The organism is Paenibacillus sp. OV219 (genome assembly GCF_900110075.1).
Classification (GTDB): Bacteria; Bacillota; Bacilli; order Paenibacillales; family Paenibacillaceae; genus Paenibacillus_Z.
On sequence record NZ_FOCJ01000001.1, the window covers coordinates 115,343 to 230,685 of the forward strand.

General features: G+C 48.2%; 105 protein-coding genes and 2 pseudogenes (2 of these 107 running past the window's edge). 74 read left to right on the forward strand and 33 right to left on the reverse strand.

The annotated features are described in order from the left end of the window. Both BMY11_RS00435 and BMY11_RS00440 read left to right on the forward strand, forming a co-directional pair. Positions 1–889, forward strand: a pseudogene (locus tag BMY11_RS00435) (sigma-70 family RNA polymerase sigma factor) (its annotated part extends 80 nt beyond the left edge of the window); the annotation flags it as partial. Between the two features lie 66 nt (positions 890–955). Then, positions 956–1,381, forward strand: coding sequence for an SRPBCC family protein (locus BMY11_RS00440; protein ID WP_090572509.1), 426 nt, complete (start codon positions 956–958; stop codon positions 1,379–1,381). Between the two features lie 160 nt (positions 1,382–1,541). On the opposite strand, the gene BMY11_RS00445 is transcribed toward BMY11_RS00440, so the two are convergent. Then, on the reverse strand, positions 1,542–1,847 hold the full coding sequence (locus BMY11_RS00445; protein WP_090572510.1) for an ABC transporter substrate-binding protein: 306 nt from the start codon (positions 1,845–1,847) through the stop codon (positions 1,542–1,544). Between the two features lie 101 nt (positions 1,848–1,948). Further along, complete coding sequence (locus BMY11_RS00450; RefSeq protein ID WP_177182427.1) at positions 1,949–3,238, reverse strand: S-layer homology domain-containing protein; 1,290 nt, start codon at positions 3,236–3,238, stop codon at positions 1,949–1,951. 221 nt (positions 3,239–3,459) lie between these two features. On the opposite strand from BMY11_RS00450, the gene BMY11_RS00455 reads away from it, so the two are divergent. Further along, the gene (locus tag BMY11_RS00455; RefSeq protein ID WP_090572512.1) at positions 3,460–3,696 is read left to right on the forward strand and encodes a spore germination protein; all 237 of its coding nucleotides are present in this window, start codon (positions 3,460–3,462) and stop codon (positions 3,694–3,696) included. A gap of 73 nt (positions 3,697–3,769) precedes the next feature. Here BMY11_RS00455 and BMY11_RS00460 read toward each other — a convergent pair whose 3' ends face one another. Continuing rightward, positions 3,770–4,861 carry a glycosyltransferase family 4 protein gene (locus tag BMY11_RS00460; RefSeq protein ID WP_090572513.1) on the reverse strand — a complete coding sequence of 364 codons (1,092 nt, stop codon included), beginning with the start codon at positions 4,859–4,861 and terminating at the stop codon, positions 3,770–3,772. 301 nt (positions 4,862–5,162) lie between these two features. Here BMY11_RS00460 and BMY11_RS00465 point away from each other — a divergent pair, with 301 nt between their 5' ends. From BMY11_RS00465 to BMY11_RS00480, 4 genes are all read left to right on the forward strand, one after another. Then, entirely contained in the window at positions 5,163–5,903 is a 741-nt protein-coding gene (locus BMY11_RS00465) for a YheC/YheD family protein (RefSeq protein ID WP_177182428.1), read from the forward strand. A 562-nt stretch (positions 5,904–6,465) separates the two neighbouring features. After that, positions 6,466–7,944, forward strand: coding sequence for a sensor histidine kinase (locus BMY11_RS00470; protein ID WP_090572515.1), 1,479 nt, complete (start codon positions 6,466–6,468; stop codon positions 7,942–7,944). Next, complete coding sequence (locus tag BMY11_RS00475) at positions 7,941–8,627, forward strand: response regulator transcription factor (RefSeq protein WP_090572516.1); 687 nt, start codon at positions 7,941–7,943, stop codon at positions 8,625–8,627. The genes BMY11_RS00470 and BMY11_RS00475 overlap by 4 nt, the downstream gene beginning before the upstream one ends. A gap of 27 nt (positions 8,628–8,654) precedes the next feature. Next, positions 8,655–9,860, forward strand: coding sequence for a glycosyltransferase family 4 protein (locus BMY11_RS00480; RefSeq protein WP_090572517.1), 1,206 nt, complete (start codon positions 8,655–8,657; stop codon positions 9,858–9,860). Positions 9,861–9,918: 58 nt separating this feature from the next. Here BMY11_RS00480 and BMY11_RS00485 read toward each other — a convergent pair whose 3' ends face one another. Both BMY11_RS00485 and BMY11_RS00490 read right to left on the reverse strand, forming a co-directional pair. Next, a complete protein-coding gene (locus BMY11_RS00485) occupies positions 9,919–10,986 on the reverse strand; it encodes a lysylphosphatidylglycerol synthase transmembrane domain-containing protein (RefSeq protein WP_090572518.1) in 1,068 nt (355 codons plus the stop codon). Beyond that, entirely contained in the window at positions 10,944–11,972 is a 1,029-nt protein-coding gene (locus BMY11_RS00490; RefSeq protein ID WP_090572519.1) for a glycosyltransferase family 4 protein, read from the reverse strand. The genes BMY11_RS00485 and BMY11_RS00490 overlap by 43 nt, the downstream gene beginning before the upstream one ends. A gap of 204 nt (positions 11,973–12,176) precedes the next feature. Here BMY11_RS00490 and bacA point away from each other — a divergent pair, with 204 nt between their 5' ends. The 10 genes from bacA to BMY11_RS00540 all read left to right on the forward strand — a co-directional run bounded on the left by bacA (position 12,177) and on the right by BMY11_RS00540 (position 21,643). Further along, the gene (gene bacA / locus BMY11_RS00495; RefSeq protein WP_090572520.1) at positions 12,177–13,019 is read left to right on the forward strand and encodes an undecaprenyl-diphosphate phosphatase; all 843 of its coding nucleotides are present in this window, start codon (positions 12,177–12,179) and stop codon (positions 13,017–13,019) included. Between the two features lie 41 nt (positions 13,020–13,060). Further along, positions 13,061–13,672 carry a DedA family protein gene (locus tag BMY11_RS00500; RefSeq protein ID WP_090572521.1) on the forward strand — a complete coding sequence of 204 codons (612 nt, stop codon included), beginning with the start codon at positions 13,061–13,063 and terminating at the stop codon, positions 13,670–13,672. Beyond that, positions 13,672–14,259: a hypothetical protein gene (locus BMY11_RS00505; protein WP_090572522.1), complete on the forward strand. Its 588-nt coding sequence runs from the start codon at positions 13,672–13,674 to the stop codon at positions 14,257–14,259. Before BMY11_RS00500 ends, BMY11_RS00505 begins: the two co-directional genes overlap by 1 nt. A 41-nt stretch (positions 14,260–14,300) precedes the next feature. Next, entirely contained in the window at positions 14,301–14,756 is a 456-nt protein-coding gene (locus tag BMY11_RS00510) for a divergent PAP2 family protein (RefSeq protein WP_256217248.1), read from the forward strand. Between the two features lie 50 nt (positions 14,757–14,806). Continuing rightward, entirely contained in the window at positions 14,807–15,733 is a 927-nt protein-coding gene (locus tag BMY11_RS00515; protein ID WP_090572524.1) for an alkaline phosphatase family protein, read from the forward strand. A 45-nt stretch (positions 15,734–15,778) separates the two neighbouring features. After that, the gene (locus tag BMY11_RS00520) at positions 15,779–16,984 is read left to right on the forward strand and encodes a COG4705 family protein (RefSeq protein WP_090572525.1); all 1,206 of its coding nucleotides are present in this window, start codon (positions 15,779–15,781) and stop codon (positions 16,982–16,984) included. A 25-nt stretch (positions 16,985–17,009) separates the two neighbouring features. After that, complete coding sequence (locus tag BMY11_RS00525) at positions 17,010–18,698, forward strand: DUF6044 family protein (protein WP_177182429.1); 1,689 nt, start codon at positions 17,010–17,012, stop codon at positions 18,696–18,698. 108 nt (positions 18,699–18,806) lie between these two features. After that, positions 18,807–19,772 carry a glycosyltransferase family 2 protein gene (locus BMY11_RS00530; RefSeq protein ID WP_090572526.1) on the forward strand — a complete coding sequence of 322 codons (966 nt, stop codon included), beginning with the start codon at positions 18,807–18,809 and terminating at the stop codon, positions 19,770–19,772. Beyond that, on the forward strand, positions 19,756–20,205 hold the full coding sequence (locus tag BMY11_RS00535) for a GtrA family protein (RefSeq protein ID WP_090572527.1): 450 nt from the start codon (positions 19,756–19,758) through the stop codon (positions 20,203–20,205). The genes BMY11_RS00530 and BMY11_RS00535 overlap by 17 nt, the downstream gene beginning before the upstream one ends. Further along, positions 20,189–21,643 carry a hypothetical protein gene (locus BMY11_RS00540; RefSeq protein ID WP_090572528.1) on the forward strand — a complete coding sequence of 485 codons (1,455 nt, stop codon included), beginning with the start codon at positions 20,189–20,191 and terminating at the stop codon, positions 21,641–21,643. Before BMY11_RS00535 ends, BMY11_RS00540 begins: the two co-directional genes overlap by 17 nt. A 165-nt stretch (positions 21,644–21,808) precedes the next feature. Here the strand turns inward: BMY11_RS00540 and BMY11_RS00545 are convergent, their stop codons facing one another. Continuing rightward, on the reverse strand, positions 21,809–22,480 hold the full coding sequence (locus BMY11_RS00545; protein ID WP_090572529.1) for a hypothetical protein: 672 nt from the start codon (positions 22,478–22,480) through the stop codon (positions 21,809–21,811). A gap of 231 nt (positions 22,481–22,711) precedes the next feature. Here BMY11_RS00545 and BMY11_RS00550 point away from each other — a divergent pair, with 231 nt between their 5' ends. The 3 genes from BMY11_RS00550 to BMY11_RS00560 are packed head-to-tail and all read left to right on the forward strand — an operon-like array spanning position 22,712 to position 26,236. Further along, a complete protein-coding gene (locus BMY11_RS00550) occupies positions 22,712–23,395 on the forward strand; it encodes a response regulator transcription factor (RefSeq protein WP_090572530.1) in 684 nt (227 codons plus the stop codon). A gap of 5 nt (positions 23,396–23,400) precedes the next feature. Further along, positions 23,401–24,759 carry a sensor histidine kinase gene (locus BMY11_RS00555; RefSeq protein ID WP_177182430.1) on the forward strand — a complete coding sequence of 453 codons (1,359 nt, stop codon included), beginning with the start codon at positions 23,401–23,403 and terminating at the stop codon, positions 24,757–24,759. After that, positions 24,743–26,236: a hypothetical protein gene (locus BMY11_RS00560; RefSeq protein ID WP_143069183.1), complete on the forward strand. Its 1,494-nt coding sequence runs from the start codon at positions 24,743–24,745 to the stop codon at positions 26,234–26,236. The genes BMY11_RS00555 and BMY11_RS00560 overlap by 17 nt, the downstream gene beginning before the upstream one ends. A 169-nt stretch (positions 26,237–26,405) precedes the next feature. Here BMY11_RS00560 and BMY11_RS00565 read toward each other — a convergent pair whose 3' ends face one another. The 3 genes from BMY11_RS00565 to BMY11_RS29150 are packed head-to-tail and all read right to left on the reverse strand — an operon-like array spanning position 26,406 to position 28,975. Next, positions 26,406–27,860: an aldehyde dehydrogenase family protein gene (locus tag BMY11_RS00565; RefSeq protein ID WP_090572533.1), complete on the reverse strand. Its 1,455-nt coding sequence runs from the start codon at positions 27,858–27,860 to the stop codon at positions 26,406–26,408. A gap of 17 nt (positions 27,861–27,877) precedes the next feature. Next, a complete protein-coding gene (locus BMY11_RS00570) occupies positions 27,878–28,627 on the reverse strand; it encodes a zinc-binding dehydrogenase (protein WP_256217249.1) in 750 nt (249 codons plus the stop codon). Positions 28,628–28,678: 51 nt separating this feature from the next. Further along, entirely contained in the window at positions 28,679–28,975 is a 297-nt protein-coding gene (locus tag BMY11_RS29150; protein WP_256217250.1) for an alcohol dehydrogenase catalytic domain-containing protein, read from the reverse strand. Positions 28,976–29,107: 132 nt separating this feature from the next. Between BMY11_RS29150 and BMY11_RS00575 the strand changes: the two are divergent. Next, a pseudogene (locus BMY11_RS00575) lies at positions 29,108–29,883 on the forward strand (LysR family transcriptional regulator). 66 nt (positions 29,884–29,949) lie between these two features. Here BMY11_RS00575 and BMY11_RS00580 read toward each other — a convergent pair. Continuing rightward, positions 29,950–30,960 (reverse strand): Delta(5) desaturase DesA, encoded by a 1,011-nt coding sequence (locus BMY11_RS00580; RefSeq protein WP_090572534.1) that lies wholly within the window; start codon positions 30,958–30,960, stop codon positions 29,950–29,952. 312 nt (positions 30,961–31,272) lie between these two features. Here BMY11_RS00580 and BMY11_RS00585 point away from each other — a divergent pair, with 312 nt between their 5' ends. Continuing rightward, the gene (locus BMY11_RS00585; protein ID WP_090572535.1) at positions 31,273–31,824 is read left to right on the forward strand and encodes a VanZ family protein; all 552 of its coding nucleotides are present in this window, start codon (positions 31,273–31,275) and stop codon (positions 31,822–31,824) included. 154 nt (positions 31,825–31,978) lie between these two features. On the opposite strand, the gene BMY11_RS00590 is transcribed toward BMY11_RS00585, so the two are convergent. From BMY11_RS00590 to BMY11_RS00615, 6 genes are all read right to left on the reverse strand, one after another. Then, positions 31,979–34,438 carry a stalk domain-containing protein gene (locus tag BMY11_RS00590; RefSeq protein WP_177182431.1) on the reverse strand — a complete coding sequence of 820 codons (2,460 nt, stop codon included), beginning with the start codon at positions 34,436–34,438 and terminating at the stop codon, positions 31,979–31,981. 163 nt (positions 34,439–34,601) lie between these two features. Continuing rightward, positions 34,602–34,940: a cytochrome o ubiquinol oxidase subunit IV gene (cyoD, locus tag BMY11_RS00595; RefSeq protein WP_090572537.1), complete on the reverse strand. Its 339-nt coding sequence runs from the start codon at positions 34,938–34,940 to the stop codon at positions 34,602–34,604. A gap of 1 nt (position 34,941) precedes the next feature. Continuing rightward, positions 34,942–35,556: a cytochrome o ubiquinol oxidase subunit III gene (gene cyoC / locus BMY11_RS00600; protein WP_090572538.1), complete on the reverse strand. Its 615-nt coding sequence runs from the start codon at positions 35,554–35,556 to the stop codon at positions 34,942–34,944. Further along, positions 35,556–37,526 (reverse strand): cbb3-type cytochrome c oxidase subunit I, encoded by a 1,971-nt coding sequence (locus tag BMY11_RS00605; RefSeq protein ID WP_090572539.1) that lies wholly within the window; start codon positions 37,524–37,526, stop codon positions 35,556–35,558. Before BMY11_RS00605 ends, cyoC begins: the two co-directional genes overlap by 1 nt. A 14-nt stretch (positions 37,527–37,540) precedes the next feature. After that, positions 37,541–38,581 (reverse strand): ubiquinol oxidase subunit II, encoded by a 1,041-nt coding sequence (gene cyoA / locus BMY11_RS00610; protein ID WP_371262743.1) that lies wholly within the window; start codon positions 38,579–38,581, stop codon positions 37,541–37,543. 162 nt (positions 38,582–38,743) lie between these two features. Further along, the gene (locus tag BMY11_RS00615; protein ID WP_090572540.1) at positions 38,744–38,989 is read right to left on the reverse strand and encodes a hypothetical protein; all 246 of its coding nucleotides are present in this window, start codon (positions 38,987–38,989) and stop codon (positions 38,744–38,746) included. Positions 38,990–39,176: 187 nt separating this feature from the next. Here BMY11_RS00615 and BMY11_RS00620 point away from each other — a divergent pair, with 187 nt between their 5' ends. The 11 genes from BMY11_RS00620 to BMY11_RS00670 all read left to right on the forward strand — a co-directional run bounded on the left by BMY11_RS00620 (position 39,177) and on the right by BMY11_RS00670 (position 52,957). Continuing rightward, positions 39,177–40,274, forward strand: a complete 1,098-nt coding sequence (locus tag BMY11_RS00620) for a GntR family transcriptional regulator (RefSeq protein WP_090572541.1) — start codon at positions 39,177–39,179, stop codon at positions 40,272–40,274. A 93-nt stretch (positions 40,275–40,367) separates the two neighbouring features. Further along, the gene (araD, locus tag BMY11_RS00625) at positions 40,368–41,060 is read left to right on the forward strand and encodes an L-ribulose-5-phosphate 4-epimerase (protein ID WP_090573469.1); all 693 of its coding nucleotides are present in this window, start codon (positions 40,368–40,370) and stop codon (positions 41,058–41,060) included. A gap of 49 nt (positions 41,061–41,109) precedes the next feature. Beyond that, positions 41,110–42,708 carry a xylulokinase gene (locus BMY11_RS00630; RefSeq protein ID WP_090572542.1) on the forward strand — a complete coding sequence of 533 codons (1,599 nt, stop codon included), beginning with the start codon at positions 41,110–41,112 and terminating at the stop codon, positions 42,706–42,708. A 79-nt stretch (positions 42,709–42,787) separates the two neighbouring features. After that, positions 42,788–44,266: an L-arabinose isomerase gene (araA, locus tag BMY11_RS00635; protein ID WP_090572543.1), complete on the forward strand. Its 1,479-nt coding sequence runs from the start codon at positions 42,788–42,790 to the stop codon at positions 44,264–44,266. A 939-nt stretch (positions 44,267–45,205) separates the two neighbouring features. Next, positions 45,206–45,889, forward strand: coding sequence for a response regulator transcription factor (locus BMY11_RS00640; protein WP_090572544.1), 684 nt, complete (start codon positions 45,206–45,208; stop codon positions 45,887–45,889). Continuing rightward, positions 45,886–47,697, forward strand: coding sequence for a sensor histidine kinase (locus tag BMY11_RS00645; RefSeq protein WP_090572545.1), 1,812 nt, complete (start codon positions 45,886–45,888; stop codon positions 47,695–47,697). Before BMY11_RS00640 ends, BMY11_RS00645 begins: the two co-directional genes overlap by 4 nt. Before the next feature lie 318 nt (positions 47,698–48,015). Then, positions 48,016–48,564, forward strand: coding sequence for an N-acetylmuramoyl-L-alanine amidase family protein (locus BMY11_RS00650; RefSeq protein ID WP_090572546.1), 549 nt, complete (start codon positions 48,016–48,018; stop codon positions 48,562–48,564). A 24-nt stretch (positions 48,565–48,588) separates the two neighbouring features. Beyond that, the gene (locus tag BMY11_RS00655; RefSeq protein ID WP_256217251.1) at positions 48,589–49,458 is read left to right on the forward strand and encodes a carbohydrate ABC transporter permease; all 870 of its coding nucleotides are present in this window, start codon (positions 48,589–48,591) and stop codon (positions 49,456–49,458) included. Between the two features lie 79 nt (positions 49,459–49,537). Further along, positions 49,538–50,350 carry a carbohydrate ABC transporter permease gene (locus BMY11_RS00660; protein ID WP_090573471.1) on the forward strand — a complete coding sequence of 271 codons (813 nt, stop codon included), beginning with the start codon at positions 49,538–49,540 and terminating at the stop codon, positions 50,348–50,350. A 12-nt stretch (positions 50,351–50,362) separates the two neighbouring features. Further along, positions 50,363–51,478 (forward strand): efflux RND transporter periplasmic adaptor subunit, encoded by a 1,116-nt coding sequence (locus BMY11_RS00665; protein ID WP_090572547.1) that lies wholly within the window; start codon positions 50,363–50,365, stop codon positions 51,476–51,478. Positions 51,479–51,508: 30 nt separating this feature from the next. After that, entirely contained in the window at positions 51,509–52,957 is a 1,449-nt protein-coding gene (locus BMY11_RS00670; RefSeq protein WP_177182433.1) for an ABC transporter substrate-binding protein, read from the forward strand. Positions 52,958–53,056: 99 nt separating this feature from the next. Here BMY11_RS00670 and BMY11_RS00675 read toward each other — a convergent pair whose 3' ends face one another. Then, entirely contained in the window at positions 53,057–54,688 is a 1,632-nt protein-coding gene (locus tag BMY11_RS00675) for an S-layer homology domain-containing protein (protein WP_090572549.1), read from the reverse strand. Positions 54,689–54,869: 181 nt separating this feature from the next. Here BMY11_RS00675 and BMY11_RS00680 point away from each other — a divergent pair, with 181 nt between their 5' ends. Continuing rightward, positions 54,870–55,886, forward strand: a complete 1,017-nt coding sequence (locus BMY11_RS00680) for an ROK family transcriptional regulator (protein WP_090572550.1) — start codon at positions 54,870–54,872, stop codon at positions 55,884–55,886. Between the two features lie 14 nt (positions 55,887–55,900). Beyond that, positions 55,901–57,160: an MFS transporter gene (locus BMY11_RS00685; protein WP_090572551.1), complete on the forward strand. Its 1,260-nt coding sequence runs from the start codon at positions 55,901–55,903 to the stop codon at positions 57,158–57,160. 70 nt (positions 57,161–57,230) lie between these two features. Here the strand turns inward: BMY11_RS00685 and BMY11_RS00690 are convergent, their stop codons facing one another. Continuing rightward, positions 57,231–58,472, reverse strand: coding sequence for a sensor histidine kinase (locus tag BMY11_RS00690; RefSeq protein ID WP_090572552.1), 1,242 nt, complete (start codon positions 58,470–58,472; stop codon positions 57,231–57,233). After that, entirely contained in the window at positions 58,472–59,152 is a 681-nt protein-coding gene (locus tag BMY11_RS00695) for a response regulator transcription factor (RefSeq protein WP_090572553.1), read from the reverse strand. Before BMY11_RS00695 ends, BMY11_RS00690 begins: the two co-directional genes overlap by 1 nt. Before the next feature lie 226 nt (positions 59,153–59,378). On the opposite strand from BMY11_RS00695, the gene BMY11_RS00700 reads away from it, so the two are divergent. Genes BMY11_RS00700 through BMY11_RS00710 form a run of 3 tightly spaced genes read left to right on the forward strand, consistent with a single transcriptional unit; the run spans position 59,379 to position 63,071 of the window. After that, positions 59,379–60,161 (forward strand): polyphosphate polymerase domain-containing protein, encoded by a 783-nt coding sequence (locus BMY11_RS00700; protein ID WP_090572554.1) that lies wholly within the window; start codon positions 59,379–59,381, stop codon positions 60,159–60,161. Next, the gene (locus BMY11_RS00705) at positions 60,158–60,835 is read left to right on the forward strand and encodes a DUF4956 domain-containing protein (RefSeq protein WP_090572555.1); all 678 of its coding nucleotides are present in this window, start codon (positions 60,158–60,160) and stop codon (positions 60,833–60,835) included. Before BMY11_RS00700 ends, BMY11_RS00705 begins: the two co-directional genes overlap by 4 nt. 16 nt (positions 60,836–60,851) lie before the next feature. Beyond that, on the forward strand, positions 60,852–63,071 hold the full coding sequence (locus BMY11_RS00710) for a carbohydrate-binding domain-containing protein (protein ID WP_090572556.1): 2,220 nt from the start codon (positions 60,852–60,854) through the stop codon (positions 63,069–63,071). A gap of 746 nt (positions 63,072–63,817) precedes the next feature. Here the strand turns inward: BMY11_RS00710 and BMY11_RS00715 are convergent. The 3 genes from BMY11_RS00715 to BMY11_RS00725 all read right to left on the reverse strand — a co-directional run bounded on the left by BMY11_RS00715 (position 63,818) and on the right by BMY11_RS00725 (position 66,551). After that, a complete protein-coding gene (locus BMY11_RS00715; protein WP_090573472.1) occupies positions 63,818–64,315 on the reverse strand; it encodes a nitroreductase family protein in 498 nt (165 codons plus the stop codon). Between the two features lie 170 nt (positions 64,316–64,485). Continuing rightward, on the reverse strand, positions 64,486–65,553 hold the full coding sequence (locus BMY11_RS00720) for a bifunctional glycosyltransferase family 2/GtrA family protein (protein WP_090572557.1): 1,068 nt from the start codon (positions 65,551–65,553) through the stop codon (positions 64,486–64,488). A gap of 14 nt (positions 65,554–65,567) precedes the next feature. Beyond that, a complete protein-coding gene (locus tag BMY11_RS00725) occupies positions 65,568–66,551 on the reverse strand; it encodes a phosphodiester glycosidase family protein (protein ID WP_090572558.1) in 984 nt (327 codons plus the stop codon). Positions 66,552–66,860: 309 nt separating this feature from the next. On the opposite strand from BMY11_RS00725, the gene ahpC reads away from it, so the two are divergent. The 7 genes from ahpC (at position 66,861) to BMY11_RS00760 (ending at position 74,010) form a co-directional block, all read left to right on the forward strand. Next, positions 66,861–67,424 (forward strand): alkyl hydroperoxide reductase subunit C, encoded by a 564-nt coding sequence (ahpC, locus tag BMY11_RS00730; RefSeq protein ID WP_090572559.1) that lies wholly within the window; start codon positions 66,861–66,863, stop codon positions 67,422–67,424. A gap of 12 nt (positions 67,425–67,436) precedes the next feature. Further along, a complete protein-coding gene (gene ahpF, locus BMY11_RS00735; protein WP_090572560.1) occupies positions 67,437–68,966 on the forward strand; it encodes an alkyl hydroperoxide reductase subunit F in 1,530 nt (509 codons plus the stop codon). Between the two features lie 193 nt (positions 68,967–69,159). Continuing rightward, positions 69,160–69,552, forward strand: coding sequence for a RidA family protein (locus BMY11_RS00740; protein ID WP_090572561.1), 393 nt, complete (start codon positions 69,160–69,162; stop codon positions 69,550–69,552). A gap of 177 nt (positions 69,553–69,729) precedes the next feature. After that, a complete protein-coding gene (locus tag BMY11_RS00745) occupies positions 69,730–70,377 on the forward strand; it encodes a TetR/AcrR family transcriptional regulator (protein ID WP_177182434.1) in 648 nt (215 codons plus the stop codon). A gap of 127 nt (positions 70,378–70,504) precedes the next feature. Then, on the forward strand, positions 70,505–72,121 hold the full coding sequence (locus BMY11_RS00750; RefSeq protein WP_090572563.1) for a beta-N-acetylhexosaminidase: 1,617 nt from the start codon (positions 70,505–70,507) through the stop codon (positions 72,119–72,121). A gap of 36 nt (positions 72,122–72,157) precedes the next feature. Next, positions 72,158–73,510 carry an MFS transporter gene (locus tag BMY11_RS00755; protein ID WP_090572564.1) on the forward strand — a complete coding sequence of 451 codons (1,353 nt, stop codon included), beginning with the start codon at positions 72,158–72,160 and terminating at the stop codon, positions 73,508–73,510. A gap of 155 nt (positions 73,511–73,665) precedes the next feature. Next, on the forward strand, positions 73,666–74,010 hold the full coding sequence (locus tag BMY11_RS00760; protein WP_090572565.1) for a YuzC family spore coat inner layer protein: 345 nt from the start codon (positions 73,666–73,668) through the stop codon (positions 74,008–74,010). 49 nt (positions 74,011–74,059) lie between these two features. On the opposite strand, the gene BMY11_RS00765 is transcribed toward BMY11_RS00760, so the two are convergent. Further along, entirely contained in the window at positions 74,060–74,947 is an 888-nt protein-coding gene (locus tag BMY11_RS00765) for a LysR family transcriptional regulator (protein ID WP_090572566.1), read from the reverse strand. Positions 74,948–75,172: 225 nt separating this feature from the next. Between BMY11_RS00765 and BMY11_RS00770 the strand changes: the two genes are divergently transcribed. Continuing rightward, positions 75,173–75,907 (forward strand): response regulator, encoded by a 735-nt coding sequence (locus BMY11_RS00770; protein WP_177182435.1) that lies wholly within the window; start codon positions 75,173–75,175, stop codon positions 75,905–75,907. A gap of 29 nt (positions 75,908–75,936) precedes the next feature. Here the strand turns inward: BMY11_RS00770 and BMY11_RS00775 are convergent, their stop codons facing one another. The 3 genes from BMY11_RS00775 to BMY11_RS00785 are packed head-to-tail and all read right to left on the reverse strand — an operon-like array spanning position 75,937 to position 78,322. After that, positions 75,937–76,119 (reverse strand): twin-arginine translocase TatA/TatE family subunit, encoded by a 183-nt coding sequence (locus BMY11_RS00775; RefSeq protein ID WP_090572568.1) that lies wholly within the window; start codon positions 76,117–76,119, stop codon positions 75,937–75,939. Between the two features lie 20 nt (positions 76,120–76,139). Beyond that, entirely contained in the window at positions 76,140–76,703 is a 564-nt protein-coding gene (locus tag BMY11_RS00780) for a RidA family protein (protein ID WP_371262744.1), read from the reverse strand. Positions 76,704–76,714: 11 nt separating this feature from the next. Further along, positions 76,715–78,322, reverse strand: coding sequence for a flavin monoamine oxidase family protein (locus BMY11_RS00785; RefSeq protein WP_090572569.1), 1,608 nt, complete (start codon positions 78,320–78,322; stop codon positions 76,715–76,717). 368 nt (positions 78,323–78,690) lie between these two features. On the opposite strand from BMY11_RS00785, the gene BMY11_RS00790 reads away from it, so the two are divergent. The 4 genes from BMY11_RS00790 (at position 78,691) to phnW (ending at position 81,920) form a co-directional block, all read left to right on the forward strand. Next, complete coding sequence (locus BMY11_RS00790) at positions 78,691–78,921, forward strand: MerR family transcriptional regulator (protein WP_090572570.1); 231 nt, start codon at positions 78,691–78,693, stop codon at positions 78,919–78,921. Next, a complete protein-coding gene (gene tatC, locus BMY11_RS00795; RefSeq protein ID WP_090572571.1) occupies positions 78,918–79,670 on the forward strand; it encodes a twin-arginine translocase subunit TatC in 753 nt (250 codons plus the stop codon). Before BMY11_RS00790 ends, tatC begins: the two co-directional genes overlap by 4 nt. A gap of 268 nt (positions 79,671–79,938) precedes the next feature. Next, positions 79,939–80,736, forward strand: a complete 798-nt coding sequence (phnX, locus tag BMY11_RS00800) for a phosphonoacetaldehyde hydrolase (protein ID WP_090572572.1) — start codon at positions 79,939–79,941, stop codon at positions 80,734–80,736. Further along, positions 80,733–81,920, forward strand: coding sequence for a 2-aminoethylphosphonate--pyruvate transaminase (gene phnW, locus BMY11_RS00805; RefSeq protein WP_256217253.1), 1,188 nt, complete (start codon positions 80,733–80,735; stop codon positions 81,918–81,920). The genes phnX and phnW overlap by 4 nt, the downstream gene beginning before the upstream one ends. Before the next feature lie 102 nt (positions 81,921–82,022). On the opposite strand, the gene BMY11_RS00810 is transcribed toward phnW, so the two are convergent. From BMY11_RS00810 to BMY11_RS00820, 3 genes are read right to left on the reverse strand one after another with little or no spacing between them, the layout of a single operon-like run. After that, complete coding sequence (locus BMY11_RS00810; RefSeq protein WP_090572574.1) at positions 82,023–83,126, reverse strand: Ger(x)C family spore germination protein; 1,104 nt, start codon at positions 83,124–83,126, stop codon at positions 82,023–82,025. Further along, entirely contained in the window at positions 83,123–84,220 is a 1,098-nt protein-coding gene (locus tag BMY11_RS00815; RefSeq protein ID WP_177182436.1) for a GerAB/ArcD/ProY family transporter, read from the reverse strand. Before BMY11_RS00815 ends, BMY11_RS00810 begins: the two co-directional genes overlap by 4 nt. Continuing rightward, complete coding sequence (locus BMY11_RS00820) at positions 84,217–85,719, reverse strand: spore germination protein (protein ID WP_177182437.1); 1,503 nt, start codon at positions 85,717–85,719, stop codon at positions 84,217–84,219. Before BMY11_RS00820 ends, BMY11_RS00815 begins: the two co-directional genes overlap by 4 nt. Before the next feature lie 146 nt (positions 85,720–85,865). On the opposite strand from BMY11_RS00820, the gene BMY11_RS00825 reads away from it, so the two are divergent. Next, a complete protein-coding gene (locus tag BMY11_RS00825) occupies positions 85,866–86,180 on the forward strand; it encodes a hypothetical protein (protein WP_090572577.1) in 315 nt (104 codons plus the stop codon). Between the two features lie 112 nt (positions 86,181–86,292). Here the strand turns inward: BMY11_RS00825 and BMY11_RS00830 are convergent, their stop codons facing one another. Then, positions 86,293–86,865, reverse strand: coding sequence for a DUF1349 domain-containing protein (locus BMY11_RS00830; protein WP_090572578.1), 573 nt, complete (start codon positions 86,863–86,865; stop codon positions 86,293–86,295). A 120-nt stretch (positions 86,866–86,985) separates the two neighbouring features. Between BMY11_RS00830 and BMY11_RS00835 the strand changes: the two genes are divergently transcribed. Continuing rightward, entirely contained in the window at positions 86,986–87,819 is an 834-nt protein-coding gene (locus BMY11_RS00835) for a sugar phosphate isomerase/epimerase family protein (protein WP_090572579.1), read from the forward strand. Positions 87,820–88,326: 507 nt separating this feature from the next. Here BMY11_RS00835 and BMY11_RS00840 read toward each other — a convergent pair. Both BMY11_RS00840 and BMY11_RS00845 read right to left on the reverse strand, forming a co-directional pair. Beyond that, on the reverse strand, positions 88,327–88,962 hold the full coding sequence (locus BMY11_RS00840; protein ID WP_177182438.1) for a GntR family transcriptional regulator: 636 nt from the start codon (positions 88,960–88,962) through the stop codon (positions 88,327–88,329). Further along, complete coding sequence (locus BMY11_RS00845; protein WP_177182439.1) at positions 88,928–89,788, reverse strand: sugar phosphate isomerase/epimerase family protein; 861 nt, start codon at positions 89,786–89,788, stop codon at positions 88,928–88,930. Before BMY11_RS00845 ends, BMY11_RS00840 begins: the two co-directional genes overlap by 35 nt. 166 nt (positions 89,789–89,954) lie before the next feature. On the opposite strand from BMY11_RS00845, the gene BMY11_RS00850 reads away from it, so the two are divergent. Then, complete coding sequence (locus tag BMY11_RS00850; protein WP_090572582.1) at positions 89,955–90,824, forward strand: phosphogluconate dehydrogenase C-terminal domain-containing protein; 870 nt, start codon at positions 89,955–89,957, stop codon at positions 90,822–90,824. Positions 90,825–90,958: 134 nt separating this feature from the next. Here BMY11_RS00850 and BMY11_RS00855 read toward each other — a convergent pair whose 3' ends face one another. Then, positions 90,959–91,762, reverse strand: a complete 804-nt coding sequence (locus BMY11_RS00855) for an AraC family transcriptional regulator (protein ID WP_090572583.1) — start codon at positions 91,760–91,762, stop codon at positions 90,959–90,961. A 208-nt stretch (positions 91,763–91,970) separates the two neighbouring features. On the opposite strand from BMY11_RS00855, the gene BMY11_RS00860 reads away from it, so the two are divergent. From BMY11_RS00860 to BMY11_RS00960, 21 genes are all read left to right on the forward strand, one after another. Beyond that, positions 91,971–92,651, forward strand: coding sequence for a FadR/GntR family transcriptional regulator (locus BMY11_RS00860; protein ID WP_090572584.1), 681 nt, complete (start codon positions 91,971–91,973; stop codon positions 92,649–92,651). Positions 92,652–92,893: 242 nt separating this feature from the next. Continuing rightward, positions 92,894–94,255, forward strand: a complete 1,362-nt coding sequence (locus BMY11_RS00865) for an ABC transporter substrate-binding protein (RefSeq protein WP_090572585.1) — start codon at positions 92,894–92,896, stop codon at positions 94,253–94,255. A 62-nt stretch (positions 94,256–94,317) separates the two neighbouring features. Then, entirely contained in the window at positions 94,318–95,253 is a 936-nt protein-coding gene (locus BMY11_RS00870; RefSeq protein ID WP_090572586.1) for a carbohydrate ABC transporter permease, read from the forward strand. A gap of 1 nt (position 95,254) precedes the next feature. Further along, the gene (locus tag BMY11_RS00875; RefSeq protein ID WP_090572587.1) at positions 95,255–96,082 is read left to right on the forward strand and encodes a carbohydrate ABC transporter permease; all 828 of its coding nucleotides are present in this window, start codon (positions 95,255–95,257) and stop codon (positions 96,080–96,082) included. Positions 96,083–96,123: 41 nt separating this feature from the next. Then, positions 96,124–97,308 (forward strand): trans-sulfuration enzyme family protein, encoded by a 1,185-nt coding sequence (locus BMY11_RS00880; RefSeq protein ID WP_090572588.1) that lies wholly within the window; start codon positions 96,124–96,126, stop codon positions 97,306–97,308. Between the two features lie 335 nt (positions 97,309–97,643). Further along, a complete protein-coding gene (locus tag BMY11_RS00885) occupies positions 97,644–98,312 on the forward strand; it encodes a hypothetical protein (RefSeq protein ID WP_090572589.1) in 669 nt (222 codons plus the stop codon). A gap of 45 nt (positions 98,313–98,357) precedes the next feature. Continuing rightward, entirely contained in the window at positions 98,358–98,480 is a 123-nt protein-coding gene (locus BMY11_RS28395) for an AgrD family cyclic lactone autoinducer peptide (RefSeq protein WP_177182440.1), read from the forward strand. A 262-nt stretch (positions 98,481–98,742) separates the two neighbouring features. Then, positions 98,743–100,695, forward strand: coding sequence for a DUF8034 domain-containing protein (locus BMY11_RS00890; protein ID WP_090572590.1), 1,953 nt, complete (start codon positions 98,743–98,745; stop codon positions 100,693–100,695). Positions 100,696–100,804: 109 nt separating this feature from the next. Continuing rightward, a complete protein-coding gene (locus BMY11_RS00895) occupies positions 100,805–101,089 on the forward strand; it encodes a hypothetical protein (protein WP_090572591.1) in 285 nt (94 codons plus the stop codon). Between the two features lie 6 nt (positions 101,090–101,095). Then, entirely contained in the window at positions 101,096–101,860 is a 765-nt protein-coding gene (locus tag BMY11_RS00900; protein ID WP_371262745.1) for an SDR family NAD(P)-dependent oxidoreductase, read from the forward strand. Positions 101,861–102,121: 261 nt separating this feature from the next. Continuing rightward, positions 102,122–102,991, forward strand: a complete 870-nt coding sequence (locus tag BMY11_RS00910) for a DMT family transporter (protein ID WP_256217316.1) — start codon at positions 102,122–102,124, stop codon at positions 102,989–102,991. A 36-nt stretch (positions 102,992–103,027) separates the two neighbouring features. Beyond that, entirely contained in the window at positions 103,028–103,864 is an 837-nt protein-coding gene (locus BMY11_RS00915; protein WP_090572594.1) for a phytanoyl-CoA dioxygenase family protein, read from the forward strand. Between the two features lie 83 nt (positions 103,865–103,947). Then, a complete protein-coding gene (locus BMY11_RS00920) occupies positions 103,948–105,021 on the forward strand; it encodes a Gfo/Idh/MocA family protein (RefSeq protein ID WP_090572595.1) in 1,074 nt (357 codons plus the stop codon). A 34-nt stretch (positions 105,022–105,055) separates the two neighbouring features. Continuing rightward, positions 105,056–105,865, forward strand: coding sequence for a sugar phosphate isomerase/epimerase family protein (locus BMY11_RS00925; protein ID WP_090572596.1), 810 nt, complete (start codon positions 105,056–105,058; stop codon positions 105,863–105,865). Beyond that, entirely contained in the window at positions 105,865–108,015 is a 2,151-nt protein-coding gene (bglX, locus tag BMY11_RS00930; protein ID WP_090572597.1) for a beta-glucosidase BglX, read from the forward strand. Before BMY11_RS00925 ends, bglX begins: the two co-directional genes overlap by 1 nt. A gap of 651 nt (positions 108,016–108,666) precedes the next feature. Further along, entirely contained in the window at positions 108,667–109,659 is a 993-nt protein-coding gene (locus BMY11_RS00935) for a LacI family DNA-binding transcriptional regulator (protein WP_090572598.1), read from the forward strand. A 76-nt stretch (positions 109,660–109,735) separates the two neighbouring features. Beyond that, complete coding sequence (locus tag BMY11_RS00940; RefSeq protein ID WP_090572599.1) at positions 109,736–110,695, forward strand: ABC transporter permease; 960 nt, start codon at positions 109,736–109,738, stop codon at positions 110,693–110,695. Positions 110,696–110,713: 18 nt separating this feature from the next. Next, positions 110,714–111,652, forward strand: coding sequence for a carbohydrate ABC transporter permease (locus tag BMY11_RS00945; RefSeq protein WP_090572600.1), 939 nt, complete (start codon positions 110,714–110,716; stop codon positions 111,650–111,652). Positions 111,653–111,705: 53 nt separating this feature from the next. Next, positions 111,706–113,631: a type 2 periplasmic-binding domain-containing protein gene (locus tag BMY11_RS00950; RefSeq protein ID WP_090572601.1), complete on the forward strand. Its 1,926-nt coding sequence runs from the start codon at positions 111,706–111,708 to the stop codon at positions 113,629–113,631. Positions 113,632–113,726: 95 nt separating this feature from the next. Continuing rightward, the gene (locus BMY11_RS00955; RefSeq protein ID WP_090572602.1) at positions 113,727–114,794 is read left to right on the forward strand and encodes a Gfo/Idh/MocA family protein; all 1,068 of its coding nucleotides are present in this window, start codon (positions 113,727–113,729) and stop codon (positions 114,792–114,794) included. 62 nt (positions 114,795–114,856) lie between these two features. Continuing rightward, a protein-coding gene (locus BMY11_RS00960; RefSeq protein WP_090572603.1) for a D-2-hydroxyacid dehydrogenase crosses the window boundary here: on the forward strand, positions 114,857–115,343 show its 5' portion. Its footprint extends 476 nt past the window's final position; 487 of the gene's 963 nt are visible here — the first part of the coding sequence; the start codon lies at positions 114,857–114,859; its stop codon lies off the right edge, out of view.

The following is a 115,343-nucleotide window of genomic DNA, read 5'->3' on the forward strand; positions in this document are numbered from 1 at the left end:
TCGAATGTTGGGATCCATTGATGATGCGGACGATGCTGTACAGGAAACCTATATTCGGGCATGGCAGAGCTGGGATCGATTCAGACAGGACTCCTCCTTTAAAACATGGATCTACCGCATAGCGTCGAACTTATGCCTAGACAAGCTGAGGCAAGCGAAGCGCCGTACGCTTCCCGTTGACCTGTCCGACCCGGCGGTCAAGATTGTCGAACCGAACGAAACGCTGCCGGATTCGTCCTGGATTTGGCCCTCACCCGAATTTGGAGAAAATCCGGAAGATGCTCTCGTTCGCAAGGATACCCTTCAGCTCTGCTTTATCGCACTCTTGCAAGCCTTGCCGCCTCGTCAACGCGCGGTTCTTATTCTGAAGGATGTCTTTGAATGGTCTTCGAAACAAATTGCGGAAACGTTGGGAATGTCGCCAGCAGCGGCGAACAGCGCCCTGCAACGAGCCAGGGAGACGATGGAACGAACGCGGCTTCGCTCCGACGAATTTAGTAAGATGGATCTCAATCCCGACCAGAATCTTCTCTCGCGGTATGTGGAAGCGTTTGAGCAATTCGATATCCATGCGCTTGTGTCGTTGTTCCACGAGGAAGGCTGTATGTCCATGCCGCCTTTCGCCATGTGGATAAGCGGGCAAGAAGATTTGTCCGCGTTTTTTGCGCTTACACGCTGGCATTGCGAGGGGTCCAAATTTTTGCCAACTACAGTGAATGGCGGTTATCCCGCTCTGGCGCAGTATGTGCCGGGTAAGGAGGCATCCGTCCTGGTGCCTTGGGGCATTCACGTGATTGAAGTGAAAGATAATCGGATATTCCATGTTCAAAATTTCATAAATGCAAAATTATTTTCCCGATTAGGGCTTCCGGAACAAATAGACCGATGAATTCGGAGATTGGCATTCGTCTATATTAGTGAAAAACAATATTCCCGTAAAGAGGTGTCCTTCACAATGGAAACAAGCAATCCAACGAAAGTAACCGTAGAGACCGTCGTTCAAGCCCCTGTAGCAAAAGTATGGAGCTATTGGACCGAGCCGGACCACATTACGAAGTGGAATCAACCTTCCGAGGAATGGCATGCGCCAAGAGCGGAGAACGACTTGTTGGTCGGCGGCAAATTCCTAACAAGGATGGAAGCGAAGGATGGCAGCATGGGTTTTGATTTTAGCGGAATTTACGACGAAGTGAAGCTGCATGAGACGATTGCCTACACATTGGGAGATGGACGGAAAGTGGATATTGCGTTCGTCGATCAAGGCGAGGTCACTAAGGTCGTTGAAATCTTCGATCCCGAGAGCACTCACCCCGTTGAATTCCAACAGGCGGGTTGGCAAGCGATTTTGGATAGTTTCAAACGATATACGGAAGCAACATAAGAATAAATCGAGAGGGCAACGCGATAGACGCCTTCAATATTTAGGTTGACACTCATTAATTGCTCCGCCAAAATATTCATTTCTATTTGTGCCAAAGCGTAATTCCTCCTTACCTACTTCAAACTCCCGAGCTATAACGCTCGGGAGTTTGGAGGTTAAACTATTTAAGATATTGTAATATATGCTCTATGCCGTAAGCAATCCCTGTTGGCCCAGGCGTAAATGCAGAAGACTCAAGTACATAGACATGACCGTTCTTGACTGCCTTTAAACTGTTCCACACAGGTCTCTTACTAAGCTCTTCAAGTGCTTTATCTGTAGGAGCTGTAGGCCGGCTGTGTAGGAAGATATGGTCAGGATTTAGAGTGATAAGACTTTCTAGTGAAATGTCCCCACCTGTTTCTGCGTAATATTGATAATCATTATCAATGATGTAAATGAAACGGTTACCATAATCAATAGACAATCCTGTTCAAAGGAATGGACTATATGAATTACTTTGATATGTTATCGTCAAAATATAAAAAACGCGATGACGTAAAGTCATCGCGTTTTTTGTAAGTGCAATTAATAAACAGTTACCGCACTCTCATCCGTAGTTGCTTCGGTAGTAATCGAGTATAAGCCAACCAAGTTTTTTACATTGATTTGGAAGTTCATTGGTCCGACAGGATCCGAAGCATCAATCACATAAGTTGCAGTGTTAGTCCAAGTATGATTCGCTTCTTCTATGGAAGTGAGTGTAGTGGGATTTCCACCATTTATTTTGAAATTGCTTAGTTTCGAAACTTCTTGATCCGTTGTGAATTTCAAAGTGACAGAATCACCTACCGTCGCTTTCGTAGGATCTTCATTGTTAGATACAATATTTACAACACTAATGACAGGAGCTGCAAGAACAGCAACGGAACTACTATCGTTTGTAGCTTCAGTCGTAATTGAATAAAGACCAGCTTCGTTCTTTACGTTAATTTGGAAGTTTACAGGACCAACAGGATCAGTCTCATCCAACACATAAGTTGCAGTATTTATCCAGTTGTTTCCCGAACCCTCGGATGTGAAAGAAGCCGGGTTGCTGCCGTTAATCTTGAAACTGCTTAGTTTGGAGACTTGTTCATTCGTTGTGAACGTCAGTGTAATCGTGTCTCCGACTTTCGCCAGCGATGTGTTATCATTGCTGGATTTAATGCTGACATTGCTGATAACAGGTGCCGTTTCAGTTTCTTTGCTCACTCCATCAATTGCTTGCAAAAGGTTAGATGCCATCGCCGCACCCATCTCACGATTAGAAATCCCCTTCGGATCAAATGTCCCGTCTGGGAACCCATTAACTAGCTTATATTTTTGCGCGAGGCCGATGAATGGAGCCGCCCATGCTGCAATTTTATCCGCATCGTTAAAAGTGAGGCCTGCATCTTGCTCATCGAGAGCACCTTTCACTTTGAGCGACTTCACCAGAATTGTTGCAGACATTTCTCTTGTTACAGAAGCATTAGGGTCAAACTTGTCTTTGCCGACACCGTTAATGATACCAGCTTGATAAGCAGCTTCCACATAAGGGAGTGCCCATCCGTTCACATCCGTAAACGAAGATGTTGTAGACTCGGCTTTCAGACCTAATGCCTTCACCATAATCGTGACAAACTGAGCACGAGTCAATGTTCCTTTCGGGCTGAAATGGCCTTTATTATCCATTCCCGTAACGATAGCCTTGCTAAACAAGTCTTGAATGGCATCTTTTGCATAGGAATTCTCAATATCGTTGAAGGAAATCGTTGCACCATCCGCATATGCAGCCGGAACCGCTGACACTGCTACCGCAGCTGCTATCAAAGCGCTCGTAAACATTTTTTTCATTTCTATCATGACCTCCCAATAATAATGCTCGATGTCGTGCCTAGACTGTTCATACAGCTAAGACAACGAGTCTCATTATGGGACTAAATACCCAATTCAGGCAACTGTTATATAAAGGGATTTCATGGGGCTCAACTCGGATTTGTAAGCAGTTTGGGCACAAAATGATCTTTCGCTCATATCATGTGGGTATCAAGAATAAGCAAAGGAGCGAATCTTTAATGCCTACAATAGTTGGAATGGCTGAAATTGTGAGCGTTGGGAATGGGTCAGTTGTACAGGTAGGGGATTCTATCCAACTCAAGCCTTCAAGTGCCTCGAAGACTTATGCGGGCTCCGGTTCATTCCTCACTGGCAGCATAGTTAATTCTAATACTGCCGTAAGTTCGACAAACACGAACGACCCTGACGTTCAAGATAATACTGAAAATGAAATCGGAAGCGGGGTAAATATATAGCATTGCTTCAAATGGATTCGAAATAGAAGCATTGTCGATTGCTTCTATTTCGCATCGTATAGGCCCTCACTTCTTATACCAGTTCTTTCTCGTAGATCTTCATCAGCTTTCTAGAAGTTCGCTTCCAACTAAATTGGTCTACCGCATCCTTCCGAGCTTGAACAGATAAACGGTTACATAAATCAGGATCATTAGCTAACCTAATCATATCACTGGCAAACGAACTCGGTCTTCGGTAGTTTTTAACAAGAAATCCATTACCCTGATGCTCTACAATCTCCGGTACGCCTCCGTTATTAGACGCAATGACAGGCAAACCACATGCCATCGCTTCGACATTTACAAGGCCGAATGCCTCATGCTTCTGTGAAGGGCAGATGAAACAGTCTCCTGACCGGTAGAATGCAGGCATTCGCTCTCGTGATAGATTGCCTGTAAAGGTAACCGGTATTTTTAGCTGCCTTGCAGTCTTTTGAAGATATGTTTTATAGGTCGACTTCAAAGCTCCACCGGCAATAGATAATTGGAGTGACGAATTCGACTTTAGCGCAATTTTAAATGCTTTTAACAAAATTGGAATTCCTTTTCTTGGGATTAACCTTCCTGCAAACAAGAAGTGAAATTTACCGGTTTTTTTAGTCTTTCGTGGTCGGAATTTCGATATGTCTACACCAAGGTGTACATATTTAATCTTGTTCGAGTAGGTTGGAAAACGACTTGTTAACGCTTGCTTCAGAGAGTTACTGTTGCCGATGATAAGGTTCGCGCCTCTTAAATCGTTTCTTGCTTTTTGCCTGGTTGTCATGGGGAGGGAGACAAAGGTCATTGAATGCATGAAAACGGATATAGGGATATTTTGAAACGCTGTTCTAACCTGAGGGACAAAACTCGGACGGTTATCGATTTGGATATAATCAAATTTTTTGTTCTTCACCTTTTGAATCGCATTCTGTAAGTAAACCTTCTTCGTGGCTCCAGATACGCGATATATTGTCACATTACCAATCGTAGATATTCGTGACAGGTTTTTACTCCAGCGGCTTACGATCGTGATTTGATATTTATCTGAAGCATGCTTCGAGATTTGATAAATACAATTCTGTACGGATCCACCCTTGAAGGGAGGGACGGGGATCTGTTCTGGCGCTATGATTAATAGTCTCATCAGATGTGCTCTCCTTGGTTGGTAATATGAGATAAACTATTCCGCACAAGCTCTTGCGTTGTTAGGCATGCATAATTAGCATAAAAATTTAAGAATTTCGAGGATAAATTTCAATTGAATTACTGGAGTTTCGCTAGGAAACGCGTATCCCTAATTCTTAAATTTTTATTAATTTACTATTAGCCCAGTTTTTGAATATCTGGGCTGAATAAGTTGTTGGATGAATACGCCAAGCAGACAGAATATCATTGTAGCTTCTTAAGCATGCATGTGTAACAACTCATAGATGAGGAGATGTTCAATGCCGCGGCATGTATATAGTAAGTGGACCAAAACTAACGCAATTCGCAAACATGCAGCAATCGATGCCCATGTTCCTGACACGCGAAGAATGACCAGGACGACATTATTCAATAAGCTGAAACGTTATAAAATGGTATATGTAAAGCCGGATATCGGAACATTCGGTAATGGTGTAATGCGTGTTGAGCACAAATCGGATGTTTACAAGTTTCAAAAAGGTGAGAAGATCCGTTCGTTTGAAAGCTATGAGGATATGTATAAATCTATATTGCGTCATACTGGCGGGAAACGATATTTGGTGCAAAAAGGTATACATCTATTGAAATATCGGGGGGGGAAATTCGACCTTCGTATTATGGTTCAATTCTCCGCTGATCGTAAGCGTAAGTGGGAGACAACAGGAATCATTGGAAGGGTAGCAGCTAAGAACAAAATCGTAACGAATTTTCATAATGGTGGAAGAATCGTCTCGGCACAGCGACTATTGACTCCATATACGAAAGATATAAAAAGATCGTTGCAATCACTTGCAAAACTTGGTGTTAAAGTCGGGAAAGCAATGCAATCTGCATTCCCAGGCGTATATGTTGTTGGATTAGATGTGGCCATGGATGAATCCCTGCATCCATGGATTCTAGAGGTTAACACGAGCCCAGACCCGTACATCTTTAAGAAACATCCAGATCCTCAGGTGTTTAAAACCATCATGAGATATGCACGAAAATATCCTAAAAAGTAAGTAAAACTGGAGTTTATTATTAGCTCCGGTTGTTCTCATTCTGACAAAAGCAGCAACAGGTTATGTTCAATAGCGAGTTTTGTCGGCCTGTCCAATACCAGGCCGACAATTTTGAATAAAGGCTCAATCTAGATGAAGGTAGCCAGATGGCTGCCTTTTTTTTTATTTAGATCAAATCAAGATTCATTGTGTTGATCTCGAATATAATCGACGAGTCTAACCAGGATTTCTTCCTCGCACTCCATACATAATGAAACAGGATACTCGTAAGGTTGCATAGGAAGACGAATACTCCCGAATTTCTCAAGCGAGTAAGTTGTGACCCAACGGATATCTTTGCAGCAAACACAGAAAATAGGCATAGGCTTAGAATCCAATTATTCACTACCTTTCATGATTAATATGATCAAACATTATATGCAGTTAGAAAACGGATTCTTATCGTCAAGAAGTGAAATCGACGAGTTAAGATTAATTTAAGAACTAGTTCACCATTCTTTTACAAGCTACGTTTATGATAGGATGGAGAGCTGAGCGCAACAAAACGGAGGAGGTTTCCCGCATGTCCATTAGAATGAAATTGCTCTTGTCCTACGCGGCGATGCTTATCATCCCGCTTATCTCCATCATCTTGATTTCTGTCCTAATGGTCGTCTTTTATCAGGGGGATCTGCAGAATATAAAAGGACTATATGAATCAACCGAGGATAGTTTCGACCATGGAGATGTAGAACATATCGCAAAAGAAATTAGAAGGTCGGTCGAGCGCGAGCCGGATCTGTTAAAGGACCGCGACTATCTTAACGAAATGACGACTGAGCTTAAAGAAAAGGACGCAGGGTTGGTCGTTCGACTCGGGGATACGATATTGTATCGTTCGGCGAGTATCCAGCAGTTACCGCAATTGACCGAAGGACTTCCGCCTTTCAAAATGCCTGAAACATTTAGTAAATATCCAGTGATGAAGATTGCCAATGCGGACTATTTCTTCTTGCAGTTTGATTTTGACTATCCCAAATTCGATAAGGGTACTGTCTTCATCATCTCGAAGATCGATCCTATGACGTTCTTCATTCGAAAATATTTCCCTTCGTTATTTATCGCTTTGCTTTGCGTGCTTATATTAACGCATATTTTGCTGACTACTTTTATGTCTACACGCATCATCCGGCCATTACAGGTGTTGCGAAAAGCAGCTCGAGAAATCAAGGAAGGTAATTTGGATTTCCAGGTTGATGTCATCGGTAAAGACGAAATCGGCCAATTAGGTGTTGCTTTCGAGGAAATGCGATCAAGACTGCAGCATTCGATCGAGGTGCAAGCGCTATACGAGGCGAACCGCAAAGAATTAATTTCAAATATCTCGCATGATTTGAAGACACCTCTCACGGCAATCAAAGGGTACGTGGATGGCATTATGGAAGGGGTCGCAGACACCCCTGAGAAGTACACGAAATATATGCAGACAATCGCTATCAAGGCAGATGAATTGGATTACCTAATCAACGAGTTGTTTCTATACTCCAAGTTAGACTTAAACCGAGAGCCATTTCGTTTCGAAACTGTACAACTTGAGCCTTACCTAAGTGACTGGTCAGAAGAATTGCAATTTGAATTGGAGAAGCTGCGGGTCAGTTATTCTGCCGATATTACAATTGACTCCGAGACGGATGTTTTACTTGATTGGGATCACTTCAAACGAGTACTCAACAATATTATTCAAAACAGTGTGCGTTATACGGATAAGGATGAACCCGTAATCAGTTTAAAGGCTTATTGCGAGGAAGAGAACGCCATTATCCATATCTCTGATAATGGCATCGGCATTGAACCAGAGGCGCTTGAGCATATTTTTGAACGCTTCTACCGGGCAGAAGAGTCGAGAAATTCGAATACGGGCGGAAGCGGGCTTGGCCTCGCAATCGCCAAGCAGATCATGGATGGACATGGCGGTACGATCTCCGCCACAAGCCAGCCTAACATTGGAACAACGATAACGCTTCAAATCCCTATATGGAAAGGATCGAATGTACAATCATGAAAACAATATTGCTCATCGAGGATGACATTTCGATCTCGGAGCTGCAACGCGATTATCTTGAGATCAATGGATTCAAAGTAGAGATTGCTTCGGATGGTGAATCCGGGTTGAGGTTGAGCCTATCGGGAAATTACGATTTGGTTATTCTGGATTTGATGCTCCCGAAAATGAATGGATTCGAGGTGTGCAAGGGGATTCGCGAAAAGAAAGATATTCCCATTCTTATGGTCACTTCACGCAGAGAGGATATTGATGTTATCCGGGGCCTTGGACTTGGAGCGGATGATTATATCACGAAACCATTCAAGCCCGCCGAGTTAGTTGCTAGAGTTAAGGCACATCTGGCACGTTATGACCGCTTAATCGGGAATAAGACTGCGAAGAACGAAGTTCAGATTCGCGGTATATACATGGATCCAGACACACGGAAAGTGTACGTGAATGAAGTGGAAGTCGTGATGACGACCAAAGAGTTCGATCTGCTCTACTTTCTCGCGAGACATCCAGGCCGAGTATTTTCCAAAGATCATCTGTTTGAACGAATATGGGACATCGATGCGAAAGGTGATTTACAAACAGTTACCGTTCACATCCGTAAGCTTCGTGAAAAAATCGAGAAAGATCCTGCAAATCCAAGCTATATCGAAACGGTTTGGGGGACTGGATATCGTTTTAAAGACTGATGGTCACTGAACGCAGGAGGTATAGACATGAAAATATTGATTACGACAGATACATTTTCCCCCGTCGTAAATGGGGTTGTCACTTCAGTCCTAAACCTATACCGCGAGCTTAAAAACGCCGGTCATGATGTGCGGATTCTTACCTTGTCGAATACGGGAAGAGAGAGTATTTCTGGTGATGTCTATTATGTCAGATCCCTGCGTATCGGTGTTTATCCAGATGCTAGAATTAAGCAGCCATTCTTCAATCGACTTCTGAAGAGAATCATAGAATGGGGTCCAGACATTCTACATTCGCAAACCGAATTCTCTATGATGCTAGCTTCGAGAACGATTGCGAATAAATTGTGTATTCCTCATATTCATACTTACCACACGATGTATGAAAATTACTTAGATTATGTACTGGGTGGGAGAATCATTACACCAACTGTTGCAGCGTTTATTACAAAGTCTATGTTCAATCGGTTGGACGGTATCATTACGGCTTCACTGAAAACCAAGAGAGCACTACTCCGCTATGGAGTGAATACTCCACTACACATCATTCCGACTGGTATTGCTGTAGACAGCTTCCAACTCCCATTCGATGAAGAAGACCGAGCAAATTTACTCGCGCAGCTGAACATTAGCACTAATAACCGTATTCTTGCATTCGTTGGTAGAATCGCTGAGGAGAAAAACATTGTCGAGCTACTAGAGTTACTACCTGACGTTATTCAGTCACATTCGAATGTAAAACTGCTTATCGTCGGTGGTGGTCCCTACTTGGATGAGTTAAAAAAACAAATTACGACGCGAGAGCTAGAGCGATATGTAATGCTAACTGGAATGGTAGCTCCGGAAGAAGTGTACAAGTATTATCACTTGGCAGACGTCTTCGTCAACGCGTCTACTAGCGAAACTCAGGGACTGACTTATATTGAAGCTCTGAGCAGCGGATGTCCTGTTGTGTGCAAATATGATCCATGCATTGATGGAGTGGTTGAGCAAGGATTCAATGGATTCACATACACATCACGGAATCAATTCGCACCTTATATAGACGAGCTGCTGAGGAACAATGAAATGCGAAGACAAATGAGCTGTCATGCTTCTTCGACGGCAAGAAAGTACTCTGGCAGTGTGTTCGCAAATCAGATTGAGGACTTATATAATAACCTGTTACGCGTTAACAAGATAAGCAGAGCACCGTTTGAACGGATCATTCGCTATATAACCAAGAAGAGATAATATCTAACTTATTTCATATATGTACAAAGCCCGACCTAACGGATCGGGCACTTTTGCGTTAATTTTGATGACCGGTAGCTGACTCTTTAGATTTCGTCCATGACAGTGCAAATATGCTGCTAAAAGAGATAGCGGTGTAGTAGGAGAGAAGACGCCAGACAAACAAAGCAGTAAGTAAGGTATTGGAAGGAAAGTATAAGCTGTAGATAAAGTAAAATCCACCTTCAGCTCCACCGGCCGCCCCTGGAAGCGGGATTGCAGCCATAAAATTGGATAAAAATATCTGGGCACAAATTAAACTCCACAACTCAGCTGAATGAAGTCCGAAACTACGATAGATGCAGTAAGGAACTGAGAAATAAGCGGCATATTGCAAGCAAGTGAAAATCGATGCGTAGATGCAAACCCGGATCTTTTTGGATAAGTACACAGCATTGGCGTGGAAATGTTCGACTTCCAAGTTTAGTTTCTGATAAACGACATCAGGATTCTTCACAAGTCGTATCCGGTATAGCATTCTCAAACATGCAGCAAGTATTCGCTTTGTTAGCGATTGATTGATAAGCACCAATACCGAGAAGATCAGAACGGCCGTGTGTACAGCTAGCCCAAGGCCGCAAAGATAAGTGAAGTAATGCACTTTCTGCTCGAAATAATGGTAAGTAAGCAGAGTCGATATCGTGAAAATAATAATGTTGACGACTTGATGGATCATGAATTTAATCATCAGCATCGATCCCGCTTCGCCAACTGGGATTCCGTTCTTCTTCATTGTGAATAGTTGCGCAGGGTGGCTGCCTGCTGAGAATGGAGAAATGGCACCGAAGAATTGACCTACCATCTGGAACTTGAACGCTTTGAGCAGTGAATTCTTAGCGTGCTGGCTATCCTTAAGAATTGTGTATAGGACAAGCATTTCGAATATCCAGCTCAGCATAATTAGACTTGCTGCTAACTCGATCCAGTCTTGATGAAGCGTTCTAACTGTTACCATCATCGTGCCTAATCCTTGATGAGCGGTGAAGAACGAGAAGAATACACCAAAAGTAATCACGACGATGACGATGTTGAATCGTTTGTTTATCATAATTGTTCGGTGCAAATTCGATCGTAGAATGCTCTCCATAACGAAGCAACACGCTTCTCAGAGTAATATTCATGACACTTCCAGGACTGATCACTCCAATAATCATAAGTTCCATCCTTGATCTGGAGCGTAGAAATAATCGATACGAAAGAGTCTACAGAGTCGCCCTTTAAGTAGTGATCAAACAGGATAGCTGGATACAATTCCAAATCCCGCAATAGCACAGGGATCCGCAAAGCTATTGCTTCAAGAATGGACATGGGAAAAAGTTCACTGTGAGAAGGTAGAAACATGAGATCAGCAACGTTGTATAAATCGTTCATTTCCTCCCGTTCGACAATACCTGTAAAAGTGACATTAGCCGGAGGATCGTCCACCCATTTCTTAAGTTCTGTGTATCCCTCAGTTATTGCCCCGAACGAGAAACCGCCTGCCCACACGAAACAAATGTGAGGAAGACGCTTCGCAGTCTCGATGAAATCCATAACCCCTTTGCGTGTCTGAACTTGACCAACTCCCAGTACGATGAACGGATTATTTGGCAAACCGTACTTATGCTTTAACTTGGCGATATTAGCAGCCGGTTGGCGGAAGAAGCGTTCTTCCGAGACGAAATTTGGGATATAGGTCACTTTCTGCTCGCTAATTCCCAACGTTTTAAGTACATCAATGAAATATGGATTAACCACGACAATATGGTCGACGGAGCGATAAAACCTGAGCATGTAGGCATAGAAAATCTTTTTGACAAGTGGAGGAAGCTTCAGACTCTCTTCAATTGTTTCGGGTACAAAATGGACGTATGCGACAGTTTTTCCAAACAACTTAGCTAATGGGAGGCTTAGAAAAAATTTGAAGTCGATGGTGTGATAATGGGTTATTTTACCAGGAATCCAATGGTTCTTAACGACCTGATAGGTGTCAAACAACTCGGTTTCAACCAATTTGACTTGCTCAATATAAGCGGATAATACGCCTTGGCCTTTCACTTTGTGAGCGGAAGATAGCATGTTAATAGTCGGCATACCAGATTCCTCATTTCTTACGAATGTAGCGTTCCATGCAGACCATCATACACGATAAAATGCTGAATTCACGCGTCGCATAGAAATTTAATCTGACTTAAGAAAATGTTAAGACAAGTTTCATTTTTGCTTGATGTTATGGAACTACAGTAGTAATTGCCTATACAAGGACGACAAACTAGTTAGGGAGAGTGTGTGCTCATTATGCAAGACATATTTACTGCCATCGTGCAAGGGATCGTGGAAGGACTTACCGAGTTTCTGCCAGTCTCTTCAACGGGGCACCTAATCCTGAGCGGTAAACTTTTAGGCTTCTCCGGTGAGAAGGCGGACACTTTTGAAATCATCATCCAGCTCGGCGCTATTTTAGCTGTAGCAGTCGTTTACTGGCGTCGAATCTTGAACTTACTCGGATTGATTCGGTTAAAGCCAAGCGTTATTAAGTCTAACCAGTCTGAAGAATCTATTCACTCCAAACACAAACTCAATCTTCTCCATGTTATTTTGGCTTGTTTTCCGGCCATGCTACTAGGATTGATCTTGCATTCAGTTATCAAGAATTACTTATTTTCTCCTTATACGGTACTTGCTGGTCTAGTTCTTGGCGGTATCTTCATGCTCATTGGTCAGAAGAAACAAGCACCGGTAGAAGCGGAGGGTATCGATCAAATTTCATACAGACAGGCCATACTTATCGGATTGTACCAATGCCTCGCCCTATGGCCAGGGTTCTCCAGATCCGGAGCAACAATTGCAGGTGGTTTATTGTCGAACGTCAGTTACCGAGCAGCGACGAATTTCTCATTCTTGATTGCAATTCCCATGATGGTCGCAGCAAGTGGATACGAACTGCTTAAAAGCTACGATACACTAACATCTTCTGACATTGGTTTCTTTTTAACTGGGTTCGTTGTCGCTTTCATCGTAGCGCTAGTTGCGGTCATCACGTTCTTGAAATTGCTTGAACGATTTAAGCTCGCTCCATTCGCCTATTACCGGTTCGTTCTTGCTATCGTTTTCCTGGCTTACATGTTGATGACAGCATGAGAAGCATATAAGAGATAAATCAGTGGAGGGGAGAGAATAATATGCATCAGATCGTTGAATGGTTGTCCAATACCGCCGTTCACTGGATCAGTGCGCTTGGACTTACGGGAGTATTTATAACCATGGTGCTGGAGAGCGCTTGTATACCGTTACCAAGCGAAGTGATTTTACTTAGCGGAGGTGCCGCAGTCGCAAGCGGCTCCATGTCATATGTAGGTGTTGTTGTAGCAGGTGTACTCGGCAATGTCGTCGGTTCCGTTATTGCATATTTCGTAGGATCAAGGGGTGGAAGAAAGCTTCTTGAGCGATATGGGAAATACGTACTGTTTAATCAAGCACACTTTGATCAGGCTCAGCGTTGGTTTGATAGGCATGGAGAAAGTACCGTGTTCTTCTCGAGAAATTTGCCATTCGTGCGGACATTCATTTCACTTCCTGCAGGGATTGCAGGGATGAACTTCCGAAGGTTCACTTTGTTTACCTTCGTCGGTTGTATTCCTTGGAATATGGCATTAACTTACGCCGGCTACAAATTAGGCTCTAACATGGATGCCGTTGAGAGGTTCCTGCATCCGTTAAGTTATGGACTTGCCGGGTTTGCGTGCTTGCTGCTACTTTACTGGCTCTTACGGAAGAGAAGGAAGACAGCATAATGCCGGCTCTAGTCGTTGTACCTGTCGCAGCCACGGCGGTAATGTCAGACCTTGTTATTGAACGCTATGATTACGCCTTTGACGAAGCGGGTCAGCCGATTATCAAACTGACGGTTCAGAATCCAGACGCAAAAGCGCTGTACGGCGATATTGGCATTAACGTTAGTCAAGCAATTGAGTCTGCTCAAAACGAGTACGTCTACAAAAATATTTCGAAAACAAAAGGACCAAGAAACTTTGGGTTTCTGCCTGGCAAAGAACAAATCATATTCATCCGCAAAGGGCCACTATTAGTGCCAGGTATGTATGAGGCCGAGATTAGATTGGAAGGACAGGATGAACTTAAATCTCAGCGATATGATTTCCAGGTCTCAAATGCAGCGTACGAACAAGCGATGGTGAGAAGGGGAGATAAGAGAAGTGCTTCTCTCCCTAAAAACCCGCAGTATACTGCCATTCGAGATATTTCGTTCATCGTATTATCTGGATTAATCGTACTCGTCGGAATCAAAAATTTGTGGAAGGCCGTGCTCGAGAAGAAGCGGCGCGGCAGCCGAGACAAGAATCAAAAACTTGATAGTAGATGAGAGTAAGCCTCAATTGTCTTCCCGGAAGGAGTCCATGTATCTTGAGCATTACGCCATATCTGCCGTTAATTGCGGCACTGATCGCCATCTTGGTGGCTCAACTCGTCAAAATCCCGATTAACTTCTTTACTCACTTGGAGATCGATTGGCGGCGTGCAATTAGCACAGGTGGTATGCCAAGCTCGCATTCCGCAGCGGTTGCCGCACTGACAACTGGAGTCGGTATGAAAGAAGGCTTTTCCTCCAGCTTGTTTGCAATAGCTTTCGTCTTCGGCGTTATAACGATGTATGATGCAGCCGGAGTTCGGAGACATGCTGGTACACATGCATCACTACTTAACCGAATAACAAGAAGACTCGCAATAGAGCAAAACGATAATCAAAAGCTAAAATATCCGTTACTAAAGGAAATGTTAGGGCATCGGCCTATTGAAGTACTCGCAGGGGCAGTGCTCGGAATCATAATCAGCCTATTGCTTTGGCTTGCTTTTGCCTGAAGAAACCTTAGCAGATCATTTCAAGTAACCTTCTCGGAAAGGAACCATGAATGTCTACATTACCAATCGCACTTACTCGGATTGCACTAACTGCTATTAGCCTTACAATCATCTCTGGCTGCAGTTGGATTGGTGAAGAAAAAAAGTTAAGTCCAATCTCAAGTGAGTCATCGGATATACCGAATGCAACCACGACCAAAGAGGAAAACACTTCTAAACAGCTAGCAGAGGTTAGTGTTGAACACATAGTAATTGTTGTGGAAGAGAATCACTCGTATAAGCAAATTGTCGGCAGTTCGAACGCTCCGTATATGAATGCTTTAATCAAACAAGGCGCTTTGTTTACGAGCGCATATGCAATCACTCACCCGAGCCAACCCAATTATCTGGCTCTCTTCTCTGGATCGACTCAAGGTTTGAAGGATGACGGATGCCACAAGCCGTTCCGTACTGATAACCTTGGCGCAGAACTCCTTAAATCCGGATTGACCTTCACGGGGTTCTCTGAGGATATGCCGAAAACGGGGTTTACTGGCTGCTGGGCAGGGGGATATGGGCGCAAACATAATCCTTGGGTTCAATTCTCGAATATACCTGCAAAGCTAAACAAACCTTATAAAGCTTTTCCGAAGGATTATAGCAAGCTTCCGAATGTCTCATTCGTCATCCCGAACCATCAGAACGACATGCACGATGGAACGGTTAAGGAAGCAGATGATTGGCTGAAGACAAACATTCGTGATTATGCAAAATGGGCTCAAACACATCAAAGTTTGTTGATTGTCACTTGGGATGAAGACGACTTCTCCAAGAAGAATCAGATTCCAATTATCATGGTCGGTTCAATGATAAAGCCTGGTAAATCTGAACAGCGAATCAATCATTATTCCGTATTGCGAATGATTGAGGAAATGTACGATATACCGTTGCTTGGAGGAAGTCGAACTGCAGCGCCGATCGAGGGCATTTGGAAGTGACGGTGGAATCATGCTTGGCAAACCACAATTGAGAGGGGTAAGAGTGTGTCGACAACAAACCAAAGCAAGTTGAATCAACTCTTTAGTAAAGTACCTCAAGTAACCATATTCTTCTGGATCATCAAAGTATTGTGTACGACGGTTGGAGAAACATTTTCTGACTTTTTGAGCATTAACGTCGGGTTAGGATTACCACTGACCACTTTACTTATGGGAATTGCTTTTGTTGTCGTCTTGTTCATCCAATTTAGATCAACTAAATATATTCCGCTTGTTTATTGGCTAACTGTAGTGCTCATCAGTGTATTTGGTACATTACTAACCGACAATTTAACTGACGGATTTGGAGTGCCGCTTGAACAAAGCACCATTGCCTTTAGTATTTTATTAGCAGCTACGTTTCTACTATGGTTCGCAAGTGAGAAAACGTTATCCATCCATTCCATCTACACGGCGAAGAGAGAAGCATTCTATTGGTTAACGATTCTGTTTACGTTTGCACTCGGTACAGCGGTAGGAGATCTTTATTCTGAGCAGCTTGGCGTTGGTTATTTAGGTACTGGCATTATTGTCATTGTCATCATTGCCTGTGTGTTCTTAGCATGGAAGCTTAAGCTCAATGAAATTTTGGCATTTTGGATCGTTTATATTCTTACACGACCACTAGGGGCTTCGCTTGGAGATTATTTGTCTCAATCGAAAACAAACGGTGGATTGGCTCTAGGTGCCACAATAACTAGTGTCATCTTCCTGATTGCCATCTTGGCCATCATCGTTTTCCTTGCCGTTTCTAAGCTTGACTTGATTTCGAAAGAAAAAGCTACACCAACGATCGAGCCGAAAGACAATACGAAGCGTGTATGGACACAGACAATATCAGTCATTATTGTATTCCTGGTCGTCGGAATTGGCGGTTATATATGGTGGAATCAAAATATTGTTCCTGAAGTCGATTCTTCACAGACGACGTTGAGCGGACAGTTAAACGATTTTATTACCATTGAAAAGGGCATCCTCGATAATATCAATGGGAATAATGTGAGTACAGCAAAGTCGAAAGCAGATGACTTGGAGCATGATTGGGACCAGAATGAACCGAAGCTTAGAAAGATTGATCGTAAGACTTGGACTGATATTGACGGTACGATCGATGAGGTGCTCGCAGCTGTTCGCACCAAGAGCCCTGACGTTAATAAGTGTAAATCTGTGATTCAGAACTCACTTGATGTCCTGAACACATCAAATCAATAATCCAGATGCAGGCAGGAAGATGTTTATGCAGCATGTAAAGTCGATATTGACACAAGAGAAACTCATGATACGTTACGCCTTAGTCCTTATTCTTTTGTATTCCTTGCCACTGATCGTATTAGGAGATAACGCCCATATTCGCGTACATGATAATTTGGACTCGAACATTGCTTGGTATAAAGTGCTCATTCGGAGTAATGAGCTCTTCGGATCAATGAATGCAACGATTCCTCAAGTCATCAACGGGCTGCCGCGAGGGGTCTTCGGGACGGAATTTAGTGGAATCGTTTGGCTGCATGCCCTGTTTCCTACGATGGTCGCTTATACGCTTAGCCAGATGATAACGAGGTTATTCGCTTTTATCGGAATGCACTTGTTGTTAAAGAAGCATTTCATTAAGGGAGCGGATACAAGCCTCATTCGTGTTGGCGTGTCTTTAGCTTTCGCTTTAACACCATTCTGGCCATCGGGCATGCTGAGTACACTCGGTCAGCCTCTAGCGTTTTGGGCGTTTTTAAATATTCGAAATCGAGAGCGATCATGGAAATCGTGGCTAGTACTTTTGTTACTGCCATTCTATTCAAGCTTCGTTTTAGGCTTTTTCTTTTTCTTGACTGCAATGGGACTGCTTTGGCTGAAGGATGTAATCAAGAAACGAGTATGGAATCCTTTATTCGCTTGCAGTATCGCACTTATGACGCTGATCTACCTGGCAATTGAATATCGGCTCGTGTTTGGGCTTGTCCTTTCGGAGGCACCTAACAGCAGAATGGAGTTTGTGAATTCTACCCTCGGTTTCTGGCATTCGGTATATCTTGCATTCGTGAATTTTATTTTTGGGCATGGTCATGTGCTGACGATCCACACTTTGGTTATTCTACCTATCCTATTTATTGCGCTGCAGGTTGCAATGAAGCGACAAAATCGACAAGAGAATAGTCAATTTATTTGGCTGCTTATACTCAACTTTGTTTTATCCGTTTGGTACGCCTTCTGGTACTACAAAGGATGGGAGCCACTGAAGGAACAATTCACGCTATTGAACACGTTTAATTTTGCCCGATTTCATTTCTTGCGTCCGCTTGTCATTTACCTTGGTTTTGCACTCGGGCTCCATATTCTTTGGAAAAAGAGTGAGAATTGGCAGAAGCGTGTTCGCATTTGCATCGCTCTGCAAATTATTATTCTTTTCTTCTGCAATGATGAGATCGTATATCGCGTATACGGCGAGCCGACAGTGAAGCAGTTCTATTCGGTCGATCTGTTTCAACAAATCAAGAATTATATCGGACAGCCGAAGCAGTCGTATCGGGTTGCCAGCATCGGTATCCACCCTGCGATCGCACAATACAATGGCTTCTACACATTAGACACGTACAACAACTATTATCCGCTTACCTACAAGCATGAATTTCGGCAAATCATTGCTAAGGAGCTGGATAAGAGCCCAGCGCTGCGAACGTACTTCGATACATGGGGTGGCCGTTGTTACTTATTCGTTAGTGAGTTAGGGCAGAATTACGAATTCAAGAAGAATTCAACCACACGAATCCATCATCTCGAATTGAACATGGAGGTTTTCAAGAAGATGGGGGGACGGTATATATTCTCCGCCGTGCCGATCTTGAATGCCGAAGAAGATGGACTTCGACTACTGAAGGTGTTCGATAATTCTGAATCTGCATGGAGAATATACCTTTATCAAGCAAAATGATCACTTACATGTATTAGTTAATAAATTTTTAATGATTATCCGTTAACATCGTGCGTGGGCAAATGATTACCCTAGCATGGTGTTGCATTCAGGGAGGAAGTGCACCGCTTGGATAAACCGACTCTAGCTATCGTAGTTCCATGTTATAACGAGAATGATGTCCTGAATGAAACGGCGAAGCAGCTCAAGAATGTACTTATTGGACTTATAGACGAAGCTCTTGTCACGGCGAATAGTAAGATTGTGTTTGTTGATGATGGAAGTAAAGATGGTACCTGGAGCTTAATCGAACAGGAAAGAGCAGCTAGCTCATCTATTTCAGGCGTGAAATTATCCCGGAACTTTGGTCATCAAGGAGCTCTTCTAGCAGGTATCCATTCAGCTAAGGCTTGGACGGACTGTATAATCACAATCGATGCGGATCTTCAGGATGATATTCTTGTCATTCGCGAGTTTGTTTTACGTTATCTGAATGGTGCGGAAATTGTATACGGAGTACGAAGAAGCAGAGAAACGGACTCTATATTCAAAAGAGCAACTGCCCAAGCGTACTACAAATTCATGCGTAAGCTCGGAATTGATTTAATCTATAACCACGCTGATTTCCGATTGATGAGTAAACGAGCCGTAACCGAGCTTGAAGGCTTTGAGGAACGCAATATGTTTCTTCGCGGCATTGTTCCGATGTTGGGGCTTAAGAACGACGTCGTCTATTATGATCGCAAGGAACGGTTTGCAGGAGAGACGAAGTATCCGCTGAAGAAAATGATTGCATTTGCTTTCAATGGGCTGACTTCTTTCAGTGTAGTACCGATTCGTCTAGTCTCGATTATCGGCTTTCTGTCCTTTTGTTTGAGTGGTTTGGCTGGTGTGTATGCCGTTATTCAAAAGCTGCTTGGACATACGGAATCAGGCTGGACGTCCATCATCATTTCGGTATGGATTATTGGCGGCTTGATGTTGATGAGTATGGGTCTAATTGGCGAGTACATCGGTAAAATCTATTGGGAAACAAAACGCCGGCCGGCCTATATCATCGAGTCGGAGCTTACTCACGATGTCCATCATTCGTAAGGCAATCAATGAGAAGCCATTCATCCGTTTCCTTCTAGTTGGCGGATTGAATACACTTGTCGGGCTAAGTATCACATATGTACTGCTGCATATATGCAACTTTTCCTATTGGGGTGCGACAATAACCGGAAATTCGACAGGTGCGATTTTCAGCTATGTAATGAACAGAACGTTTACTTTTAAGAGTAGAGCGTCAATGCCGCGATCGATCTTGCGGTTTGCTTTTGTCATTCTATGTTGTTACTTCCTTTCGTTTTATCTGGGACTTCTTCTTGCAAATAGGATGGAAGCTATTTGGAGTAATCACATCGGAACGATTGTCAAAGATGCAGCTGTCGTTATCAGCACCGGTATATACACGATCACGAATTACTTCGGGCAAAAGCTTATTGTGTTTCGGGAAACGGAGAACCAATATGATGCTGAAGCTTAAAAAATCACTTCCTATTCTATACCTGCTCTTGCCTGTATTCGTTATTGTCATGATGTTCCCATCCAATGCCTACAACGATCCGGATACGTTCTGGCACATTGAACTTGGCAATTACATGCTTGAGCACCACACGGTATTGCATCATGCCATTCATACGTTCTATAATGATAAGCTACCGTATGTGCCACATGAGTTTGGGTTCCAACTCATCGTCGCCAGCCTATATGATATATTGGGGTGGCCCGGTACGTACTTGCTCACTGCAATCTGCTTATTCATCCTAATAATCGGTTTATATAGACTAACTAGCATATCCCGCAAAGAATTAGGACTTGGTGAGCATCACTTTCTGCTGTTCCTGATCGTATTGCTCGTTGCGGTTTGCGTCTATTATTATTATTTCACTTCACGGCCACAGATGATTTCGTCGTTCCTCATCGTCTGGTTCTTTGTCTACTTGAGGGAATTTAATCTCCGGCAGACGAAGGGATATGCGATTGCGCTAATTGCGATTTCAATTGGCATTGCGAATATACACGCTGGAGTCTGGCCTGTAATTGCAGTATTCACTGTGATGGCATTGCTGGAAGCCTTATTTGAACGCAGTCTCTCACGTGGGAAGTTAGTAACTTTCCTATTAATTATCGTGATGGGATTCGTCAACGTAGGCGGGTACAAAAGCATATTTTATATTTTCACTGTGACGAAAAATCACTTTAATCTGATGATCAACGAATGGCAGCCGATTAATTTCGCCAGTCCGACGGAGCCGAGAACTATTCTGCTTCTTGTTTTCGCGATGCTGCTGCCTTTCTGTATTCACCGTAAACCATTTAGATTCATGCTGATGCTCGGTATTATCTTCCTTGGCGTGTCGTCTTATAAACAAAATCTGTTTATGTGGCTTTTCTTCCCTTATTTTGCCGGTACGGTAGTAGATCTCATACCTTATAATCGACTGGTTAATATTCCTTATAAAAGGTATGTGTTTATGCTGGGCATAACAGTAGGACTTTCCGCAAACATCTTCTATGTGTTCATCTCACCACCAACGATTGACTCCAAAAAGTATCCCGTAGATGAGATGGATTATGTCCTTGCTCATACACCAGGTGGTGTGCGTCCGAAAGTGCTAGCCCCTTATGGTAGTTCGGGGTATGTCATGTCACATGGGGCAGATGTGCTGTGTGATGGAAGGCAGGATCCTTTTGTGACAGATGAGACAAAGGGCGTATTTAATTACACAGCATTCGAGCGGTCAATGAAGGGCTTCTCCGAGATATTGCCTGATATCGTTGCATATGATAAGCCGGATTACGTTCTTGTAAGAAACAATAGCTCGAGCCGAATGTATCAAGGCTGGGTCTCGGCTTTCGGCACTCCAGTATTCAAAGGCCGATATGGAAGCGTCTTTAAAATCGATTCGGTGAAGATGTGATTAAACATAGTGGTGACAAATTCAATTTTTATTGCCCCATCATACGTTTTTAGTGATAATGATTATTATTATTAATTAAAGCAAGTAGACCTTGTGCAAAGGTCAACTTCGCAGAAATAACCCCAGTCAAGTGTGATAGCATTTGATTAGGGGTTATTTTTGTGATTAATCAAGGACGTGAATGGTTTTGATATGATCAGTACTTATATAGACTGTAGTTCCATTTAAATTTGTAATGTGAACAACATTTTCATCCATTTGAACGATTTTACCAACGTTGAATACTGGGGCCCCCTGATTAAAAATGGCGACTTTTCCAGTAGATTTGGACAAGCGGTCTATAAATTTAACGTGTTCGGCTTCAGCCGATTTTAACTTTGGTAATTTCTTCATTTCAGGTAACGGAGTCGAGGGTGAAGAGGAAGATGCGATAACGAGACCTTTGATATGTTTGGTTGGAATATAAAGATCACCTAGAACAATGGATTGAAAATGGATGTAATCATCAAAAATATGAAGGATGTATCCATGGATTCCAATTCCGCCGAATACCATGACTTGCAGCATCTTGCCACGCGCATTCATGAATATTTCTTTAGTTGAAATGACTTTGGTATTATCAAAGAATGGGCTTTGCGGAGGGGTGTTAATCTGCTCCTCCTCATTCCATTGGCATATTCGAACCTCTTGAATGTGTTCATCAAGCAAATAGAAAAATTCCATATTCGTGTAAATTACGATAAAATCTGTCCCTACATCATATAACTTACCTTTAATTGTGTTTCCGGCAAGTTTGATTTCTACGAGTTTGTCCTTCAAGTGCTCGTAAGATTTCATATCATTTAGGCTCCTTCGCAACTTCTTGATTCTAGCTTTCTCTTTGTCAGGGGTCTTGGCTATATTATATTCCTTCACTAATTGAAGGGTACTGAACGATTATAAAGGAGAAATATTTAATAACTTCACCAAGCCCTTATGTTTTAAACTTATGTTTTTTTTCATGTTTATTTCAGAATTGATTGGTACATTTTTTATCTATGATGTCTTTTGCAAGGGGGATAGTTAATTATGCGAATATTACTTGCTGAGGACGATGAGACGCTAGGTGAGCTAACCGAGCATCAGTTGAAACGGCAATATCATGTTGTCGATTGGATGAAAGATGGCCACCAGGCGAAGGAAGCAATATCTACTGGTCGCTATGACGTATATGTACTAGATTGGATGTTGCCTGAGTTGACCGGTTTAGAACTTGTAAGGGAGATCCGCAGGAAGGAAGATCATACTCCGATTCTGCTATTGACGGCTCGAGATGCAGTTCAAGACCGAGTGGAGGGGTTACGCGCAGGGGCAGATGACTACATGATTAAGCCTTTTGCATTTGAGGAACTGGAAGCAAGGTTATTCGCCTTGTTCAGGCGGCAGGATCGGGGGTACCATTCATCGGATACACTCAGCTTAGGAGATATAACGGCAAACATGAGCCGATTCGAAGTAACCCGTAGAGGAACGGCAATTATATTGACAAGGCGCGAATTTCAATTGCTCGTCTGTTTGATGCGCCATGCTGGACAAGTCCTTTCACGAGAGCAACTGCTTGATCAAGTATGGGGGCTTGCGTCGGATGTGACGCTTAACGTCGTCGACGCTACAATAAGATTACTTCGCAAAAAAATGGACGGACCTTATGAAACAAAATGCATCCAAAGCGTTTATGGCGCTGGATACCGGTTTATGATAGGTGGGGAATGAGATCCATGTTTAAACGGACACGAACTCGGCTAACGCGAGAGTTCTCACTTACTATTGGTATTATTCTGATGATCTCCGCCATTTTTTCTTTATGGATGGTACAGCAAATGTTGACAACGACAGAAGACAATCAACTTAAATCTTTAAGCAATCAGTATGAGGCTGAGCTTCAGAAGCTAATCGAGTCTCCAAAAGGAAATGCGTTGTTCGATCCTTCGGTGGAAAGGGAGAAAGTAAACTCGTTTTACGAACCAGGAGGCTTACAGCTTAACCAAATGGCATGGTTGCTCGATCCGAACGGTGAAATGATATTTCAATCCTCACCATCTAACAAGAACTCGTCTGGGGTGAACTTTCCACTAACGGCGCTCCTACCTAGCCTCCACGCGGAACCAGATAATGTTTACCGAAATGTAAGCGCTAATGGAAGAACCTTTCGTATCGGTGGAACTATACTTTCAAATAGTAAAATCAACGACTATAGAATAATTGTTGCACAGGAAGTCACCAGTGATACCGATCTTTTAAGTCAGCTACGATGGGCGTTTGCAGGGTTCGCCTTGCTTATGTTAGCCGCCGGAGGGGCTGCCGGTTATATATTGGCGGGGCGCGCGATGGGACCGATATCACAAGCGTTCCATCGACAGGAACAATTCACTTCCGATGCGTCGCATGAACTTCGGACACCGCTTAGTATTTTGAAATCTGCCTACGAGGTACTAGACGAGGAGAGCGACAAACTGCCTGATTTCCATCGTAATGTATTTATGAAGACTGGGCGGGAAATCCATCATATGAGCCGGTTAGTCGATAATTTGCTTGTGCTTGCGCGAAGTGATAGCGGACGGATTGAGTTGGTCTTATCACGATTTTCTCTGCGTCATACAATCCTCCAAGTAATGGAACAATTAGAGCCCATTGCGACTTCAAAGCATGTGAAGTTGATATGGGAGAATCGCCAAAGTGGATCAGGAGTGGACGATGCAATGATTCAAGCGGATGAGGTGCGCATCCGTCAGCTTATCTTAATTGTGATCGAGAATGCGATTCAGTACAACAGGGAAGGCGGCAGTGTTATCGTCTCCTTGGAAACGAATCCTCAGAAAGTATCCTTTATTGTCAGAGATACGGGTATTGGTATTGAGAATGAGCACCTGCCTCGTATTTTCGAACGATTTTATCGAATGGATAAAGCCCGGACACGCCGGTCGGAAGGAACTGGCCTCGGCCTTGCGATTGCGAAACAAATTGTTGACGCACATCGGGCAAAAATAGAAGTGTGGAGTACACCTCAGGTCGGTACGACGTTTCGTGTATCACTTCCGAGTATTTCAGATTCTTTTCAGAATGTTTCTTTATCTTAAACCATGTAGCCTCCTGATTATATGGATGGCAAATTCAAGAAGAAGAAGGGATAATACAATGAAGAAAAATTGGAAGCTCGCTGGCGCAGCGCTGCTAATCGCGATCGCAGTGCCGGTAACCGCTTATGCGGCAGACAACCTAAATGGAAAATCACAGGATGACAAGAAGGCAAGCTATGCAGATGCTCAGAAGACAAAGCCAGCTGGTAAGGAAGGAGAGAAACCAAGTCCAGGAAAAGACGATAAGTTAAAATTAGATTTGGAAACAATCGCTAAATCTAAGCTCGGCCTGAATCAAGAAGCTTTCGAACATGCTAAGAAAGCAGGTAAATCGCTTGCAGATATCGCGAAAGAAAAAGGTAAAGCGCTTCAGCCGCTGATTGATGAGCTAACGAAGGAGATTAGTGATGCGATATTAGCGCATCTCGATCCTAAGGATCTTACAGCTCAGGAGAAGGAGAATGTGAATGTGAAGAAGAAGGCATCAATGGAAGCAGAACGCATCTTCACAGAACCGCTTAACAAGGAGAGTACTAAGCAAGAAGGTAGCGACTGGAATCTAGCAGCAGCACTAAAATTAATCGGAATCGACAAGGCTGCATTCGCTGAAAAGGTTCATGCGGGTAAATCATTCGTCGATATTGCGAAGGATCACGGTGTAACGCGTCAGCAGTTAATCGATGCGCTATTGTCCGAAGTAAACGCCAAAATCGATGAAGGTAAGACAAACGGTGATATTACTCAAGAACAAGCAAATGAGAAGAAGCAGGCAGTACTTAAAGAAGTTGAAGATTTCGTCGACCATACACAGACGCTATTTAAGAAGAAAGAGAGCTTTGCAGCTGCACAGGGCAAGGATGGTAAACGAAACCCGGACGAAGGAATTAGAATTGATTTTCAACAAATCGCTACTTCTAAGCTTGGTCTAGATAAAGAAGCTTTCCAGAAGGCACTTGAAGCGGGTAAGTCGCTAGCTGACATTGCGAAAGAGAAGGGCATTGCGCTCCAGCCGTTGGTTGATGGGTTAACAAAGGAAATTAGTGATGAAATTCTGGCGAAGAATTCAAAGGATCTTACAGCTGATGAAAAGGAGAACGTGAAGAAAAAAGCCGCGATGGAAGCAGAGCGTATCTTCACAACTCCTCTTAATAAAGAGCAAGAAGAAAAAGAGCAGGGCATTGGTGAATTTAACTTGCAAGCTGCTTTAAAACTGCTCGGCATAGACAAAGCAACTTTCGCTGATCAGGTCCAAGGAGGCAAATCGTTTGCCGATATCGCTAAGGATCATGGTGTCTCACGTCAAAAGCTAATCGAAGCGCTTATGTCCGATTTCACTGCGAAAATCGATGCAGTTAAAGCAGAAGGCGATATTACACAAGAGCAAGCAGATCAGAAGAAGCAAGCAGTACAGAAGGAAGTTGAAGATTTCGTCGATCATACACAGACGATGTTTAAAATAAAAGAAGAGAAGAAATAGGTTTTGAATGAAGGCTGCCGGTGAAGGCAGCCTTTTTTGTGGTCGAATATCCAGTAACATGAAATATCTAAGATTATGCATAAACGTGAAAGAAATTCGCAAGAAGGTTAACGCCAGCATAATAGAAACCGCCGGCATCCATAGGGGAGGCCGGCGGTTCGTCGTAGGATTACTTGATGACAATAGATTTGAGCTGCGTAAACTCATAGATGCCGTCTACGCCGCCTTCTCTGCCGATGCCGCTCTTCTTGTACCCGCCGAACGGCCGGCTTTCGGAGCCTCGCGGCAAGTAGTCGTTGATATAAACTTGGCCAGCTTCGATACGCTTCGCGACGCGCAGCGCGCGGTGGATGTTGGTCGTCCATACAGCCGACACGAGTCCGAACTCGGTCTCGTTGGCGAGCGCGATCGCCTCTTCTTCGGTATCGAACGGAATGATCGACAGTACGGGACCGAAGATTTCCTCCCGGGCGATCGTCATCGCATTCGATACGTTCTTGAATACCGTAGGCTCTACGAAGAAGCCGTTCGCGTATGCGCCATCGGTCAGTCGGTTGCCGCCGCACACGAGCTCGGCGCCTTCGTCTTGGCCAACCTGAATATAATGCTGGATACGTTGCAATTGCTTCTCGGAGATAACCGGACCGATCGTCGGATTGTCGAGTCCGTCGCCGATCTTGACTTGCTTCGCGGCCGTGCCGATCGTTGCCGCAAGCTCGTCCACGATGGAGCGCTGCGCGAGCAGACGCGTGCCCGCTGCGCACACTTGACCGCTATTGAGGACGAACCCTCTGAGCGAGGCTATCGCCGCCGCTTGCAGATCCGCGTCCTCGAATACGATGTTAGGCGACTTGCCGCCTAGCTCGAGCAGCACGGGGACGATACGCTCCGCGGCGGCCTTCATGATGTTCTGGCCGGTCTGTACCGATCCCGTGAAGGCGATCTTGCGCACGTCCGGATGGTTAACGAGCGCGGAACCGGCTTCGTTGCCGTAGCCCGTCACAACGTTGACGACTCCTGCCGGCATGCCGGCTTCCATGCACAGTCTCGCGAGCTCGAGCGTCGTGATGTTCGTATGCTCGGCGACCTTAATGACCATAGAGTTACCTGCGGCAAGCGCCGATGCCAGTCCTCTGGAAGCGATCGTGAGAGGACCGTTCCAAGGCGTGATGTGCGCGGTTACGCCGTAAGGCTCGCGGGTCGTGAAGGACAACGAATTGTTGCCGTCCGGAATGACCGTTCCGAATATTTTATCCGCCATGCCCGCCGTATATTCGATCGTCGTAGCGCAGCCGAGCACTTCGTGGGTAGCTATGGCGAGCGGCTTGCCGGTATCGACGGATTCCCAGTAGGCGAGAGCTTCCTTGTTGTCGCGGAGCAGTTGAGCGAGCTTCATCAGCGTTCTGCCGCGCGTCGCGCCGTCCAGCGCGTACCAGGCTTTATAGCCCTCGACGGCGCTTTGAACGGCCAAGTTTACATCATCTTCATCGCCGCGAGCGAACGAAGCGAGCTTCGCGCCCGTGGATGGATTATATTCGTCGAAGTAGCGACCGTTCACCGGGGCATGCCACTCGCCGCCGTAGAAATGACCGTACTTCTCTTGCATAGGGTACAATTGAGTCATATTTATTCCTCCGTAGGTTAGGCGTTCACGACGATGGACGCGCGCGTTACTTCGCGGTTAAGGGATTTCTCGATGGCTGTCGGAACTTCCTCCAGCGAGAAGGTTGCGTCGATCAGTTCATTGAACGGATATTTGTTCACGTTTCTTTCCAAGAATTGAAGCGCTTTGTACAGGTAAGACGGCTCGTATCCGGCTACGCCGATAATCTCGATGCACTTGTGGACGATAAAGGCGGGATCGACTTCGATTTTGCGACCCATGCTAATATTGCCCATGACCATATACTTAGCGCCGGTGCGGAGCAAGTAGGGACCTTGCGCGAAGGCGATCGGAATGCCGGCGACCTCGATGCCGACATCGGCTCCGAGTCCGTTCGTCAGTTCCTTCACGCGGGCGACGACTTTGTCGAACGTGTCCGTCGCACCGTCCGACAGGTTGATCATATGGTCGGCGCCGAAGCGTTTAGCCATTTCCAGTCGGGAGGCAACGCCGTCGACGATGATGACCGTAGCTCCGTGTTCCTTAGCAACGGCGCATGCATTAAGGCCGAGACCGCCCGCGCCTTGAATCAGGACGGTGTCGCCGGGCTTCACGCCGGCTTTGTCGATCGCGCAGTACACTTGGCTGAGCGCGCAGTTGACGCTCGATGCTTCCGCGTTCGTAACGTTATCCGGCACTTTGTAGAAATATTGATCGTGGTGCACGTAATAGTGGGTCGCGTAAGTCGCGCCGTGGAAGTGCGGGGCAACCTCTTGTTTTTGTAGCATGTATTTGCTGGCGTTGACGCAGCGGGCATACAGTCCCTTCAAGCAGAACGTTCAGTTGTTGCAAGTGACTAAGTAGCAAGGTACGACGCGATCGCCGACCTTAAGCGGGTTGCCGGCGCTATCGGTCTGTCTGCGATCGCCCATCTCGATGACACGTCCGACCATTTCATGCCCGATGCCTCCATTGCACAGATGCGGCATGTCGCCCTTGGCGATATGCAGATCCGATCCGCAGACGTTCGTCTGAAGCACTTCCAGCAGCACCGCTTCCGGTTCGACTTTCGGAAGGTCGTACTCACGGATTTCGAATTTCATAGGCTCGGTCATCCAAACCAATTGGCCTTTCATATAGAACATCTCCTTAAAGTAGGGTGAGAGGTAGATTGAATGCGTCCTTATTATAAATCCGCGGTTGGATGCTGTATAATACGTAAGATCAATATGATATTGGGTTGATCCTATTAGGGAAGGAAATGCGGGATGGAGCTGCTGCAGCTAAAATATTTTCAAACCGTAGCGCGCCTCGAGCATATGACGAAGGCGGCGGAGGAACTGAATATCGCTCAACCGTCTCTTAGTCAGACGATCGCCCGGTTGGAAGAGGATATCGGAGTCGCGCTGTTCGACCGGAAAGGACGGGCGATTCGCTTGAACCGATTCGGCCAAGTGTTCCTTGAGCGCGTGGAGCACATTCTGCAATCGATCGACGAGAGCGTACGGGAAGTGCGGGACATGTCGGGGATGAACCGGGGCATTATCAAGCTGGCGGCATCGATCACGGGAAAGTCGATCTGTGTATCACCCAGTCTCCTATGGAAGGCGCCCATCTGGAGTGGAGTCTCCTTAGGACGGAAGCGATATATTTGATCGTATCGAAGGAGCACCAGTTGTCGCAACGTAAGAGCGTGTCCATCAAGGAACTGGAGAACGAGCGATTCATCAGCATGCATCGGGGATATTGGTCGAGGGAAATGATTGAGGAGTATTGCCGCAATGAAGGGTTCGTACCGAACTTCGCGATCGAGGTGGGGGAACCGGATGCGATGGTGCCCTTGGTCAAGCAGGGTCTAGGCGTTACCCTGGTTCCCGAACTAGGTTGGCTAAGGTGGCGGGATCAGCTGCCCCATCGGATTCGAATTTCCGATCCAGGCTGCGTATCGCATTGGGGCTTAGTCTGGTCGAGTAAGCACTATATGCCCCCGGAGGTTCGGCTGTTCCGTCAATTCGTTATTGCGTATTTCAATAAGCTTCCTTAATAGGCGTCAACTTGGCTTACTTGAGAAACACGGAATTAAGTTATCGTATTTGCGGTGCCCAAGGATTTATTGATCTACCGTTTTCCCAATATTTCTAAGATCGCGGAAGCTGACGAACGAATGGTTAGTTTCGTCCCATAAGTGGTAATGAATCGACTTGAAACTCGTTCCGAGCGTAACCGTTGTCACCTTCTGCAGGGGCGGAGAAGCATGATGGGCTTTCTCCAGATTGTAATTCGGTACTTTCGGACATAAATGGTGAACATGATGGAAACCGATATTGCCTGTAATCCATTGCAGCGGCTTAGGCAGCTTGTAGTATGAGCTTCCGTCAATAGCGGCCTGGACGAAGCTCCATTCTTCGTCTTTTTCGTAGTAGGAATCCTCAAACTGATGTTGAACGTAGAACAACCACACGCCGAGCAATCCGGATATAAGAAAAGCGGGACCTTGTATCATGAGGAGAGCCTCCCAGCCAACAACCCAAGTCAAAACCGCATATAAAGCAATAACAGAAGCATTGGTAATAAACGTGTTCAAGCGTTCTTTACGTTTAGCTGTTTTACGGTTGAATCTGTTTTTGAGAAGGAAAACGGCGATCGGACCGATTAAGAACATCACGAATGGATGTCTATACATGCGGTAGAAAAGCTTTGTTCGTAGCGGAGCTGAACAATATTCCTGAATGGTAAGCAGCCATATATCGCCGGTTCCACGCTTATCCAAATTACCGCTAGTTGCATGATGAATGGAATGGCTATGCTTCCATTGTTGGTAAGGAAAGAGAGTTATAACACCTAATATCATTCCAAGAATGTCGTTGGCTTTACTGTTTTTAAAAAAGGCATGATGACAACAATCGTGAAAAATGATGAATGTCCGGACTAAAAATCCAGCAATTATAAATGTCAGCGGGAGCGTAATCCAATAGGAATAGGATAGACTCGCATAGGCAGCATACCAAAGAAAAAGAAGCGGGACTAGAGTATTGGCAAGCTGTCTAACACTTGTTTTTAGTTCAGGTTTCTCGAAAGGCGAAATCGATTGTTTCAGTTGCGAAATTTTAACTTGATTCATTGTGTGCGGCCTCCATATATTTCATCGGGTTTGTAAATTATATTGATGATTTTGCTAGTGCGAGTACGGTCATAAACATTAATTAGTACTAAGTAATGTTTAATAGCTATTTATGAAAAAACGAACACACGTCATGGTGTGCGGGCCTCCTTTTATACCAACGCGTGAGTATCATATTCTGAACTAATCATATTATAGTTTGATTCCCGGCGAATCCGCCGCAAGTTCTTGTAACATCCTCGACTCTAGACGGGGATTCGTGCTCATACTAATCATTAATCTCGGCGTTAAGATGAAAAAAAGGGAGCTATTATGAATAAACGAATACGATTACAAACCGTTATTTTATATGGTGTTTTCATCTGTTACATCTTTTTGCTCATTAAAATATTGTTCTTATCGAGAGTTTCGATTACGGAGTTATTTAGTAGCCAAAGGACTGTAGTTCGGTCAATCAATCTCATTCCTTTTTATAGCATAAGTGAATTCATATCCGGCAGCTCTGCTAATTTAAAAAAATTCGCTTTTGGGAATGTGGCTGGAAATATCTTTATTTTTATTCCCTTTGGCTTATATTTGTCTGTATTTAAGAAGAATAAAAGGGTCATAGACAATCTGTTGTTTATATTCATAGTGAGTTTATTTGTTGAATTGATACAGGGACTTCTCGGCATAGGAACAGCCGATATTGATGATATCATTCTAAATGGTTTAGGTGGATGGATTGGCATTATAGCGTATAAGTGTTTCCGATTTATATTACGAGATGAGAAAAAAGTACATACTGCAATCACAGTTTTATCGGTTATCATAGGATTACCCGTTATCTATTATTATTTATTCATGATAAAGATGAAGTTTTAAATATACGAAAAATCAGGGCCTGAAGGAGTTACTTCTTCAAGGTCCTTTTTTTATGGTTTCAAAAGCAGCTGCACATCGAGGCTCGACGAGGCATGAAAAAACGCCGCCCCATGCAATTCTAATAAGAATTGCATCGGGCGGCGTAAGAAATTAATTAATTCACTGGAGAGGTAATGTCTATATTTCCGGTTTTCGCATCCCACTTCACAGATGCTTTCAGCGCTTCACTGATGAAGCGAAGCGGTACAAAGGTGGTCCCATTCTTGGCAAACGACGCTTGTTGCAGCGTAGCTTGCTGTCCGTTAATGAGGGCTTTTTTGCTGCCGAGCGTTAATGAGATCGTAGTTGTACCTCTAAAAGCGGTAATTTTCTTCGTGGCCTGGTCCCATTTGACTGTCGCGTGGAGTGCCTCGAAAATGCCTCGCATCGGAACAAATGTCATTCCATTGATTTGAATAGGGCTCGTGCCGAAATTCTGGGCTTTCCCATTGATAAAGACCGTGTTTCGCGCACCGGAAGTTGCGCCTGCTCCTTGTGCCGGCTGGCCGGGTGTGGTAGAAGTCGGTGTCTCTACACTCGTGTTCTTCGCTCCGATGACAATTGTAAATTCCCGTTTCGTATCGGTAACTTTAAGGTTTGCCGTAGTCTGTTCGGTTAGCCCGTAGTTCGATGCTTGAATCGTCAGGGATGTGCCGGAAGGGACATTAGTTACCGTTGCTATGCCATTTTCGTCGACCTGAGGGCCGACCATGCCTACATCTAGGTTATACAGTTGGGCATATCGAACGGGATTTCCATCTCCATCCACGACTTTAATGGTTATGGATGGCGCAACTAGCATCTCATCAACAAACAATGGGAAGTACTTGGAGCTATACGGACCATCGGAATGGGACACAAATCCTTGCTTCTCTACCTTTACTGAAAATTCCCCATCATCAGGTAAATTGTAGAAGGTGGCCGAGCCAGTGCTGTCGGACACCGAGGTGAATTCAGCGCCAGTATCTGTGAAGACGATCGTCACTTTCACATCTGATATTGCAGCCTTACTGCTAGGATCTGTAACAAGAACGCCAAACAGAGGTCCCGTAAAGATCTCTTTCATCATGATACCTACTCCACGGCTTTGACCAAGAAGCAGTCTTGCTTGAACCGACGAAGCTTCATACCCTTCTTGCGAAGCACGTATCGTATAGAGGCCTTCTTTTTCAAGCGTGAACGAAGCATTGCCTCCCGCATCTGTTACACCTGTAGCAGCAACTTCGCCTGCCTCGTTAATGACTTCTATCTTCGCGTTCGCAATAAGATATTTTGAATGATCAACCACTCCGACTAGAAACTTGCCGGTCGTTGCTGTTACATAAGAGGGTTCAGGGATGATCCGCGGGTTGGGAGGCGTACCGCCTTGATCTCCAAGCGCGATTAACTGACGAGGGTACCCTCCGACTATGTTTCCAGGATGCTGCTCGTCAGCCATGACGAGTTCCTCCGAACTGACATACAGCGTACCATCCGGGCCAAGTGCGACAGAAGGGATGATGCCGAGCTCAAAGTAGCTGTGATCCCACACTTGACCGTAATGAAAGACCGCTCCCGTTCCGGCAAAATACATCCATTTCAGTTTACCAGCGGCGTCAACGGCATAGACATGCTCGTCATAGCTGCCGAAATAGATTGTGCCGTCAGGACCGATGACAGGTCTGCTGAGTTCAGCGCGGCCTTTATCGAGAAAAGTAACTCCTTCTGCGGTAATAAAGGTCCACTTTAGCTTTCCTTCCGCATCATAGGCCTTCATCTGATCGCCGTCGCCGATATACACGCTTCCGTCTTTCGCTACCGTGAATACCGGAGCTAAAGGACCAAAGCCGGGCTCGCGATATTGTATTCTTCGCTTCTCCGTACCATCTGGCGCGATTAAGTTAATATCCCCCCAAGAATCGTAGGCGTATATCGTTCCGTCGGCGCCGACGTATGGAGCGTCTCCGGTCTTTGGATTGTTCCATTTGACGGTTCCGTCTGGCGCAATCGCCGTTAAACCATCGCCGTCGGTTCCAATATATACGGTTCCATCGGAAGAGAAAACAGGCATCGTTTTGAATTCATAGATGTTGCCGTGATCGATGGACCATTTAACAGTGCCGTCCGGGTTAAGGGCGGCAAGCTCTTTGCCACTTTGTACGTAAACGGTACCGTCCGGGCTGACGGCAGGAGCCGTTAATCGGGTTGTCGAACTGTACGTCCATTTGAGTGTACCGTCGGGATTGACGGCTGCCAAATCATTATGGGGATCCCCCGTGAATCCATTAAATGAAATATAAATAGTGCCATCTCGGCCGATTGCCGGTTTCGTGCTGTGATAATTGACATTTGGCAAATCAAAATACCACAATACTTGTCCTGACGGCGAGATCGCGTTTAGCCCTTCACCGCCCGAATAGATCGTACCGTCATTCCCGAAGACGACGGGATCCCTGCTATTCATATCCAATGTCCATTTCTTAATAGGATTACTTGGACCTATTCCGCTCGAAGCTGCTGCTGCGTGTCCTTCTATTGCTGTGTTTCCTGTTAGCCAGAACAGAATCACAGTCAACATGATTGCCAGTCGTTTCAATAAAATGCCTCCTAGAGTATGGATGTAATACCAAATCATTTAAACATAGGCGTTTCCAGATGTCTATATGAAATGCATTAACCCTCGTAAAGGAGTCTTAGGGAGTATCCATCAAAAAAGAAGCCATCCTCATACTTGAAGGATGGCTTTAATAATCAATAACCTAATACATCTTATTATGATCCATAATCCAAATGGAACCATATATGACCACAATTACGATGATCAACCCAAGAATGAGCGTTACGAGGTTATAACGCGGCCCTTTCTCTTCTCGCAAGTGCATGAAGAACAGCAGCTGCACCGCAAATTGCAAAACCGCCGTGGCGAGCAGTAAGATGATCGTCGCTGTCCTCCCCATCCAATTATCCACGACAGCAAGTATCGGGATAACAGTCAGGATTATGGACAGCAGAAATCCTATAACGTACTCTCCCAGCGAGCCGTGGTGCCCAGCATGGCCTCCCTGATTTCCATGTCCGATTGTATGATTTTGCGCCAAGTCACATCACTCCCATTAAATAGACGAACGTGAAGACGAAGATCCAGACAGCGTCAAGAAAGTGCCAATACAAGCTTGTAATATGTACTTTTCGCTGTGTGACCGGTGTAATTCCGTGACGGGATAACTGGATAATCAATGCGGTGATCCAGCAGATGCCAAGTGAGACATGCAGCCCGTGCGTACCAACAAGCGTGAAGAAGCCGGACAGAAACGCGCTGGAATGAATCGTATGCCCCTCGTGTACAAGCTTCAGAAATTCAGTCACTTCCATACCGATAAAGCAGGCACCGAGCAGGATCGTTACAACAAGCCAGCCTAACAGTCCCTTCCGACTGCCCGCATTCATGGCTAGCACAGCCAGACCGCTTGTGAAGCTGCTCGTCAGAAGGATGAACGTTTCGACGATGACGCCTGGCAATTCGAAGATTTCTTTGGCCCCAGGTCCGCCTGCCGTATTCTCGTGAAGGACGAGAAAGGTTGCAAACAGAGTAGCGAACAAGATACAGTCGGTGATCAGGAATATCCAGAAGCCGAATTTACGAAGCTCCTCCAAATCGTGATGGCCATCATGGCCTCCCTCGTGCGTCAAACTATGATTGTGAGCGTGCGCCATCAGACAACCCTCCCTGCCTTTGCTTCCGTGTGCTTGATTTCATCTACAGGTATATAGTAATCGGTATCGTAGTTGAACGAATGTGCCAGCATCGTCAGCGCAATGCCAATGAAACCGGGGATCGCGATCCAGAGCCAGTGAAACACAAGACCAAAGCCAACTGTAAACCAACAGATAGATTGGATAAAAGGAATCGGCGAATTCTTCGGCATATGAATAGGCTCGAGCGCTGGCTTCGCCTTAGGCATTGTACCTGCGGCGATGCGTTCCTTCTCCTCCCACCAATCATCTCGGTCTGTAACGAGAGGGGTGGTCGCAAAGTTATAGAGCGGCGCTGGCGATGGAATTGACCATTCCAGCGTGCGGGCTCCCCACGGATCGCCAGTCGTGTCTCTCTCCATAAACTTGATACTATGTGCGATCTGCCACACCTGGAACAGGAAGCCAATGCCCATAAGGAAGCCGCCGATGGTCGACGTGAAATTAAGCGCCCACCAGCCCGTATCCCAGCCGTACGAATTGATTCGGCGGGTCATGCCGTCGAGACCGACCACATACTGAGGCATAAAGCACACATAGAAGCCGATGTTCCATATCCAGAACGCCCATTTGCCGATCGTTTCATTCAGTTTGAAGCCGAACATCTTCGGCCACCAATAATACAAGCCTGCAAAGTAACCGAAAGCAACCCCGCCGATGAGTACCTGGTGGAAGTGAGCAATTAAGAAATAGCTGTTATGGAACTGGAAATCCGCAGGCGCTACCGAAAGCATCACACCAGTCATGCCGCCGACGACGAAGCATGGAATGAATGCGATCGTCCATAGCATCGGTGTTTGGAACGAGATCCGGCCGCGGAACATCGTGAACAGCCAGTTGAATATTTTCACGCCTGTCGGAATCGCAATGATCATCGTTGATATCGCGAAGAAAATATTGACGTTGGCTCCTGAACCCATCGTGAAGAAATGATGGAGCCACGTGAAATACGCCATGAGACTAATGCTCAACATCGCAAACACCATGGATCCGTAGCCAAACAAGCGCTTCTTCGAGAACGTAGCAACGACTTCGGAGAAAATGCCGAAGGCGGGCAGAACGACGATGTAAACCTCCGGATGGCCCCACATCCATATGAGGTTAACGTACATCATGGCGTTGCCGCCGCCGTCCATCGTGAAGAAGTGCGCCCCTAGAAAGCGGTCCAAGAACAGCAGCGCCAGTGTGACCGTCAGGACAGGGAACGCAACTATGATCGCAATGCAGCTGGAGAGTACCGACCACGTAAAGATCGGCACCCTCGACCAGGTCATCCCGGGAGCTCGCATTTTGACAATGGTAACGATGAAGTTAATTCCCGTCATCAACGATCCGATACCGGAAATTTGAACGCCCCAGATGTAGAAGTCTTCGCCAACACCCGGGCTGCCCGTCATCTCTGAGAGCGGCGGGTAGGAGAGCCAACCGGCATTCGCCGAGCCGCCGATGACGAATGACATATTGAACAGCATCGCGCCGATAAAGAACAGCCAGAAGCTAAGCGAGTTCAGGAACGGGAATGCAACGTCACGCGCTCCCAATTGCAGCGGTACGGCGATGTTGAATAGGCCGAACATGAGCGGCATCGCCATGAACAGGATCATGATGACGCCATGCGTGGTGAATACCTCGTTGTAGTGCTCCGGCGATAGAAATTTCAAATCGGGAAAAGCGAGCTGCGTCCGCATCAAGAGCGCATCGACGCCGCCGCGGAACAGCATAAGCAGCGAAGCGATGATATACATAATCCCGACGCGCTTATGATCGACAGTCGTCAGCCATTCCCGCCACAGCCAGCCCCATTTGCCAAAATAGCTGAGCACGAAGACGATCGCCGCCGTCGTCAGCGAGATCGCCACATCCGCACCGTAAATCAACGGATCGCCCGTGACAAAGAACCACGAGACGAAATCTGTTATTTGGTCAATCATGGAAGCCTCTCCTCTCATTTGCCATGATACATATGCTTGTTGTCCAATTTATGATAGGAATGCCCGGAGCCGAAGCTGCCTACGTCAGGGGAATCCTTCTGTGCGTTATTGCCGGGCGGCAGCTGGCCGCCTTCAGAATGCTCGGCTGCTTTTTCTCCACTGAGTGTTTGTGCCTTCCGGGTGTATCCCGGTGGTGCACCGCGGCTCATGGAGTAGACATGGACAATTCTCTCGAACAAGCCGGACGGGATAGAAGCGAAGGTCATCCGGTCAGAAGTCCCGGGCTTTGCAAGATTCTGATACCCATCCTCGGATAGCGCATTCCCGCTTGCCTTCGCCTCATACACCCATTTATCGAAGTCCGTCTGATTGATCGCTTTGGCGGTAAAGCCCATTTTCGCGAAATCACGTCCTGTAAAGTTAGCTCCGGTACCCATATAATTACCGGTCTCATCGGCTTGAAGATACATCGTTGTCGCCATGCCAGACATCGTGTAGATCATTCCCCCAAGCTGCGGCACCCAGAACGAGTTCATCGGGCCATCCGAGGTAAGCTCGAACTTAATCGGCGTACGCTCCGGAATGACCAGATAGTTGACGGTTGCGATACCTTGATCCGGATACTGGAACAGCCATTTCCAGTCTAGCGACGTTGCCTGAATTGTGATCGCCTTATTATCGGACGTAATCGGTTTAGCCGGATCCAGCGCATACGTGTAGCGTGCAGTCACAATGGCCAAGATCAAGATGACGATGATCGGGATGCTCCACCAGATGGTTTCTAGTTTGGTGCTATGGGACCATATCGGCTGGTATGGCGCATTGTTGCCCTTCTTGTCACGGAAGCGCCATACGATCCAGGCTGCTATTAGTAACACTGGAACCACTATGATTAGACATAGCAGCATTGTGATATAGATCAGGTCGCGCTGCTGGTGGCCGATAGGCCCCTTCGGATCGAAGACAATCATCGACTTGCAACCCGATGTAAGCATGATGGCGCTTGCTATGACGCCGATTGTGGCGGGCAGCCGCATGATCTTTGAGTTATTCATAAGCTCCTCATCTCCTAAACATCACCTCGGATTAACTTAATTTTCCCCGGAATGCGGATCAATATTACAGCGGCTTTTGTTGTGGGTCATTTCAATAAAAGAAGGACTGCTTCCATTGTGTTGGAAACAGCCCTTATTCGAATTCAATAGCTATGAAGTTGCTCATTCGGATTCAGTTTTGCGTTTGTGCACGAGGTTGATCGCCGTACCAATTGTATAGATGAACACACTGCCGACCAAAAAGCCGATTCCAGCCATTAATGATCTGTTATTGTCGCTGAAATCATCATAATTGACCAGACACAACACCACACCGATTATAAGGGATAACCATGCTGCAATTTTCATGGTTAGGAACAGAGAGTTACCTTCTCGTTCTGTTTTTTGATCAGCTGCTGATTTTGTCATCAATAAACGCTTCACTTCCTCATAACAAATATGTTGGATATGGTTTCCTTATATAGTATGAACACATTTATGTTTTTTTAGATCAAGCCAAAGAATGAATGCTGCGAGCTATCATTTCTGACATGTACATACAAGTGAGTGTGATGCTATACTAATTAGAGCAGACAAGTGAACAGGGGACGAGCGGATGAAAGAGAAACAGCTTCCTAAGTATGTACAGCTTAAGAAAGAGATATTGGATTTGATGGGTAAGGGGAAGCTTCAGCCTGATGATCAGATGCCGTCCGAGAACGAGATAGCGGAGCAGTTCGGGATGAGCCGGCAGACAGTGAGGCAGGCGCTCGGCGAGCTGGAGCAGGAAGGCCGGTTATATAGGATGCAAGGGAAGGGGACATTTGTTGCTAATCCGAAGGACGAGCATTATGCAGAAGCAAAGACGATTGGTTTAGTAACGACATACATTTCCGATTATATATTCCCGCATATCGTACGCGGAGCTGAGGCGGCTGTGCGGGCCAGAGGCTACAGCTTGCTGCTCTCCAGCACGGACAATGACAAGGGCAGGGAGCGGGAAAGTCTCTCGATGTTGACTAGCCAACCGCTTAGCGGCCTGATCATTGAGCCGACCAAGAGTGCGGAGGGAAATCCGAACCTCGCCTATTTCCTAGCCCTTAACAACCGGCGTATCCCCTATGTAATGATTAACGCCAGATATCCAGAGATCAGCTGCCCAACGCTTGTCATTGACGATGAAGAAGGCGGATTTACAGCGGCGGAGCATTTGCTTCATCTGGGGCATCGTCATATCGCGGGCTTTTTTAAAACAGATGATTTGCAAGGGATTCTGCGTTTGAAAGGATTCATGCGAGCGCATCAGGAAGAAAGTGCGGAGCTTCATCCTGACTTTGTTGTCTCTTATCGTACAGAGGAGAAGGCAGGTCGGGTTATTGAAATCGCGGAAGAGCTGCTTGGTCGCCCTGAAGGCAAGCGTCCAACGGCGCTCGTCTGTTACAACGATGAGCTTGCTCTTCGGCTGCTCGAGGTGATCAGGAAGGCGGGCTTATCTGTTCCGCAAGATGTATCCATTGTGGGATTCGATGATTCCTGGCTGGCTACGGCAACCGAGATGAAGCTGACGACACTCACTCATCCGAAGCTTGCGATGGGAGAGGATGCCGCGAACATGCTCTTTGAGCTTATTGAGAGCGGCGGAGCATCCATTCCAGCTTCCCGAATCTATAAACCTGAGTTGGTCATTAGGGAAACTACCCAGAGGATAGAATGACAAGTTCAACATATGCGGAATTAGATCTGGAATAATTGTACGTACAAGTTTATAATTTGAATAGGAAGAAAGCTAGACGAGAGGATGAACCTTGTGCTGGAACGGTTAAAGCAAGAAGTGCTGGAGGCCAATCTGGATTTGCCGAAGTACAATCTCGTTACATTTACTTGGGGCAATGTCAGCGGTATCGACAGGGAAAGAGGCTTGGTCGTCATTAAGCCAAGCGGAGTGCCTTACGCGAAGCTGAAGCTTAGCGATCTTGTCGTCGTCGATCTTGAGGGGAAGAAGGTGGAAGGGGAACTGAAGCCGTCCTCGGATACGCCGACACATCTTGTCCTCTATAAAGCCTTCGCACAGATCGGCGGTATCGTACATACCCACTCGCCATGGGCGACAAGCTGGGCGCAAGCGGGAAGGCCGATTCCGGCGCTCGGTACGACGCATGCCGATTATTTCTATGGCGAGATTCCGGTGACTCGTCCGATGACTCGCGAGGAAATCGAGAACGGCTATGAGCTGGAAACCGGTAACGTCATCGTCGAGACGTTCAAGGATCGTGATCCATCGCAGGTGCCAAGCGTGCTTGTGAACAGCCATGCGCCGTTCAATTGGGGCAAGGACCCTCATGAGGCCGTACATAATGCGGTTGTGCTCGAGGAAGTCGCCAAGATGGCGCTGCATACTTTTGCGCTCAACCCGGGGATCGGTCCGATGGATCAGGCATTGCTGGACAAACACTTTTTACGGAAGCATGGTGCAGGGGCTTATTACGGTCAGACGAAGTAGGTAGAAGGAAGTTCATCATTATATAATCATACGCTATGGAGGTATTCTAATGAGTCTCGGAGTGACAGAAGCGATCAGAAGCGGTAATACCGTACTTGGCATTGAATTTGGTTCAACCCGGATTAAAGCGGTGCTAATAGGCAGCGACCACGAAACGATAGCATCCGGCAGCCATGATTGGGAGAATAGCTATGTCAATCAGATCTGGACATATAGCTTAGAAGATATTTGGAAGGGCTTACAAGACAGCTATTCCAAAATGGCAAACGATGTGAAGGAGAAATACGGAGTCACTTTACAGACCGTCGGAGCTATCGGGTTCAGCGGCATGATGCATGGCTATATGGCTTTTGACGAAGCGGGCGAACTGCTCACTCCGTTCCGTACGTGGCGAAACAATATTACGCAGCAGGCTTCGGAAGTGCTGAGTGAGACGTTTAAGTTTAGTATTCCACAGCGCTGGAGTATTGCTCATCTCTATCAATCCGTTCTGAATCAAGAAGAGCATGTAACGGACATTCATTTCATGACTACACTTGCAGGATACATCCACTGGAAGCTGACCGGTCAAAAGGTGCTCGGTGTTGGCGAAGCATCCGGCGTATTCCCGATCGACATTCAGACGAAGAGCTATCATGAAACGATGGTGAGTCAGTTTAATGACCTGGTTGCTTCAGAGAACCTTCCTTGGCGGCTTGAAAATATTGTTCCGACCGTGCTCGTAGCTGGCGATGGTGCCGGTACCCTCACTGAAGAAGGGGCGAAGCTTCTTGATGTGAGTGGTAAGCTGCAAGCAGGTATCCCACTTTGTCCGCCTGAGGGCGATGCAGGTACAGGGATGGTTGCCACCAATAGTGTAGAGCAGCGCACAGGTAATGTCTCAGCGGGCACGTCTGTTTTTGCAATGATTGTGCTTGAGAAAGAATTGTCCAAAGCCTATAGCGAGATTGACCTTGTTACGACACCTTCGGGAAGCCTTGTCGCGATGGCGCATTCCAACAACTGCTCGTCGGATTTGAATGAATGGGTTGGCTTGTTCGGCCAATTTGCGCGAGCGATGGGGATGGACGTTCAGTCAGATAAGCTGTACGGCACTTTGTACAACCTGGCATTAGAAGGGGATGCGGATTGCGGCGGATTACTTGCTTACGGTTATCTCTCCGGAGAGCATATGACCCATTTTGAAGAAGGACGGCCTCTATTCGTGCGCTCGTCGGATAGCAATTTCAACTTGGCGAATTTCATGCGTGTTCATTTATTTACGGCACTGGGTGCGCTTAAGATCGGCATGGATATTTTGCTCAAGCAGGAGAATGTGAAGCTGGATGAGATTCTAGGTCACGGAGGCTTGTTTAAAACCGCTGGCGTGGGACAACGGATTATGGCGGCTGCTCTTAACACTCCAGTCTCCGTTATGGAAACAGCGGGAGAAGGCGGGGCTTGGGGTATTGCTCTGCTCGCATCTTACATGCTGAACAAGTCAGATGATGAAACGTTAGAAGTGTACTTGAAAGAGCGCGCATTTGCTGGAAAAGCAGGTGCGACAATCTCGCCTGATCCGAAGGATGTAGCAGGTTTTGAGGCGTTTATGGAGCGTTACACGAAGGGACTTGCGATCGAAAGAGCGGCAGTGGAGCACTTTAATTAACGAATTAACGACATGTATGTACAAGTTGTTTGACGAGCACTCATTAATCGAAAATTAGAAGCCGAAAGGGGTATGTACGATGTTGAACGTAAAGCCTTATGAGTTTTGGTTTTTGACGGGGAGCCAGCACCTGTATGGTGTTGAAACGCTGCAAGAAGTAGAAGCCCATTCCAAGGAAATGGTAGAGGGGCTGAATGTGGACGCATCCCTCTCCTATAAGATTGTGTTCAAGGCGCTTCTGACTACTCCTGAAGATATTCGAACTACGTTGATTCAGGCGAATAGCGATGAGCATTGTGCGGGAGTCATCACGTGGATGCATACGTTCTCCCCATCGAAAATGTGGATCGGCGGATTGTCGCAGCTGAACAAGCCGCATTTGCATTTCGCGACGCAGTATAACCGGGAAATCCCGTGGAGCACAATCGACATGGATTTCATGAACACGAATCAAGCAGCCCATGGCGATCGGGAGCACGGTTTTATTGGCACGCGTATGGGACGTTCCCGTAAAGTGGTGTTCGGCCATTGGGAAGATGCAGCGGTTCGCGCGCAGATTGGCAGCTGGCAGCGGACATCCGTCGCATTCTGCGAGAGCAAGACGCTTAAAGTCGCTCGTTTCGGCGACAATATGCGGCAGGTTGCGGTAACGGAAGGCGATAAAGTAGAGGCGGAAATTCGTTTTGGCTGGTCGGTCAACACGTATGGCGTTGGCGATCTGGTGCAGCGTGTAAATGCGGTACCGCAAGAAGCGGTTGATCAGCTCGTAGCCGAGTACAAGGAGCTGTACACCTTGGTAGCGGATACCGAGGAGAAACAGCATTCGATTGCGTATCAGGCGCGGCTTGAGCTTGGCATGCGGAGCTTCCTCGAAGAGGGCGGCTTCACGGCGTTTACGACAACCTTCGAGGACTTGCATGGCCTTACGCAATTGCCGGGTCTTGCGGTGCAGCGATTGATGGCAGATGGTTACGGGTTTGGCGGCGAAGGGGATTGGAAGACTTCTGCTCTCGTTCGGCTGATGAAAATTATGGCTGATGGCAAAGGCACTTCATTCATGGAGGATTATACGTATCATCTGGAGCCGGGCAATGAACTGGTTCTTGGCGCGCATATGTTGGAGATTTGTCCGACAATTGCGGACGGGAAGCCGCGTATTGAGGTCCATCCGCTAGGAATCGGCGGCAAGGCAGATCCGGCACGCATGGTATTCAACGGCCGAAGCGGTGCGGCGATCAACGCAAGCATCGTCGATCTTGGGCATCGTTTCCGCTTGCTCGTCAATAAAGTGAATGCGGTTGAGGTGGCGGAGGAGATGCCGCAGCTGCCTGTCGCGCGTGTACTGTGGCAAGTGCTGCCGAATCTGAAAGAAGGTGTCGAGGCGTGGATTTTGGCCGGCGGAGCACATCATACCGGATTCTCGTATGAGGTTTCCATGGAGCAAATGATTGATTTTGCTGAGATGTTCGGCATTGAAGCGGTTGTTATTGACGAGCGTACGGACCGGTTCAGCTTCCCTAATCAGCTCCGTTTGAGCCAGTCGGCTTGGAGAGTGTAGACGTTTTGTTGTGATGATAGAAGCCGATTGGAGAGCCAAGCTTCTTGGGCGCAATCGGAAAAATAGGCGGGCTCTACAGCAGAGGGGTACTTCGTGTACCCCTCTTTGATTTATGTTCGCAGGTTGCTCACAAAAGAAGGGTACCTGGTACCCTACTTTTACTCAAACTCCCTGATTTCCTCCAATGTAGGGTACCTAATACCCTTCTTTGGCCCAACCTCCCTGATTTCCTCCAATGTAGGGTACCTAGTACCCTTCTTTGGCCCAACCTCCTTGATTTCCTCCAATGTAGGGTACCTAGTACCCTTCTTTGACTCTGTTCGGTGAAATCTCGCTGATGTAGTGCTAGTGAGTATCCTTATTAGCGAGAAGTCCAGCAAACCAGCTACATTCGCTCAATCCGCCGGATCTCCGCCAATGAAGTCCAGCAAACCAGCTACATTCGCTCAATCCGCTGGTTTTCCGCCAATGAAGTCCAGTAAACCAGCTACATTCGCTCAATCCGCTGGTTTTCCGCCAATGAAGTCCAGCAAACCAGCTACATTCGCTCAATCCGCCGGATTTCCGCCAATGAAGTCCAGCAAACCAGCTACATTCGCTCACTCCGCCGGATTTCCGCCAATGAAGTCCAGCAAACCAACTACATTCGCTCAATCCGCTGGTTATCCACCAATTTGTATCCCTGGAGGACTCTCTTTACCTCAATCCCCCGATATTCCGCTCTCTTCACCTCACCCGAGCCTGTTTTCCGCCAATCATATATTAAGATGGTTTTTTCTCATTAAGGGTTCAGTGCCGCTCTTTTGCATATGATGGCCAGAGCTTGCCTGCTTCTTCATTTTATCTTCATCTGATCTGGATTTGTTCTTGATCTGCTTCCAGTATAATGAGAAATGGTTGGATAAACTAATTTTACATCCACGAAATGGGAGCAGCCCAATGAAAACGATATTAATTGTCGAAGATGAGGAAATATTGCGTGAAATAAGCAAGGATTACTTTCTGAGCGAAGGCTATAAAGTGCTGGAGGCAGCAGACGGGAAGGCGGCGCTGTTGTTGTTTCAAGAACATGAAGTCGATCTGATCGTGCTGGATATTATGCTGCCGGAATTGGACGGATGGTCGGTATGCCGCCGTATTCGCAAATCCTCTGACGTCCCGATCATCATGCTCACTGCCCGCGTCGATGAAGACGACACGCTGCTTGGGTTTGAGCTTGGCGCAGACGACTATGTGACGAAACCGTATAGTCCGCCTGTTCTACTCGCAAGGGCGAAGCGCCTGCTTGAAAGCCGCAGCAAGAATGGCAAGCCGGCTAAGCCGGACGATTCCATAGAAGTGCGTGGTATTAAGGTTCATTTTCCATCGCGGACGGTTATGATTGACGGGACTTTAGTTAACTTCACTCATACCGAATTCGAAATCCTCACTTACCTTATGGAGAATCAGGGTATCGTCATTACGCGCGAGCAGCTGATTACCAAGATTTGGGGTTATGAGTATGCGGGGGATGACCGCACAGTGAACACGCATATCCGTAACCTGCGTACGAAGCTTGGCGATAAAGCCACGATGATTGTCACGATTGTACGGACAGGCTATAAGTTCGAGGCTCATGCATGAGAAGCTCCATTGTGGTCAAATTGTTTATACTGACGACTACGTTGTGCATGCTCATCTTAGCAGTCGTTTATTTCGGCCAAACTTATTTCTTCAAAGACTATTATGCGAATCGCAAAGTGAGCGACTTGCAAGCGAAGATGGAGGCGTTCAAGACGGCCTACATGGATGCTGGGGGGAATTCGCTTGCCATCCAATCGCTTGAGCAAGATTTCTATAGGAATAACAATGTAACGATTACAGGCTTGGATCACAACGGCAATCTTAAGGATGTCAACGACTTCTACCTGGAAATCCGTATGCTCAAGGCTTTGACAAAAGCAGAAGAAAAGGAGCGAACTAAAGTCCCCCTCTATCAGCTTATGAACATGGAGGAGGCTGCTTCGGGACAAGCGTTAATTGCAATTGGAGAGCAATTAATTGTTACTGGGGTAAAAAGCAATTCCATACTGACTCCCATTGTGGTGCAGCATCCGTCCGGGGAATTGTTGTATGCCAATGAGCTATTCAAGCGTAAATTTTACAAGGGCAGTGAGAAAGCTGGCTCTATGGAAAAAAGGAAGCCACTTGAATCAGATCAAACGTCATTGGTGAATCTATTTGGAGTTGTCACAGACGTCCGACTTCCAAATGGCGGAGGTTCGTCAGACTTTATCTATTCCAATAAGCTCTTCTTGGAACAAATCAATGCATTTCAAGAGAAGCTATTATTCGAGGAACTCCAGCTTACGGATTCACTTGTCATTCAGGATTATGAGCAAAATAACGTAAAATACAAGCTGTTCATCCAGCCGGTTCATTACGACAATGGTACGACCAACTATATCTTCGCCATGGCATCGCTCCAGCCGGTAGACGAAGCGGTACAAATGATGAAGGACTACTATGTCTATATCATCGTATTTGTCATTGTGCTCATTCTAATTGCGGCGCTGTACTTCTCCATGAAGATCGCAAGGCCGCTGCTGCGCATCAATCAAACGACGAAGAAAATAGCGAATCTCGATTTCTCGGAGACGATTCCGATAAAGTCTAAGGACGAGATCGGAGATTTGTCGCGCAATATCAACCAGTTATCCGCTACACTGCATTCGTATATCGGCAAGCTGCAGGAGGATATCGCGAGAGAGAAGCAGCTCGAGACGACGAGGAAAGAGTTCATCTCCGGTGTATCCCATGAGTTGAAGACGCCGCTGAGCGTTATGAAGAGCTGCATATCGATCCTCAAGGACGGTGTAGCCGCGCATAAGAAAGACCATTACTTCGAAGCGATGGAGAAAGAAGTCGATAAGATGGACCATCTCATTGTCGACATGCTGGAGCTCGCGAAATACGAATCCGGTACGTACAGGATGCAGATGGATGCGTTCTTCGTTGATAAGTTGATCGAGTCCGTCTGTGAGCAGCTGGCGCATGAAATCGCGGCGAAACAATTGCGGGTAAGCATTCAGCTCGTTCCTGCTCTTGTCGTTGCCAACCAACATCGGATTGAACAGGTGATTACGAATTTCATGACGAATGCGATCCGATACACGCCGGAAGGGCAAGAAATCGTTATTTCGACGACCGATGAGGCGAACCATGTCGTCGTCTGCGTCGAGAACAAAGGTGCACGAATCCCTGAGGAGCAGCTTGATAAAGTGTGGGATCGCTTCTATCGGGGCGATACGGCGAGGCAGCGATCCGATGGCGGCACGGGGCTCGGACTTGCCATCTCCAAGAATATACTGGAGCTGCATGGAGCAAGGTATGGAGCAGCCAATACGAAGGATGGCGTTGCTTTCTTCTTCTGCTTGAATAAACAAAGTTAATATCGAATGCTGTCCTCGTTGCCGCATGTCTTGAAGGTGAATTTCGCCTGATCGACATGCGGTTTTTATTATATTGAAATTCAAGAATTTATAAGTTTCACCTTTGAAATCTTTATTTCATCTTCATTTCTGCTCCATTTCGTCTTAACCGGCTGTCGTTATGATGTACCTATGAAAACTACTACTAGATATTTAGCCATAGCAATTGTCGGAGTCATATTGTCAGCGGGTCTCTTCCAAATTCAAACCGAAGGAGCAACGAAAGCGAAGTCAAGTGTTAGTAAGTCAACAACAACAACAATAGGGTCGAGTAAAGTGATGAATTTGCCGTTGAGAGGCAAAACGATCGTTCTCGATCCCGGCCATGGCGGCAAGGATGTCGGTTCGACCGGCGGCAGAGGAACGTACGAGAAAGACGTTACGCTGCGTACAGCGCTAAATGTGAGAGAGAAGCTGGTCCAGGAAGGCGCGACCGTGGTGATGACGCGCGATGCCGATACGACAATCTCGCTGAAAGAAAGAACGGCTGTAGCGCAAACGGAGAACGCAGACTTATTCATTAGCATCCACTTCGATGCTTATCAAACCGGCGATGTGTATGGGATGACGACGTACTTTAACAAGCCGCAGGATCAGGAGATCGCAGAGAAGATACATGACCAAATATTCAAACAGGATATGAATACGAAGGATAGAGGCGTAAGGTTCGGCGACTATCATGTGATCCGCGAGAATGCGAAGCCGGCTGTTCTGCTGGAGCTCGGTTACATTTCCAATAAGAACGAAGAAACAAGAATGCAGTCCCAGTCGTTTCAAGATCAAGTATCGACGGCCATCGCAAGCGGCGTTGTCAACAGCCTTCGTTAACAGGTGAAGGGAGAGAGACAGGCCATGTTACGTAAAATCATGCGGCGACACAGCGTCGTTGCCATCTGGTTTCTTGCCCCCAGCGCGTTCGGATTCTTAGTCTTCTACTTGATTCCATTTGCGATGGGTGTATGGTACTCCTTTATGGATCGACCGAATGATGGCTCATTCGTCGGATTTGCTAATTATAAGGAACTGCTGGCGAGTGATTCTTTCCGGAAAGCAGCCAAGAATACGTTTCTGTTTACTTCAGTCAGCGTTCCAATCACGATCGCAATATCCTTATTGTTAGCCTTGTTATTGAATCAAAGCATCTACTTCCGCAATTGGCTCAGAACCGCTTACGTATTGCCGCTTGTCGTGCCTGTCGCTTCAGTCGTTCTCATCTGGCAAGTGCTGTTCGACTGGAACGGAGCTGTGAATAGCTGGCTTCACGAATTCAACCTGTCGCGGATCGATTGGATGAAGTCGGAATGGGCGAGAGGCGTACTATCTGTCGTCTATGCCTGGAAGAACATGGGGTACAACCTCATCTTGTTCTTAGCCGGCTTGCAGAATATCCCGAAGGATTATTACGAGACGGCTGACCTTGAAGGTGCAAGCTCATTCCATAAGTTAATCCGCATTACGCTCGTTTATTTGACGCCGACCTTGTTTTTCGTTGTCTTGATGGGGCTCATTAGCTCGTTTCGGATATTCAGGGAAACGTATTTGATCGCGGGGGATTATCCCCACGACAGCATTTATATGCTGCAGCATTACATGAACAATATGTTCTTGGCGCTTGATATCCAGAAGCTGACGTCCGCCGCTTCAGTCATGGTGGTATGCCTGCTAGTGCTGGTGTCCGGAATGTTTGCACTAGAACGTCGCTTTACGAAAGACTTGGACTAAAGGTGGAGGAGGATTGAAGTTGAAAGTTGCCCTTACGAAAGGAGCGATCACGTTCGTTCTTGCCCTCCTTGCGACGCTGATGCTGCTGCCGATTATTGTTTCCTTCACTAATTCGCTTATGACGGAACAGGAGGTCGGATCGAATTATGATTTGATCGGGCAAATGACGAACGCAGCAATGAGCGGCAAGGATGCATTCGTCAACTTAAAGCTTATACCTGACTGGGTATCGTTGGACCAGTACTACAAAGTGTTGATCGCGACGCCAATCTATTTGAACCTGTTCTGGAATTCGGTCTATATGGTTGCGCTCATCATCGCGGGGCAGGTCATCGTCGGCGCACTTGCGGCTTATGCCTTTGCCAAGCTCCGCTTTCGGGGGCGAGACCGAATGTTCTTCGTTTACTTGATCGCCATGTTAATGCCGTTTCAAGTGACGCTGGTACCGAACTATATCATTGCGGATAAGCTAGGGCTGCTTAACAGTGCGAGTGCCATCATTCTACCTGGTATCTTCGGCGCATTCGGCGTGTTCATGCTACGGCAATTCATGCTGTCGATTCCGAACGCTTACGTTGAAGCTGCTTATATGGATGGAGCCGGACATTTTCGCATCTTTCATCAAATCATCATCCCGCTTATCAAACCAGGCTTTGCGGCGCTCGTCGTTCTCTTGTTCGTCGATTATTGGAATATGGTGGAGCAGCCGCTTATTTTTCTGGAGGACGACTTCAAACAGCCGCTGTCTGTCTATCTTTCCGTCGTCCAGCAAGAGGCGAGAGGCGTAGGCTTTGCAGCATCTGTTTTCTACATGCTTCCGATGGTGCTGTTATTTATATATGCGGAGTCTTATTTTATCGAGGGCGTTCAAATGTCCGGCATCAAAGGGTAGGAGGTTAACCAATTGGGAAGGCAAGATATCGAGCACGCAGTCACTGGTAAGAAGAAGAGGTTTCGATTGATTGCTGCTCTGTTTGTTAGTGGATTGATCGTATTCACTTTATACAGCAACACGCTGCAATCGCTGACTTTAACGAAGGTGTGGACAACCATCGGGCGACAAGGGGCGCTCGTTCAGAGCTATACCGGAAGCGGGGTACTGGAGCCGATTACGGAAGCAGCGTTATCGAACAAGGCAGGTTGGGCCATCCAGAGTGTCAAAGTCAAAGCAGGAGATGTCGTTCATAAGGGGCAGACGCTTGTCGTTTACGAAAGCGATGAAGCCGAGAACCGCTATCTGGATGCAAAAGCGCAGCTGGAGCAGCAGTCCTTGTCCATTCAAGGCTTGCAAGACCGATATGTTGAAGCCGCATCTAGCGGTGATGATATTCAATTGCGCAGTGCGAAGCGGGATCTTAAGAGTGCGCATCTGACAATGGAGATGCAGCAGCGGAATCTGAACAGCATGAAGGCTGATTTGGTCAGCAATCGAGAGCTGAAAGCGCCGTTCGAAGGTATTGTGACGATGGTGGGTGCTGTGGTTGGGATGGCCTCAGCCGGTGCCGGTCCCGATGTTCAAATCACTTCCTCATCTAACGGATATCAAGTGGCCGTACAGGTGCCAGCCGCCATTAGCGAGCATCTGCGGATTGGCCAGAAGCTGGACGTCCAGGTTAGTCAAGCGGAAAGCGCGACAACGATGGAGGGGATCATTTCAGGAATCGAGAACAAGGAATCCCAAATCAACATCGTCATTAAAGTGCGAGATGCATCCCTCCGAGGAGGCGAACAAGCGCATCTTGACCTTCGGTTTGATTCAGCGGGCACGGGCGGCGGAATCCTGGTTCCGAGCAGCGCAATTCATAAGCAAGGCCAAGAAACGTATGTTTACGTCATCGAGGAGCGTAAAGGTCCGCTCGGGGATACAAGCCATGTTCGCAAGATGCCGGTCAAAACAGGCGATTCCAACGACTCCGATACGGTGGTGCTGCAAGGAATATTCCCGGATGCGCCGATTATCCTGGAAAGCAGCGAACCAGCTTTGATGGACGGAGAGCGTGTTCGGGTCATGACGAAATAATAATCATCTAATCAGAAAGAAGGAATGAATATGAAAAAAGTACTGATCCTCATGTTGAGCTGTTTAATGCTCATTTGCCTAACAGCATGTAATGGAAACGACAATAGCAATGGCAATATTGGCGCTACTGGGAAATCATCGCAATCCGACACGCAAGAACCACAAAAAAATACAAATGATGAATCAATCGCCGCAGCAAATACTGAAGCTGACGCAACTCCACAGGGGTTGGAACCGCTAGACGATAAGCCCAAAACGATTGTCGTATCCATTCTGGGCGTAACCCCTTTCTACAAGCTTGCAAAAGAAAAATACGAAGCGCTGCATCCGAATACAACGATTCAATTCAAAGAATTTACTTCAGGCGCCATGATGAGTGCTTCCGAAGTCGAGAAGTATATCAAATCGACGACTACCGAGGTGTTATCAGGTAAAGGAGCGGATTTGTTCGCGTTTACGACTGTCGAATTACCCATCGATAAGTACGTTAAACATGGTGCGTTCGAGAACGTGGATGATTGGATAAAGCGGGATGCTGAATTCAATCAACAGCAGTATCAGATGAACATTATGGAAGGCTCGAAGATGAACGGCGGACTCTACATAATGCCTATCGAGTACTACTTGGAAGCGATGTTTGGCAATGCTGACGAGATCCAAAAAGCTGGCGTCACAATTGACGATAAAAACTGGACGTGGAGCCAGTTCGCCGATATTAGCAAGCAACTAGCAGGTAAGAAGGGACATCCCTATGCCATGGGACTTTGGGCTCCTGAGATTATGGTCAATAACTTGGTTTCTGACAATTATGCTCGATTAATCGATGGAGCAAACGGTAAGGCATCGTTCGACACACCTTTTTTCACTGAACTGCTGACACAAGTTAAGAAAATGTACGACGATAAGGTAATAAGCGCTGATTTCGTTGATTTTAAAGAAAGCGACTTCTACTATTCATTGATTACGTCCCCAAGCGATTATCTTCTGCGGGCCGGCATGTATTTTGAGAATGGAAAGCTCTATCAGAAGCCGCATGCTGCAGATCAGAAATCAGGCATTTCGTTTCTTCTGACGAATCAAATCGCCATGAACGCAAATTCGGAGGTTAAAAGGGATGCTTGGGAGTTTATGAAGTTTCTGCTGTCTGAAGAGATGCAATCTTATCCGAAGTATGCGGGAGCTTCAGGCTTCTCGATGAATAAAGCGGTGAATGAAAAGGCGATCGAGGATGTAAAGGCGAATGGAATTGATAAGAATGTAGCTGCTAAAGGTGGAGGTGCAGTGATCAAAATAACAGATGAGAATCTTGATGCTCTCCGGGACATGCTGTCCGAAGCCAGCTTAAGAAATATGGGCTATGAAACGACAGTTCAGAAAATCATTGCAGAAGAAGTTAAAGCATTCTTCGCGGGGCAGAAATCGGCTGATGACGTAGCCAAGCTGATACAGAATCGGATCACGACTTATTTGAATGAATAAAGGGATGAGGCATATGAAAAAGGTGACTTCGGAGGAAGTCACCTTTCTTGCAATTCGAAACCATCGAACCTTATTTCAAGAAGTCATTCTTGATATTCATTAAGAAAAGCGATAAGTGCTAAACCGAATTGCATTATGCACACTAGTCCAGACATCGTTACTCTCTCCGCCCATATACCAATAACCGTATCCTGCAATGCCGTGCATTTCGCCCAGGCTTATTTTTTGGGATAAAGAACGTCCATCCTCCAGCCACATTCGATTAGGCACGCCAGAATCATAATATCCTCCGTAATATTGGCTCAGCTGATCGTCCCACTGCAGCATGACGTTCTTCGCCAATACAAGCTGGTTCTGCTGAACGAGGCTAATATCATGCGATTTAATGGTGCCATCGCCATTCATGGCCCAGCTGCGCGTATACAGCGGCAGAGCGAGGATCACTTTATTCGCAGGTGCTTTCATCAGCAGTGTTTCTAGCCCTTTGCGCACCCAGGGCAGTGAAGAGACCGATCCTCCCTCAGGATGACCGCCCCAATGCTCGTCATAGCCCATCAGAACGATATAATCGGATTGCTTCGCCAAAGCAGCATAATCGAACACGTCTGTCCAATCCGTGCCGCTATCAGGCGAGACGTTGACGGACAGTACGGCTGGAATAGCCTTCAATTCATCATGCAGCGCCTTTATAAAAGCAGTGAAGGAATCTCGATCCTCCGGTAGCATGTTCTCGAAATCAATATTTAATCCATCAATGCCATTTATCCGGACACGGGTTGCCAGTTGACTTACGAATGCTTGTCGCTGAGACTGGCTCGCTAACATCGTATGTGTTGCGACTTGATCCGAGTGATTGCCGACCATCGCCCACACGGACTTCCCTTGTTCATGGGACCAAGTCAAGAGAGAAGCGTCCATATGATCCTCGATGCTACCTGCCTTACTTAAATAGAACCAAAGCGAGGATAATGTATTTACTTCCGACTTCGCAACCTGCTGTTCAAATTGCTTAGTTGTTTGGCCGTATTGCCAGCCTAGTTGAATGCGTGACGGCTGCGAAGCCTGCAATTGCGCTGTCCACCCGCTATGCGTCCATGCTCGGTTCAGCAGCACGGCGGCTTCCTGTCTTGTAATGAGGTCCTGCGGCAAGAAGTGACCCTCATTGCCCGCAATCAGGCCGATTCGAGACAGCTGATAGACGGAGGACTTCGCCCAAGCACTGATCTGGTCCTGATCCAGAAACAGCTTATCCGGCATGTTCTGCGAGGAGTCTAAAGTCTGCTTCAAGGCACGCGCCATTATGACGGCAGCTTCCTCGCGAGTTACAGATCGGCTAGGCTCGAACAGTACAGCGGTAGTTCCTTTCGCGATGTTCAGTTGTACAGCAGACTGTATCCATTCATAGTACCAAGCGGTCTTCGGCACATCCGCAAAGGCAGGAAGAGGGCTGGCAACAGGCTTTACACCGAGCAGCCGATCAATCATCGTTATGAATTCCGCCCTTGTAATCGGTTTGAGCGGTGCAAATTGACGGCTTCCCATTCCGTTCATGATGTGGTTCTTCGTCATGTTTATAATGGCAGCTTGCGCATAATTAGGGCGAATATCGTCATAGGGAAGTGCGCTGGCAGCTCCCGCAGATGTAGGATGAGGATAAGTCGTTAGCGCGATACTAAGTAAGATAATAAAGGGAATGACCGGTAATTGGATCCACTTGTTGATATGCAGCATAGCTCGTAAACTCACCTTTCTATGACTAACATGTAGGTTCTAATAGTAATCAAATGTCTCGCGTTAGCCTAGTCTTAATTATTGGTATTGCTCTGATCTGTGACTTTTGATAAGATGATCAGGACTTATTAAACGATTTTAAAAAGTAGATACATATGGATATAGAGGGGGGTTGACCGTGATGACGAATGAGCTTAAGACGCCAAAAGAACGTTTGATTTATCGGATACGCGCAGGACTCATCATGCTGGGAAGCGCCACGAAAGCAGAGCTCAGTCAGCGGCTTGGAATCAGCTTCCCGACAATTAGCAAGTTCATCGCACAGATGGAGAAGGACGGAGAAATCCGTTATTCAGGAGACGATGATTCCAGCGGAGGCAGAAGGGCAAGACGGTATTCCTATGATACCGAGTATATGCTTGGGTTAGCAGTCTTCGTCGAGAAGGATGAGACCAAATACTCGATATTTAACTGTGTCGGAGACATTATCGAACAAGGAACGAATCCAAGCGTGCTGCAGGAGGATACGGAGCTGCTCGCTAGCCTGATTGAAGATTTGATCGAGAAATACCCAAGGCTGCGTTCGGTCGCGATCGGTGTACCCGGCGCTGTAGATAATGGCAGAATTATCTATATACCGCCGTATAAGCAGTACCAGGATTATGATTTGAAAGAGGAATTCGAGGCCAGATTCCAAATCCCGTTCGTCGTAGAGAACGATATGAATGCTTCGGTGCTGGGGTATGCGTCGAACTTCGAGCTTGAGAACGAGTCGCTTGTGTATTTGTACTTCGGACAATACGGACCGGGTTCTGGAATCATGATTAATGGCGATGTCGTGCGTGGGAGCACGTTCTTCTCCGGTGAGATCTCACTCGTCCCGCAGTACGATAGCCATAATTTCCTGCAAGCGCTGCAGGGGGATGAGCCTCATCGCCGAATTGTACTTTCCGGGGACAATCAGATTGATGCCGTCGCCCGCTTAATCGCCACATTGGGCGCTATCCTCAACCCCCGGGCAGTTATCTTTAACGATGATGAGGTAGATGAAGAGCTGCTGGCAAGAATCGCAGAACGAAGCGTTGCATATATTCCACAAAAGCATTTGCCAACGCTCTTGATGAGCAACTGGAGGCAGGATTACTTGTCCGGCTTGCAGCATCTGGCGCTTAATCTCATGATTACGGAATGTTGCTAGGGGGGAGCTTGACGATGGCAACTATTTTTCTCGTATTGATCTATTTAGCGTTTATTAGCCTTGGAATTCCGGACTCGCTGCTTGGATCGGCGTGGCCTGTCATGCGGCCTGACCTTGGCGCAACATTTGGCTTCGCGGGAGTCTTGTCGATGGTTGTCGCTGGTGGGACAATCGTATCCAGTCTTGCATGCGGGAGCTTGGTTCAGCGTATGGGGACGGGAAGACTTACACTTGTCAGCTGCTGCCTGACCGCAGGAGCGCTGCTTGGTTTCTCCGTAGCACCTTCGCTAATTTGGTTCATCTTGCTGGCCATTCCACTGGGACTTGGCGCAGGCGCTATTGATGCGGCACTGAATCATTATGTAGCGGAGAACTATAAGGCCCATCACATGTCCTGGCTGCACTGCTTCTGGGGCGTGGGAGCAACGATGGGACCGATTATTATGAGCTATTATATTGCAGAGCATAACTCCTGGAGAAATGGCTACACAGCGGTATCGATCATCCAGTTCTCACTTGCCTTCCTGTTGCTCGTTACGCTCCCGTTATGGAAACGAGTCGCGAAGATTAGGGAGGCGCAGCGCCTAGGCAGCAAGAGCAAGGGTTCGCAGCTAGGTGACGACGGTGGTGAGGAATCCTCGGAATCCGCTCACGTTCTGCCAGTGGCAGGCAGCAGCTCCAAAGCAGGTGTGCTTCGGATAAAAGGGGTCAAACAGACGTTGATTGCCTTCTTCTTCTATTGTGGCGTTGAAGCTACGGTAGGGTTATGGGGCGCTAGCTATCTTGTCGGTGCGAGGGATATGACCGCCGAGTCAGCTGCTGGCTGGGTCTCGATATATTTTGGCGGAATTACAGTTGGCAGGTTAATTACCGGTTTCATTACGATGAAGATCCACAATCGGGTACTGATCCGGTGCGGACAGATGGTTGCCATTGCAGGCGGCCTTATGCTGTTTCTTCCTCTGCCGCAGCTCTTCTTGGTAGGGCTCGTTCTAATTGGGCTTGGGCTTGCTCCGATCTATCCCGGCTTGCTTCATGAAACGCCAGCGCGTTTCGGACGAGAGAGTGCTGCCAAGCTAATCGGATACCAGATGGCCGCCGCGTATACGGGAATCACATTGCTCCCGCCGCTATTCGGCTTTATTGCTTCACAGACGAACATCACGATTTTCCCATTCATTGTAGTTGCATTCCTTGTCATCATGCTGCTGAGCGCTGAGAAAGTGAACAGCTTGTTGAAACGAACACAGAACTTATCGACTATATCTAAATAAATCAAATCTTATTCAAGCTAAAAATAGGCGGGTCTCCTTGTTTGAAGGGGATCCGCCTTTATTTGTGTAGTTAGCCAAGTTGCACATAGAATGTGGTTTTCTCGCCCTGCATGCTCTTCGCATGAATTTTGCCCCGGTGATGCTCGACGATGGACTTTGCGATGGCGAGGCCAAGGCCGTAGCTGCCGTTCTTGCGGGTGCGAGAGGCGTCTCCTCGGTAGAAGCGATCGAAGATTTTGTCGATCTGATCGGCAGGAATGCCGGGACCGGTGTTGGTCATGGATAGCTGGATATGACCTTGATGTCGTTTGAGTGCAAGCTGAATGGAGCCGTTCGGGTTCGAGTATTTGATCGCATTATCAAGCAGGATCATGACGACTTGCTTCATCTGTTCACAATTGCCTGTAACGGACAGGTTCGGCTCAATGTCGTAATCCAAGTTAAGCTCCTTCTCGAATATGACGGCTTCCATCGTGAGAATGACGCTTTCCACCGCTTCGCTGAAGTCGAAAGGCACCTGAATCATACGCTCCCTGGCATCATCCATCTGAGTCAGATAGAGCAGATCATTCGTGAGCGTCTTCATCCGTTCGGTCTCCGATTTGATATGATGCAGCCACTTTACCTGCGTGTTGATCGTATCTTCGCCATTGGCAAGCAGCACATCTGCGTTCGTATTGATGACAGCCAGTGGGGTCTTCAGCTCGTGGGAAGCATCGGCGATAAACCGCTTCTGCTTCTCGAAAGCCTCCTTGACCGGAGCGATCGAGCGTCCAGCGAAGTAACGGCTAGCGAGATAGATAACACCAAGCATAACAACAGCTACTAAGGAGAATGTATAAGTCAGGGTCGTGAGAATGCTGTGCTGCGGCGTGACATCCATATAGTAAATCACATAGCCAGAAGGTACACTCGCTACGGTATATGCCCAGCGGCTGCCGGCTGTCGTAAACTGGCCGAACTCGGCAGGATCTGCCTCTGCTTTCTTCACGGCAGTCGTATAGAGGTCGCTATCCAGCTCGAAGCGAGATTCCTTGTGCGTAATGTTCCAACCCTTATCCGTTCGGATGGAGAAGGAGAGGGATGGCTCATGAAAATCCTTCGGAAAATTACCGTCCATTTTAGGATGATCATCCTTAGGACCACCGCCGTTCATTTTGCCAACATCGGCCATGCGCCTGATATCCATATGGATATCGTTCTGTACATTACGGTACGTGAACGCATAGATGGTTCCGAAGGCAGCGAGCATAATGAACGAGATAATGATCATGTTCATAAGCAGGAATCGGTTGCGAAGCTTGTTAAACATTATGAAGTCGCCTCCTCAAGCACATACCCGACGCCGCGAATCGTGTTGATCCGAACCGATGAATGGAGAAAAGCAAGCTTTTTCCGCAGAAACGAGATGTAAACCTCCACGTTATTGTGCTCCGCCTCTGAGTCAAAGCCCCACAGCTTCTCGATAATTTGCTCCTTAGACGTTACCGATTGTTTTCTCGTCATCATCAGCTCGAGCAGCTGGCTTTCTTTCAATATAATCTTCAATTCTTTGCCTTTGCAGGTGAGCTTCAGATGCCCCGGATTCAGCTCGATGTCACCGAATCGGGGGCCGTCCTCCGGCACCACCTCGCCTTTGCGCCTTAGCGCAGCACGCATTCGTGCGAGCAGTTCACCGGTCGAGAAGGGCTTGGCCACATAATCGTCCGCTCCGTAATCGAGCCCGGCAATTTTATCAGGCTCCTCGCCTTTTGCCGTCAGCAGGATAACCGGCACCGGATTTCCTTGCTTTCGAAGCGACTTGAGCAGCGTTATTCCATCCATGCCAGGAAGCATAATATCCAGCAATATTAAATCGTGAATGCCGCTCAGCGCATGATCGAGTCCCTCAAGACCGTCATGAGCGACATCAACCGCATAATTCTCCTTCATTAATATCTGCGTGAGCGCCTCCGCGAGATTAACCTCGTCTTCTACTATAAGGATCCGCATAGCTCCCACCTCCTCCTTAAGTCATGCTTCTACCTTAAATAAGAAACCTTTAATCTACCTTAAGTTATTATAGATGGCTTGCTGTTCATGTTCCAATGGCCATGCTGCAGAAAAATGTTTACACCGCCTTAACAATTTAAGTTTCGTTAAAGGTTCGCGCTTTAAGCTACAGACATGGAAAGGCGGCGGAAACGCCAAAGAGGAACAGGAAGGGAGCTTAGGGCAAATGGCGATTGAAGTATTTAACCGATACGAGAACAAGTACTTGATGGATACGAGCACCTTCAAGAACCTTTATAACCGATTGATGGCTCATATGGAGCTGGACGCGTACAACAAGAACGATCAGTACTATTCCATTAGTAATCTGTATTATGACACCGAGCATCATTCGCTCATTCGAACGAGTTTATCAAAGACGAAGTACAGGGAGAAGCTGCGTGTTCGAGCATACGGCGTGCCGGAAGCGGATGCGAAAGTATACCTGGAGTTGAAAAAGAAAGTGTTCGGTCTCGTCAATAAACGGCGGACATCGCTTACGCTGAGTGAGGCGTATGACTTCGTTCGGACCGGGCAAGCGCCGGCGTATCGGGAAGGGATGAATCGGCAGGTTATTCAGGAGATCGAGTACTTCTTATCAAGATACGAGCTGCAGCCCATGATGTATCTGGCTTATGACCGAATCGCGATGTTCTGTAGAGGGAATCGGGGCTTGCGAATTACGTTCGATACGAATATCCGCTCGCGGCGCTATGATTTGCAGCTGGAGGCAGGCGACTACGGTGATCAGTTGATGGAGGAAGGCCAGTGGCTCATGGAAGTGAAGGCGGAGAAGACGATTCCAGTATGGCTGTCTAAGCTGTTGTCTGAGCTTCAGATGTACCGGACCAGCTTCTCGAAATATGGCAACGAATATAAAAAGTCGATTCGCGGCGCGAAAGCGGATGCGGTAACGAGTGCAAGCATAATGAACGACCAATCAATCCAAAAGGAGCTAATTCTCATATGATCGAATCACTATTCTCCACAACCGCAGGAGCGGAGCTAACCTTTGCCGATGCGATCTTATCTTTTGCGATCGCGATCCTGCTTGGAGGCATTATTAGTTTCACCTATATGAAGACCCAGCGTACGTACTCCCCCAGCTTCACGCTTACGATGATGATATTACCGGTAATTGTTGCCATTATCATTATGCTGATCGGCAGCAATATTGCCCGCGCCTTCAGTCTTGCCGGGGCATTCTCGATTATTCGGTTCCGCAGTGCGCCAGGGGATTCCAAGGATATCTCGTACGTGTTGTTCTCAATGGCGGCAGGACTCGCTTGCGGCGTAGGCGCTTACGGTTATGCTGTGCTATTCATCGTTCTGTTATGTGTATTGATGTTTGTTCTGAATGCATTGAAGTTCGGGGCGAACAAGGAGCTTTACAAAACATTGAAGGTGACGATTCCGGAAAACTTGGGCTACGAGGAAGCGCTAGGCGAGGTTTTCGTGAAGCATGATGTTGAATACGAACTGAAAAAAGTACGCACGACCGAGCTTGGCAGTCTGTATGAGCTTGTTTATTCTGTGAAGCTTGGTCCGAATACGAATCAGAAGGAACTGCTCGACGCCGTTCGAACGCGTAATGGCAATCTGGATATAACGCTTACTATGAGTCCTGTTGTCCAGGACTACTAAGAGAGGTTGATTATAAATGAAACGATTGAATAGTCCAAAAATGATTTCGATATTGCTATTTAGTGCGATATTGGCGGCAGGGTGCAGCTCGAATGATCCGAACATAGCCGGAAGTTCTAACACAACCAACACGGCTGTAGCTGCTGACGCTGGTGTTGAGACGGCTTCAGCTTCCGCTTCGGCGGCGCAGCGGGCGGAATCGTCTGCTGCAGCAATTAAGTTGGCTAGCGAGGATGTGAGCAAGCTCGCAGGCTTTGACGAGAATGATGCGCTCACTGGCTGGAGCGCGGATAGCTCGACGGCAATTGCGTTTAGCGGCGCAAGTGCCAGTGTCAGCGGATCTGGGGCGAGCGCCGATCGCGGCGTCGTTACGATCAAGGAAGCGGGTACTTATGTCGTGAACGGTGCAGTATCGGCTGGGCAGCTAGTCGTGGAAGCGCCTGAGGATGCGGTTGTTCATCTTGTTTTGAACGGGACGCAGATTACGAATAACAATGGTCCTGCAATCTATGTGAAAGAAGCGGAGAAGACGATTGTGACGCTGCAGGATGGCACAGACAACCAGGTGGTTGATGGTGCCACGTACGTAGACACGTCGGAGGAAGCGCCTACTGCGACAATCTACAGCAAAGGTGATCTGACATTTAACGGCAAGGGTAAGCTGAGTGTTCAAGGCAGCGCGAAAGACGGGATTACAAGCAAGGATGATTTGAAGATCATGAGCGGTACTTTTGAAGTGAAGTCGGCGGATGATGGTATTGTCGGCCGTGACTTGCTAGCTGTGAAGGATGGCTCGATGATTACTGTGGCTGCCGGCGGAGATGGTATGAAGACTACGAATGACGCTGATGATAAAGACAAAGGCTATGTTGCAATAGCAGGCGGGACATTCAACATCAAGTCTGCAAAAGACAGCATACAGGCGGCTTCTTCCATTCTAATCGGCGAAGGTACATTTGAACTTGTAGCTGGCGGCGGCAGCGCGGCTTCCACAAAGGTGCATGAGGACGACCGGATGCGCGGTGGCTTCGGTCAGATGCAGTCGGGCAAGGATAAGGATGCGAAAGTGGCTACGGGTGTAAGTGTGAAAGCAAGTGCGGATTCGGGTGCAAATGTAAAATCAGACACGGATTCCGCAACAGCTGCTGCGGAAACGGAAGCTTCCGGTGCGAAGGCAATAAAGGCCGCAGTTAATGTTGCGATTGCCGGCGGCAGTTTCAAGATTGACGCGGCGGATGATGCCGTTCACAGCAATGACAATGTTGTGCTAGCAGGCGGCGACTATCAAATTGCATCCGGGGATGATGGCTTGCATGCAGATGGCGTCACTTCGATTGCAGGCGGAACGGTGAACATCACCAAGAGCTATGAAGGAATTGAAGGCGCGGATATTACGATTTCTGGCGGCGATACTCATGTAACTGCAAGCGATGACGGCGTCAATGTGGGCGGCGGCAATGACAGCTCCGGCGGTGGCGGCGGAGATATGTTCAGCGCTACTGACGGCATGCTGACTATTAGCGGTGGTTACCTATATGTAGATGCGGCAGGCGATGGCCTAGATTCCAACGGCTCCGCTGTCATGACAGGCGGTACGGCAGTCGTGAACGGGCCGACGGAGAACAATAATGCTCCGCTCGATTTTAACGGCAACTTCGTGCAATCAGGCGGCAAGCTCATTGCAGCGGGCAGTGCGGGCATGGCGCAAGCACCATCCGAGACATCCTCGCAGCTTGCAGTCATGATGACATTCCCGAGTACGCTGGAAGCGGGCACGACTGTAACGCTTACCGATAGTGCGGGTGCAGTCATTGCCGTATTCCAGCCGTCGAAGACGTTCAGGAGCATCGTCATCTCTTCGCCTGAACTGAAGAGCGGCGAGTCGTACACGATTTCGACTGGCGGTACAGCAAGCGGTACACCGACTGATGGATTGTACGATAGCGCTTCGGTTAGCGCCAGCACCAAAGTCGTTACATTCAAGATGGGCGACAAAGTCACCTATGTGAATGAATCCGGTGTAACAACAGCCAATTCGGGCGGCTTCGGCGGCGGTCCCGGAGGCGGCCGCGGCGGTCAAGGCGGACCAGATGGACAAGGCGGTCCCGGTGGACCGGACGGACAAGGCGGTCCGGGTGGACCAGACAGTCAAGGCGGTCAAGGTGCGCCAGATGCGCCGCCTGAAGCATCAAGTGGCGGCACGAGTGATTCGACAGGCACGGATTCGGCTGCCTGAGGCAGGAAAGCCATTTCCCAGAGATTCGGGGAAATGGCTTTTTGTTTGCGGCGGCAGCGTTATGAAGTGAAAAGTGGCTCGCTGGAAGTGGGGGAGTGTGAATCGGGTGATGAGAGGATGTGTCCTCTCTCAGGTGCGAGAGCGGCGTGGGGGCCGGAAAAGCGGTAATCGCGTGATGAGAGAGGGAATATCCTCTCTCGGGTCCGATGGCGGTAATGGCGGCGGTTAGCTAGCAACTGAGAGATCATATACGTTCTCTCGTGTGAGAAATCACGGGACAATCGTGCTGAGAGAACATATACGTGCTCTCGGAGTAAGAAAGGGTCTCGAAAGGTATTGAAAGACTGCCGAGAGAACACATATGTGCTCTCAGCAAAAAATAGCCGGAGAAAGTACGCTGAGAGCACAAATAGGTTCTCTCAGTGAGCAATACACACTGGAAACGAGGTTAGCGTGCAGCTGAGAGTCATGAAACATGACTTTCGAGTGGCGCAGCAGACGAAATCACGTGTGAGAGTCGTGAAACCCGACTCTCAGCCAATGAGGTTCGTTTAGCGTGCAGCTTAATCCGGAGGGCGGTGTTCCAATCCAAGAGGGTATGCGGAGTTAAGTAGTCTGATGAACGAGCTGGCGCTCGAGGCTATAGAGGCGCATAAATCCACCTCGGGCAAGCCGTCCACTCCAAATGCAAAAAAGCTTAGAGTCGCATTGACTCTAAGCTTTTTCGCATACTACGGGCATCATAATTAAGGTAAATGAGTCATTTTGGAGGCAATCGGAGTTCTTGGTCTCGCGACCGGCTCTTCTGCGGGATATCCAACGCCAAGGATGCCGATTACGTCGTATCCTTCTTGAACGCTAAGGAGAGCACGATTGTGAGGTAGCGCGCCGAGTGAAGCCCAATACACGCCGGCGCCTGCTTCGTGGGCGCCCAGCAAGAAGTTCTGAACGAAACAGGATACAGCCATGACATTCTCGTCGCGCTCGAAAGGCGTTGCGGCAGGTTTGGACAGAACCGCAAGTAGGACCGGCGCATTGCCGAAGTTCGTCTTGTGGTTTAATTTCGCCCTCGTCTCCGGTCCGATCAAGAGAATTTCCCAAGGCTCGTTCATCCGGTGGTTAGGTGCGAAGCTTGCCGCTTCTAGCCAGGCGATTAAGTCCGCCTCGCGAATCGGATCCGGCTTGAATGATTTAATTGTGCGGCGTGTTCGTATGGCTTCAATTATGCTCGTCGTATTTGTCATCGACATTTTCATCATCTCCATTCATCTCATTCGCTTCTTCGTATACATACGTATACAAAGAATGTATGTATACAAATGTATGCCAACTGCGGCGAAGTCAAGCTGCTGCAAAGGTTCAGAAAAAACACCAGTTGCGCATCTTGAGATGCGAACTGGTGATTTACAATGCATTAAGAGGCATGCTTTCTCATGCGGCTTGCAGAGGATCCAGTAAGGCGTTCCGCCTGAAAGACGAATTGCCGCTGCGACCAGAAGCTGAATACGAACAAGGTTCCTTCTGTAAGCAGCTTGGCTACAATCAGGGGGAGTCCCAAGCTTTCATTATAGAGGTACATGAAGCCATAATTGAACATCAAGATGAGAACGACGAGTGCAAAATATTTTGGTGCTGATGAGAGAACCGATGGCTTCTGCTTCTTATTAAAGACGAATCGCCGGTTCATCGAGTAGTTAAAGACGGAGCTGCCTACCCTTGCGCCGGCTACCGATACGAGAAGACTGCCTGTAGCGAGCTGAAGAAGGAAGAGGAGCACAAAGTCGAGCAGTGCAGAGAGGACAGACGATGAGCAAAATTTCACAATTGGCGCATACACCTTAACCGAGTCGGCGATAGGGCGGAAATGCGATGATTTATTTTGCTCCAAATAGATCGTATCAATCGGCACCTCATACATCCGGATGCCCTCCTCCTGAACCGCCAGCAGCATGTTCATCTCATATTCGAAGCGCTCTCCGGGAATTTGGCATAGCCAATCCAGCATGGACGCGGAGAATCCGCGCAAGCCGGTCTGCGTATCCTGGATGCGGCATCCGGTCGTCAGCGTGTACACCATTCGGGTAGCGCTATTGCCGAAACGGCTGCGGAATGGGACCTTGCCTGTAAAATATCTGCAGCCCAGTATGAGCTCATTCGGATGTTCGTCCACAGCAGCTATGATTCGCATAATATCAGAAGGCAGATGCTGCCCGTCGCTGTCTGCGCAGACGACGCCTTCTGTTGAGCCAATTTCAATTAAATGGTGGAAGCCCGTCTTTAGCGCTAGCCCCTTGCCTTGATTAGTCGGATGGATAAGCACGGTGCATCCGGCAGCACAGGCTATGTTAAATAGATCACGATAAGCCTCGCCGCTGCCGTCATCGACAACGACGATATGCATGCTGCTATCCATCCTCTGTAAATTGGCAATTAATTCAAGAAGACGATGGTCAGGTTCATACGCTGGAATCAATACAGTCATTTGCTTCTTCCTCCTTATTCACCGAGATAGATAATATCGCTGACACCGCGCTCATTACCGTTGCTGCCTGGGCTGTTAACGACGCGGCCCATAAAGTACATCGTGGATGAACCGCCGCCGTCGAGATTGTAGGCTTCGGTTGCGCCTAGCCCCTTAAAGAGCTGAGCGAATTCATTCAGTGTTACACCTCTGCTGTCTTCTTGCCGACCATCGACGACAACGAAGACATAATGGTTCGGCGAGATGATACCAATGCCCGTACGCGGGTTCGCATCGTCGATCGAGCGGTTACCGAAGTTCGTATCAATCTTCACATTATCGAGATCCGTACTCGCTTCGCCATCCTTAATCAGTGCAGGGCCGAACGAGAACGTATTCGTGACGCCCGCGGCAAGCAGCTCATCAGCTGACACTTCTTCTTCGTTGTACGATTTCATCGTGCCGTCACTGTATAGCGCCAATCCCACTCGGGCTGGCTCGTTCCTATATAAAGTGCCGTTACGAATGATGACTCCATCATTTCGGAAGCCATAATAATCGCCGTTTATCGCGAGAATCGCGTTATTCGATGATGCGATCTCCGAGGTAACCTCGGTAATGTTGCGCCCGAATGCGTTGTCTGCGAAGGCCGTCAGCAGATGTGTTGCATCCTTGGCCTGCACATCAGCGACATAATAGGTGACTTTGTCATCGCCTGATCCTGTCACCACTTTCTTGATTGCAATGCTCATATCATCGCTGCTGTAGTTCCAATCGTCGCTCGTTGCATTTTTCGACCCAGCTTGATTGGTTGTTGATGTGCCTTCTGTTGCTGCCGAGGCTGTAGCAGAAGAAGCAGGAGCGGTCCCGCTCGCCTTCACAGGCTGAACGATAACCTCAACATGCTCGATCAAGTAGCGGTCCGCCAATCCATATAGGACTGTACCGACAATCGTTAAGGATAGGGTCAAGCCGATAATGAGTCTTCGCCGCGATTTTCTTTTCTTTGGATGATTCATCTGTAAGTCACTCCTCATAAGCCATAAGCTCTTGCGATACCTTTACAATAGGCGAGGTAACTTAAATGCAGCTTAAATGAAATTCCGAACGTCAAAAAGCCCGTCCACTAGCATTAGCTGACCGGGATTTTGTATAATGAACAAGAGATGGACAATACTAGCAGATGGCAAACAAGGTCTTTGGTCTCGAAATGGCGTAATTGAAAATAGTTATCAGTTAGAGGCGAAAAAGGCTTGACAAAAAGCCGTCTGAGAATTAATATCAGTTTAGAATTATTTTAAATAAACACTCTCTAGGAGGAAATATCAATGTCTCTAATCGGAAAAGAAGTACTACCATTTAAAGCTCAAGCTTTCCAAGGCGGAAAATTCATCGAAGTAACGGAACAGAACCTTAAAGGCCAATGGAGCGTTGTTTGCTTCTACCCAGCTGACTTCACATTCGTATGCCCAACTGAGCTTGGCGACCTGCAAGATCAGTATGCAACTTTGAAATCTCTTGGTGTTGAAGTGTACTCCGTATCGACAGATACTCACTTCACTCACAAAGCATGGCACGACAACTCGGATACAATCCGCAAAATCGAATACATTATGATCGGCGATCCTTCGCACACAATCTCCCGCAACTTCGACGTATTGATCGAAGAAGCTGGTCTGGCTGACCGCGGTACGTTCATCATCGATCCAGATGGCGTTATCCAAACGGTTGAAATCAGCGCTGGCGGCATCGGCCGTGATGCAAGCACGCTCGTAAACAAAATCAAAGCAGCTCAATACGTTCGTAACAATCCAGGTGAAGTTTGCCCAGCGAAATGGCAAGAAGGCGGCGCTACACTTAAGCCGGGCCTTGACCTCGTAGGTAAAATCTAAGGAGCGATCCTAATGGTGTTAGATCCCGAGATTAAAGCACAATTACAACAGTATCTTGCTTTGATGGAAGGCGACGTGCTCATCAAAGTTCAAACCGGCGATGATCAAGTATCGAAAGATATCCTTGAGCTGATGGATGAACTGACGAGCATGACTTCCCGCGTCAAGGTCGAGAAAGCGGATCTACCGAGAACGCCAAGCTTCAGTGTGAACCGTCCAGGTGAAGACACAGGCATTGCGTTCGCCGGTATACCGCTCGGCCATGAGTTTACTTCTTTCGTGCTCGCGCTGCTGCAAGTCAGCGGCCGGGCTCCGAAAGTGGAGCAGGAAGTTATCGATCAGATTAAGCGCATCAAAGGTGAATTCCAGTTTGAATCGTTCATCAGCTTAAGCTGCCATAACTGCCCGGATGTCGTGCAGGCGCTGAACTTGATGAGTGTTCTCAATCCAGGGATTTCGCACACGATGATCGACGGCGCTGTATTTAAAGACGAAGCCGAGAGAAGAGACGTGATGGCTGTGCCATCCGTGTATTTGAACGGCGAATTCTTCGGCGGCGGCCGTATGACGATCGAAGAGATTTTGGCGAAGGTCGACACGAACCGTGACGATTCGGAGCTGTTCAATAAAGAACCGTACGACGTGCTCGTTGTCGGCGGCGGTCCTGCTGGCGCAAGCGCAGCGATCTATGCAGCCCGTAAAGGGATTCGCACAGGTATCGTCGCTGAGCGTTTCGGCGGCCAGGTGATGGACACTGTAGGCATCGAGAACTTCATTAGCTTGAAGTACACCGAAGGTCCGAAGCTTGCAGCAAGTCTCGAAGAGCATGTGAAGGAATACAACGTTGATGTGATGAAGCTTCAAAAGGCGAAACGTCTCGAGAAGAAGGAACTCATCGAGGTTGAGCTTGAGAACGGCGCTGTCCTGCGCAGTAAGACGGTTATCCTGTCCACAGGTGCCCGTTGGCGTAATGTTGGCGTTCCGGGTGAAGCGGAGTTCAAGAACAAGGGCGTAGCCTATTGCCCGCACTGCGACGGCCCATTGTTTATCGGTAAGCGCGTAGCGGTCATCGGCGGCGGCAACTCCGGTATCGAGGCGGCAATCGACCTCGCGGGTATCGTCAGCCATGTTACTGTTCTGGAATTTCTTCCGGAGCTCAAGGCGGATGCGGTGCTTCAAGAGCGTCTGTACAGCCTGCCTAACGTAACGGTTCATAAGAACGTTCAGACGAAGGAAATTACGGGTACGGACAAAGTAAACGGAATTACCTACATCGAACGTGATACCGGCGGCGAGCAGCATGTCGAGCTCGAAGGCGTATTCGTTCAAATCGGTCTTGTTCCGAACACAGATTGGCTTGGCGAAGACATCGAGCGTACGCGCATGGGCGAAATCGTGGTGAACAGCCACGGCTCAACGACCGTTCCTGGCGTGTTCGCAGCAGGTGACTGCACGAACAGTCCTTTCAAGCAAATTATTATTTCGATGGGATCAGGCGCGACAGCAGCACTTGGCGCATTCGATTATCTAATCCGGAATTAATCTCTGACTTATATCGTATTGGGGCCGTCCCGCACTTTGGTGTGGGGCGGCTTTTTTAGCTAGTCGGATCATTTTTATCCACTAAGAGAGCGGCAACTGCTAGTCATTGTCCACTTCGTTATGCTAAGGTGAAACCGTCGGCAATTTCTTCCATGCCGCGAATCGTCTTGCCAACAGAGGAGGAATACTAATAATGTCCAAAGCCATTTGGTCCGAACAAGCGCCGCAATTCCCATTGCCGTTCTCTCATGCAGTAATCGCAGGTGACTTCGTGTATGTAGCTGGGCAGGTCGGCGTATTCCCGTATACCCGTGAAATCGCAGGGAACACCATTGAGGAGCAAACGAAACAAACGATTGCTAACATCGAAATAATACTGAAGACAGTGGGGCTAACGCTCGACCACATTGTGAAGATGGATGTCCATTTAAGCAAATCGGAGGATTTACCAGCTTACAATAAAACCTATTCAGAGCTGTTCAATCAACCCTATCCCGCCAGAACGACTGTTGTGAGCGGAATTGGCGACTATCTGATTGAAGTCGATTGTGTTGCTTATGCGCCGCAGCCGCGCAGCAGAGGATAAGGCTCGACTTAGAAAGCGAGGCGTCAACGAGACTTTATTTGTTCTCGCGGATGCCTCTATTTCGCTGCGTCCTGGGCGATGCCCTCATAGTTATTTAGAATAGCGGAGCGGTGAGGGGTTGAAAAGAAGCTCATAACAAGGTTATTGTTAATATAACGATTGGGGGGAAGCAAATTGGTGCTCGAAGTAAATTACGATGAGAGTAAAACGAAGCATATCCAGCGAAATAAAATATTGAATCAAGCGTTCCGTTTGTTTCTCGAGAAAGGCATTCAGAATGTGACGATGCAGGATATCGCAGAGGCAGCTTTCATTCAACGCCGGACGCTGTATTTTTATTACAAGAGTAAAGATGATGTCGCACTCGAATTAATTAAGTGTACGATGTCGGAATTCAGAAAGATAACGTCAGAATTGAAGATTCCCACTTATTTAACGACAGGCTTTGCCCGAATTGAATTTATACTGAACGCTTACTTGGACTACTTCCTCCATAACGAAGAGCTTATTCTGTTCACCGTTCATTCCGATTATTATTTTCACAAAAGCTACAGCAATGAACATGAGGAATCATCCTTCACGTCCTTCTATGAAGAGAGCCGACGCTCGATTCAGCAAGAGCTAAACCGTGGCATTGAAGACGGAAGCATCAAAGAAAAGTACGCGAAAAATATCGAAGAAATATTTTTCATCTCAGCGTCTGCAATTCTGTCACTTACACAACGCTTGCTTTATAGGGGAGAGATTATTAAGAGCGAATCCGGCTATGATCGAAAGAGCCTGTCGCTTCTGGTGGATGTCATATTGCAAGGTCTTAAAGCATGATGAAGAAGTCCATTTTAGAGATGGATTTTTTTACTCCTAAAAATATTCACAAAGTGAGAAAATATTATTGATTATTTGCTCTGTGTGGGATAATATAAAGACCTAAGATCAGGAGGGGGAACTATTTATGCTTATGATTCCAAAATCCAATGGACCTGTTGTCACTAAAGAAGACAGTTTCGCACTTAAAGACGGTTTTAGCATTCATATCGGAACGTTTAATCAAGAAATTGTCGATGTTTTCTTAACGAGAATGAGAGAGCATTTTCAAATTAACGGTACCGTAAGCGGTTCCATTCAAGATGTCGACATTATTTTGTCGCTTGATGAAGAGGCGGATCGCGAGGCTTATCATTTGGAAATTGACGGTCAAGGCATCCGTTTGGCAGCGAAGGACGATGCTGGCATGACGTGGGCGCTTGGGACACTTATTCATTTGACTGCAGAGGCCACAGCTAAGAACGAAGGCGTTCTTCCTCATACGACACTTCGAGACTGGCCTCAATATAAGTATCGTGGACTAATGGTCGACGTTTGCCGACATTTTTTCGATATCGATCAAATGAAGAGAATCATCGAAGAGATGTCGCTGTTCAAACTAAATGTGCTTCATTGGCATTTGACAGAAGACCAGGGCTGGCGTATTGAAAGCAAGGTATTCCCGAAGCTGCACGAAGTGGGCGGAAGAGGACAATACTATACGCAGGAGCAAATTCAAGAAATCGTCCGCTTTGCGACGGCACGAGGCATTGAAGTCATCCCTGAGATCAATATGCCTGGACATTCCTCCGCGGCTATTTCGTCTTATCCGCATCTGGGCTGCTTCGATGAGCAAATCCAGGTCGCAGATAAGGCTGGAATTTTTAAAACGATTATTTGCGCAGGCAAAGAGAGCACGTATGAGTGGATTTATCAGCTGATGGATGAGGTGACTGCATTATTCCCGTCAAACCGGATACATCTGGGAGGGGACGAAGCTCCGAAGGAGAAATGGAATCAGTGTCCGCATTGCATTGCGTTCATGAAAGAAAACGGCATTCCTAACAGTGAGGAGCTGCAAGGCGTATTCACAGGCAAAGTCGCCGCTTATTTAAGAGCTAAAGGAAAAGAAGTTATTTGTTGGAATGACAGCTTGAAATCCGAGGAACTAGCTAAGGACATCACCGCTCAATATTGGATGGAAATATCGCAGGACAGCTATGTCTACCCGCACTTTGAGAAGGGTCGGAAGATGATCTTCTCGGAAACGTTCCATGCTTACTTTGACTATCCTTATTGCGTTGTGCCTCTTAAGAAAACCTATGAATATAGTCCTGAGATCAGACAGCATACGGGGCTGCAGGGAGACAACGTGCTTGGCATTGAAGGCTGCATCTGGACGGAACGCGTTCCGTCAAGCGACGTTCTGGAGGCAATGATTTCACCGCGTATTCAAGCTTTGGCTGAAGCGGCGTGGACGATTGATCGGAGCTATGACGATTTCTTGATCCGGCTGCAAGCTCAAATGTCTGAGTTCGGCTTGATTGGTTTGGCTTCGACGCCTTTCGTACAAGCAACAATCGAAGGAGAAGAGGCGAAAGCGCAGGCAATTGGCTTCTTGCAATCATTTATGGGTGCGATCTCAAGCTCGGATATCGAAATGGGGTTCACGCCGGAAGAGATGCAAGGGATGATGACCTTGTTTATCACCAATATTTTCGATGAGCAAACAGCAGGCGAGATTCTGAAATCATTACAGCACTAATTATATTATTATGAAATCCGCGTAGGAGGCTGCATCATGACCAAACAATACGCCGCGACGCGGTTTGAACGAACAAGCTACGACTTGTTTTTCTCGGGGCAGAACATCGTATACTTTATACTGACTTCTTTCTTAAGCGTGTATTACACAGGAACGCTTGGAATTCCAGCAACGGCAGTCGCGGGTATTCTGCTCGCAGCGCGAATATGGGACGCATTTGTGGACCCGATGCTGGCAGCGGTCGTCGAACGATCGAATTTCAAGAGCGGTAAGTTCAGACCATGGGTACTGCTGGCTGCAATTACGGTTCCGTTCTTTACCATTCTTTGCTTCGGTTTTGACGGTTTTCTGCTTGATCAGAGCTTAAGCGTACGAATTGCTTATGCCGCCATTACCTATTTCCTCTGGGGGACCTTCTACGCGGCTGCGGATGCGCCTGCTTACGCGCTCTCGACCGTCATGACGCCATACCCTGAAGAAAGAAACCTACTGCTCACCTACAACAAAATAACGGGGCTCGTAGGCGGACTTGCCGGCATGGTTGCATTCCCGCTTGTGCTCTCGGCGACGGACGATAATTGGTTTCTGACCGTGCTGGTCTTCTCGTTGATTGCTTTCGGTTGCATGATGATGATCCGGTTTGCCAAAGAAAGAATAAAGCATGTCCCTGACAATCCGCCGTCGATGTCCGTAATATTCAAGACGATTCTCAGCAACAAATATTTGGTGATCATCGTCATCGTCAGCCTAATTGCGAACGGATTGAATTTTATGCAGACGCTGACGCCTTTTCTCGCGAGCGACATCTATCATGATTCCAATGCAACAGCAACACTCTTGGGGGTCAGCGTTCTGCCCATGATCCTTGTGGCGCCATTTGCACCCGTCTTGATTCGCAAATTCGGGAAAATCAATCTGGTAGTAATCTCGTTTGCGGCTACGGCAGTATTTTCGGTGCTCCTTTACTTCTTCGCTAAGGAAAGCTTGACGATGTTTCTTGTGCTGTCCTTCCTGAAAGGACTGTTCTCTGCACCGTTCTTGGTCGTTTATTCGTTGTTCTTCGCGGACTGCATCGAATATGATGCACATCAAAAAGGGAAGCGGTTCGAAGCGGTCACTTTCGCGGCTCAAACGTTTATGGCGAAGGTGAGTGCGGCCATTTCTGGTGGTGTCGGCATGTGGATTATCGGCATTGCCGGCTATAAGGCGGCCGTTGAAGGAGAAACGGTGACACAGTCGGATACTGCGCTTAATGCGCTATGGGCATCTGTCCATTGGGGACCGGTTGTTGGCTCCGTTATCGCCCTCGTGCTGTTTCTGAAATACTATGATTTGACCGACGAGAAAGTAAAGAAGCTGGTTGAGTCCAATCTCGAAAAAGGCGTATAAAACTGAAACTTCCGGAATGCACGCACTTGTCGTGTATTCCGGTTTTTTATATCTGGAGGGCTTCTATACTTAAGCGGAACGCTCTACGCCCAATGCCCATATACTATCGGAGCTGCAGGATTGTGTGTTGTTTTCAGGAAAAGGTGGAGAACGCTATGCATGCTTACTATCGTTATGGGCACCCGTATGGGGCGTATCGGGCACCGACAACGCCGGATCCGTCCGACGTTACACAGTTTAAATATTCCGCGAATCAATTCATGGTGCCAACGCTCGAGATGTATCATCTGCTGACACAGCTGTCGCAAAGCGCTGACTTAGCGAAAAATATTAAGGAAGCTGCGTCAAAGAGCGAGCATAGCAAAGCGGTCAGTTTGATCCAGGCAGCGGGCGTGAAGAGTCCGTTCGGCCTCACCTACTCGCCGGAAGGTCTCATCTTGACATTTAACCCGGCAGACCAATCTGCTTGTTTTTCCATCCGAATGTCCTTATGCTGGTGAGCGCAAGGACATAAGAAGAAGCGTGCGAATCTCGCACGCTTCTTTCCATTTACCAGTTCAGCTTGGAGAAATACTCGATGATAAACTCGCGGAATTTCTGTGCAGCAGCAGACATGTAATGTCTGTTAGACGAAACTAGTCTCAGCTGTACTTGTCCATCCCAGTCGGAAATTCGAACCCGATTCTGACTGAGGTCCATCCTCGTTCTCCATGCCAAATCCGGCGCGAACGCCACCCCGTGCCCTTGCTTCAGCAGCAGCAGAACGGCATCCACTTCATCCACTTCAATCGTTGTCCTCGGCGTGAAACCGGCATTTCGAAGACATAAGCGATCCGTCATTTGTCTGAACCAGAATATCGGCCGTAAGCCAATAAAGGATTCATCCTTCAATTCATGCAGCGATACGGATTCACGGCCTGCCAAAGCATGTTTATCAGGGACAAGCAAATAAATGTCCTCCGTGCGCAGCTCCTGGGACTCGATATGCTCGCCCCCGATCTCAGCGAAGGTAAGGCACATGTCGATCTTGCCTCGCTCGAGCATTTGCTGCATGACGTCGATCGGTTCAACCACTTGGTGAAATTGTATATTTGGATGCTTTTCTAAGAAAGCTCCCAGCATTTCCGGTAATAAGTTGGTTAGTGAAACAGCCAAGGTGATGACACCGCGGTCGAGTCCAGCCATGTCGCGGATTTCCCGCTCAGCCTCATCAAGCTCGGTGAAGACGTTCTCGACCCGTTTCAGAAAAGCTTGTCCATATGCGTTCAGGCGAATATTACGGCCATTCCGATCGAAGAGCGGCACGCCGACTTGCTCTTCGAGGCGTGAGATGGTTTTGCTTAGCGAAGGCTGCGCGATGTTCAATTGCTCTGCGGCTTTCGTCATTTGTTCAAGCTTTGCGGTCGCTAGAAAGTATCGCAATTGAAGGATTTCCACACGATGTTGCCTCCTTTTGAAAACGCAGAAAATCATTATGTATTATACATGAAGCATGCACTAATAAAAGGATTATTTTTCATAGATTTGAAGCTATATTATATGTCGGTTTATGTATTATACAGGAGCAAGCCTCGTTACTATAATGAGAACAAATGCTGTATGTATGAAAAGTGGTTTGCCTCGGATGACATCCTAAGAGTCAGCATAAGCACAAGGGGGAGCATGATGAATTTGATATCCAACTCGCCACCATTCCTTCGCCTCTATCCAGCTCATATTCTATTAGTCGAAGATAATGCAATCATTCAAGAAGTAATGAAGGCGATACTCACGGAGATGGGTATGGAGGTTGACGTTGCGAATGATGGTGCGGAAGCGGTTCAAATGGCTGTTTCCAAGCAATACGATGCGATACTAATGGATTTGCAAATGCCGGTTATGGACGGCTATGAAGCAGCGAGAACTATCCGGGAGCAGGAGAGCGGATGGGAAACGCCGATTATCGCCGTAACAGCCGAGGCGATAGATGAGGTCAAGGAGCGGGTGCTGAAGGCGGGCATGAACGCGTCTTTGTCGAAGTCGTTCGCTCCTTTAGAGTTGTTCAATGTGCTGCAGAGGGCTATGGACGATAGTTTCAAACAGAAGGAGGACAGGCGAGCTTCTATTCATGCGGAACGTTTGGCAAAGCTACTAAATGAGTTTATGATCGAGCACGCGGATACAATGAAGTGGATCCAATATGCGATCAGCAAAGGCGACCTGGAGAATGCGCTCTTCTTGGCACGTACGCTTAAGAATGCCGCGTTAAGCATTGGAGCAGCAGAGCTCACCGTAGCAATAGAGAAGCTGGAACATACTTTGATCAATCATCAGAATCCATCTATTGCTCTAACAATCGCGACGCACAAACTTAAGGTAGTGTTATCGTCTATAGAAATGCTTGAAGCCCGCTCATAGAGCGGGCTTTCTTGCGGAGAAGGGGAAGCTTATGACTTATTCTCCGAAACCTCTTCCTTCGTGTCGGAGACGAGCTCCTTAGCGGAGGATTTGAACTCATGCAGAGTGCGACCGACCGCACGGCCCAGCTCAGGGAGCTTGGAAGGTCCGAATATAATAAGAACGACAACAAGAATCATCATTAGACCTGGTAAACCAATATTTTGCAGCATGCGGATCATCTCCTCAAGGATTAGTCTTGGTTATGCAGGCTTGGATAAGCGGCAACGGCCTCAATCTCGATCAGCCAATCTGGACTAACAAGACCTGCTACGCCGACGGTAGAGCGGGCGGTCTTCGTTGGATTAGTCTTCGTGTTGAAGTACTTGGCATACGCCTTGAACCAGCCGTCATAGTCGAACTTGCCTTCCTTCGCTGCATCCGGGGCGATGTAGACACGAAGGTAGATGACATCCTTCATGGTCAGCCCTTGCTCCTTCAGCTGCTTCTCAATGTTCTGCAAAATGCTGGTCCCCTGCGCTTCGGTGTCGCCGTAGCGTTCATAGATCGTTTTGCCTTCTTTATTGATCATGGAAGGCGTCGTACCGCTCGTCGAGAAGGTAGCTGCGCTGGCAGGCAGAGCGACCGCGCTTGCGATTGAAGATGAAGGACTGCCATAGAATTCCGGTTCATAAATCGGGGTAAGCGGATATTTATTCGGCGTGATAGCGGCATACACAGTAGCGGTAGCGGCTAGAGAAGAGATAATGACTGCTCCGATGGTGATTTTAACTTTACGAGATAGGTTCATGCTCATTCTTCTCCCTCCTATTCTTTCATGACGCGCTCGTGGATATCGGTAACGACCTCACGTGCGGATTCGATTGCGCCTGCCATCCAGGCTGTAATGTAGCTAATATGCTCGCCGGCGAGGTAGACGCGGCGGTCAGGCTTACAGAGTACCGGATAATTCGTCTTCCGGTCGTCAGCGGAGTATGAGACCCAGCTGCCCATGTTGTATTTGATTGTTTTCCAGTTGACGGAGAAGGAGGACTCGAATTCGTTGTAATATTGCGGATGAATCTTAGCGCCTTGAGCAAGGGCAAGTGCTTCGCGATCCTTGAAGGATAGCGCGCCGAGTTTGTCCGCCTTGGAGCCAAAGGCATAGTAGCCGAGCAGCAAGCCTTTCTTGGCAAAATAATTGGTAGGCGGGTAGTAGATGGACGAGATGTCCATATTCGTCAGCGTGTTGCCGCCGAAGATGAGGTCATCTTCCTCCCAGAACCGGCGCTTGAACTGTAAGCCGATCTTGCCAGCGTTCGCGTAGTTGGTATTGTTGATCGCTTTCGTCATTTCCTGCGACAGGTCGTGCTTGATCGTCTTCAGCACGGACAGCGGAATGGTGCAGATGCAGAAGTCGCCTTCGATCTGCTTCGCTTCCCCGCTCAGCAGGTCGGTGTAGGAAACTTGCACCTTATCGCCCACATGCTTGATTTCGCTCACTTCCATATTGTGCTTGATCCGGTTGCCGAGCCGCTTCTCGAACGCCTTCGGAATCGCGTCGATGCCGCCGACAGGGTGGAACATCATCATTTGCTGGTCGTACTCGTATTCACTGCTGAAATAACTCGCGAAACCGGAGTTAATGATCGCCTTCATGTCGAACGGATCGCGAATGACGCCTGCGTCGAGGCGCGAGCCTGGTTCGTCTTTGTATCCGCCTCGCGAGGAGCCCTTGTAGAACAAGTCGGCGTCCAGATTGCCCTCGGAACGGAGGTAGGCGACGATCTTCTCCTTCTCCTCTGGCGTAACTGGCAGATCGAGTCCTGGCTGGTTAATTGCCTTAGCCAGCAGCTCGCTTATGTAGCCCTTGGCATCGGCCTTCGCGGCACGTTTACGGACAGGAGTGTTCGAGAGGGTGCTCGGCACGTTGTCATTGTAGTAGTAGGCGCTCTCGTTCACGTTGTTGAAAGGCTCCATCTGAATGCCGAACTCGCGGCAATATTCCATCGTGACATGGAACTGAGGGATGCGCATACAGCCGGCGTTCAAATAATGGCCGTCGTCGAAGCGGGCAACCTGCTTCTGTCCGCCAACTTCGGTGATGGTCGTGCCGCGTCGTACCGACCAGTTCCGTCCGCCGGTGCGGGCACGGGCTTCGAGGATCGTGCAATCATAGCCGGCTTTGCCGAGCTCATAGGCGGCAGTCAGACCGGCGAGACCCGCGCCGAGAATGACGATCTTCTTGCCGGAACGGCTCGTGCCTTTGAGGTCCCAGCTAGAAGGCGGCGTATATTCCGCTGCTTTCATCGTTTGCGGCGTGAACAGCCCCATCGTGCCCATGACACTGAAAAGGGCCGCGGCACCGCCGACTCTGCCGACTGTCGTCAGAAATTGGCGGCGTGATACTTCATTTGGTGTTTCTTTCGTCTCCATGCTTCTTCAGCTCCTTTGGTGGACCAGGTGTCCGTCTCTGTGGAGAAATGTAACATGGAAATTTCGAGCAAATCCAATAAATTGTCAGAAAGTCTAACATCAATAAATTTTATATATGCGATAAATAATTTGAATCATGTGATGGTGTAAAGGCTGAGAAAGTGCACCACTACGGTAGTTTTTAACTGGATTTCATTTGTAGAAAGAGGTATAAATTACCATATAAACCACGGTTCTGGGCGTGCAGTCCCATTGAAAATTCAGTAATATGCTGATATCATTTCGAAACAAGAAGAGTTTGTGTTAGGTTATATGACATTAGACTCGTCTCTCGACTACGATACGCACGAGGGGAGGCCGTTCAAACGATGCATGACAAGGTGATGAGCATTGGAACTGTATGCGACTTGACTGGTTTATCGGAAAGGCAAATTCGATACTATGAGGAGAAGCAATTGGTTTTTCCGGTACGATCGAAAGGCGGCGCGCGTAAGTATTCGTTTGATGATGTAGAGAAGGTAAAAGAGATTCACGGGAAGCTGCGAGATGGATTTCATACATTCGAGCTTCGCAAGGGCGGAAGGGTGTGCTGCGAATGAGCCGAGTGGAAGAGACGATGACGCTCATCTCTCATTTGACGGATTTGCGACGAAGGATTTGGCGAAGCCTTGCGGTACTGCTTCTGTCGCTTGGAGCTGGGTTGTACCTGTCGCCCAAGGTGCTGCATTATTTGAAGAGTGTCCCGCCAGCCGCAGATATGACCTGGAATGTCTTCTCTCCGTGGGACGGCATTCGAATGTACATGACGATTGCGCTAGTATTCGCGCTGACGATCTCATTGCCTTTCATTCTCTATCAATTATGGGGCTTCGTACGTGTTGGGCTGCATCCCGATGAACGTGCCGCAGCGTTGCGTTACGTCCCGTACAGCGTGATTTGCTTCCTACTAGGTCTCGCGTTCGGATATTTTATCGTTTATCCGATGAGCTTTGCCTTTACAACTAAGATTACGAAGAGCTTGCAGCTGGTGGAGACTTACGGGGTTGCGCAATATTTTGGCTTCATGTTCAATATTATTATTCCGCTTGCAATTGCCTTCGAGCTACCTGTTGTAGTAATGTTTCTGACAAAGATCGGCGTGCTGACGCCTCAGGCGCTTCATAAGATGCGTCGATATGCGTATCTGGTGCTCGTGATCGTGGCAAGTCTGATCTCCCCGCCGGAGCTGATCTCTCATATGATGGTGTTTATTCCGCTCGTTGTGCTCTACGAGGTGAGTGTATTGCTCTCCCGCATCGTATATGGACGGAGAAGAGGATCAGCCATCGTCGAAGCTTCAGGCGCATAGCAGGCAACAGGGTTACAGAAACTGGACTCCGATTGGAGTTCAGTTTTTTTGTTGTGTGGAAAACAAAGCTTAAATCCGAAAAGCCAACTAAAACCAACTAAAAGCAATTAAAAACAATTTCTTTACGTGGAATCAATACTGGTGTTACATTTTGAATATATACTGAGGATATCCTTGAGACAGCGCTTATTAAGAGGATAAATTCATGCCAACGGCGACAGGTTCCTCGCTTTGGCGATATCCATAGAGGCTAAGGGAGAGAGCATTAATGATAAAAGCAGTTATGCTCGACTGGGCAGGTACAATGGTAGATTACGGTTGTTTCGCACCACTGCATGTATTTGTGCATGTATTTGCCCGCCGAGGGATTGAAGTAACGGTAGAAGAAGCACGCGGACCGATGGGGATGCTGAAGCGCGATCATATTCAGGCGATGTGCAATATGGAGCGAATCGCTGCATTGTGGGAAAGCAAGTTCGGCAACCTGCCTACGGAAGCAGATATTGACGCGCTGTACGCGGACTTCGAGCCGATGCTGTTCAGCACACTACACGAATATGCAACTCCAGTGCCAGGCGCGGTCGACCTCACAGCTAGATTGCGGGAGCAAGGTATTGTCATCGGCTCGACGACGGGCTACACTCGCCCGATGATGGATATTGTGTGCAAGAGCGCAGGCACGCAAGGCTATGCGCCTGATTCGCTCGTCACGCCCGATGAGGTGGCTGCCGGCAGGCCTTATCCTTGGATGATTTACCGTAATGCTGAGCTGCTAGGCGTTTATCCGATGCACCATATTGTGAAAGCCGGAGATACTGTCAGCGATATGCAAGAAGGGGTTCATGCAGGCTGCTGGACGGTCGGTGTGATTCTCGGCAGCAGCGAGCTCGGCATGTCGGAAGCAGAAGTGGAAGCTTGCGAGCCAGAGGAATTGGACCGCCGCAAAAAAGCAGTCGCAGTGCGGCTGACTGCAGCTGGCGCACATTATATCGCGGAGTCTATAGGAGAGCTGGATCAGATCATCGCTCGTATTCATGTGCGATTAGAAAAGGGAGAGCGTCCATGATGAACAGCGCAGATGCGTCAGATGCGTCAGATGCGTTTGGAGGCGCAGATCGCGAGCAAGCAGCACGCACAAACACAAGCGCGAATAGCTCGAATCGTCCATACTTACTGCTAACACCGGGCCCGCTCACCACCTCAGAGACGGTCAAAGCAGCGATGCTTCGCGACTGGTGCACGTGGGATAACGATTACAACGGACTTGTACAAAGCATTCGCAGCCGGCTCGTTCACTTGGCGACGAATACGCCGGAGCGATACACAGCTGTTCTGATGCAGGGCAGCGGTACCTTCTGCGTGGAGTCGGTGATCGGCTCCGTCATCCCGCGTGACGGCAAGCTGCTCGTCCTTACCAATGGCGCATACGGCAAACGAATTGCCCAGATGGCGAGCGTCTATGGCATTGCGACTACGGTACTCGACTTCGGCGAGACCGAGCAAGTTCGCGCAGCCGATTTAAAGCAGCGTCTGCAAGAAGAGGGAGACATTACGCATGTCGCAATCGTTCACTGCGAGACGACAACCGGAATGCTGAACCCGATCGCGGATGTTGCTGCTATTGCGAAAGTGCATGGCAAGACCGTTATTGTCGATGCGATGAGCAGCTTCGGCGGCATCCCGCTCGACGTGCATGAGCTGCAGATTGATTACTTAATCAGCAGCGCCAACAAGTGCATTCAAGGCGTGCCGGGCTTCGGCTTCATCATCGCCCGCACCGAGGCGCTTGCCGGCTGCGCTGGGCAAGCCCGTTCACTGTCGCTCGACCTGTACGACCAATGGTCGGCGATGGAAGCTGGAGGCGGCAAGTGGCGGTTCACTTCGCCGACGCATGTCGTTCGCGCATTCGATCAAGCTCTGCGCGAGTTGGAGCAAGAGGGCGGCGTCGCTGCACGCTACCAGCGATATACAGCGAACCAGGAGCTGCTCGTAAACGGCATGAGGCAGCTAGGCGTTTACCCACTGCTGCAGAGCAAGGTGCAGTCGCCATTCATTACCGCGTTCTACTATCCACAGAGCGAACGATTCAGCTTCGAGGAGCTGTACGCTCGGCTGAAAGCGGCGGGCTTCGTCATCTACCCGGGCAAGATCAGCGCTGCTGATACGTTCCGCATCGGCAATATCGGTGAGGTGTATCGGGAAGACATCGCGAAACTGCTGCAAATCATCGAGGATGAATGCTTTTGGTGAAGTGCCAGCTGGAATGGATTGTAGCGGAATAAAGGTTGATGAATGCCGAAGAAGAGCGATCGTCACTGACCCTATGTCAGTCATTCGATTGCTCTTCTTATTTCAGTTTAATAACCCGGTGCTTTGAATATGGATGCGAAAATCCGGCTTCACGTTCGCTTCCTTATACTTGTCCTTCCAATTCATCTTCTTCCATAGCCGAGGGTAATGTATGCTTAAATGCCTCCCGATACCAAGAGCGTCACAGTTGGCTTGCAGCATTTGCCTTATGACTTCTGCTGCTTGTGCGTTAATGCTCGCGACTATCTTCTTACTCAGCTGTTCTCGATCGATGTCGATGCCTAGCTCGCTTGGATAGTACTGAATAGCACCGTAGAGTTCCACCTTTACCGTGCATTCGACGGCGGATGTACGCTGGTTTACGCTGACTTTCAATTTCTGTTTTAGTTTGCGAACTTGGAACGTGACTAAGTTTTGCTGAACGGGAATATTGAGCGAAGCAATCTTCCCGAGCTTACCGTTCATAAGCAGAAGCAGTGTCGCATCCTCACCTATCAAAGATACGCCGGAATAACGGCTTCCTTGCATGAGAGCGATCCCATCAATGACTAAAGCCGACTCGTTTAATTTGCGTACCAGCGGAACGACCAAATCGCCTCCGGAATCATAAACCTGGCTCCATACGGAATAGATCGTTTGATCCTGTACCAATGTAGAGTGCTCGGCTCCATCAAGAATTTGTTTAATGCCGAAAGCGACAGGGTTGTTCTCGATCTTCCGATAAGCTAAGATCTCAGAGGCTTTCCCTTTACTGATCAGGAGATGCGACTGCAAATAGCCTTTTGGGTTGCGAATAATCGCTTCAAGAGGAGAGAAAATGTCCTTCTTCGCAAGTGTGTCTCCCAAAATAACGACATGGGTTTTGCTGATTTCAACGGTGCCGGGAAGCATCGTATCAATCCTCGACGCAATGATGGACGGTGAAGCACCTTCTGCTTGCTTGAATTCATCCTTTACATCAAATTGGCCGCCGCCTTTACTCTCCAGAATGACAGTTCTAACCGCGCCTAGAAATTTTTGATTTTCACCTGCATCGAAGCTAATCCCATTCACGATCTTCTTGGTCGTTAACAGCTGACTGTCCCAGCAGCCGCTTAAGATTAGAGCGATGAGTCCGATGCAGATGAAGAACGCAATCCGGTTCATGTGGATTCAGCCTTTCCGCTTGTTTTCACAAGAAACGATGCCAGCCACAACGTAATCGGCACCGCCGTGATCATGATGAGATAACCGTATTCCAGCCACTTGCTGAATAAATCCAGGTTCTCGAACGTAGATAAATACCAGCCGCACACAAAGACGGTCAGCCCGCTAAAGACGATGAGCTTGCGATATGCAGGCTGCTTTACCGTTAAGCTTTTGCCGGCGATGCAGAGATAGGAGACGATCGTAGCAGTCATCGGGATGATCCAGATCGTTAAGAAGATCAGGTCAATCCGGTCGAAGAGCTGAAACGACAGCCCTTTCAAGATAAACAATACAGGTTCGTTCACTCGACCTAACGCATCGGGACTTAATCCGATTTGGCATATAAAAACGAAGTACGTATAGAAGATCGTGACAAACAAATTGCTAAGTGTCATCACCTTTAGGCCTCCTGTACGGTCTCCTTGCACTTGCGCGTAGAAGTAGAGACTCACTTCAAATCCGAGCATCGAGAAGAACGTTCGCTCACTGCCTTGAAGAATTGGGCTGATGCCTGATTGTCCAAGGGGCAGTATATAGGAGAGATGCAATTCATTCGTCAAAGTTAGAAAACTGATTAGAATGAGCACCATGAACAGCATGGATGCGAAAACGAAGAATCTGGCAATGACACGTAAATTATCATAGGCCAAATAGAGGCTCGTCCCAGTAATAAGCATAAACAGGATCCAGAGCGGAGTGAGCAACAACATCCAGTTATGAATAAGCTGAATGTACAGGTTGCTCGCATAAGCCGCAATCAATACGAAAAATACATAGTAGACCAAGTTGAGCGCTTTTCCCAAGTAAGGCCCCAGCAGGCGTACGATAATTTGACTCAAGTTGGCGCCCTGGAACTTCTTCAGAAGCTGCCAGTAAATGAGCAATATGAGCTGGATGACAAGGCCGGCGAACAGCACCGATAGCCAAGAATCCCCTTTGGCGGAATGTTGAATCTCAGAGGGTAGGGACAGTAGGCCGATGCCAATCTGGGTTTTTATTATGAGAAAGAACAGCTGGGATTTGGTTATCGTCGCGTTCGCAGTTGCGTTCAAGAGCGTTTCCACCTTCCGAACAATGACTGTTTGAACAGCCCGAACTTTGTATTTCGTGAATCCTTTATTGACATCCAAAGCGGCACTCGAAGAAACACATCTTTGAAATTCTCTTTCCCTTGAAAGGGACCGAACGGTGTGAAGTACGGAATGCCTAACGTTTCGAGCTTACACAGGTGAATAAAGATCAGCATGAGCATGATGGCGATGCCGAAGAAGCCGAACCAAGAGGCGGCCAGCATCATCGGGAACCCTAATATCCGCAAGCTGGTGCCGAATTCATTGATTGGCGATACGAAGGAAGCGATCGCTGTGAGTCCGATCACGACAATCATGGTGTGCGACACCAATTTCGCTTCAACCACAGCAGAGCCAATAACCAAGCCGCCAACGATGCCGATCGTCTGTGCGATTGGCGAAGGGAGCCGGATCGCCGCTTCCTTGAGCAGCTCCAGAATCGTTTGCATCACAAGCGCTTCTAGGATCGGCGGCAGCGGAACGTAGGTCAGCGATACTTTGACAGAATAGAGAATGCCGATCGGCAGCACCTCGGAATGGTACGAGACGGTTGCGATATAGATGGCGGGCAAACAAATGGCCAGAATGAAGCTGATTAATCGGAGAATCCGGAAGAATGAACCGGTAATCCAGCGGCTATTGTAATCGTCCGGCGATTGATAGAACGAGAAGAACGTAATGGGCAGAATCAGCACGCTTGGATAGCCGTTCACCATTAACGTTATTTTTCCTTCTAACAGATACGATGCTGCCCGATCCGGTCTTTCTGTCTGAAGCGTTTGCGGAAACGGTGAGAACGGATGCTCCTCGAGCATCTCGTCCAAGTTACCTACCGAATTCAAGTTATCGAAGTCGATGGATTGCAGCCGCTCCTCGCATTCTGTTACGAGCCTCGGATCAGCGAGATGCTCCATATAGACCATGGCAACCTTCGTACTCGTCATGCTGCCGAACGTGAAGTACTTTACTTTCAAGCCTGGGCTTCTCACACGGCCCCGAAGCAGGTAGAGGTTTGTGTTTAAATCTTCTATAAAGCCGTCATGGGAGCCTTTGATGACCTGCTCGTCCCGGGGCTCTTGAATCGACCTTGCATGTGTCTGTGAGACTGGCAATAGAATGGCTGTGGCTTCCTTGTCCTTGACGACTATACAATAGCCATCCAGCAGAAAATGCGCTATATGCACCAAATCAGACGATTTCTTGGCATCGACTGCATGGAGAATTTGTTCGACAGATCCTTCGCTGCATGCAACTAGAGGGGCGATGACATTGGTTTGAATGGTCTCTAGCTTCGTAAGTGACTCGATGAATAGGACGGCATACCGATGTCCAAAGCAGGACAACTTCTGAATTTTAAGATCCTCTGTATTGGACATGTAAGCTTGAATTTGAGCAATTTGCTGCTCGAGTTTTTCAGGCTTCAGCTGCACTGGAGTCGCCGATCGTTTAGGCTTCTGGCTTCGTTTTATGGCATCGAACACGCATGCATCACCTGTCTGTAGTAAATGATTTCCTTTATTGTTAGCCAGAGAAGCATGAATTATGTCATATGGGGTGGATGGAAGCAGGGAGGTTTCGAATCGTGGTATACTGAGGGACATGTTAATTGGATGGAGGTATTGTTTATATGAGCAAGCGTTACCGGATTACAAGGGAGTATCGAGAGCATGAGGGTGATCGTCAGCCGATTACGCTGGAAACATGCTTGGTTTATTTTGAGACACAGTCTGATTTTACATATGCGCCTGAGTTGAAAGTGTCGGGGGCAGATGGTACGACAATGACCATTCCGGGGGATTTCTTCATGTGGCGCTACGAGAACGTGCAGATTCCGTTCCGTCATTATGAGAGCGACATCTACGTGTCGGGCAGCAATGATGCAGTGATCTCGCGGATGACAGAGGTCGCAGGCGATCTCGGGGCAGATATTGAGGAAGGCTAGTGTGTGAGGCGAAGGCTGACGGGCTTTAGGATCCGGCAGCCTTTTTTCCATTTTACGGCAGGAGAATGCGTGTGAATGGGGAAGTAATTTAGAGAATCACTGATTCATTGAATCATTGACTTGTCATAGTCAGAAAATCAAACTGTACCGTGCAGCCCGTCCCTTGAGGAGATTGGGCAACGACGCCCGCGCGGCATTCGTCTTGCAGCTTCATGCCGAAATAGCGAATTTGCTCCCATACTTCGCCATCGGCCGAGTAGGAGAAGGTCATACAATTTGCTTGCCTCACGATTCGCAAGAACGGTTTCTCCACATCCACTCGCTCCGAATTGCAATCATCCGACACGCCATCAATTGTCACGACTGACACAATAGTCGGATAGCGACCATTGTACTCGAAGCACAGCTTCGCCCAATTGCGGTCATCCGCCATCACCATGAGACAGCCAGAATCGTATTTATGCTTCATCTGAACACTTAAGCGCGTTGTGAGCTCGAAGCTGCTGCTGGCTGTTAGCTGCAGGAACGGGGCTGAGCTAACCATATGTTTGCCAGCAGGGTCTTGATAGTAATCGGCATTCGCCGGAGCCTCTACAAGAAGGCCTTCTTGCTCGGTGCATGTCCAATCGGCAGGTTCGTTAATCCAGCTTAATGCATGCGCGTTCGCGCTGCTGAATACATTCATCGTTCACACTCTCCTCGTATTCAAGTGGATGTTATTGTAGTAGACATTCTCTTTGCTCACGGTTACTCCTTCTTTAGTAAGGGAGGGACTTAATAATCAAACCGAAAGGATGCATGAGGCATGAGACTTGGCGGACCTATCCTGCATGGCGGCAAGCTTGACCCGGAGCAATGGGTTCGGGCGCACGCAGAACGGCGGTACTCGGCGGCCTATTTACCGGATTTCGATAATGCCGCGCTCATTCAAGATTATGTGAGAGAAGCAAGCAAGGCGAACCTCTTCATTGCGGAGGTAGGCGCATGGAGCAATCCGCTCAGCGCAGATCCAGAGACAAGGGAGCGGGCGATCCGCTTCTGCAAGAAGAAGCTGGAGGCTGCGGAGCTGGCAGGAGCACGCTGCTGCGTTAATATTTCAGGCTCGCGCGGCGCGCAGTGGGACGGGCATGATCCCGCAAATCTGACGGATGACACCTTCACACTCATCGTTGATACGGTACGAGCGATCATCGACCATGTGCAGCCAGAGCGGACGTACTATGCGCTTGAGATGATGCAGTGGATGTACCCAGACTCGGTAGAGAGCTACGTGAGGCTGATCGAAGCGATCGATCGACGGGCTTTCGCCGTTCACCTTGATCCTGTCAATCTAATTGCGAGCCCCCAGCTTTATTATGGAAACAGCGCGCTGATCGAGCACTGCTTCACGAAGCTTGGCCCGCATATTCGCAGCTGTCATGCCAAGGACATCACGATGAGTCAACAGATGACCGTTCATCTCGACGAAACAAGGCCGGGTCTTGGCGGACTCGATTACGCGCAGTATGTGCGTCAGTTAGGGAAGCTGCACCCGGATATGCCGCTCATGCTTGAGCATCTGGAGAGCGAAACGGAGTATCAGCTCGCGGCGAGTTATATCCGCAGTGTGGCGGAGGAGGTTGGAGTTCAGATTCAGTGAACTAACTAGAGCTAGCTGTGGCTCGCCTTCTTCGAATATGAGAAGGAGCACCTTGCGGGTGCTCTTTTTTTACTGGGCTTGTCGTGTAGAAGTAGCTATCGTGGATAAATCCACTCATTTTCGGCCGAAACTGCTCAGCTGCACTGCTCTCCTCCGGCTAACGAATCGTATAGCGCTTATTTAGCCGATTTCGGCTGGTTAAATCGGCTAACGAACTGGGGTCACGCTATTGCCCCGATTTTGCCACCCAAATGACTCAAATGCGCGGAATAACGTTACCTGAGTTCGTTAGAATATCAAACACGCTGAATTTGCTCGAATAACGCCTCCTGAGTTCGTTAGAGGGGAGGAGCGGGGCTAGAGAGAACTCTGTATAGCGCACTCTGCCCAACTGCTCTGCCCAGCTGCTCTGACCTATGTAGTAACGATTTTTCCGCTATAATGATGAGCTTTATCGCGCAAAAAAAACCTGCAGCGAATAATGCTGCAGGTGTTTCGTTTAATCTATCATAGCACTAGAATCCGCGCGGCGTATTCCAAATGCTCTACAATCCGCCGCTTAGCCTCATCGGCCTCGCCAGCGAGGATAAGCTCGAAGATTTCGAGGTGATCGCGGTACGAGTTTTGAATCCGGTTATTGTCTTTGCGGAGCACCTTGAGTGCAAGCTGGAACAACCGATCCTGCAAATTATTCATCATTTGTACCATTTCCTCGTTCTCGTAGACGAGCGCGAGTTGACGGTGAAATTCGGAATCTGCGTGCGTAAACGCGAGATAATCATGCTGCGCGGCTGTTTGCTCCTGGATGCGAAGGTTCTCTCTGAACCATGCGATCTCATTCGGCGACAGCTTGCGGTTCGCTAGCTTATGCACGATATGGCCCTCGATTGCGATGCGGAAGTCGAAGAAATCAGCGACTCGCTGCAGCGAAAGTCCAGGCAGGCTAAGTCCTTTGTTCGGCGCGATATTCAGCAGCCCCTCGGCAGCAAGCTTCTCCAGCGCGGATCGGATTGGCGTGCGGCTCATCTGCAGCAGCTCGACGAGATATTTCTCAGTCAGCTGATCGTTGCTGCTGATCGTTCCTTCCATAAGGAGTGCGCGAAGCTGCTCATACGCTTTCTCTTTCAGCGTTACTGATGCCATAATGATTAACCCCATCTTCTCTAAAATAACCGCTATTCGTAAGTCCGGCGATACTCTCATCCATCCAGCGCTGCTCTAGCGCAATCGTGTCTGCGACCGATGCGGTATAAGGTGTCCATAACTCAAGTATTGCGCTTGCCGCGCCTTTACCATGCTGCGCGATTCGGTCCATCAAATAGCCGATATTCAGCTTGCCGGCGCCTGCAGGTGTTCCGAGAATGGTATAACCCATCTGATGATCGACCCGTTTAATGTCAAAATCTTTAATATGCAAATTGACGAGATACGGTACGAGACGATCAATAACCGTCTCCGGATTCTCTAGTGCACCGAATGAATTGACCGTATCGAGGCAGCAACCGACATAAGTCGAGGCGATACTTTCAAACAATTGTACCAGTTGCCTAGTCGTATGCATACCATGATTTTCGATGGCAAGCGCGATGCCTGCGCCTTCATAGGCGGGCAGTACTTCGCGCAGTTGAAGCTCGGCCGCAGCTAGATCTGGTGTCGTAATAATCGTTCGGACGATAGGGGAGCCAAAGGTTTGGGCGATGGCAAGATAGGCGAGCAGATTACTAGGCTCGGTGCCTCTTGTGCCGACTTCGATTGCAATCTCATAGGTTTCAGCTGTTTGTTTGATATGTTCGAGCTCCGCTTCCGTCTTCGAGTGAAGCGGTAGGTTGTCGGCGAGTTGCAGCAGGCGAAGACCTCGGCTATGTGTGAGCTGAATCAAGTCTTCAGCCGTGAGCGGCTCGCACGGCATCTCATAACCGGGAACCCCTACTGACCATGTTAATGTAAACGAGCTAAGTCCGAGCTTCATCGTAACTTTCCTCCTTGGCATGGCGCTTTGTGATGCTAGAATAGCAGGATTTACGCGGAAGAGCAATAAATATATATGAAATGTATACAATTTGTATTGATAGCTTTAACCCGATCCGCTATGCTTAATTTAGCATTCGAATGAATTCGAGAAGGAGCGGGTATCCATGAGTGATTCAACAGGGCAAGCGACAATTGCGCTTATAGGAGCAGGCGGGAAAATGGGCTGCCGAATTACCGATAATTTGAAGACGGCTGACTATCGGCTGCTGCTATGTGAACAATCGGAAACTGGCAAAGCTCGTATTTCTGATCGAGGACTCGCCATAACGCCGAATGAGGAGGCGCTAGCAGAAGCAGATTTCGTGATTTTGGCGGTGCCGGACGCCGTCATTGGGCCGCTATCGGAGCTTATAGTACCGAAGCTGCGTCCGAATACGACGGTTATCGTGCTAGATCCGGCAGCAGCTTATGCGAATCAAGTGGCGCTTCGTAAAGACTGCACCTTTGTCGTCACCCATCCGTGCCATCCTGCCTTGTTCGAGGAGCAGGATACGCCGGAGGCGCGTAAAGATATGTTCGGCGGCATCGCGGCGAAGCAGGATATCGTCATTGCACTGCATCAAGGACGTCAAGACCACTACGATCAGGCGGAGCAGATTTGTATCCGGATGTTTGCGCCGGTAACAAGCTGTCACCGGATCACAGTAGAGCAGATGGCGCTGCTGGAGCCAGCCGCTGCGGAGGTTGTTGCCGCAGCCGCGGCATGTATTATGAAAGAAGCGATGGACGAGGTCATCCGAATGGGTGTTCCTGAAGCTGCCGCTCGCGCCTTCATGCTCGGGCATATCCAGATTCCGCTTGCGATTGCGTTCAATAACGTCAATCCGTTCTCGGATGCGGCGAAGGTTGCAATTGAGTACGGCTATGAGAAGATATTCAAGCCGGATTGGAAGCAAGTATTTACGAAGGAATCGCTCGATGAGGTGCTGCGGCTTATGCTTCATCTAGACGAGAAGCCTACCGTTCAGCTCTAGCGTAAGGGGCACTAATATTTCCGGGGAAATGAAAATAATGAGAAAGCGGCTGGATGAAGGAAGCATCGTATGATGCCTATTTCCCGAATCCAGCCGCTTTTTTTAATTTCTCCCGAATGAAACGCGCTACGCCGTCAAAGGACGGCGTCAGCTGTTTCACCTTGGCTGCCGCTAAGCTCGTCAGGCAGTGTACGCCTGCTTGCCCGGTATTGCCTCGGTGATTCTCCAGTTTCGCGCTTGAACAGCTTGCAGAACTGGGCGTCGGTCGAGAAGCCGGAGCGACCCGAGATATCGAGCACAGAGAGATCTGTGTTCACAAGCAGCTCGCAGCTATTTGCTATCCGTTTCATAAGCACGTATTGCTGCGGCGAAGCGCCGAATTCCTCTTTGAACAGATGACGGAATCGGTCATAGCTGTAGCCGAAATTCTCCGCCATGACGCCAAGGTTCAGCTTCTCATGGAAGTGATTATCAATGTATCGCTGGAAAGTGACAAGCTTCTTCCCTCCGGTGCGCATCGACCATAGCTCATGCTTCTGCCTCGATAATTCCACCGCAAGTCTGCCAATCATGTAATCGAGCATAATCGAATAATGCGTCTGCTTGCTCGTGTATTCGTCATAGAGCGCTTCAAGCAGCGACAGGATCGTGGAATTCTTGTCCTGGAATATGCCTTCCTGCAGCTCGAGCGAATCTTCTTCACAGGTGAAACCGACGAAGATGACGTCAGTATCTTGAATTCGGCGTTCATCGTGTAGCGTTCCTGGACGAATGAGGCAATAGCTTCCCGCACCGAAGTGGTGCTTCGTATTGCCGATCTCCGTACTCCCATTGCCGTTTATGTAGTAGACGATCTCATAACAATGATGGGTATGATGTGAGATATAGGTCTGTTTAGCCCGAAGAGACCTGTAGAGGAATTCAAACTTCAATCGCATGGTTACAATTCCCCTTTGCACGAAAAATGCACTTCGTATAATATTGTAACCAGATCGTTATAAAACGCTTTCTTTTCCAATAATATGCGAAAGATACCTTTAAAGCAATGATATCAAATCATGACGATTCCAGTTGACATGGCAACTTTCCTTCGCTTACTATGTACCTATCAGATAGGTAGTAAGGCGAAGGGATGAGGCCGGATTCATGGGAAAAATTCAGAAAATATTGGTGCATGAGCAAGTATCGCAAGAGATTCAAAACTTCATCCAGGAGCATGAACTTTCCGAAGGGGACAAGCTGCCATCTGTAGAAGAAATGACGAATATGTTCGGTGTAGGACGTTCGTCGCTGCGCGAGGCGCTTCGCTACTTGGAAGCGATGGACATAATTGAAGTCCATAATGGGAAAGGTATATTCGTGAAGGATGTGAACACGTTTCGCTTCAGTGGCAAAGTGAAGATAGAGCGTGAGCGTAATTTCCTGCTGAACATTCTTGAGGTGCGCAGAGCGCTAGAGGGACAAGCAGTAGCACTTGCTTCCGTGCGGATTACGAGCAAGCAGATCAAGGAAGTTGAGGAATGCCTTGAGGAATACCGCATTCTGAAGGAAGCGAATAAAGATACGTCAAAAGTCGATTTGACGTTCCACCGTCATATTATTAAAGCGGCCAAGAACCCGATTCTGGAGACGGTATTGGACTCGATTTCCGGCCTCATTGAGAAGTTCTTCAATGATCCGCTTGGCGATAAAGCGCTGTTTGATGAGACATACCCGTTCCATCATACGATGTTTACCGGCATTGCCGCACATGATACAACAGTCGCGATGGAAGAGTTCAATAAGCTAATGGACTGCATCGAGGCGAAAATAAAAAGCGCAAAATAATACACATTTTTTCTTGTTGACACTGTAAAGCGCTTTCAACTATAATCAACCTATCAGACAGGATGACTGTGTGATACATGTACTGGAAGCAGGGGTTCATTTTTTTAGAAAGAGTTGTACAAATATTCAGAATCGAAAGACGAATTACGTTTCATTCCATGATCGGCGCGTAAGCGATTACGCAATGATCGCCAAAGATTGCCCAGTACTCATCGATCAAAATTGAAAGTGGAGGGTTTCTCATGGGGGTAACTAAAAAGTCAAAGTATTTGTATCTCGGTCTCGCGACCACAGTGTTGGCAGGCATGCTTTCTGCGTGCGGAAGCAACAACAGCAATGATTCTTCTAATTCTGCAAGTACGAACAATGCAGCACAAAACAACGCAGGCGGTAAGCAAGAAGCGGTTAAGCTTCGCATGATTGAGAGCTTGACAAGTCCTGCTCGTACGGATCTTCTGAAACAATCGATTAAGCGTTTCGAAGATGCGAACCCTGGTATTACAGTTGAGCTTATCTCGCCGCCGTTCGATCAGGCGGACAATAAGATCCGTACAATGCTGAGCACAGGCGAGAACCTTGACGTTCTTGAAGTGCGTGACCAGACAATTAATGAAGATGTTACAAACGGATATGTTGAAAACCTTGAACCATATGCGGCTAAATGGGCAGATTATGCTACCGTTTCTCAAGCTGCTAAGACAGTAGCTTCGATCGCTGATAAGCCGTATTTTATCGCAAACGGTATGTACGAGCGTCAAATGTTCTACCGCAAAGACTGGTTCGATGCAGCTGGCCTTGCAGCACCTAAAACATGGGAAGACGTTTACACTGCAGGTAAGAAGCTGACTGATCCAAGCAAGAACCATTACGGCTTCTCGTTCCGTGGCGGCGCTGGCGGTTCAGGCTATATCGATGCCATTGCGCAAAGCTACAACGGCGCGAATTTGGATGAAGCTGACGGCCGCTTCCTGAAGGATGGCAAAACAACGATGTTTGGTTCGCCTGAAGCGAAAGAAGGATTCGAGCTTTACAAGAAAATCTTCAAAGAATCAGCGCCTGCTGACTCCATCAACTGGGGCTTCGCTGAGCAAGTACAAGCGTTTACTTCCGGCGTAACGGCAATGTTGATGCAAGATCCGGACGTTATCGGCGTTCTGAATGAGAAAATGGAAAAAGGAACTTGGGCTTCTACATTCTTGCCTGTAGGTCCTACTGGTAAAACGTTCTATGGTATTGGTGCTGCTGGTTGGGGCATGACTTCCTTCTCCGAACATAAAGAAGAAGCTTGGAAGCTGATCGCGTTCTTGTCGAGTCCTGCAGAAAACACTGCTTTCTGTAAAGCATTCGGCTTGCTGCCGATCCACTCTTCCGCAGCTGAAGATCCGTTCTTCCAAGAAGGTCCATACGCGACATTGCTTGAGATGAACACGAAGCCGGAAGATTATATTCCGCTTAAACCGAACTACAGCTACAATTCCGGAGACTATGGCGATGTTGTTATGAAGAACACGCAAGCTTGGCTCCTTGATCAAGCATCAACTGAAGATACACTTAAAATTTTGGATAAATACTGGCAAGACCAAAAAGCGAAAATCGCGAAGTAATGCTTTTGGTGATGGGTGGCTCCCGCTGTCCATCACCTTTTTTTAATAAGGAGGGTTAATTAATGGAAACGAAAGTCTCATCTGGTTCGACGGAGAATAAGGGGAAGAAAACCAGATTCTCGTCACAACTGTGGTTTATTTGGCTCTGTTTGCTCCCTGTTATTATTCTAGTTCTAACCTTTACTTATTATCCCGTTGTTCGCGGTATAACTCTCGCGTTCCAAGATTACAATTTGATGAATGTGAAGAACGTCAAGTTTATCGGTTTGGATAACTTTAGAACGATATTCCATGATAACCAATTCATTACAGCTTTGAAAAACAGCTTGAAATGGGTGTTCTACTCCCTAGTCGCACAATTTGTTCTTGGTTTCATTCTTGCTCTCGTATTGAATAAGCCTTTCAAAGGCAGAGGACTCTATCAAGGTCTCGTTTTCTATTCCTGGGCGCTTTCTGGCTTCCTTATCGGTTTGATTTTCAAATGGCTTTACAATTCCCAAATTGGTGTTGTCAACGATCTATTGATTCGCTCCGGACTTATTAAGGAACGTATCGGATTCTTGTCCGATCCGCACTGGGCGATGTTCTCCGTAATCAGCGCAAATGTATGGTACGGTATAGCATTTTTCGCAATTATGCTGCTCGCTGCATTGCAATCGATACCTGGCGAACTGTTCGAAGCTGCCGATATCGACGGAGCAGGCTGGCTGCGTAAATTGTTTAACGTTATCATTCCCTATATCATGCCTACGATCATAACCACTACTTTGCTCAGGGTGATTTGGATTTTCAGCGACCCTACACTGATTTATTCGATGACGAACGGTGGACCGGCAGGCATGACACATATCGTCTCCTCATTCATGCTCTCTAAAGTGTTTGGGAACGGCGAATATGGTCTTGGTTCGGCAGTAGGTATTGTTATGATGCTCATGCTGATGCTCTACACGATCTTCTATCTGTTTGCGACAAAATCCGAGAAAGCGGGGGACTTCTAAGATGCAGAAGAAGCTGTTATTAAGTGCTAAAGTCTTATACTTGACGCTTCACGCTGTCATAATGTTGTTTCCACTTTATTGGATCATCATTACTTCCTTGAAGCCGCAGAAACAAATTTTCAGCTTTCCGCTTCATTACTGGCCGGAAACATTAACATTAGCGAACTATAAGAAGCTGTTTGAGTTCTCTAACTTTGGCGTATATATCTTCAACAGCTTGCTCGTATCCATCGGTGCGGCGGCTTGCGTTATTCTGATTTCGATCTTGAGCGGTTATGTACTTGCACGGTTTAAGTTCAGGGGTCACAAGCATATTATGTTCGGGTTCTTCCTGACACAAATGCTGCCAGGTATTGGTGCACTTATCGTGCTTTATAAAATGATGTCAAGCATGCACTTAACGAATCATCTATCATCACTCGTGCTCATTTATACAGTAGGAAGTATCCCATTCTCAACAATTATGCTTAGAGGGTTCTTCCAGCGCATTCCTTCAAGCTTGGAGGAAGCGGCAATGATTGACGGTTGCTCTCGAATTACAGCATTGTTCCGCGTCATTATTCCGGTCATGCTGCCTGGTATTGCAGCAACGTTCATCTTCGCCTTCGTAAACAACTGGAACGAGCTTATTATGGCCGTTATGTTCATTGACAGCGAATCGAGCCAGACGCTTCCGGTTGCGATGAATGGGTTCGTTATGAAGTTTGACATCGACTGGGGTGCAATGTCGGCTGGAACGGTTATGTCCGTTATTCCTACGATTATCGTGTTTGCGATCGCGCAGCGCTTTATCGTAGAAGGACTGACGCAAGGTGCAGAAAAAGGCTAAGGATACTATCGATATCGACAATCTCAAGGAGAGCTACAATTATGACTAAATTAACTTTGGAGCAGATGTACACTGCGCTCGCACATGATGAGTTCGATGAACGCCATTACGGCGCCATTCAAATTCCGGTGTACCAGAACAGCCTGTTTGCTTTCGATACGTATCAGCAGTTTGAGCATGCGTTTGAAGAAATGCTAGGCAATCATATCTATTCGCGCGGCAACAACCCGACAGTTGAGTTTCTCGAAGGGAAGCTTGCCATGCTGGAAGGCGCTGAAGCTGCGCGGTGCTTCGCATCTGGGATGGCTGCGATCAGCGCAGCGATCTTCTCATCGGTAAGGGCTGGCGATCATATCGTTTGCGTCAGCAATGCATACGGTCCGGCGAAGCAAGTGATGGGCGAGTATTTGAAGCGCTTCGGCGTTGAAACCTCTTTCGTAGAGGGCAGCCGTTTCGAAGCCGTTCAAGAGGCGGTTCGGCCGAATACGAAGCTCATTTATTTGGAAAGCCCAAGCTCACAAATGTTCGAGCTGATTGATTTGAAGCAGTGCGCGGATCTCGCTAAGGGGATCGGAGCGCGTACGATCATTGATAATACGTGGGCGACGCCAATCTTCCAGAATCCGCTGGAGTTTGGCATCGATCTCGTCGTCCATTCCATAACGAAGTATATTGCGGGTCATAGCGATGCGCTCGGCGGGGTCGTTATGGGCGCAAGCGAGCTGATGAAGCCGCTTAGTTACGACGAATATATGCTCTTTGGCGGGATTATGACGGCACACACCGCTGCGATGGTGCTGCGCGGCTTGCGTACGCTGCCCGTACGTATGGAGCGCTGCCAAGCGAGCGGGCTGAAGGTTGCTAACTGGCTTGAAACAAGCTCATTCGTCGAGCGAGTGTATCATCCTGGGCTGCCATCACACCCGCAGCATGAGCTGGCGAAGAAGCAGCTTAAAGGATACAGCAGCTTATTCTCCTTCGAGAGCAAACAGCCGATTGAACGACTTAAAGCATGGGCATCTAAGCTTAAGCTCTTCAAAATCGCCGTTAGCTGGGGCGGTTATGAGAGCCTTGTCACTGTGGGGCGCAACACCGATGTTAGTAGCGGTGAAGTCAAAACGGTCGTCCGCTTGTATATTGGACTTGAAAGTCCGGATGATTTGATCCGGGATATGCAGGAAACATGGCAGGAAGTGGCGGCAAGCGCTTCACTGGATCGTGTTTAACAAACGATAGACTAAAGGCGTTGTTCCAGAAAATTCGGAAAGCGTGCGCGGGATTGAGCAGAAGAGATGCACCCGCGCTCGTTTGTCCGTTTTTTTTATGAGCAGCTATAAACTCGAAGCTGGCAGAGAGTGGAAAATATCCCGCTCGGCTGCTTTTTTTATGCGATTTTAGCCCTAGGAGAGGCTTCTATGAATTTAGTAATTGAAGTATATTCGCGTTTTACATATAATGGCGGTAGGAAGTCGAAATCCCACATAAAGTGGGGGAAAATGGTGAATGAAGCGGGTCTATTAGCCCGTCAGGCAGCAGCTTATTAAAGGGAGTCGCAGGTGCTATGGATTACATACTGTTTGTTATTGGGTCGACTTTTGAGTATATTGGCATGTTTTTGTTTTTGTTTGCATTGTTCAGGTTTGGTTTGTATACCCGCCTGATTATGAACGTAGTCATCGTGTCGGTTCTTATGAGTCAAGTTTCCTATTTCACACGTCTTGATTCATCCGTAGGTGATTTGTCTTCTTACATACAATTCTTCTTGTTTGTCGTCGTCCTATGGTTGCTGTTTCAGGTACCACTTTTTCATTCGATCGTCATGAACTTCGCAGGATTAGCAGCTACATTCGGCATTAATGGCATCATTATTCTGATAGCTATTTTTTTAGGCGACATTTCGTTGGATACGATTCAAAGCACTCAATCGATTTTAACATCTTTTCAATTTGTTACGTTTCTAGCTGAGATCGGAATAGCCCGTTCGATCTATATCATGAATTGGGGTTTCGACTTCGTTCCAACATCCCGTAGGTCCTATGTCCAAATTAAAGGGACAAATGCGATTCTCATGGCAATCATTTCAACAAGCATCGTCATCGCAGCCGTACTCGCATTTGTGTTCCGGAACGATTACAACGATTATGTGTTCTATGCAAGCTTTGTTTTTCTGTGTACTTTACCTATATTTCTATATTTCTCGCTTCGAAAAGATGTGGAAGATGCGACATAGACTTAAACCATCTGTCTCTTGCTAACGTGAAAGGAGGTGAACAACGTGAAAAAAATCGCGTTTCGCGGGATTGCTGCAATTATTGTAAGCCTTGCTTCGTTATTCGTGCTCACAGGTTCCTACGCTTTCTTTCACAAGCCAGAAATTCCAGAAGAAATGAGAAAGTAAGCTATTGCATATACAACAAGAACAAATTCAGTAGATGATGGAACCATGAGGTAATGAGGTGCTGGGGATATCAAACTATTGATAAGCAAACTAAGTAACTGTACCTCTTTGCGAGGTGCAGTTTTTGCATTTTGACCGCAGATAAATGGATTGACGAGCTAATATGTAAGCGATACCATGGATTATATAGGTAGACATCCATCAGCCAGAAACGGCAAAAGAAGTGCAATTGCTCCATTTTACCGTAGAAGGGATGCGTATCATGTTGACTCAATCTTCATCGCAACCACCGCTCACGCCACAAGCACCGCTGCAAACGAGCTTGAAGGCTGTCCGCCGCTCTGCTCCGCCGAGCTGGGCTACGAAGCAGCGGCAGTTAATGGATCTGCTGAATGCGTCTGCCAAGCAGTTTATTGCCCGTTATACGAGGCCAGACGGGACGCTGATCTGGCGCAAAGATTGGCCGGGGATGGATGGTTCAGATGACCCGTACGAAGGCTTTATGAACCTTGCGCTGCTCTATGCGCTTGGTGGCGATGACTCCTTGCACGAGTCCTCTCGCCGTGTCTGGGAGGGCATCACGTGGCAGTGGACGGAGTACGGGCAAATTCACCGTGAATTTGATGCGTACTACGACTGGATGCATCATGGCGAGGGTTATTTGTACTTCTACTTTCTCGGTCTTGCTGGACCGGCAACGCTGAAGGATCGGCAGCGGGCAGTGCGGTTCGCGCGCATGTACACAGGGGATGACCCGGAGGCGCTAAACTACGATGCCGAGAAGAAGCTGATTCGTTCGCCGCTGAACGGCAGCAAAGGCCCTAGGTTCGTAGCGACTGGCGAGGACTGGTCAACGCATCGCGGCATTCTGGACAACTATCTGGCTCCGTTCGAGGATGTGCCAGGCGTTGACTTCGAATCGCGCAAATGCAAATGGAGCGATGACACGATCTACAGCCATCTGCTTGCGATGATGAATGATCGGATGAACCGCGGCGACGTGCCGCTGAACCTGAACGCGACAGGCCTTGTCGCCAACGCCTATATGCATACGGCGGATGAGAAGTACAGCGAGTGGGTGCTAGAGTATCTGGCTGCATGGTGCGAGCGCGCGGAACGTAACGGCGGCATAATCCCTGATAATGTCGGCCTTAACGGGGAAATTGGTGAGTACAATGACGGCAAATGGTGGGGCGGCTATTACGGCTACCGCTGGCCGCACGGCTTCGCAACGATCATCGAACCGATCACGAATGCGGCGATGAATGCCGTACTACTTACAGGCGATGTGAATCATTTGAAGCTTGCTCGCCAGCAGCTCGATCTGAACTGGTCCTTGCGCAAGGAAGTGGACGGCGAATGGAAAGTGCCGCAGAAGCATTTCGACGCGGGCTGGACCGATTACCGCGATGCCTCGGCGAAATATCCGATCTATCTTTGGATAGCCTCGATGGCGGAAGAGGATCTAGGGCGTATTCATCGCGTGCCGAAGAACTACGATTGGGATGAGATCCATATCCCGAGTGTCTCAGGCGGCGGCTCCAAGCACTACATCATGAATACGGAGCCGTGGTTCCAATACATTACGGGCCAGCTGCCGGACTATCCGGATCACATTCTGGATGCGAATTTCGAGCTTATCCATAACCAGCTGCAGCGTATGGATTCCGATATGGGCAATCCGGAGCTATGGTCGGATAACTACAATGATGATGACTTCTCAAGCATCCATATCTGGCAGGAGCTATGCCCTGTCTACATGGAGAGTCTCGTGCAGCTAACGTTAGGTGCTCCAATGCACATCTCGCACGGCGGTTTCCAGCACGGCCGCTTCCGCTACTTCGACGCTGATCGCAGACGTGTCGGTATGCCGCTAGATACAGCGGCTCTCGTTGAGCAGCTGGGCGATCAGTCAGCCGTGCTTCAGCTAGTGAATACTTCGCCGTTTGAGACGCGTACAATCGTCGTACAAGGCGGTACGTTCGGCGAGCATCAGATCGACAGAGTGATTGTGCTTGACGAGGAAGAGTCTCGCGAGGTGCAGGTGGGCAGTAAGTGGCTGCAGATCGAGCTGCTCCCAGCTACAGCGATCCGGCTCGAAGTCGTTATGTCGCGCTATGTAAACAAGCCGACCTATGACAGTCCTTGGTCGCAGCAATCCGGCGATGTACTGCTTCGCGGCAGGACGGAGTCAGAGTCGCCTAAAACTCCATAATACCACCTTCGAGTTCACGTTGCAGCAGTGGATAGGAGTGTCTGTACTTGTTCATTGTTATGGTATAATTAGCTATTCGCAATTCGACATAAGCTGGAGGTTACTAACAATGAACGTTACAATTATTCACGCCGAAATGACACAAGATCCAGAAAAAGGGTACAAAGGCAGCGTGCAATTCGAAGTAGAAGGCCATAAGCAACCGTACGAAATTATACTGCAATTAACGAGCATCCGCGGTACAACATGGGATTACAGCTTGCACTTCGCGAAGGAATCGGGCTCGGAAGAACAGATCAATGCGGTGGAGAAGGCAATCGAGGAAGACGACGATTTATTCGACGATTTGATTGATGCCGCTGCCGCTACTTTGCCAGAAGACGAGGAGGCATAATAGACGATGATTGGATTGAATTTAAGTGGCCGCACGGCATTGGTTACAGGTGCCACAGGTGAGCTTGGAAGAGTGATGGTTCGGACGCTTGCTGTATGCGGAGCAGATGTCGTGATCCAATACAATAACAACGAAGCGAAGGCGCAGGAGCTGAAGGCGGAGATTGAAGCGACAGGCAGACGAGCGCTGATCGTACAAGCCGATATTACCAATGAACAATCGATCAATGCCATGAGAGATAAGGTTACAGCAGAACTGGGCCATATCGATATCGTCGTGGCAAATGCTGTCATTCAATACAAGTGGACGTCCGTGCTTGAGCAGGCGGCAGAGGATTATGTTAGCCAGTTCGAATCATGTGTGCTTCAGAGCGTCTTCCTTGCGAAGGCGTTCATTCCGGCGATGATCGAGAAAGGCGCGGGCCGGATGATCGGCATCAATACGGAATGCGCGATGCAGAATTTCCCGTCTCAGTCCGCTTATGTTGCCGGTAAGCGCGGCATGGATGGCGTATACCGCATTCTCGCCAAGGAAGTTGGCGAGCATCAGATTACGGTGAACCAAATTGCTCCAGGGTGGACCATTTCGGAGCGCGACCGTACGAACGGGACGGAGAAGAGCGAGAGCTACGAGGCTAGTGTTGCACTGAAACGGCGCGGAACTGACCAAGAAATTGCTAACGCTGTCGCTTTCCTTGCATCCGACCTGTCGAGCTTCATCACAGGCGCGTACATACCGGTTTGCGGCGGTAATGTTATGCCGACCATCTAACAGCCATCTTAGCTATTCATTTATACGAGAAGAGGTCCTCTGGTGGGAGGCGCTCTTCTTTTTTTATCTTTTCGCGGGTCATTCCAGCATTAGTGAAATGTCCAGTGAACAGCCTCTTTTTGCTTGTGCATTCGTCAATGCTCACGATTACGCTCGTTTGCTTCATTTGCAAAACAATCTGATTTTGAAGTACCATAACGCATTAGTATGGTACCCTTGCAGCTCTTGTCAGCTGCGGGCGTGGAGGAGCAACAATTGACTATGGATCATGCCATTCTCATGTCTATGCTGCTTGTCATCGCATCTGGCCTAATCAATGCGATTAGCGGCTTCTTCACGAAACGAAGTATGGATAAAGCGGTCTTCCTTGGCTCGATGATCGGGCTTGCGGGAATTGTGCTGCTGCCGCACTTCGTGATGGAAATGTGGGGAGCCAATTTGCCGCCAATTGCATATGTTCTGTTCATACTCTCCATGCTAATCGAGGGACTAAACGGCTACTTGCTGTCGAAGGCCTATATTTTTGGAGATTTATCGCAGGTCTATCCGATCATGCGCGGAACAGGGGTGATCTTTACCCCAATCATTGGCGTTCTGTTTCTTGGCGAGTCGCTCGCGGTATGGGGCTGGCTCGGTATCGCAGGCATCACAGTTGGTATCTTTCTTCTTAGTGGTTGGCAGCCTGGAGCCGCTACAAAGGCGGACAAGCAGCTAGCGATGCGTCCGGTTCTCTTCGCTGTATCCGTAGGAGTATGCATTACCGGCTATACGGTCGTGGACAAGATGGCGCTAGACTATATCAGTCCGCTGTCACTCTTGGAAGTCGGCAATTTCGGGTTCGTACTCGTCTTTTTACCGAAGCTGTTGAATCGGGAACTCGTGCGCCAAGAGTTTGCCCTTAACGGCAAATTTATTGTGCTCGCAGCCATTTGCGCCCCATCCTCCTATCTGTTGTTCCTCGTTGCTATGCAGATGGCGCCTGTTTCGCATCTAGCGCCTGTGCGCGAGATCGGTACAGTGTTTGCCGCCATGCTCGGCGTGTGGCTGCTGAAGGAGAGGCAAGGCCCCAAACGGATTGTTAGTGCCGCGATGATCGTATTGGGCATTAGCCTGATCGGAATCGGCGGATAATAGATCTATAACAAGGATTGGAGAGAGTGTTTAACGATGAGAATCAAACTGACCGAGCAAGAGCTGGCAACTGGCGTCCTGAGCCCAGAGATGCTGGAAACTGCAGCAGAGCAAGTACGTGTGAATGGTTACATCCTGTTCGAAAAAGTACTAAGCGATGAGAAGATCAAGGGCATCCGCGATGCGTTCGATCCGATCTTTGACGAGTTTATTGAGAAGCGGGGCTACAACACAGGTACGAACCGTGCCCAGATGTTCCTGCCATTCATGCAGCCATTCATCGATGAGGAAGTCATTGCACATCCAATCGTGATGAGCGTCATTGAGAAAGTGCTTGGCAAAGGCTTCAACTGCTCGTATTTCGCATCCGACACACCAATGCCTGGCTCGGACTACCAAGCGGTACACTGCGACATTATGCCGTTGTTCCCGGAATTGACAGTTCCATTGCCGCCGTTCAGCCTAGTTGTGAACGTTCCGCTTGTTGATGTTACCGAGGAGAATGGACCGCTTGAAATATGGCCAGGCGGCACGCACCTGAACCCGGACAACGCGAACCACGATACGCTTGATGGCAGTGTAAACCCGAACCTGCACATTGTACGCGCTGCGGAAGGTATGCACTCCGAGAAAGTATTCATGCCAGCAGGCTCGATCGTCATCCGCGATATTCGTATGTGGCACCGCGGCACGCCGAACCGTTCGAATGACCGCCGTACGAACCTTGCAATGATCTATAACCGCCACTGGTACAACTCCAGCTGCCATACGCAAATTCCGCGTGAAACTTACGATACGCTGTCCAAGAAAGCGCAAGAGGTTGTTCGTAACTTCCGTATCGGCCAACCGGCTCAGATGCCTTGGGAGCTATAATTTTACTATCGACGATTCTTAACTTTATTAATTAATTATGTTTTCAAAGTGTAAGATCAAATACATGAGTAGAGGTGAATGTTATGCGTTTTTACTTAGTCGGTGCTGGTGTCATTAACCGCACACACGCAGAAGCCATTTATAAGCTGGAAGATCAATCGTCCATTGAGATTAAAGTCGCAGACCCGAATCCGGCTGCGCTTGCAAGTTTCGCAGAGCAATTCCCGCAAGCCGTTACGTTTACAGATGCTAAGGAAATGCTGAGCGAAGAGCCGCAAGCAGAAGATATTGTTATCATCGGCACGCCACCGTTCACGCACTTCCCGTTGTCCAAGATGGCGCTGGAATCGGGCCGTCATACGCTGTGCGAGAAGCCGCTTGTGATGAACCGCGAAGAAGCAGAAGGTCTGCTTGAAATTGCAAAAGCAAACAACCGCATGCTAGGATGCTGCTCCGTTCGGTTCCTGCAAGTGCCGAAGACAGAGCAAGTGAAGAGCATCTTGAACTCCGGCGAGCTTGGCGATGTGTACAAGATCTCCTTCGTATTCCGTGGTCAACGCGGTCGTCCGGGCGTGGAGTGGCAGCCGCAGAGCCGTTGGTTCCTGGATAAATCCAAGGCAGCAGGCGGTATCGTTATGGACTGGGGTCCTTACGACTTCACGATTCTGAATGACTTATTGCAACCGGAGAGCATTGAAGTTGCTGCTGCTTGGGTAGCGAAGCCAGAGACGGAAGCTGATCCAACGGATGTTGTTTATGACATCGAAGGCGCTGTCGGCGCAATGTTGAAATTCCAGCAAGCAGACGGCAAATCGGTATGGGTGCAATACGAGCGCGCTTCCTGTACGCATGGCGAGCCATACTTCACGGTTGAAATCGAAGGTACTCGCGGTGCGGTGAAATGGTCGCCTTACTTCGAAACGGATCAAGTCCTAGTAAAATCCGATAAAAACGGAGAAGTTATTACGAAAGAGGATACGATTGCATACCCAGGACCGATCGGTTATATGGATCACCCGGTACACTTCTTCGCGCAAAAGGTGAAAGGCCAGCAGTCGCCGGCAATCGTGAACGAGCAAGCCATATTCAATTTCCTGTGCCTGCAATCCATCTATGACAGCGCAAATGGCCAGAAGCCGGTTGTTCTGAAGAAATAGCAGTCGTTAAGCGAGAGGGAAAGGGGAACAAACAATGATTACAAGCAAAGGGTTTTCCACCGGTCTGTACGGTTACCAGGTAGAATACTGGAAAGACGGCAAAGATCCGTCGATGGAAGAGATTTTCCGCACGTGTGCGAATGCAGGCATGCAGGCGCTTGAAATTGACCCAACTCCCGAGCTGCTCAGCTTGGCGAAGCAGTTTGGCCTTGCTGTATCTGGCAGTTACATTGGTCTTCAGCTTCACGAGCCGTTCGAGTCGCTGAACATCGAAGAGACAGTGCTGCCTGTGGCGAAGCGACTGGCTGAAGCGGGCGCTACGGATCTGGTTATTAACGCGGATCCAAAAGGCGGCTGGGATGCGCCAGAACTAAAGACCGAAGAGGAGTTCAAGCAGCAAGGCGTGAACTTGACTCGTATTGCCGATGCCGTGCGCGGGCACGATCTGAAAGTAAGCATGCATAACCACGCATCGGACAAGCATAATGCCGAGGGAGATCTCCGTTCGGTTATCGAATATGCAAGCCAGGAAGTCGGCCTCTGTGTCGATACAGGCTGGGCGCACGTGGCGGGTATGAATCCGGTGGATATGCTGAAGGCTTATCCAGATCGTATCTATGCTTTCCACTTCCGCAACCAATTCGGGCGTGTACCGAGCGAGAATCTGTCTGTCGGGGAAGTTGATATGAAGGAGCTGCTTGCAGTCGCATCCGAAATCAACTACAACGGCTGGCTGACGTTCGAGCTGCTGCATGAAGAAGCGACGAATGCGAAGCAGACGCTGGAGGAAGCAACAGCATCGTCGATCGCATACTTGAACGCATGCATCAAGGAGCTTGGCTAATGGCGGCGGATAAGAAACCATTGAAAACTCCGTTCCTCTCGGATACCGAGACGGAAGCAGCAATTGATGCGTTGCTTGGCCAAATGACGCTGCAGGAGAAGATCGGCCAGCTGACGCAGCTCGGTACATTCGACGAAGAAACCGATGGCGAGTTGATCGAAGAAGGGATGGTCGGTTCTTTGCTCGGCATTCGCGGTGCGGACAGCGCTAACGCCATTCAGCGAGTTGCGGTGGAAGATACGCGTCTTGGCATTCCGCTGCTGTTCGCCGACGATGTCATTCATGGCTATCGTTCGACGTTCCCGATTCCGCTTGCGGAAGCGAGCAGCTGGAATCCGGATTTGCTGGAGGAGACGGCAGCAATCGCGGCACGCGAAGCTTCGTCAGACGGCATTAGCTGGATCCTCGCGCCGATGGTCGACATCGCGCGCGATGCGAGATGGGGTCGGATTGCAGAAGGCGCCGGCGAAGATCCGTTCCTCGGTTCAGTCGTTGCAGCCGCACGGGTAAGAGGCATTCAGCGCAATGATTGGACGGACCGTCCGCATATTATGGCGTGTCCGAAGCATTTTGCCGCTTACGGTCTTGCTGAGGGCGGAAGAGACTATAATACAGTCGACATCTCGGAGACGCGGATGCGTGAGACTTACTTCCCGCCGTTCCAAGCGGCGCTTGACGCTGGAGCAGGAACGATTATGGCAGCGTTCAACGAAGTTAACGGCGTACCGGCTTCTGGAAACCGCTGGCTCCTGAAGGATGTCCTTCAGGGTGAATGGAATTTCCAAGGCTTCGTCGTAAGCGACTGGGAATCGGTCGATGAACTCGTACAGCATGGCTATTCAGCTGACCGGGAACAAGCGGGCAGCGCAGCTATGAATGCGGGCATGCATATGGATATGCACTCGTTGATCTATCATGAGCATCTCGCGAATCTCATCGATAAAGGCGAAGTTTCGCTCGAGGTGATTGATGATGCGGTTCGCCGTATTTTGCGAGTGAAATACCGTCTTGGTTTGTTCATGCATCCGTACACGAACAATACGCTCGCAAGCACCTACATGCTGAATCCAGCGCACTTGGAGACGGCACGCGAGATGGCTCGCCAATCTATTGTGCTGCTGAAGAACGAGGGTCAGCTGCTGCCAATCGCACCGTCCGTGCGCAAGCTCGCTGTCATCGGTCCGCTAGCGGAAGACGTGGAAGCGCAGCTCGGCTGCTGGCGCGGACAAGGCAGACCGGAGGATGTCGTCTCCGTTCTCGCAGGTATTCGCTTGCTAGCAGAAGCGCAGCAGACCGAAGTGGTCTTTGCGGCAGGAAGCGGCATTAATTCGGCCGACGAAGCAGAGCTTGCGAGAGCGGTTCGTCTGGCTAGGGAGAGTGAGCTCGCCATTGTTGTGCTTGGCGAATCTGCTGATATGAGCGGCGAGAACAACAGCCGCGTGTCGCTGGACATTCCGGCGCCTCAGATGGAGCTGCTTCAAGCGATTCATAGTACAGGCGTACCGGTTGTGCTCGTGCTAGCGAATGGTCGTCCGCTCACAATCGAATGGGCTGACGCTCATATCCCGGCCATTGTTAACGGTTGGCACCTTGGCGTGCAAGCAGGTCCAGCTATTGCAGACGTTCTCTTCGGAGCGGTGAATCCGAGCGGCAAGCTGCCGGTCACTTTCCCAAGACACAGTGGTCAAGTACCGATTTATTACAACGCGAAGAAGACAGGCCGTCCGCAGATGAAACGTTATGCGGATGCTGACGTGACACCGCTGTATCCGTTCGGTCATGGCCTCAGCTACACGAGCTTCAGCTACGAGGAGCTGGAGGTAGAGCAGGCTGCTGTTAAGCTAGGCGAGTCCGTTACCGTATCGGCACGGATCCGCAATACCGGCGACCGTAACGGCGTCGAGATCGTCCAGCTGTACATTTGCGATGTTGCAGCAAGCGTGACAAGGCCGGTGAAGGAGCTGAAGGGCTTCAACCGTCTGGAGCTGAAAGCCGGAGAGAGCCGTACCGTGACGTTCACACTTGGCGATCAGGAGCTTGGTTTCGTTAACGGGAAGCACGAATTTGTCGTGGAACCGGGCAAATTCAACGTGTGGATAGGCCCGAGCAGTGCAAAAGGCTTGGAAGGATCGTTTGAAATTACTGTGTAAGGCAGAAGGGGAGCTATAGTGATCTCTCCCCAGCCCTGCTCCCCTCTAACGAACCCATGTGGCGTTATTCGAGCAAATTTGACGGGTTTGATATTCTAACGAACTCAGGAAGCGTTATTCCGCGAATTTGAGCCATTTGGTTGGCAAAATCGGGGCAATAGCGTGACCCGAGTTCGTTAGCCGATTTAACCAGCCGAAATTGGCTAAATAAGCGCTATACGATTCGTTAGCCCGAAGTGGTCGGATGGCGGATGGGTAGGATGCATAGTTAGCGCGATATCCATCAACGTTGGTTCCTTGCAACACAAGTCATTATTCAATCTGAGGAAAGTCTCGTCTATAATGGGACTTTCCTCTTTTTATTTGAACCGTTTCACCAATCTGTGATTTTCATATGGTCATCAAACCAAAATTACATATATTTTCGTCATAATCCGACTTAATTTAACTCTTTTAAAAGCGATTACATTGTGATATTATTGCTGAGGTGAAACGTTTCTACAGAGTTCGACATACGTAGAATGATGAGTAACTGCCATTAATTGCTTACTAAAGTACACTTGACTCGGTTTTGAAAGCGTTTCAGAACCATTTTTTTTGAATCAAGTTGAAACGTTTCAATAACCTGATGAAAGTGAGGGAGCTTAATACATGGTCGCAACGATAAAAGACGTTGCCAGGATAGCTGGAGTCGCCGTTTCGACAGTCTCTTATGCACTCAATAACTCGCCTAAGATCAGTGAAGAAACACGAAAGAAGGTTGTCCGTGCTGCTGAATCGCTCAACTATCGTCCAAGTAATGCAGCGCGAAACTTGAAGAAGCAGAAGAGTGAAACGATCGGGCTATTCTTGTACAGCCTGGGAGGTCCATTTTATAGCCAGTTGATTGAAGGCATTCAAGAGGTCGTCGCCTCCTACAACTACAACTTGATTGTGTGCAGTACATTCGGCGGAGAGAACAGTTCTGCTCACCGATTCTTGAGAGAGAAATTTGTAGATGGCGCAATCATCATGGGCACGCCTATCTCAGATAGCCTGATTCTTCAAGTAGCAGGCAAAGATTTCCCCATCGTCGTGCTTGATCGGGAGCTCAACTCGGACTATGTTCGAAGCGTTCTCATTGACGATGAGCAAGGCGCGTACGATGCGGTTACCCATCTGATCAAGCTTGGCAGACGCAAGATAGAGTTCCTCAGCGGGCCGTTATTCACGATTGATAATATCAATCGTTACGAAGGCTACAAGCGTGCGATGGACGAGCATAACCTTCCGTTCTCGCCTGAGATCCTTATGCAAGGAAACTGCACTGAGACTTCGGGCTATCAAGCCATGAAGCTGATGCTTGCCGGAAGCCAAATGCCGGACGCGGTCTTCGCCGCGAATGACGAGATGGCAATCGGTGCCATAAGAGCTTTGAACGAAGCGAACCTTAGTGTGCCTGAGCAAGTGGCCGTCGTTGGTTTCGATAACATTCATCAAAGTTCTTATGTCAGACCTTCGCTCACAACGGTTGGTCATTCCAGATACGAGCTTGGTGCTATTGCGACACAATGTTTATTTAACTCTTCTCCCAAGGACAATTCCATTGTTCTTCCCACAGAGCTTGTCATCCGGCAATCCTGCGGCGGCATGGGAGTGAGCTAATCCATAATATGGCATGAATTTATGCCAAGAGTAAGATCATGGAGCACGTGCATACTTCAAAGAGGAGGAATCACTAATGGCTACAATCACCGACAAAACTCATGTTGCCGCTAAGAAGAAGAAGCGGAGCATCGAACTGAAAAAAGTATCTGTGCTGTATCTCTTTTTGGCCCCTGCAATCATTCTGACGCTCATCTTCGCATACTTGCCAATGTTCTCGAACTATATCGCATTTCTCGACTATGACTTTAATAAAGGCTGGTTCGGCTTCGGCAGTAAATTCGTCGGCTTCGACAATTTCGCGAAGTTCCTCACCGACCATAAGTTCTACACACTGATCGGCCGTACGCTGCTCTACAGTGTCACGATGATGGTCGCAACGTTCCCGGCACCGCTCATTCTGGCGCTTCTGCTTAACGAGCTGCGCGGCGAGCGGTTCAAGAAGATTGTACAAACGACTTCCTATATTCCTCACTTTGTATCGTGGGTAACTGTTGCCGGTTTGTTCTACATGTTCTTGACGGTTGATGCGACGGGTATTATCAACAACCTTCGCCAATTGATTGACCCTGCTGCTGAGCGTATATCCTACATGCAGGATGCACACAATTTCTTGCCGGTTCTCGTAATTTCTGAAATTTGGAAAGAAACAGGCTGGGGTACGATTCTTTACCTCGCAGCGCTCACGACGATTGATCCGCAGCAATATGAAGCGGCGCAGGTGGATGGCGCAACACGCTGGCAGCGTCTATGGTACATCACATTGCCAGGCCTTGTTCCAACGATGAGTATTCTGCTGATCTTCTCCTTGAGTGGATTGCTTGCGACGAACTTCGACCAAGTATTCAACTTGCAAAATAAGATGATCCGACTGGATACCGACACGATCGGCGTTTACACGTACTACCAAGGTATAGTCAGCGGTCAATATTCGTACTCCGCTGCGGTCGGCCTTTTCCAAGGCATCATATCCTTTATTCTTATCATGCTTACGAATGCCACGACGAAGAAACTTAGCAATGTAGGTATTGTCTAAGGAAAGGAGCGACTTTACGTGTCAAATGCAACTTTGAAAGCAAACCGCATCAAACGATCAACAGGCGAGCGCACCTTTGATACCGTTAACATATTGATTATGCTCGTCTGGGCAGTTACTGCGATCTATCCGTTCTGGTACATCCTTGTCATGTCATTCAATACAGGAGCGGATGCTGCAGCAGGTCCGATCTGGTTCTTCCCGCGTGTGTTCACGCTTGAGAATTATGCGTTCGTGTTCCAGTATGAACGTCTGCAAACGGCGTTTGTCGTCACAGCGCTGCGCTGTGTCATCGGCCCGGTGCTATCCGTTATCGTGACTATGATGGCGGCGTTCGCGCTCTCGAAGCGCTTCCTGCCAGGCCGTAAGACGTTGCTATTCTTCTTCATGATCCCGATGTTTATCGCAGGTACGATTATTTCGAACTATGTTGTTATTTCGAAGCTCCACTTGATTAACAACTTCCTTGTATACGTGCTCCCAGGCGCCTTCGCGTTCTTCAGTATGATCATCATGCGGACGCATATCGAAGAATTGCCTGCTGAGCTGCAAGAGTCTGCAATGATAGATGGCGCTGGCTACGGCCGAATTTTCTTCCAAATTATTTTGCCGCTGTCCATGCCGATTATTGCTGCATTCGCTTTCTTCGCAGTCGTTGGCAACTGGCTCGACTACTACACGAACTTGATTTACGTAACCGACCGCGGACTCAGTACGCTGCAGTACGTGCTCTACGAAATCATCAACCGTGCAGAAGCGAACACGCTGATCGACTTTACGAAGACAAGTGGCGCGCAAGCACGCCGCCTCATGGCGCAGCAGAACAATTCCGTTCCAACGCCTGAGGTTATCAAGATGACAGTCATGGTTGTCGTTACATTCCCGCTGCTGTTCATCTACCCGTTCTTCCAGAAGTACTTCGTCAAAGGGATGTTGACTGGTGCGGTTAAGGCATAACGCCTTGACTCATCTAAAGTTAATAGATATTCATTCAGGGGAGGATTTTATTTATGAAAAAGGTTATGGCACTTATGCTGGCTACCGTTCTTTCCATTACGCTTGTCGGCTGTGGCAGTTCGAATAACTCGCAAGGCAGCAACGGCTCATCCGCTGGTGGAAACACAGCTGCGAACAATGGTGCACCTGTTGATCCAGCAAGCTTCAAAGAAATGCATCTTGAAGTTCTAGGTAATTTGCCCACGAGCCCGCGTAAGCCGGTCGAAGACAAATTGACGCCAATCTGGCGCGACAAGACGAAGGTCATTCCTGACTTCATCGAAATCCCACCGAACACAGACATTAAGAGCTGGCTGCAAATGCAAATCCTTGCGGACACAGTCCCGGCTGTTATTGCAAACCAGAACGGTATTGCTGATGACGCTGCCAACATGGAAATGCTGAAAAAAGCAGGCATGGCTCGTGAGATTACGCTTGATGAAATTAAAAAATATATGCCTTTGACAGCAGCACGTCTTGCTGACCTTGGCGTTACTGTAGATCAGTGGTACCAAGCGAGTGTTGACCCAACAGACGGCAAAATGTGGTCGATCCCGTCCATGCCAAGCCCACTGCTTAAAGAAGAATACCGCAAAACGCCTTACGGCGATGCAAGTCTTGGTAACGGCGGTTATGGCGTGTGGATGCGTGACGACATTCTGAAGAAAGTCTATCCGAATGTCATGAGTGCTGCTGATCTGAAGAAGCTTGCAATCGCAAACAAAGGTCAATTGTCGCTTGAGCAAATCGACGATGTGCCAATCAAGAACCTATCCGACCTGAACGGTTACCTGGAGCAAGTGAAAGCGCTGAACCTGTCGGAGAACGGCCACCCGATTACACCGGCACATTTGCAATTTGAGAACTCACGCGGTGCGCTGTACTGGTCCTTGTTCTCTGCTACAGGTCTTAGCATGAGCAATGCTTATCCGCTTGTCATTAATGAATCGCAAAACCTTTACTCGGATTTCGAGCTTACACCTGAATGGAAAAACTATATTTCCTTCATGAACAAAGGCTTCAAAGATGGCTTGTTCGGTAAAGAATTCTACATTCAGAAGAATGAGCAGCGCGATGCAAAAATCATCAATGGTGAATATGCAGTCGTCAACATGTGGGCGCCAGTTGCTGCTAACCGTGATAAGGTAAAAGGCAAGTATGACTGGAGATTCGTTCCGATCTTCGCAAACGAGCTTAATCCGAACAATCAGGACGCGGCGAACCAATACTTCCCGCTGACAACGAAATGGAACTCCAAAGTGATCAACCCTAAGAAAGTGTCTGACGATCAAATTCCACAAATCCTGAACTGGATCGACTGGAACAACTCGCTTGAGGCTGCTGATCTTCGCGCTTGGGGTACACCTGACATGTACACGGGCGAAGGCATGAATCGCCGCTACAAGCCAGAGTTCAAGAAGGTTGAAGAGTATATGCTGCTCGGCAAAGCAGATGAGTCCGGCGATGGCTGGTACTATGGTATTGTTGGTCAAGACAACCAAATGACGAACCCTGAAGTATATGGTCTTGCACAAGCTGGCGAAATGGGTTATGTATACAAACCGCAAGTTGTATATCCGTTCAGCGAAGCGAACTATGATCAGAATACGCTTGTAAATGCTGCATGGCAGAAGCATAACCTGAAGAGCATGACGCTGTATGCGGAGCTGCCGGTAGACGAAGCAACTCTTAAAGCGAAAGCGGAATGGGAAACGATCAACACGGATTTCAATAATAACCTTGTTGCCCCTCATAACGATGAGTTGGACAACCTCATGGTTAAAGCAATCACAGGTTCTAGCGATAAGTTCGATGAGAACTACAAAGCGTACACAGATATCCTGTCGAGCAGCGACGTTGCTGACGGTTTGACGAAGATGAAGGACGCTTGGCTGAAGTATTACAAGCTGCGTCAAGGATTCTTGAAGAAGCTTAACTAATACGGATCGAAGTTTCGGCAGGATGCAGGCTCTAGCCTTTCGGTTAGAGCCTGTCTGTCAAATGAGCTGGGGATATAATGGGGAGGATGTTTGAGATGACGAAGAAATTGAAGGTTGGCGTAATCGGTGCAGGAGGTATTTTTCAATGGGCGCACTCGGAGCCGCTGAAGAACCATCCTGAGCTGGAAATCGTAGCGATCTGTGATATTGATCTAGAGAAGGCGAAGGCAGCTGCTGAGCAGCACGGCATTCCGCAAGCGTTCAGCGACTACCGCGATGTAATCGCTCTTGCAGATGTTGATATTATTGATATTTGCACACCGAATCTGTTCCACTCCGAAATTGCGGTTGCTGCGCTTGAAGCAGGCAAGCATGTATTCTGTGAGAAGCCGGATGCGGTAAGCGTAGAAGAAGCGCTTCGCATGAAGGATGCTATGGAGAAGAGCGGCAAGAAGCTGATGGTTATGCGTAACAACCGTTTCCGTCCGGCATCCCAATATGTGAAACGTTGGATCGACCAAGGCAACCTGGGCGAAGCTTATGCAGGACGCTGCGGCTGGACTCGTCGCCGCGGTATTCCAGGCAAAGGTGGCTGGTTCACGACGAAGGAATTGTCCGGTGGCGGACCACTTATCGACCTTGGCGTTCACTTCATTGACCTTGCAATGTGGTTCATGGGCAATCCGAAGCCGGTATCGGTTACTGGTGCGACTTACACGAAATTCGCAGATGCTGAGGATATCGCTGGCTCTGAGCATAGCAAATTTGGTTCCAAGTCCGAAGGCGAAGGCACATTCGATGTAGAAGATTTGGCAATTGGCTTCATTCGTTTCGACAACGGCGCTTCGCTGCAAATCGAATTCAGCTGGGCATCGAACATCGAAGAAGAAGAGAACTTCGTTGAGCTTCGCGGTACGAAAGCTGGCATCAAGTTCAGCAACGGCAAGCTTGGCATCTTCGGCGAAGACCAAGGCATTGTAACGGATACATTCCCGCACACAGGTCAAGATTCCGGCGGACATGGCGAGCATCTTGCTCACTTTGTCGATGTTGTACAAGGCCGTGCGAACCCAATCAACACGATTGATCAAGGCGTTGACATGATCAAAATTCTATCTGCAATCTATGAGTCCGCTCGTACAGGTTCCGAAGTTAAACTGTAAGAGATGGGTATGACCTTGAACCGGCCCTGTGGGCCGGTTTTTTATATGAGGGAGGCGGCGAAATGCGCAAGCTGGTATGTGTTTATGATTTGGAGCCGCAGCACCGAGAGCGGATTGCGGAAGCGGCGCCGGGATTTGAGATCGTCTACGCCGATGGTGATCAGGCTGAGAGTGCGCTCGCGAGTCACCTCGCTGAAGCGGAGATTGTGGCAGGTTGGAGCGAGCAGGCAGAGGCTCATGCGCTAAAGGCCGGCGGCGCGCTACGATGGGTGCAGGCGTGGGGCGCTGGCGTCGAGCAAATGCCGTTTGATGCTTTTGCAGCCTGTGAAGTGATGCTGACGAATGCGAGCGGCGTTCATGCGAATGCGATATCGGAGACGGTGCTTGGCATGATGCTTGCTTTTACAAGGAAGCTGCATCTGACGATTCGCAATCAGATGGAGAAGCAGTGGGACTGGATTGGCGGATTAGGCGAAATACATGGCAAAACAATTGGCATCGTTGGTGTAGGCGCGATTGGCGAGGAGCTGGCTAGGCTGGCGCAAGCGT

What these genes read in the sequence shown, in the direction of transcription:
- BMY11_RS00565 (WP_090572533.1), bottom strand. Translation starts at nt 27,860, where the DNA reads ATGACTCAATTGTACCCTATGCAAGAGAAGTACGGTCATTTCTACGGC.
- BMY11_RS00810 (WP_090572574.1), bottom strand. Translation starts at nt 83,126, where the DNA reads ATGAACCGGATTGCGTTCTTCATCTGCATCGGACTCATCGCTCTAATC.
- BMY11_RS00825 (WP_090572577.1), top strand. Translation starts at nt 85,866, where the DNA reads ATGAGCAAGCGTTACCGGATTACAAGGGAGTATCGAGAGCATGAGGGT.
- cyoA (WP_371262743.1), bottom strand. Translation starts at nt 38,581, where the DNA reads ATGAATAACTCAAAGATCATGCGGCTGCCCGCCACAATCGGCGTCATA.
- BMY11_RS00850 (WP_090572582.1), top strand. Translation starts at nt 89,955, where the DNA reads ATGAGTGATTCAACAGGGCAAGCGACAATTGCGCTTATAGGAGCAGGC.
- BMY11_RS00855 (WP_090572583.1), bottom strand. Translation starts at nt 91,762, where the DNA reads ATGCGATTGAAGTTTGAATTCCTCTACAGGTCTCTTCGGGCTAAACAG.
- BMY11_RS00470 (WP_090572515.1), top strand. Translation starts at nt 6,466, where the DNA reads ATGTCCATTAGAATGAAATTGCTCTTGTCCTACGCGGCGATGCTTATC.
- BMY11_RS00695 (WP_090572553.1), bottom strand. Translation starts at nt 59,152, where the DNA reads ATGCGGATCCTTATAGTAGAAGACGAGGTTAATCTCGCGGAGGCGCTC.
- BMY11_RS00925 (WP_090572596.1), top strand. Translation starts at nt 105,056, where the DNA reads ATGATTACAAGCAAAGGGTTTTCCACCGGTCTGTACGGTTACCAGGTA.
- BMY11_RS00755 (WP_090572564.1), top strand. Translation starts at nt 72,158, where the DNA reads ATGACCAAACAATACGCCGCGACGCGGTTTGAACGAACAAGCTACGAC.
- BMY11_RS00620 (WP_090572541.1), top strand. Translation starts at nt 39,177, where the DNA reads ATGAAAGAGAAACAGCTTCCTAAGTATGTACAGCTTAAGAAAGAGATA.
- BMY11_RS00475 (WP_090572516.1), top strand. Translation starts at nt 7,941, where the DNA reads ATGAAAACAATATTGCTCATCGAGGATGACATTTCGATCTCGGAGCTG.
- BMY11_RS00700 (WP_090572554.1), top strand. Translation starts at nt 59,379, where the DNA reads ATGGCGATTGAAGTATTTAACCGATACGAGAACAAGTACTTGATGGAT.
- BMY11_RS00685 (WP_090572551.1), top strand. Translation starts at nt 55,901, where the DNA reads ATGGCAACTATTTTTCTCGTATTGATCTATTTAGCGTTTATTAGCCTT.
- BMY11_RS00660 (WP_090573471.1), top strand. Translation starts at nt 49,538, where the DNA reads ATGCTGCTGCCGATTATTGTTTCCTTCACTAATTCGCTTATGACGGAA.
- BMY11_RS00940 (WP_090572599.1), top strand. Translation starts at nt 109,736, where the DNA reads ATGGCTACAATCACCGACAAAACTCATGTTGCCGCTAAGAAGAAGAAG.
- BMY11_RS00705 (WP_090572555.1), top strand. Translation starts at nt 60,158, where the DNA reads ATGATCGAATCACTATTCTCCACAACCGCAGGAGCGGAGCTAACCTTT.
- BMY11_RS00860 (WP_090572584.1), top strand. Translation starts at nt 91,971, where the DNA reads ATGGGAAAAATTCAGAAAATATTGGTGCATGAGCAAGTATCGCAAGAG.
- BMY11_RS00785 (WP_090572569.1), bottom strand. Translation starts at nt 78,322, where the DNA reads ATGGAGACGAAAGAAACACCAAATGAAGTATCACGCCGCCAATTTCTG.
- BMY11_RS00845 (WP_177182439.1), bottom strand. Translation starts at nt 89,788, where the DNA reads ATGAAGCTCGGACTTAGCTCGTTTACATTAACATGGTCAGTAGGGGTT.
- cyoC (WP_090572538.1), bottom strand. Translation starts at nt 35,556, where the DNA reads ATGGCGCACGCTCACAATCATAGTTTGACGCACGAGGGAGGCCATGAT.
- BMY11_RS00570 (WP_256217249.1), bottom strand. Translation starts at nt 28,627, where the DNA reads ATGCTACAAAAACAAGAGGTTGCCCCGCACTTCCACGGCGCGACTTAC.
- BMY11_RS00890 (WP_090572590.1), top strand. Translation starts at nt 98,743, where the DNA reads ATGTTGACTCAATCTTCATCGCAACCACCGCTCACGCCACAAGCACCG.
- BMY11_RS00780 (WP_371262744.1), bottom strand. Translation starts at nt 76,703, where the DNA reads ATGAGCATGAACCTATCTCGTAAAGTTAAAATCACCATCGGAGCAGTC.
- BMY11_RS00880 (WP_090572588.1), top strand. Translation starts at nt 96,124, where the DNA reads ATGACTAAATTAACTTTGGAGCAGATGTACACTGCGCTCGCACATGAT.
- BMY11_RS00670 (WP_177182433.1), top strand. Translation starts at nt 51,509, where the DNA reads ATGAAAAAAGTACTGATCCTCATGTTGAGCTGTTTAATGCTCATTTGC.
- BMY11_RS00550 (WP_090572530.1), top strand. Translation starts at nt 22,712, where the DNA reads ATGCGAATATTACTTGCTGAGGACGATGAGACGCTAGGTGAGCTAACC.
- BMY11_RS00715 (WP_090573472.1), bottom strand. Translation starts at nt 64,315, where the DNA reads ATGACAAATACGACGAGCATAATTGAAGCCATACGAACACGCCGCACA.
- BMY11_RS00555 (WP_177182430.1), top strand. Translation starts at nt 23,401, where the DNA reads ATGTTTAAACGGACACGAACTCGGCTAACGCGAGAGTTCTCACTTACT.
- BMY11_RS00875 (WP_090572587.1), top strand. Translation starts at nt 95,255, where the DNA reads ATGCAGAAGAAGCTGTTATTAAGTGCTAAAGTCTTATACTTGACGCTT.
- BMY11_RS00690 (WP_090572552.1), bottom strand. Translation starts at nt 58,472, where the DNA reads ATGTTTAACAAGCTTCGCAACCGATTCCTGCTTATGAACATGATCATT.
- BMY11_RS00900 (WP_371262745.1), top strand. Translation starts at nt 101,096, where the DNA reads ATGATTGGATTGAATTTAAGTGGCCGCACGGCATTGGTTACAGGTGCC.
- BMY11_RS00480 (WP_090572517.1), top strand. Translation starts at nt 8,655, where the DNA reads ATGAAAATATTGATTACGACAGATACATTTTCCCCCGTCGTAAATGGG.
- BMY11_RS00725 (WP_090572558.1), bottom strand. Translation starts at nt 66,551, where the DNA reads ATGAATCATCCAAAGAAAAGAAAATCGCGGCGAAGACTCATTATCGGC.
- BMY11_RS00710 (WP_090572556.1), top strand. Translation starts at nt 60,852, where the DNA reads ATGAAACGATTGAATAGTCCAAAAATGATTTCGATATTGCTATTTAGT.
- BMY11_RS00650 (WP_090572546.1), top strand. Translation starts at nt 48,016, where the DNA reads ATGAATTTGCCGTTGAGAGGCAAAACGATCGTTCTCGATCCCGGCCAT.
- BMY11_RS00630 (WP_090572542.1), top strand. Translation starts at nt 41,110, where the DNA reads ATGAGTCTCGGAGTGACAGAAGCGATCAGAAGCGGTAATACCGTACTT.
- BMY11_RS00525 (WP_177182429.1), top strand. Translation starts at nt 17,010, where the DNA reads ATGCAGCATGTAAAGTCGATATTGACACAAGAGAAACTCATGATACGT.
- BMY11_RS00910 (WP_256217316.1), top strand. Translation starts at nt 102,122, where the DNA reads ATGGATCATGCCATTCTCATGTCTATGCTGCTTGTCATCGCATCTGGC.
- BMY11_RS00885 (WP_090572589.1), top strand. Translation starts at nt 97,644, where the DNA reads ATGGATTACATACTGTTTGTTATTGGGTCGACTTTTGAGTATATTGGC.
- BMY11_RS00830 (WP_090572578.1), bottom strand. Translation starts at nt 86,865, where the DNA reads ATGAATGTATTCAGCAGCGCGAACGCGCATGCATTAAGCTGGATTAAC.
- BMY11_RS00515 (WP_090572524.1), top strand. Translation starts at nt 14,807, where the DNA reads ATGTCTACATTACCAATCGCACTTACTCGGATTGCACTAACTGCTATT.
- BMY11_RS00740 (WP_090572561.1), top strand. Translation starts at nt 69,160, where the DNA reads ATGTCCAAAGCCATTTGGTCCGAACAAGCGCCGCAATTCCCATTGCCG.
- BMY11_RS00770 (WP_177182435.1), top strand. Translation starts at nt 75,173, where the DNA reads ATGATGAATTTGATATCCAACTCGCCACCATTCCTTCGCCTCTATCCA.
- BMY11_RS00580 (WP_090572534.1), bottom strand. Translation starts at nt 30,960, where the DNA reads ATGAATCAAGTTAAAATTTCGCAACTGAAACAATCGATTTCGCCTTTC.
- ahpF (WP_090572560.1), top strand. Translation starts at nt 67,437, where the DNA reads ATGGTGTTAGATCCCGAGATTAAAGCACAATTACAACAGTATCTTGCT.
- bglX (WP_090572597.1), top strand. Translation starts at nt 105,865, where the DNA reads ATGGCGGCGGATAAGAAACCATTGAAAACTCCGTTCCTCTCGGATACC.
- BMY11_RS00645 (WP_090572545.1), top strand. Translation starts at nt 45,886, where the DNA reads ATGAGAAGCTCCATTGTGGTCAAATTGTTTATACTGACGACTACGTTG.
- BMY11_RS00640 (WP_090572544.1), top strand. Translation starts at nt 45,206, where the DNA reads ATGAAAACGATATTAATTGTCGAAGATGAGGAAATATTGCGTGAAATA.
- BMY11_RS00545 (WP_090572529.1), bottom strand. Translation starts at nt 22,480, where the DNA reads ATGAAATCTTACGAGCACTTGAAGGACAAACTCGTAGAAATCAAACTT.
- BMY11_RS00675 (WP_090572549.1), bottom strand. Translation starts at nt 54,688, where the DNA reads ATGCTGCATATCAACAAGTGGATCCAATTACCGGTCATTCCCTTTATT.
- BMY11_RS00775 (WP_090572568.1), bottom strand. Translation starts at nt 76,119, where the DNA reads ATGCTGCAAAATATTGGTTTACCAGGTCTAATGATGATTCTTGTTGTC.
- BMY11_RS00895 (WP_090572591.1), top strand. Translation starts at nt 100,805, where the DNA reads ATGAACGTTACAATTATTCACGCCGAAATGACACAAGATCCAGAAAAA.
- BMY11_RS00455 (WP_090572512.1), top strand. Translation starts at nt 3,460, where the DNA reads ATGCCTACAATAGTTGGAATGGCTGAAATTGTGAGCGTTGGGAATGGG.
- BMY11_RS00790 (WP_090572570.1), top strand. Translation starts at nt 78,691, where the DNA reads ATGCATGACAAGGTGATGAGCATTGGAACTGTATGCGACTTGACTGGT.
- BMY11_RS00505 (WP_090572522.1), top strand. Translation starts at nt 13,672, where the DNA reads ATGCCGGCTCTAGTCGTTGTACCTGTCGCAGCCACGGCGGTAATGTCA.
- BMY11_RS00840 (WP_177182438.1), bottom strand. Translation starts at nt 88,962, where the DNA reads ATGGCATCAGTAACGCTGAAAGAGAAAGCGTATGAGCAGCTTCGCGCA.
- phnX (WP_090572572.1), top strand. Translation starts at nt 79,939, where the DNA reads ATGATAAAAGCAGTTATGCTCGACTGGGCAGGTACAATGGTAGATTAC.
- BMY11_RS00440 (WP_090572509.1), top strand. Translation starts at nt 956, where the DNA reads ATGGAAACAAGCAATCCAACGAAAGTAACCGTAGAGACCGTCGTTCAA.
- BMY11_RS00585 (WP_090572535.1), top strand. Translation starts at nt 31,273, where the DNA reads ATGAATAAACGAATACGATTACAAACCGTTATTTTATATGGTGTTTTC.
- BMY11_RS00760 (WP_090572565.1), top strand. Translation starts at nt 73,666, where the DNA reads ATGCATGCTTACTATCGTTATGGGCACCCGTATGGGGCGTATCGGGCA.
- tatC (WP_090572571.1), top strand. Translation starts at nt 78,918, where the DNA reads ATGAGCCGAGTGGAAGAGACGATGACGCTCATCTCTCATTTGACGGAT.
- BMY11_RS00870 (WP_090572586.1), top strand. Translation starts at nt 94,318, where the DNA reads ATGGAAACGAAAGTCTCATCTGGTTCGACGGAGAATAAGGGGAAGAAA.
- BMY11_RS00500 (WP_090572521.1), top strand. Translation starts at nt 13,061, where the DNA reads ATGCATCAGATCGTTGAATGGTTGTCCAATACCGCCGTTCACTGGATC.
- BMY11_RS00655 (WP_256217251.1), top strand. Translation starts at nt 48,589, where the DNA reads ATGTTACGTAAAATCATGCGGCGACACAGCGTCGTTGCCATCTGGTTT.
- BMY11_RS00490 (WP_090572519.1), bottom strand. Translation starts at nt 11,972, where the DNA reads ATGCCGACTATTAACATGCTATCTTCCGCTCACAAAGTGAAAGGCCAA.
- BMY11_RS00865 (WP_090572585.1), top strand. Translation starts at nt 92,894, where the DNA reads ATGGGGGTAACTAAAAAGTCAAAGTATTTGTATCTCGGTCTCGCGACC.
- BMY11_RS00560 (WP_143069183.1), top strand. Translation starts at nt 24,743, where the DNA reads ATGTTTCTTTATCTTAAACCATGTAGCCTCCTGATTATATGGATGGCA.
- BMY11_RS29150 (WP_256217250.1), bottom strand. Translation starts at nt 28,975, where the DNA reads ATGAAAGGCCAATTGGTTTGGATGACCGAGCCTATGAAATTCGAAATC.
- BMY11_RS00955 (WP_090572602.1), top strand. Translation starts at nt 113,727, where the DNA reads ATGACGAAGAAATTGAAGGTTGGCGTAATCGGTGCAGGAGGTATTTTT.
- BMY11_RS00460 (WP_090572513.1), bottom strand. Translation starts at nt 4,861, where the DNA reads ATGAGACTATTAATCATAGCGCCAGAACAGATCCCCGTCCCTCCCTTC.
- BMY11_RS00450 (WP_177182427.1), bottom strand. Translation starts at nt 3,238, where the DNA reads ATGAAAAAAATGTTTACGAGCGCTTTGATAGCAGCTGCGGTAGCAGTG.
- BMY11_RS00835 (WP_090572579.1), top strand. Translation starts at nt 86,986, where the DNA reads ATGAGACTTGGCGGACCTATCCTGCATGGCGGCAAGCTTGACCCGGAG.
- BMY11_RS00615 (WP_090572540.1), bottom strand. Translation starts at nt 38,989, where the DNA reads ATGACAAAATCAGCAGCTGATCAAAAAACAGAACGAGAAGGTAACTCT.
- BMY11_RS00915 (WP_090572594.1), top strand. Translation starts at nt 103,028, where the DNA reads ATGAGAATCAAACTGACCGAGCAAGAGCTGGCAACTGGCGTCCTGAGC.
- BMY11_RS00680 (WP_090572550.1), top strand. Translation starts at nt 54,870, where the DNA reads ATGACGAATGAGCTTAAGACGCCAAAAGAACGTTTGATTTATCGGATA.
- BMY11_RS00465 (WP_177182428.1), top strand. Translation starts at nt 5,163, where the DNA reads ATGCCGCGGCATGTATATAGTAAGTGGACCAAAACTAACGCAATTCGC.
- BMY11_RS00920 (WP_090572595.1), top strand. Translation starts at nt 103,948, where the DNA reads ATGCGTTTTTACTTAGTCGGTGCTGGTGTCATTAACCGCACACACGCA.
- araA (WP_090572543.1), top strand. Translation starts at nt 42,788, where the DNA reads ATGTTGAACGTAAAGCCTTATGAGTTTTGGTTTTTGACGGGGAGCCAG.
- phnW (WP_256217253.1), top strand. Translation starts at nt 80,733, where the DNA reads ATGATGAACAGCGCAGATGCGTCAGATGCGTCAGATGCGTTTGGAGGC.
- BMY11_RS00750 (WP_090572563.1), top strand. Translation starts at nt 70,505, where the DNA reads ATGCTTATGATTCCAAAATCCAATGGACCTGTTGTCACTAAAGAAGAC.
- BMY11_RS00605 (WP_090572539.1), bottom strand. Translation starts at nt 37,526, where the DNA reads ATGATTGACCAAATAACAGATTTCGTCTCGTGGTTCTTTGTCACGGGC.
- BMY11_RS00540 (WP_090572528.1), top strand. Translation starts at nt 20,189, where the DNA reads ATGATGCTGAAGCTTAAAAAATCACTTCCTATTCTATACCTGCTCTTG.
- BMY11_RS00720 (WP_090572557.1), bottom strand. Translation starts at nt 65,553, where the DNA reads ATGACTGTATTGATTCCAGCGTATGAACCTGACCATCGTCTTCTTGAA.
- BMY11_RS00485 (WP_090572518.1), bottom strand. Translation starts at nt 10,986, where the DNA reads ATGGAGAGCATTCTACGATCGAATTTGCACCGAACAATTATGATAAAC.
- bacA (WP_090572520.1), top strand. Translation starts at nt 12,177, where the DNA reads ATGCAAGACATATTTACTGCCATCGTGCAAGGGATCGTGGAAGGACTT.
- BMY11_RS00950 (WP_090572601.1), top strand. Translation starts at nt 111,706, where the DNA reads ATGAAAAAGGTTATGGCACTTATGCTGGCTACCGTTCTTTCCATTACG.
- ahpC (WP_090572559.1), top strand. Translation starts at nt 66,861, where the DNA reads ATGTCTCTAATCGGAAAAGAAGTACTACCATTTAAAGCTCAAGCTTTC.
- BMY11_RS00535 (WP_090572527.1), top strand. Translation starts at nt 19,756, where the DNA reads ATGTCCATCATTCGTAAGGCAATCAATGAGAAGCCATTCATCCGTTTC.
- BMY11_RS00935 (WP_090572598.1), top strand. Translation starts at nt 108,667, where the DNA reads ATGGTCGCAACGATAAAAGACGTTGCCAGGATAGCTGGAGTCGCCGTT.